Source organism: Collinsella aerofaciens (assembly GCF_964283865.1).
GTDB lineage: Bacteria > Actinomycetota > Coriobacteriia > Coriobacteriales > Coriobacteriaceae > Collinsella.
Genome location: NZ_CAXYLS010000003.1, coordinates 1 through 115,343, shown reverse-complemented (window position 1 = coordinate 115,343; position 115,343 = coordinate 1). Strand labels below are relative to the sequence as shown.

At 58.8% G+C, this 115,343-nt stretch carries 97 protein-coding genes, 1 tRNA gene and 1 other RNA gene (1 of these 99 running past the window's edge); 55 read left to right on the top strand and 44 right to left on the bottom strand.

Translation table 11 applies throughout. The features are described 5' to 3' along the window. On the top strand, nt 1–600 hold the end of the coding sequence (gene gatA, locus ACRX4W_RS03195; RefSeq protein WP_432299130.1) for an Asp-tRNA(Asn)/Glu-tRNA(Gln) amidotransferase subunit GatA. 915 nt of this gene lie to the left of the window's left edge; the window shows 600 of its 1,515 coding nt (coding positions 916–1,515); its start codon lies off the left edge, out of view; it ends in the stop codon at nt 598–600. Further along, nucleotides 600–2,276 (top strand): Asp-tRNA(Asn)/Glu-tRNA(Gln) amidotransferase subunit GatB, encoded by a 1,677-nt coding sequence (gene gatB, locus ACRX4W_RS03190; RefSeq protein WP_432299128.1) that lies wholly within the window; start codon nt 600–602, stop codon nt 2,274–2,276. The genes gatA and gatB overlap by 1 nt, the downstream gene beginning before the upstream one ends. Before the next feature lie 401 nt (nt 2,277–2,677). Here the strand turns inward: gatB and ACRX4W_RS03185 are convergent, their stop codons facing one another. Next, on the bottom strand, nt 2,678–3,682 hold the full coding sequence (locus ACRX4W_RS03185; protein ID WP_117583344.1) for a helix-turn-helix domain-containing protein: 1,005 nt from the start codon (nt 3,680–3,682) through the stop codon (nt 2,678–2,680). A gap of 114 nt (nt 3,683–3,796) precedes the next feature. Between ACRX4W_RS03185 and ACRX4W_RS03180 the strand changes: the two genes are divergently transcribed. The 6 genes from ACRX4W_RS03180 to ACRX4W_RS03155 all read left to right on the top strand — a co-directional run bounded on the left by ACRX4W_RS03180 (nt 3,797) and on the right by ACRX4W_RS03155 (nt 10,922). Further along, nucleotides 3,797–5,620, top strand: coding sequence for an ABC transporter ATP-binding protein (locus tag ACRX4W_RS03180; protein ID WP_199576421.1), 1,824 nt, complete (start codon nt 3,797–3,799; stop codon nt 5,618–5,620). Continuing rightward, complete coding sequence (locus ACRX4W_RS03175) at nt 5,621–7,378, top strand: ABC transporter ATP-binding protein (RefSeq protein ID WP_432299125.1); 1,758 nt, start codon at nt 5,621–5,623, stop codon at nt 7,376–7,378. A gap of 195 nt (nt 7,379–7,573) precedes the next feature. Then, nucleotides 7,574–7,819 (top strand): DUF6110 family protein, encoded by a 246-nt coding sequence (locus ACRX4W_RS03170; RefSeq protein WP_055250999.1) that lies wholly within the window; start codon nt 7,574–7,576, stop codon nt 7,817–7,819. Nucleotides 7,820–7,897: 78 nt separating this feature from the next. Next, complete coding sequence (locus ACRX4W_RS03165) at nt 7,898–9,913, top strand: heavy metal translocating P-type ATPase (RefSeq protein WP_432299123.1); 2,016 nt, start codon at nt 7,898–7,900, stop codon at nt 9,911–9,913. A 143-nt stretch (nt 9,914–10,056) separates the two neighbouring features. Further along, nucleotides 10,057–10,410, top strand: a complete 354-nt coding sequence (locus ACRX4W_RS03160) for a hypothetical protein (protein ID WP_158566564.1) — start codon at nt 10,057–10,059, stop codon at nt 10,408–10,410. 20 nt (nt 10,411–10,430) lie between these two features. Then, the gene (locus ACRX4W_RS03155) at nt 10,431–10,922 is read left to right on the top strand and encodes a type II toxin-antitoxin system VapC family toxin (protein WP_432299121.1); all 492 of its coding nucleotides are present in this window, start codon (nt 10,431–10,433) and stop codon (nt 10,920–10,922) included. Nucleotides 10,923–10,980: 58 nt separating this feature from the next. On the opposite strand, the gene ACRX4W_RS03150 is transcribed toward ACRX4W_RS03155, so the two are convergent. Beyond that, nucleotides 10,981–11,415 (bottom strand): hypothetical protein, encoded by a 435-nt coding sequence (locus ACRX4W_RS03150; RefSeq protein WP_118267839.1) that lies wholly within the window; start codon nt 11,413–11,415, stop codon nt 10,981–10,983. A 239-nt stretch (nt 11,416–11,654) separates the two neighbouring features. Here ACRX4W_RS03150 and ssrA point away from each other — a divergent pair. The 8 genes from ssrA (at nt 11,655) to ACRX4W_RS03110 (ending at nt 20,959) form a co-directional block, all read left to right on the top strand. Beyond that, nucleotides 11,655–12,018, top strand: a transfer-messenger RNA (tmRNA) gene (gene ssrA / locus ACRX4W_RS03145). A gap of 584 nt (nt 12,019–12,602) precedes the next feature. Continuing rightward, complete coding sequence (locus ACRX4W_RS03140) at nt 12,603–13,481, top strand: patatin-like phospholipase family protein (RefSeq protein WP_253056667.1); 879 nt, start codon at nt 12,603–12,605, stop codon at nt 13,479–13,481. 157 nt (nt 13,482–13,638) lie between these two features. Continuing rightward, nucleotides 13,639–14,082: a 50S ribosomal protein L13 gene (rplM, locus tag ACRX4W_RS03135; RefSeq protein ID WP_022094635.1), complete on the top strand. Its 444-nt coding sequence runs from the start codon at nt 13,639–13,641 to the stop codon at nt 14,080–14,082. Nucleotides 14,083–14,084: 2 nt separating this feature from the next. Further along, on the top strand, nt 14,085–14,480 hold the full coding sequence (gene rpsI / locus ACRX4W_RS03130) for a 30S ribosomal protein S9 (protein WP_022094634.1): 396 nt from the start codon (nt 14,085–14,087) through the stop codon (nt 14,478–14,480). A gap of 123 nt (nt 14,481–14,603) precedes the next feature. Continuing rightward, nucleotides 14,604–15,941: a phosphoglucosamine mutase gene (gene glmM, locus ACRX4W_RS03125; RefSeq protein WP_253056665.1), complete on the top strand. Its 1,338-nt coding sequence runs from the start codon at nt 14,604–14,606 to the stop codon at nt 15,939–15,941. A gap of 101 nt (nt 15,942–16,042) precedes the next feature. Continuing rightward, on the top strand, nt 16,043–16,510 hold the full coding sequence (locus ACRX4W_RS03120) for a PTS sugar transporter subunit IIA (protein ID WP_306421699.1): 468 nt from the start codon (nt 16,043–16,045) through the stop codon (nt 16,508–16,510). A 272-nt stretch (nt 16,511–16,782) separates the two neighbouring features. Next, entirely contained in the window at nt 16,783–17,511 is a 729-nt protein-coding gene (gene nagB / locus ACRX4W_RS03115; protein ID WP_055251013.1) for a glucosamine-6-phosphate deaminase, read from the top strand. Between the two features lie 448 nt (nt 17,512–17,959). After that, nucleotides 17,960–20,959 carry an AfsR/SARP family transcriptional regulator gene (locus tag ACRX4W_RS03110; RefSeq protein WP_432299117.1) on the top strand — a complete coding sequence of 1,000 codons (3,000 nt, stop codon included), beginning with the start codon at nt 17,960–17,962 and terminating at the stop codon, nt 20,957–20,959. Between the two features lie 69 nt (nt 20,960–21,028). Here the strand turns inward: ACRX4W_RS03110 and ACRX4W_RS03105 are convergent, their stop codons facing one another. From ACRX4W_RS03105 to ACRX4W_RS03070, 8 genes are all read right to left on the bottom strand, one after another. Then, nucleotides 21,029–21,328 carry a YhbY family RNA-binding protein gene (locus ACRX4W_RS03105; RefSeq protein WP_006234690.1) on the bottom strand — a complete coding sequence of 100 codons (300 nt, stop codon included), beginning with the start codon at nt 21,326–21,328 and terminating at the stop codon, nt 21,029–21,031. 158 nt (nt 21,329–21,486) lie between these two features. After that, entirely contained in the window at nt 21,487–22,374 is an 888-nt protein-coding gene (locus ACRX4W_RS03100; protein ID WP_432299115.1) for a class I SAM-dependent methyltransferase, read from the bottom strand. Nucleotides 22,375–22,692: 318 nt separating this feature from the next. Continuing rightward, on the bottom strand, nt 22,693–24,057 hold the full coding sequence (locus tag ACRX4W_RS03095; RefSeq protein ID WP_117817135.1) for a PFL family protein: 1,365 nt from the start codon (nt 24,055–24,057) through the stop codon (nt 22,693–22,695). A gap of 108 nt (nt 24,058–24,165) precedes the next feature. Next, nucleotides 24,166–26,733 carry a homocysteine S-methyltransferase family protein gene (locus ACRX4W_RS03090; RefSeq protein WP_432299113.1) on the bottom strand — a complete coding sequence of 856 codons (2,568 nt, stop codon included), beginning with the start codon at nt 26,731–26,733 and terminating at the stop codon, nt 24,166–24,168. Further along, nucleotides 26,723–27,736: a DUF4928 family protein gene (locus tag ACRX4W_RS03085; protein WP_432299112.1), complete on the bottom strand. Its 1,014-nt coding sequence runs from the start codon at nt 27,734–27,736 to the stop codon at nt 26,723–26,725. Before ACRX4W_RS03085 ends, ACRX4W_RS03090 begins: the two co-directional genes overlap by 11 nt. Continuing rightward, complete coding sequence (locus ACRX4W_RS03080) at nt 27,699–28,859, bottom strand: DNA cytosine methyltransferase (RefSeq protein WP_432299110.1); 1,161 nt, start codon at nt 28,857–28,859, stop codon at nt 27,699–27,701. The genes ACRX4W_RS03085 and ACRX4W_RS03080 overlap by 38 nt, the downstream gene beginning before the upstream one ends. Before the next feature lie 109 nt (nt 28,860–28,968). Next, entirely contained in the window at nt 28,969–29,760 is a 792-nt protein-coding gene (locus ACRX4W_RS03075) for a hypothetical protein (protein ID WP_432299108.1), read from the bottom strand. After that, complete coding sequence (locus ACRX4W_RS03070) at nt 29,760–30,632, bottom strand: methylenetetrahydrofolate reductase (protein ID WP_432299106.1); 873 nt, start codon at nt 30,630–30,632, stop codon at nt 29,760–29,762. Before ACRX4W_RS03070 ends, ACRX4W_RS03075 begins: the two co-directional genes overlap by 1 nt. Before the next feature lie 423 nt (nt 30,633–31,055). Between ACRX4W_RS03070 and ACRX4W_RS03065 the strand changes: the two genes are divergently transcribed. Beyond that, a complete protein-coding gene (locus tag ACRX4W_RS03065; RefSeq protein WP_117716780.1) occupies nt 31,056–33,143 on the top strand; it encodes a glutamine synthetase III family protein in 2,088 nt (695 codons plus the stop codon). A gap of 448 nt (nt 33,144–33,591) precedes the next feature. Here the strand turns inward: ACRX4W_RS03065 and ACRX4W_RS03060 are convergent. The 4 genes from ACRX4W_RS03060 to ACRX4W_RS03045 all read right to left on the bottom strand — a co-directional run bounded on the left by ACRX4W_RS03060 (nt 33,592) and on the right by ACRX4W_RS03045 (nt 38,111). After that, nucleotides 33,592–33,668, bottom strand: a tRNA-Glu gene (locus tag ACRX4W_RS03060). A 100-nt stretch (nt 33,669–33,768) separates the two neighbouring features. Then, nucleotides 33,769–35,946 (bottom strand): MurT ligase domain-containing protein, encoded by a 2,178-nt coding sequence (locus ACRX4W_RS03055; protein ID WP_432299104.1) that lies wholly within the window; start codon nt 35,944–35,946, stop codon nt 33,769–33,771. A 45-nt stretch (nt 35,947–35,991) separates the two neighbouring features. After that, nucleotides 35,992–37,035: a hypothetical protein gene (locus ACRX4W_RS03050; protein WP_432299102.1), complete on the bottom strand. Its 1,044-nt coding sequence runs from the start codon at nt 37,033–37,035 to the stop codon at nt 35,992–35,994. Next, nucleotides 37,035–38,111, bottom strand: coding sequence for a tetratricopeptide repeat protein (locus ACRX4W_RS03045; protein WP_117645898.1), 1,077 nt, complete (start codon nt 38,109–38,111; stop codon nt 37,035–37,037). The genes ACRX4W_RS03050 and ACRX4W_RS03045 overlap by 1 nt, the downstream gene beginning before the upstream one ends. Before the next feature lie 500 nt (nt 38,112–38,611). On the opposite strand from ACRX4W_RS03045, the gene ACRX4W_RS03040 reads away from it, so the two are divergent. From ACRX4W_RS03040 to ACRX4W_RS03025, 4 genes are all read left to right on the top strand, one after another. After that, nucleotides 38,612–39,835 carry an iron-containing alcohol dehydrogenase gene (locus ACRX4W_RS03040; protein WP_055251037.1) on the top strand — a complete coding sequence of 408 codons (1,224 nt, stop codon included), beginning with the start codon at nt 38,612–38,614 and terminating at the stop codon, nt 39,833–39,835. A 78-nt stretch (nt 39,836–39,913) separates the two neighbouring features. Further along, nucleotides 39,914–41,014 (top strand): glycerol dehydrogenase, encoded by a 1,101-nt coding sequence (locus ACRX4W_RS03035; protein WP_432299100.1) that lies wholly within the window; start codon nt 39,914–39,916, stop codon nt 41,012–41,014. Nucleotides 41,015–41,158: 144 nt separating this feature from the next. After that, a complete protein-coding gene (locus ACRX4W_RS03030; protein WP_432299098.1) occupies nt 41,159–42,226 on the top strand; it encodes a glycerol dehydrogenase in 1,068 nt (355 codons plus the stop codon). Nucleotides 42,227–42,377: 151 nt separating this feature from the next. Then, the gene (locus ACRX4W_RS03025) at nt 42,378–43,631 is read left to right on the top strand and encodes a 4Fe-4S binding protein (RefSeq protein WP_432299096.1); all 1,254 of its coding nucleotides are present in this window, start codon (nt 42,378–42,380) and stop codon (nt 43,629–43,631) included. Between the two features lie 131 nt (nt 43,632–43,762). On the opposite strand, the gene ACRX4W_RS03020 is transcribed toward ACRX4W_RS03025, so the two are convergent. Both ACRX4W_RS03020 and ACRX4W_RS03015 read right to left on the bottom strand, forming a co-directional pair. Continuing rightward, nucleotides 43,763–44,518, bottom strand: coding sequence for a GntR family transcriptional regulator (locus ACRX4W_RS03020; RefSeq protein WP_432299094.1), 756 nt, complete (start codon nt 44,516–44,518; stop codon nt 43,763–43,765). A 65-nt stretch (nt 44,519–44,583) separates the two neighbouring features. Beyond that, on the bottom strand, nt 44,584–45,609 hold the full coding sequence (locus ACRX4W_RS03015; RefSeq protein WP_432299092.1) for a zinc-dependent alcohol dehydrogenase family protein: 1,026 nt from the start codon (nt 45,607–45,609) through the stop codon (nt 44,584–44,586). A gap of 333 nt (nt 45,610–45,942) precedes the next feature. On the opposite strand from ACRX4W_RS03015, the gene ACRX4W_RS03010 reads away from it, so the two are divergent. The 4 genes from ACRX4W_RS03010 to ACRX4W_RS02995 all read left to right on the top strand — a co-directional run bounded on the left by ACRX4W_RS03010 (nt 45,943) and on the right by ACRX4W_RS02995 (nt 50,655). Continuing rightward, the gene (locus ACRX4W_RS03010; protein WP_432299090.1) at nt 45,943–47,559 is read left to right on the top strand and encodes an alpha-glucoside-specific PTS transporter subunit IIBC; all 1,617 of its coding nucleotides are present in this window, start codon (nt 45,943–45,945) and stop codon (nt 47,557–47,559) included. Nucleotides 47,560–47,712: 153 nt separating this feature from the next. Then, entirely contained in the window at nt 47,713–49,056 is a 1,344-nt protein-coding gene (locus ACRX4W_RS03005; RefSeq protein ID WP_118384796.1) for a 6-phospho-alpha-glucosidase, read from the top strand. Nucleotides 49,057–49,183: 127 nt separating this feature from the next. After that, a complete protein-coding gene (gene ychF / locus ACRX4W_RS03000) occupies nt 49,184–50,260 on the top strand; it encodes a redox-regulated ATPase YchF (RefSeq protein ID WP_055309950.1) in 1,077 nt (358 codons plus the stop codon). An 11-nt stretch (nt 50,261–50,271) separates the two neighbouring features. Further along, on the top strand, nt 50,272–50,655 hold the full coding sequence (locus tag ACRX4W_RS02995; protein ID WP_432299088.1) for a DUF1648 domain-containing protein: 384 nt from the start codon (nt 50,272–50,274) through the stop codon (nt 50,653–50,655). A 9-nt stretch (nt 50,656–50,664) separates the two neighbouring features. Here the strand turns inward: ACRX4W_RS02995 and ACRX4W_RS02990 are convergent, their stop codons facing one another. Next, a complete protein-coding gene (locus ACRX4W_RS02990; protein ID WP_432299086.1) occupies nt 50,665–51,054 on the bottom strand; it encodes a hypothetical protein in 390 nt (129 codons plus the stop codon). A 76-nt stretch (nt 51,055–51,130) separates the two neighbouring features. On the opposite strand from ACRX4W_RS02990, the gene ACRX4W_RS02985 reads away from it, so the two are divergent. Beyond that, nucleotides 51,131–51,349: a helix-turn-helix domain-containing protein gene (locus tag ACRX4W_RS02985; RefSeq protein ID WP_035136926.1), complete on the top strand. Its 219-nt coding sequence runs from the start codon at nt 51,131–51,133 to the stop codon at nt 51,347–51,349. Between the two features lie 22 nt (nt 51,350–51,371). Here ACRX4W_RS02985 and ACRX4W_RS02980 read toward each other — a convergent pair whose 3' ends face one another. Next, nucleotides 51,372–52,385: an asparaginase gene (locus tag ACRX4W_RS02980; RefSeq protein ID WP_432299084.1), complete on the bottom strand. Its 1,014-nt coding sequence runs from the start codon at nt 52,383–52,385 to the stop codon at nt 51,372–51,374. Nucleotides 52,386–52,652: 267 nt separating this feature from the next. Between ACRX4W_RS02980 and guaA (ACRX4W_RS02975) the strand changes: the two genes are divergently transcribed. Further along, nucleotides 52,653–54,251: a glutamine-hydrolyzing GMP synthase gene (gene guaA, locus ACRX4W_RS02975; protein ID WP_432299083.1), complete on the top strand. Its 1,599-nt coding sequence runs from the start codon at nt 52,653–52,655 to the stop codon at nt 54,249–54,251. Between the two features lie 154 nt (nt 54,252–54,405). On the opposite strand, the gene ACRX4W_RS02970 is transcribed toward guaA (ACRX4W_RS02975), so the two are convergent. The 4 genes from ACRX4W_RS02970 to ACRX4W_RS02955 all read right to left on the bottom strand — a co-directional run bounded on the left by ACRX4W_RS02970 (nt 54,406) and on the right by ACRX4W_RS02955 (nt 57,796). Further along, nucleotides 54,406–55,236 (bottom strand): class I SAM-dependent methyltransferase, encoded by an 831-nt coding sequence (locus ACRX4W_RS02970; protein ID WP_432299082.1) that lies wholly within the window; start codon nt 55,234–55,236, stop codon nt 54,406–54,408. A 115-nt stretch (nt 55,237–55,351) separates the two neighbouring features. Then, complete coding sequence (locus ACRX4W_RS02965; protein ID WP_432299081.1) at nt 55,352–55,957, bottom strand: class I SAM-dependent methyltransferase; 606 nt, start codon at nt 55,955–55,957, stop codon at nt 55,352–55,354. After that, the gene (locus tag ACRX4W_RS02960) at nt 55,944–56,573 is read right to left on the bottom strand and encodes a class I SAM-dependent methyltransferase (protein WP_432299080.1); all 630 of its coding nucleotides are present in this window, start codon (nt 56,571–56,573) and stop codon (nt 55,944–55,946) included. Before ACRX4W_RS02960 ends, ACRX4W_RS02965 begins: the two co-directional genes overlap by 14 nt. A gap of 782 nt (nt 56,574–57,355) precedes the next feature. After that, complete coding sequence (locus ACRX4W_RS02955) at nt 57,356–57,796, bottom strand: MerR family transcriptional regulator (RefSeq protein ID WP_432299079.1); 441 nt, start codon at nt 57,794–57,796, stop codon at nt 57,356–57,358. A gap of 355 nt (nt 57,797–58,151) precedes the next feature. On the opposite strand from ACRX4W_RS02955, the gene ACRX4W_RS02950 reads away from it, so the two are divergent. Next, nucleotides 58,152–58,916: a carboxymuconolactone decarboxylase family protein gene (locus tag ACRX4W_RS02950; RefSeq protein WP_432299078.1), complete on the top strand. Its 765-nt coding sequence runs from the start codon at nt 58,152–58,154 to the stop codon at nt 58,914–58,916. Here ACRX4W_RS02950 and ACRX4W_RS02945 read toward each other — a convergent pair. Next, nucleotides 58,913–59,215 carry a hypothetical protein gene (locus tag ACRX4W_RS02945; protein ID WP_432299077.1) on the bottom strand — a complete coding sequence of 101 codons (303 nt, stop codon included), beginning with the start codon at nt 59,213–59,215 and terminating at the stop codon, nt 58,913–58,915. The genes ACRX4W_RS02950 and ACRX4W_RS02945 overlap by 4 nt on opposite strands. 70 nt (nt 59,216–59,285) lie before the next feature. On the opposite strand from ACRX4W_RS02945, the gene ACRX4W_RS02940 reads away from it, so the two are divergent. Then, entirely contained in the window at nt 59,286–59,570 is a 285-nt protein-coding gene (locus ACRX4W_RS02940; RefSeq protein WP_432299076.1) for a hypothetical protein, read from the top strand. A gap of 291 nt (nt 59,571–59,861) precedes the next feature. On the opposite strand, the gene ACRX4W_RS02935 is transcribed toward ACRX4W_RS02940, so the two are convergent. After that, complete coding sequence (locus ACRX4W_RS02935; protein WP_432299075.1) at nt 59,862–60,746, bottom strand: LPXTG cell wall anchor domain-containing protein; 885 nt, start codon at nt 60,744–60,746, stop codon at nt 59,862–59,864. Nucleotides 60,747–61,066: 320 nt separating this feature from the next. On the opposite strand from ACRX4W_RS02935, the gene ACRX4W_RS02930 reads away from it, so the two are divergent. Further along, the gene (locus ACRX4W_RS02930; protein ID WP_432299074.1) at nt 61,067–61,597 is read left to right on the top strand and encodes a flavodoxin family protein; all 531 of its coding nucleotides are present in this window, start codon (nt 61,067–61,069) and stop codon (nt 61,595–61,597) included. A gap of 108 nt (nt 61,598–61,705) precedes the next feature. Here ACRX4W_RS02930 and ACRX4W_RS09745 read toward each other — a convergent pair whose 3' ends face one another. Continuing rightward, nucleotides 61,706–61,918: a DUF8462 domain-containing protein gene (locus tag ACRX4W_RS09745; RefSeq protein ID WP_489753009.1), complete on the bottom strand. Its 213-nt coding sequence runs from the start codon at nt 61,916–61,918 to the stop codon at nt 61,706–61,708. A gap of 62 nt (nt 61,919–61,980) precedes the next feature. On the opposite strand from ACRX4W_RS09745, the gene ACRX4W_RS02920 reads away from it, so the two are divergent. Continuing rightward, a complete protein-coding gene (locus ACRX4W_RS02920) occupies nt 61,981–63,189 on the top strand; it encodes an ATP-binding protein (RefSeq protein ID WP_432299072.1) in 1,209 nt (402 codons plus the stop codon). A gap of 93 nt (nt 63,190–63,282) precedes the next feature. Here ACRX4W_RS02920 and ACRX4W_RS02915 read toward each other — a convergent pair whose 3' ends face one another. Together ACRX4W_RS02915 and ACRX4W_RS02910 are read right to left on the bottom strand one after the other, a co-directional pair. Next, nucleotides 63,283–65,523, bottom strand: a complete 2,241-nt coding sequence (locus ACRX4W_RS02915; RefSeq protein WP_118065700.1) for a DNA gyrase subunit A — start codon at nt 65,521–65,523, stop codon at nt 63,283–63,285. 45 nt (nt 65,524–65,568) lie between these two features. Continuing rightward, the gene (locus tag ACRX4W_RS02910) at nt 65,569–67,566 is read right to left on the bottom strand and encodes a DNA gyrase/topoisomerase IV subunit B (RefSeq protein WP_432299071.1); all 1,998 of its coding nucleotides are present in this window, start codon (nt 67,564–67,566) and stop codon (nt 65,569–65,571) included. A gap of 435 nt (nt 67,567–68,001) precedes the next feature. On the opposite strand from ACRX4W_RS02910, the gene ACRX4W_RS02905 reads away from it, so the two are divergent. Together ACRX4W_RS02905 and ACRX4W_RS02900 are read left to right on the top strand one after the other, a co-directional pair. Continuing rightward, on the top strand, nt 68,002–68,232 hold the full coding sequence (locus ACRX4W_RS02905; protein ID WP_117773950.1) for a helix-turn-helix transcriptional regulator: 231 nt from the start codon (nt 68,002–68,004) through the stop codon (nt 68,230–68,232). Between the two features lie 9 nt (nt 68,233–68,241). After that, entirely contained in the window at nt 68,242–68,826 is a 585-nt protein-coding gene (locus ACRX4W_RS02900; RefSeq protein WP_117773951.1) for a hypothetical protein, read from the top strand. A gap of 90 nt (nt 68,827–68,916) precedes the next feature. Here ACRX4W_RS02900 and ACRX4W_RS02895 read toward each other — a convergent pair whose 3' ends face one another. Beyond that, nucleotides 68,917–73,284: a hypothetical protein gene (locus ACRX4W_RS02895; protein ID WP_432299070.1), complete on the bottom strand. Its 4,368-nt coding sequence runs from the start codon at nt 73,282–73,284 to the stop codon at nt 68,917–68,919. Between the two features lie 155 nt (nt 73,285–73,439). Next, nucleotides 73,440–74,444, bottom strand: a complete 1,005-nt coding sequence (locus ACRX4W_RS02890) for a helix-turn-helix domain-containing protein (protein WP_055252404.1) — start codon at nt 74,442–74,444, stop codon at nt 73,440–73,442. Between the two features lie 297 nt (nt 74,445–74,741). On the opposite strand from ACRX4W_RS02890, the gene guaA (ACRX4W_RS02885) reads away from it, so the two are divergent. Beyond that, the gene (guaA, locus tag ACRX4W_RS02885) at nt 74,742–75,722 is read left to right on the top strand and encodes a glutamine-hydrolyzing GMP synthase (RefSeq protein WP_082435590.1); all 981 of its coding nucleotides are present in this window, start codon (nt 74,742–74,744) and stop codon (nt 75,720–75,722) included. Nucleotides 75,723–75,838: 116 nt separating this feature from the next. Here guaA (ACRX4W_RS02885) and ACRX4W_RS02880 read toward each other — a convergent pair whose 3' ends face one another. Together ACRX4W_RS02880 and ACRX4W_RS02875 are read right to left on the bottom strand one after the other, a co-directional pair. Further along, nucleotides 75,839–76,987, bottom strand: coding sequence for a HAMP domain-containing sensor histidine kinase (locus tag ACRX4W_RS02880; RefSeq protein WP_055252403.1), 1,149 nt, complete (start codon nt 76,985–76,987; stop codon nt 75,839–75,841). After that, nucleotides 76,984–77,658: a response regulator transcription factor gene (locus ACRX4W_RS02875; RefSeq protein WP_055252402.1), complete on the bottom strand. Its 675-nt coding sequence runs from the start codon at nt 77,656–77,658 to the stop codon at nt 76,984–76,986. The genes ACRX4W_RS02880 and ACRX4W_RS02875 overlap by 4 nt, the downstream gene beginning before the upstream one ends. Nucleotides 77,659–77,747: 89 nt before the next feature. Between ACRX4W_RS02875 and ACRX4W_RS02870 the strand changes: the two genes are divergently transcribed. The 8 genes from ACRX4W_RS02870 to ACRX4W_RS02835 all read left to right on the top strand — a co-directional run bounded on the left by ACRX4W_RS02870 (nt 77,748) and on the right by ACRX4W_RS02835 (nt 87,495). Beyond that, nucleotides 77,748–77,894 (top strand): CD1871A family CXXC motif-containing protein, encoded by a 147-nt coding sequence (locus ACRX4W_RS02870; RefSeq protein ID WP_197032826.1) that lies wholly within the window; start codon nt 77,748–77,750, stop codon nt 77,892–77,894. After that, the gene (locus tag ACRX4W_RS02865; RefSeq protein WP_055252400.1) at nt 77,887–78,798 is read left to right on the top strand and encodes a 4Fe-4S binding protein; all 912 of its coding nucleotides are present in this window, start codon (nt 77,887–77,889) and stop codon (nt 78,796–78,798) included. Before ACRX4W_RS02870 ends, ACRX4W_RS02865 begins: the two co-directional genes overlap by 8 nt. A gap of 35 nt (nt 78,799–78,833) precedes the next feature. Beyond that, entirely contained in the window at nt 78,834–79,796 is a 963-nt protein-coding gene (locus ACRX4W_RS02860) for a redoxin domain-containing protein (protein ID WP_117583291.1), read from the top strand. 99 nt (nt 79,797–79,895) lie between these two features. Then, nucleotides 79,896–80,555 carry a Crp/Fnr family transcriptional regulator gene (locus ACRX4W_RS02855; protein WP_346971964.1) on the top strand — a complete coding sequence of 220 codons (660 nt, stop codon included), beginning with the start codon at nt 79,896–79,898 and terminating at the stop codon, nt 80,553–80,555. A gap of 119 nt (nt 80,556–80,674) precedes the next feature. Then, nucleotides 80,675–80,995, top strand: coding sequence for a rhodanese-like domain-containing protein (locus ACRX4W_RS02850; protein ID WP_253056625.1), 321 nt, complete (start codon nt 80,675–80,677; stop codon nt 80,993–80,995). 2 nt (nt 80,996–80,997) lie between these two features. Next, entirely contained in the window at nt 80,998–82,689 is a 1,692-nt protein-coding gene (locus ACRX4W_RS02845; protein WP_432299069.1) for an FAD-dependent oxidoreductase, read from the top strand. Nucleotides 82,690–82,800: 111 nt separating this feature from the next. After that, the gene (locus tag ACRX4W_RS02840; RefSeq protein ID WP_432299068.1) at nt 82,801–86,055 is read left to right on the top strand and encodes an ABC transporter ATP-binding protein/permease; all 3,255 of its coding nucleotides are present in this window, start codon (nt 82,801–82,803) and stop codon (nt 86,053–86,055) included. 159 nt (nt 86,056–86,214) lie between these two features. Next, nucleotides 86,215–87,495, top strand: a complete 1,281-nt coding sequence (locus ACRX4W_RS02835) for an MFS transporter (RefSeq protein WP_432299067.1) — start codon at nt 86,215–86,217, stop codon at nt 87,493–87,495. 202 nt (nt 87,496–87,697) lie between these two features. Here ACRX4W_RS02835 and ACRX4W_RS02830 read toward each other — a convergent pair whose 3' ends face one another. Further along, a complete protein-coding gene (locus ACRX4W_RS02830) occupies nt 87,698–88,231 on the bottom strand; it encodes a TetR/AcrR family transcriptional regulator (RefSeq protein WP_233539224.1) in 534 nt (177 codons plus the stop codon). Nucleotides 88,232–88,500: 269 nt separating this feature from the next. Here ACRX4W_RS02830 and ACRX4W_RS02825 point away from each other — a divergent pair, with 269 nt between their 5' ends. From ACRX4W_RS02825 to ACRX4W_RS02815, 3 genes are all read left to right on the top strand, one after another. After that, the gene (locus ACRX4W_RS02825) at nt 88,501–89,739 is read left to right on the top strand and encodes an agmatine deiminase family protein (protein WP_117778961.1); all 1,239 of its coding nucleotides are present in this window, start codon (nt 88,501–88,503) and stop codon (nt 89,737–89,739) included. 121 nt (nt 89,740–89,860) lie between these two features. Next, on the top strand, nt 89,861–90,925 hold the full coding sequence (locus ACRX4W_RS02820) for an ornithine carbamoyltransferase (RefSeq protein ID WP_117635843.1): 1,065 nt from the start codon (nt 89,861–89,863) through the stop codon (nt 90,923–90,925). 11 nt (nt 90,926–90,936) lie between these two features. Continuing rightward, on the top strand, nt 90,937–92,202 hold the full coding sequence (locus ACRX4W_RS02815) for an MFS transporter (RefSeq protein ID WP_117635842.1): 1,266 nt from the start codon (nt 90,937–90,939) through the stop codon (nt 92,200–92,202). 123 nt (nt 92,203–92,325) lie between these two features. Here ACRX4W_RS02815 and ACRX4W_RS02810 read toward each other — a convergent pair whose 3' ends face one another. After that, nucleotides 92,326–93,459, bottom strand: a complete 1,134-nt coding sequence (locus ACRX4W_RS02810; RefSeq protein WP_117798078.1) for a hypothetical protein — start codon at nt 93,457–93,459, stop codon at nt 92,326–92,328. Nucleotides 93,460–93,522: 63 nt separating this feature from the next. After that, the gene (locus ACRX4W_RS02805) at nt 93,523–94,050 is read right to left on the bottom strand and encodes a DUF3592 domain-containing protein (RefSeq protein WP_432299066.1); all 528 of its coding nucleotides are present in this window, start codon (nt 94,048–94,050) and stop codon (nt 93,523–93,525) included. Between the two features lie 537 nt (nt 94,051–94,587). Between ACRX4W_RS02805 and ACRX4W_RS02800 the strand changes: the two genes are divergently transcribed. Beyond that, nucleotides 94,588–95,544, top strand: a complete 957-nt coding sequence (locus tag ACRX4W_RS02800; RefSeq protein WP_118065728.1) for a tRNA dihydrouridine synthase — start codon at nt 94,588–94,590, stop codon at nt 95,542–95,544. 171 nt (nt 95,545–95,715) lie between these two features. On the opposite strand, the gene ACRX4W_RS02795 is transcribed toward ACRX4W_RS02800, so the two are convergent. Continuing rightward, the gene (locus ACRX4W_RS02795) at nt 95,716–95,961 is read right to left on the bottom strand and encodes a glutaredoxin family protein (protein ID WP_118065674.1); all 246 of its coding nucleotides are present in this window, start codon (nt 95,959–95,961) and stop codon (nt 95,716–95,718) included. Between the two features lie 51 nt (nt 95,962–96,012). Next, nucleotides 96,013–96,840: a TipAS antibiotic-recognition domain-containing protein gene (locus ACRX4W_RS02790; protein ID WP_158563822.1), complete on the bottom strand. Its 828-nt coding sequence runs from the start codon at nt 96,838–96,840 to the stop codon at nt 96,013–96,015. Nucleotides 96,841–96,982: 142 nt separating this feature from the next. On the opposite strand from ACRX4W_RS02790, the gene ACRX4W_RS02785 reads away from it, so the two are divergent. Both ACRX4W_RS02785 and ACRX4W_RS02780 read left to right on the top strand, forming a co-directional pair. Further along, entirely contained in the window at nt 96,983–97,720 is a 738-nt protein-coding gene (locus tag ACRX4W_RS02785) for a tRNA (N6-threonylcarbamoyladenosine(37)-N6)-methyltransferase TrmO (protein WP_233545850.1), read from the top strand. Between the two features lie 112 nt (nt 97,721–97,832). Continuing rightward, on the top strand, nt 97,833–99,044 hold the full coding sequence (locus tag ACRX4W_RS02780) for a MalY/PatB family protein (protein WP_118065670.1): 1,212 nt from the start codon (nt 97,833–97,835) through the stop codon (nt 99,042–99,044). A gap of 96 nt (nt 99,045–99,140) precedes the next feature. Here the strand turns inward: ACRX4W_RS02780 and ACRX4W_RS02775 are convergent, their stop codons facing one another. Beyond that, a complete protein-coding gene (locus ACRX4W_RS02775; protein ID WP_117790905.1) occupies nt 99,141–99,620 on the bottom strand; it encodes a pyridoxamine 5'-phosphate oxidase family protein in 480 nt (159 codons plus the stop codon). Nucleotides 99,621–99,662: 42 nt separating this feature from the next. After that, on the bottom strand, nt 99,663–102,467 hold the full coding sequence (locus ACRX4W_RS02770) for an ATP-binding protein (RefSeq protein ID WP_432299065.1): 2,805 nt from the start codon (nt 102,465–102,467) through the stop codon (nt 99,663–99,665). Between the two features lie 213 nt (nt 102,468–102,680). Here ACRX4W_RS02770 and ACRX4W_RS02765 point away from each other — a divergent pair, with 213 nt between their 5' ends. The 3 genes from ACRX4W_RS02765 to ACRX4W_RS02755 all read left to right on the top strand — a co-directional run bounded on the left by ACRX4W_RS02765 (nt 102,681) and on the right by ACRX4W_RS02755 (nt 105,106). After that, nucleotides 102,681–103,106 (top strand): potassium channel family protein, encoded by a 426-nt coding sequence (locus ACRX4W_RS02765; protein WP_055252221.1) that lies wholly within the window; start codon nt 102,681–102,683, stop codon nt 103,104–103,106. Nucleotides 103,107–103,142: 36 nt separating this feature from the next. Further along, nucleotides 103,143–103,676 (top strand): LOG family protein, encoded by a 534-nt coding sequence (locus ACRX4W_RS02760; protein ID WP_432299064.1) that lies wholly within the window; start codon nt 103,143–103,145, stop codon nt 103,674–103,676. A gap of 125 nt (nt 103,677–103,801) precedes the next feature. After that, nucleotides 103,802–105,106, top strand: a complete 1,305-nt coding sequence (locus ACRX4W_RS02755; protein ID WP_432299063.1) for a chloride channel protein — start codon at nt 103,802–103,804, stop codon at nt 105,104–105,106. Between the two features lie 95 nt (nt 105,107–105,201). On the opposite strand, the gene ACRX4W_RS02750 is transcribed toward ACRX4W_RS02755, so the two are convergent. From ACRX4W_RS02750 to ACRX4W_RS02740, 3 genes are read right to left on the bottom strand one after another with little or no spacing between them, the layout of a single operon-like run. Then, nucleotides 105,202–105,900 (bottom strand): ABC-2 transporter permease, encoded by a 699-nt coding sequence (locus tag ACRX4W_RS02750; protein ID WP_117776021.1) that lies wholly within the window; start codon nt 105,898–105,900, stop codon nt 105,202–105,204. Continuing rightward, nucleotides 105,897–106,778, bottom strand: a complete 882-nt coding sequence (locus tag ACRX4W_RS02745; protein WP_432299062.1) for an ABC transporter ATP-binding protein — start codon at nt 106,776–106,778, stop codon at nt 105,897–105,899. The genes ACRX4W_RS02750 and ACRX4W_RS02745 overlap by 4 nt, the downstream gene beginning before the upstream one ends. A gap of 23 nt (nt 106,779–106,801) precedes the next feature. After that, on the bottom strand, nt 106,802–107,182 hold the full coding sequence (locus ACRX4W_RS02740; RefSeq protein ID WP_117640582.1) for a GntR family transcriptional regulator: 381 nt from the start codon (nt 107,180–107,182) through the stop codon (nt 106,802–106,804). Between the two features lie 559 nt (nt 107,183–107,741). Between ACRX4W_RS02740 and ACRX4W_RS02735 the strand changes: the two genes are divergently transcribed. The 3 genes from ACRX4W_RS02735 to ACRX4W_RS02725 all read left to right on the top strand — a co-directional run bounded on the left by ACRX4W_RS02735 (nt 107,742) and on the right by ACRX4W_RS02725 (nt 110,924). Then, nucleotides 107,742–109,355 (top strand): peptide chain release factor 3, encoded by a 1,614-nt coding sequence (locus ACRX4W_RS02735; protein WP_432299061.1) that lies wholly within the window; start codon nt 107,742–107,744, stop codon nt 109,353–109,355. Nucleotides 109,356–109,511: 156 nt separating this feature from the next. Next, nucleotides 109,512–110,234, top strand: coding sequence for a VUT family protein (locus tag ACRX4W_RS02730; protein WP_233541293.1), 723 nt, complete (start codon nt 109,512–109,514; stop codon nt 110,232–110,234). A gap of 9 nt (nt 110,235–110,243) precedes the next feature. Then, nucleotides 110,244–110,924: an SDR family NAD(P)-dependent oxidoreductase gene (locus ACRX4W_RS02725; RefSeq protein ID WP_117736491.1), complete on the top strand. Its 681-nt coding sequence runs from the start codon at nt 110,244–110,246 to the stop codon at nt 110,922–110,924. Between the two features lie 50 nt (nt 110,925–110,974). Here ACRX4W_RS02725 and ACRX4W_RS02720 read toward each other — a convergent pair whose 3' ends face one another. Together ACRX4W_RS02720 and ACRX4W_RS02715 are read right to left on the bottom strand one after the other, a co-directional pair. Beyond that, nucleotides 110,975–111,700 (bottom strand): uracil-DNA glycosylase, encoded by a 726-nt coding sequence (locus tag ACRX4W_RS02720; protein ID WP_117736490.1) that lies wholly within the window; start codon nt 111,698–111,700, stop codon nt 110,975–110,977. 88 nt (nt 111,701–111,788) lie between these two features. Continuing rightward, a complete protein-coding gene (locus ACRX4W_RS02715) occupies nt 111,789–112,691 on the bottom strand; it encodes a DMT family transporter (protein ID WP_117758266.1) in 903 nt (300 codons plus the stop codon). Nucleotides 112,692–112,849: 158 nt separating this feature from the next. On the opposite strand from ACRX4W_RS02715, the gene ACRX4W_RS02710 reads away from it, so the two are divergent. Beyond that, the gene (locus ACRX4W_RS02710; protein WP_432299060.1) at nt 112,850–113,716 is read left to right on the top strand and encodes a LysR family transcriptional regulator; all 867 of its coding nucleotides are present in this window, start codon (nt 112,850–112,852) and stop codon (nt 113,714–113,716) included. A 29-nt stretch (nt 113,717–113,745) separates the two neighbouring features. On the opposite strand, the gene ACRX4W_RS02705 is transcribed toward ACRX4W_RS02710, so the two are convergent. After that, entirely contained in the window at nt 113,746–115,128 is a 1,383-nt protein-coding gene (locus tag ACRX4W_RS02705; protein WP_432299059.1) for an MATE family efflux transporter, read from the bottom strand. Nucleotides 115,129–115,343 lie beyond the last annotated feature (215 nt).

Sequence of the window (115,343 nt, the reverse complement as noted above, 5' to 3'; positions counted from 1 at the left end):
CTGGATGCCGCCATCGCCGCCTACTACGTCATCGGCCCGGCCGAGGCGTTCTCCAACCTGGCACGTTTCGACGGCATTCGCTACGGCTATCAGGAGGAGGGCTGCGCCAACATGTCCGACCAGAGCTCGCTTTCGCGTGCCCACGGTTTTGGCGCCGAGGCCAAGCGCCGTCAGATGCTCGGCGCCTACCTGCTGAGCTCGGGCGTGTACGACAAGTACTACTACGCTGCGCAAAAGGCCCGCACGCTCATCACGCGGGACTACGATGCCGCGTATGCCAAGGTGGACACCATCCTCATGCCCGCCTCGCCGCGCACGGCCTTTAAGTTTGGCGAGATCAGCGACCCCACGCAGATGTACCTCTCCGACCTGTACACCATCTCGCTCAACATTTGCGGCAACGGCGGTATCTCGGTGCCTCTGGGCCTGGGCGAGGACAGCAAGCTGCCCGTTTCTGCCCAGCTGGTTGGCCCGGCCTTTAAGGACCGTCAGCTGCTCACGTTTGCCCGCGCCCTTGAGCGCGGCTTTGCCGATGCCGCCACGGGTGCGCCCGCGCTTTCCGTCGCGCCCGATTTTGCCGGGAAGGGAGGCGAGCTGTAATGAAGGAGCTTTCCGAGGTCCTGCAGGATTGGGAGGCCGTGATCGGCCTGGAGATCCATACCGAGCTCACCGCACTCGATACCAAGATGTTCTGCAACTGCAAGCTTAGCCACGATGACGAGCCCAACGCCAACGTGTGCCCGGTGTGCCTGGGCCTGCCCGGTGCGCTGCCGGTGCCCAACAAGCGCGCCATCGAGAGCATCGTCAAGGCCGGTCTCGCCACCAACTGCGAGATCCAGCGCCACTCGATGTTCTACCGCAAGCACTACTTCTATCCCGATATGGCCAAGAACTTCCAGACTACGCAGGGTCCGGTCGCCTTTGCCATGTACGGTCACCTCGATCTGGATGTGACCGGTCGCGGTGCCGCCGAGCGCCCCGATTGCGCGTTTGGCGAGGCCGAGGCCCAGAGTCTGGCGAGCGCTTCGGCCAACGCCGAGGGCCTGTCCACGTCCATGACATCGACCATGCGCGAGGGCAATCAGCGCGCCGGTCACCTGGCCAGCTACGATGCGTCCAACCTGCAGATGCCCGAGCGCCGCGAGGACGGTTCCTACACGGTGCCCATTCGCATCCTGCGCATCCACATGGAGGAGGACGCCGCCAAGATGGTGCACGTGGGCGGCGCCGAGGGCCGCATTACCGCCGCGGCCGAGTCGCTCGTCGACTACAACCGCTGCGGCACGCCGCTCATCGAGCTTGTAACTGAGCCCGACTTGCGTACGCCCGAGGAGGCTCGCCTGTTTATGGAGAAGCTCCGTCGCATCTTTGTGACGCTTGGCATTTCCGACTGCTCCATGGAGAAGGGTTCCATGCGCTGCGACGGCAACGTGTCGCTGCGCCGCCGCGGCGAGACCAAGCTGGGCAGCAAGACCGAGCTCAAGAACCTCAACTCGTTTAAGAGCCTGCATGACGGCCTTGCCTACGAGATCTGCCGCCAGGCAGAGGTACTCGAGGAGGGCGGCATTATCTACCAGGAGACCCGCCACTGGGAGCCCAGCCGCAAGCGCACCGTGGTCATGCGTGTGAAGGAGACGGCCGACGACTATCGCCTGTTCCCCGATCCCGACCTGGCGCCGTTCGACCTGGACGACGAGTTTATCGATCGTTGCCGTGGCGAGATCCCCGAGCTGCCCGATGCCAAGCGCGCTCGTTTTGAGGCCGACTTTGGCATTAAGACGGCCGACGCCGAGCAGATTGCCGGCGACCCGGAGTTTGCCGAGTTCTTTGAGGCCGCCGCTGCCGGTATGGCTGGCAAGGAGGCCCAGACGGTCGCAAACCTGCTGGTCAACGAGATGATCGCCTACCTTAAGGGAGCGGGTGTGTCGCTCGCCGAGTCCGGCATCGCGCCGGCTCAGGTGACAGCTCTTGCCAAACTGCTGGCGACTGATGCAATCAGCTCCAACCAGGCGCACGAGGTCTTTGAGGCCATGGCCCAGACCGGCGACGATCCCAACAAGATCGTCGACGAGCGCGGCATGCGTCAGGTGAGCGATACCGGCGCGCTGCAGCCGATCGTGGACGAGGTGCTGGCGAACTGTGCCGATCAGGCGCAGCAGTATCGTGACGGCAACCAGAAGGTCATCGGCTTTTTGGTGGGCCAGTGCATGAAGGCAAGCCGCGGCAAGGGCAACCCGAAGCTCTTCAACGAGTTGCTGAGAACGTCGCTCTCGTAGACGGGAACCAAGGGGCCAGGCGCAGGGCCTTGCCTCTCAATTTCGGACAGTCCTGACTCACGACGGAGGCGCCACTGGCGCCTCCTGTTCGTGCGGAACTCATTGAGAGGCAAGGCCCTGCGCCCGGCCCCTCGGTTCCGTAACGACTCGGCCGTTCGGGTCAGGCGGGGCTGAATGGAATAGAGTGAATGGGCGCGCCGTTGGCGCGCCCATTGTTTTGGAGGGAACTCATTTTGAGGAAGCACCCGCCCTGCCGGGGCCCCCGGGTTTCGTGGCGACTCGGCCTTTCGGGTCAGGTGGGCTGAATGGAATTTGGTGAATGGGTGCGCCGTCGGCGCACCCATTTTTGTAGATGTGACAAAGGGACTTTCCCTTTGTCACACTGGCCCTCTGCCGTCTCTTTATTGATGCTGGGAACGCCAGGCGGTGGGGGTGGTGCCGGTGTGTTGCTTGAAGGCTTGGGCGAAGGCGGCCTGCTGAGGGTAGCCTAGACGCTCTGCGACCTGCGCTATCGTGAGCGAGCTATCGGCCAAAAGGTCCTGTGCTCGCTCCATACGGCGTCTGCGAATGTAGGCACCCAGGGACTCGCCGGTTTGGGCCTTAAAGGTGGCGCATAGCTTGGAGCGGCTTGTGTAGAGCCTCTCGGCTACCTCGTTGATACCCACACGTCTGCCTTTGTCGAGCGCGCGCTCAATCATTGCCGTTGCTTCTTCGGCAATGGTTATGCTGGCGCGTGTGTCTGCCGCCCGCCGCGCCTGCTTGTGGGCCGCGCGCGAACAGGCGAGCTCCGCGACCATGGTCTCCACGATGCCTTGCATATAGACGTGTCCGCCTACGGTGCGGGCGCGGTCCTCGTTAATCCGGCGCAGCGTGTGGCAGATGGCAGACGTCGCCTCCTCGTGCCACGACTCGGCAAACGCCTCAAAGACTCCCGCGAACTCAGTGGGATACCGATGCTCCAGCTCGTCAAAATACCCGGGCAAAAAGAGCACCGAGCGCGAGTGATAAAGCTGCCCTGCAAACAGCGGACTTAGTTCCTCGCCGCAGCTATCTTGGATAAAGCTGCACACCGCGCTGTTCGGCCACGGTCCATGCAAGGGTTTAAGGTTCGCAGGCGTTATGCCAGCCTCGGGCATGCATATAAGTGTGGGCGCGCTGACCTCGCTCACGCAGGCGTACGGTTCGGGTGTGTATTCGGCCAGGTACATATCGTGCATCGGGGTAATGAAATGCTCCATAACGATGCAGGCGGGGGAGAGAGGCATGATCCATGCGCGTCCGTGCGCCCGATCGTTTGCCACCTCGCCGGTAAAGACGGCGCCCTTGCCGGTAAGCTCCAGGCCAAACTGCTCAAACTGCGGTGCGTAGAGCTCGGTTATGTCGGTCGCTGCCCGCCGTATTTGCAAAAGCGTCCCTTTCCTTTGCAGAAACGTCCACGCCTGGCTCGATTGTGAGCCATGGCTAACACATCAATGATAAGTTCATTACGGTTAACTCTCAAGCCGTTAGAAGGGAATCTCATGGCAAAGGGGTCAAAAAGGGAAGGCGGCGGTATCGGCGAGCTGCTTGCATATGCCGGCGACCGCAAATTCCTAACGTATTTGGGCATGGCTCTCTCGGCGCTCTCGCAGCTGCTGAGCTTTGGCCCGTACGTGTGCATTTGGCTTGTCGCGCGCGATCTGATCGCCGTGGCACCTAACTGGAGCGAAGCCTGCGACATCGCGACGTATGGCTGGTGGGCCGTGGGGTTTGCGCTGGCAAGCATCGTGGTCTATTTCGTGGGGCTCATGTGCACGCACCTGTCTGCGTTTCGCTGCGCGTCCAATATCCGCAAGACTACGAGCGAGCACCTGCTTAAGCTGCCGCTTGGCTACTTTGACACACACGCCACCGGTGAGCTGCGCCGTATCGTAGACGGATGCGCCGCCTCCACCGAGACCCTGCTCGCGCACATGCTACCCGATATCGCCGGCGCCACCGCCATGGTCGCAGGTCTGCTCGTGCTGCTTTTCGCCCTCGATTGGCGCTTGGGCGCGGCATGCCTTATCTCGGTCGCCGTTTCGCTTGGCGCCATGGCCACCATGATGAGCGGCAAGGGCGCCGAGTTCATGAAGGCCTACATGGGCGCGCTGGTCAAGATGAACAAGACCGGTACCGAATACGTACGCGGCATTCCCGTGGTCAAGGTGTTTCAGCAGACGGTCTATTCCTTTAAGGCGTTCCACGACGCGATCGCCGAATACGCCGACATGGCACAAAGCTATGCGGGCACGTTTTGCCGAGGTCCGCAGGTACTCAACCTTACCGCGCTCAATGGTCTTGTGACATTCCTGTTGCCCGTGGCGTTGCTGTTGGCGCCGGGCGAGAAGGACTTCGCGCATTTTATGGCCAACTTCACGTTTTACGCGATATTTTCGGCCGTGGTACCGACGGCCATGACCAAGCTCATGTTTGTGGGCGAGGCCTCTCAGATGAGTGCCGATTCGCTGGCTCGAATTCGAAGCGTCATGGATTCCAAGCGGCTCTCCGTGCCCGCGCAACCCAAGCACCCTGCCGGCGGCGACGTGCGATTTGAGGACGTGAGCTTTACGTACGAGGGTGCCGAAGCACCTGCCGTTAGCCATGTGAGCTTTAACGTTTCCGCGGGTAGCACCCTCGCCCTGGTGGGTCCCTCGGGCGGCGGTAAGTCAACCTGCGCCAGCCTGATCCCGCGTTTTTGGGATGTTTCTTCGGGTCGAGTGCTCGTAGGCGGTGTGGACGTTCGCGACATGGACCCGCACGAGCTTATGGACCAGGTTGCCTTCGTGTTCCAGACCAACCAGCTGTTCCGGCAAACACTTGCCGATAACGTGCGTGCCTCCAAGCCCACGGCCACTGACGACGAAGTGCGTGCGGCCCTCTCCGCAGCTCAGTGCGACGACATTGTGGCCAAGCTCCCGCAGGGTATTAACACCATGCTCGGTGCTGGAGGGGCATATCTTTCGGGCGGCGAGGTGCAGCGCGTAGCACTCGCCCGCGCGATCCTTAAAGACGCGCCTATCGTGGTGCTCGATGAGGCCACGGCGTTTGCCGACCCCGAGAACGAGGCGCTCATCCAGCGCGCCTTTAGCAAGCTGGCGGCGGGTCGCACGGTCATTATGATTGCGCACCGACTCTCGACTGTAGTGGGGGCCGACAAGATCGTGGTGCTCAATCAAGGTAGCGTGCAGGAGGCCGGCACCCATGCCGAGTTGCTGTCCCAAGAGGGTCTGTATGCCAAGATGTGGGCCGAATACGAACAGGCCGCGAGCTGGAAGATCACTGCCGCCGCAGATGCCGCCGTCACGAAGGGAGGCGAGGCCTAAATGTTCGCCTCATTCCAAAAGAAGTATTTCCTATCCGATAAAGGCGTCGCCGGCGTAAAACGCGGCATTTTCTGGACCGCGCTCACCAATCTCATTACCATGGCCGGCATGGGCTTATTGTTCCTGGTCATGGCCGGTTTTGTCGAACATCTCGCCACCGGTGCCGACCTGCCGGATGCCCTGCCGATTGTGGGCGGCCTCCTGGTCTTTTTCGTGTTGCTCTTTGCCTCTAACTGGCAGCAGTATTACTACACCTACTGCATCTTTTACGAGGAGTGCGGCAAGCAGCGTATGGAGATTGCCGAGCGCTTGCGCAAGCTGCCGCTGTCGTTTTTTGGCCGTCGTGATCTGGCCGATTTAACCGAGACCATCATGGGCGACGTCCAGGCCATGGAGCACGCCTACAGCCACGTGCTGGGAGAGCTTTGGGGTGCCATCATCGCAAGCGCCATTGTGTTCGTGGCGTCGCTGTTCTTTTGCTGGCAGCTGGCGATCGCGGCGTTTTGGAGCGTGCCCGTGGCCTTTGCCGTGCTGTATCTGACACGCGGCCCCATGACCCCGGTGTTCGACCATGTGCGTGCCGAGAAGGTCAAGGTTACCGAGGCGATCCAGGAGGCGCTCGACTGCGTGCGCGAGATCCGTGCCACCAACCAGGAGGCTCATTATCTTGAGGGGCTCAACGCCGTGATCGATGCCGAGGAGCGCGAAACCACCAAGGGCGAGCTCGCCAATGGGCTTTTGGTCAACTCCGCCTTTGCCATCCTGCGCCTGGGGATTGCCACCACGTTGGTCACGGGCGCTGCGATGGTCGCCTCCGGCCAGGCCGTCTTTTTGATGATGTTTGCCTTCCTGCTTATGGTGAGCCGCATCTATGCGCCCTTTGATCAGGCGCTGATGCTGATGTCCGAGCTGTTTGCCGCCGAGTCGTCGGCCAAGCGCATGCGTTCCATCATGGAAGAGCCCGTGGCGCGGGGCAGCGAGCAGTTTGAGCCCGTAGGCCACGATGTGGTGTTCGATCACGTGGCATTTGGCTATGGTGCGGGCGAGGACGGCCGCGCCGGCGAGAAAGTTCTTACCGATGTGAGCTTTACCGCCAAGGAAGGCGAGGTCACGGCACTGGTCGGTCCTTCGGGCTCCGGTAAGTCCACGGTGAGCCGCCTGGCCGCGCGCTTTTGGGACGCCACCGAAGGCACGGTCACCGTGGGCGGCGTGGATGTTGCGAGCGTCGATCCCGAGGTGCTGCTGCGCGACTACGCCATTGTGTTCCAAGACGTTCTGCTCTTTGACGACACGGTGATGGGAAACATCCGTCTTGGTCGTCGCGATGCCACCGATGAGGAAGTGCTTGCTGCCGCGCGTGCCGCCAACTGCGACGAGTTTGTGAGCCGCATGCCGCAGGGCTATGACACCATGATCGGCGAGAACGGCTCCAGGCTGTCCGGCGGAGAGCGCCAGCGCATTTCCATCGCCCGCGCGCTGCTCAAAGACGCGCCTATCGTGCTGTTGGATGAGGCGACGGCGAGCTTGGATGTGGAGAACGAGACCGTGGTGCAGCAGGCGCTTTCCCGCCTGCTCGCAGGCAAGACGGTTATCGTGATCGCCCACCGTATGCGTACGGTGGAAAATGCCGACAAAATCGTTGTACTCAAGGATGGTGTGGTTGCCGAGCAGGGCACTCCGGCGCAGCTCAAGGCGGCAGGTGGAGAATTCGCCCGCATGGTGGCGCTGCAAAAGGAAGCAGCTACCTGGCAGTTGTAAGAAGGGGCAAAGGGACAGTCCCTTTCTCACATTGACAATCGGTTACTCCGCATCGTTAATTTTCAAAAGGTTAGCCATGGCTGACCTATATAGTTAGATAAAATTGAGATATTTCAAAAGCGTGCTCGAGCAAACTTGTTTACTCGGGTGCTGAAGCACCATGCCGCGTCCAATGCGGCAAAAGGGAGAAGCAACATGAAGAAGTCGACGTTCAATACCCTGCTTGTCGGTGGCGGTTTTCTGCTTGGCACGGCCGGCATCAAGCTGCTTACCAGCGCTCCGGTAAAGAATGCCTGCGTGCAGGGTATCGCGTGCGGCATGCGCATCAAGAACGGCTACCAGGACATGGTCGAGCAGGCCAAGGCTAATGTCGACGACATGGTTGCCGAGGCTGCTTACATCACCCAGAGCGAGGCCGCTGCTGACGAGGCAGCCGAGTAACGCTCCCAGGCACAAACTATGAGATTCTCGATTATTAGCGAGATCCCCGGCAGGACCCGTCTTCAATTGGCGGGTCCTGTGCCAGAGAGCGATCTCGATGCACTTCTTAAGCTCAGCGGCGATATCGACGGCGTGCACAAGGTGCGCGTATATGGCCGTATTGGCCAGATGGCGCTCGAATACGACGAGCCACGTCGCGCGAGCGTGCTCGACGCCTTGGGCGCACTCGATGCTCAAGCTATCGCCGATGCCAAGTCGGGCTATGTGATGCAGCTTGAGCCGCGCAAGCACAAACTCGTTATGGACCTGGCGACACTCGTCGGCGCCCACTACGCGCGCCGCTGGTTCTTGCCGACGCCTCTGCGTGCGGTGTTTGTCGTGGCCGGTTACATGGCATTTTTGCGCGCTGCCCTTCATGAGCTGGCGCAGCCGCGCCTGACCGTTCCCGTGCTCGACGCTTCGGCCATCGGCATTTCGTTCGTCAAGCGTGATGTCGACACCGCGGGCCAGACAATGTTCCTGCTCAACGTGGGCGAGCTGCTCGAGGACTACACCCGCGCCATGAGCGAAAACGAGCTCATCAACTCGCTGCTCGATGTACCCGACAAGGTGCAAAAGGTTGTCGGCGACACCGAGGTAAGCGTTGCTGCGACCGAGCTCGAGCCCGGCGATCTGGTCGCCGTGCGCACTGGCATGTCCATTTGCATCGACGGTGTCGTCGAGCGGGGGAGCGCTATGGTCAACCAGGCGACCCTGACCGGCGAGCCGCTGGCCGTTGAGCGCAGCGTGGGCGACGACGTGTTCGCCGGTACCGTCGTGGAAGACGGCAGCATCTTGGTGCGCGTGCGCGCCAACACGGCGCAGACCAAACTGCGCTCGATCGTCTCGCTCGTGCAGACGGCCGACTCGCTCAAATCCGAGGGTCAGTCGCATATGGAGGACCTCGCCAACAAGATCGTCCCGTGGAACTTCCTGCTCGCGGGCCTGGTTGCGCTCACCACGCGCAGCCTTATCAAGACCTCGGCGGCGCTGATGGTCGACTACTCGTGCGCACTCAAGCTCACGGGTTCCGTCGCCGTCATGACCGCCATGAGCGATGCCGCCAAGATGGGCGTCATGGTCAAGGGCGCGAAGTACTTTGAGTCGTTTGCCAAGGCCGACACCATTGTGTTTGATAAGACTGGCACGCTCACCGAGGCGCAGCCGCGCCTGGCTTGTGTGCTGACGACCGACGGCTGGAGCGAGGACGAGGTCCTGCGCCTTTCTGCCTGCCTGGAGGAGCATTTCCCGCATCCTGTGGCGCGTGCCGTGGTCAACGCCGCCCGCGAGCGCGGGCTCGAGCACCGAGAGCGCCATGCCGCCGTCGAGTACATCGTGGCGCACGGCATCGCTTCGTCCATCGAGGGGCGTCGCGCGATTATCGGCTCGGCACACTTTGTGTTTGAAGACGAGAGCGCGCAGCTCGATTCCGACATTAAGGAGCGCATTGAGTCCCAGATGCAGGGCCTGTCGCCGCTGTATCTGGCGGTCGATGGAAAGGTCGTCGGCGTGCTCGGCATCGAAGATCCGCTCAAGGCCGGGGTCCGCGAGGCCATTGCCGACCTGCATGCGCTGGGCGTCAAGCACGTGGTCATGCTCACGGGTGACTCCGAGCGCACGGCCGAGCGCATCGCGCGCGAGGCGGGTGTCGACGAGTTTAAGGCCGAGCTGCTGCCCGAGGACAAGTACGCGTATGTGGAGCGCATTAAGAGCGAGGGGCGCCACGTTGCCATGGTGGGCGACGGCGTCAACGACTCACCGGCGCTGGGCCTGGCCGACGTGGGCCTGGCCATGGGTGGCGGAAGCGACATCGCCAAGGAGGTCGCCGATATCATCCTGACCGATACGGATCTGGCCGCAATCGTGCGCCTGCGCCGCATGAGTCAGGGCCTCATTGATCGTCTGACGAGCTCCTACTCTAAGGTGATGCTCACCAACTCGGCGCTGTTGGCATTGGGTATTACCGGCATGATCACTCCGCAGACGTCGTCACTGCTGCACAACGGCTCAACGATCGCCTACAGCCTGAGCAACGCGAAGGCCTACCTGCGTTAGCAGACGTGTTCGCCCACGTTATCTGGCCTGCGCCCAGACGGCATTTGTGTCGTCTGGGCGCAGGCCTTTTGCGTTTGACCATGTGCTAGCTTCTCTATATAGTGTTGCTAGCAGGGCTAGCAATTGAAGGGAGCGGGATCGACGTGGGTGCTGTTAGCGGCATGGCGCAGGTGAATGTTCGCGTAGATCGCCAGGTCAAGAATCGTGCCGAGGAGGTGCTGCGGCTTTCGGGCGGGTCACTGCCCGAGCTCATCAAAAAGGTGGTGGCCAAGGTCGCGCAGGGTGGCGGGCAGTGCGAGGAAGTGCTTGCGGCCGTCGACGACCGGCGGCAGACCGTCGCGCCCGATACTCCGTTCGCCGCATCATGGGCGGCGGCAGATCAGCTTTACGCGGACCTGGGCATCGCTACGTCGCCCGTATCCGACGATCGCGGTTGGGAAACAATCTATTCCGAAGCCATGGACGAGCGCTATCGCCAAAAGGGGATGATCCTGTGAGCGGGGCTCCCCTCAAAATAATGGTGGATGCCAACGTATGGGTTGATTCGTTTTGCGCCGACCATGCCGAGTCGCTTGCCGCACGCGCGTTTATTGGGCAGACGACGGAGGCGGGGGCATTGCTGTTCTTTCCGGTGCATATCGCCAAGGACGTACTGTATGTTGTACAGCACGAACTGAAGCGCAGCGTTCTTGCCAGCGGGGGAGCGCTCGGCGAGGCTTCTGCCCGCGCGATTGGCGATGCGGCGCTGGCGTTTGTTCGGAACATGACCGAAAACGCCACGGCCGTGGGTGCAGATGCGTCGGACCTTTGGCTGGCCGACAAATACTTAGCGCTCCATCGCGATTACGAGGACAACTTGGTACTCGCCGCATGCAAACGCGCCCAGGTTGATTACTTGGTGACCAACGATCGAAAACTGCTCGAACATGCCAATCTTGCAGCAAAGACACCTCGTCAAATGATGCCGATTCTTGCTTTGGCCAAACGCGGCGGCACGGCTATCGGTTGACGCGAGCTGTTCGCGGGCCCCTTGGACGACGATGCGCCAAGGGGCCCGCGTCTGCTATTTACAAAAGCTCGGCCTTGATGGCGGGACTTTCTGCGAGCTGCTCGGCTGCCTTTTCGTCGGAGCTGTCGAGTGCTGCCAGACTGCGGTAGACCCACTCGTTGACCTGGGTGTTCTTGACGCCTGCGGTCTGCATAAGGGCGCCTACCTCGCGGATTGCTGCGAGCAGATCGGCTTTGGGACCCGCGAGCTCGACCTCGATGCCGTGGTAGGCGGCCACGCCGCGGTTCTCACTCACGTGGTCGATAAAGCCCTCGACGGTCTCAAGCTGCTGGGCGAGTGCTGCATCATCGTCAGCGTCCAGCGCAACAAGGGCGTTCGAAACCGTGAGGGCGGGATGTCCGCAGGGGACAAAGCCTTCGATGACATCCATAGCTTCGGTAATGGTTGAGCCCAGGCCTGCGAGGGCATTGACGAGTTGCTGCTTGGTATCCATAACGGTCCTTTCGACGGGTCAATTTTGCTTGGCGAAAATATACGTGACGCGTTCGGTGGCAAAAGTGCGAAGTGTGGTGCACATTAGGGTCTTCACAGCTCGTGCATAGAACAGCTGTCCGCTTTCAGAACGTGGTAAGATAACACTCCACGAGCGGGGCTCGCCCCGTATGTTCCTTGAAAAGTCGACGGTTATCGGGTGTTTGCAGGCCCGATACCATCCAGACTTTCCCGACATCCGGGGGCGACTGGTTTCGACACGATAGCTCTGAGAGAGGAAGCAAGCCGAGGTCTCCTCGCCTCGTTAAACAGGGGTACCGTCAAATTGAATTGACAACAACTCTTCTTTTGAGCCTATGGCTCTCGCTGCTTAGTTTATAGCGGCGCGTCAACCCGGTGATTTCCCCGACACCGGCGCGACGTCATGTTAGGGGAATGCTCCTGCGCACGTAATCGGTATGGCGCGGGCTAAGACCGAACCGGTTGGGATGCCGCGAGCGTGTCGCTGCGCGCAAAGCGTCCGAGACTAAACCAGCGACTGAGCTTGGAGATGCCAATCAGGGGGCTTTCGTGGACCGGAGTTCGATTCTCCGCGCCTCCACCAATAGTTACAAGCAGGTAGGTAAACGCACCTACCTGCTTTTTTATTACTTATAGATACCGCGGAGAATCGAACTCTGTGCAGGGCGCGAGCGTTAAACAAACGCGGAGCGTTTGTAGCGAGCGGGCGAGGACGCCGGCAGGCGGCCGAAGCCGGTGCGTATTTGCGAAGCAAATACGCGGATTCTCCGCGCAAAGCTTCAACCCTATGCAGATGCGATGCCGATCGGACTGCAGCCTGCCATGCCCCGCATCAACGTCGCCCAAGGCGGAAAATCCATCCCAGAATTCCGACTCAGACTGGGATGCGGTTTCCGGATGACGTTTCAAGCGGAAAGCGCATCCCGGAATCCTCATTCGGAATGGGATGCAATTTCCAAATGAATGGCTAGCGGAAAGTTCATCCCGGAATCTGCGCTCAGAACGGGACACGCTTTCCCAACGGCGGTCCAAGCGGAAAGCGCATCCCGGAATCCCGCCTCAAACTGGGACGCGCTTTCCGCTTCACCTGCCGCCTCGAAAAACCTGCGCGCCCTCCATTCCAAAACTGGGTAGAAGAAAGTCAAAACGCAATCGCAGGAGGTCAATATGACTGCAGAAGATAAGGCAAAGAATGCCGGCAAGGTCGCGCTCGTTTTGGAGGGCGGCAGCTTCCGCGGGCAATTTACCGCAGGCGTGCTCGACGTCCTCATGGAGGCCGGTGTCGAAATTCCGGCGGTGTACGGCGTCTCGGCCGGTGCGCTCAACGGCGTCAACTACAAGTCGCACCAGATCGGCCGCACCAACCGAGTCAATTTGACCTTCTGCAACGACAGCCGCTACATGGGCGCCGCGTCGTTTGCGTCCACGGGTTCCATCGTGGGTTACGACTTTATCTTCAACGACGTCCAGGACCGCCTGGATCCTTTTGATAACGAGACGTTCGACGCCAGCCCTATCGAGATGTACGCCGTCGCGACGGACATGCTCTTTGGAACCGCCGCGTACCTGCCGGTCAAAAGCGCCGTGCTCGACCTCGACGCCGTGCGTGCCTCGACCTCGTTGCCGCTGGTGACGCCGCCGGTCGAGATCGACGGGCACAAATACGTCGACGGCGGCGTAGCCGATTCGGTCCCCATCGAGCACGTGCTGGAGGAGGCGGGCTTCGATCGCGCGGTTGTCATTGTCACGCAGGACCGCTCGTACGAGAAAAAGCCCTACGAGTTTATGCCTGCCGCGCGCGCCCGCTATGCCGACTACCCCTACCTGCTCGAGGCTATCGAGACGCGCCACGACCGCTATAACCTCCAGCGCATGCACCTGTGGCAGTATGAGCGCGAGGGCCGCGCGCTGGTCATCGCTCCGCAAAAGCCGGTCGAGGTCGGCCATGTCGAACACGATCCAGCAAAGCTGCTCGATCTGTATATTCAGGGTCGCCAGGAGGCAAAGCGTTTACTCGCGGAGATCCAGGAGTTTGTTGAGCGCTAGCGCTGCAACGTCACGGCTCGTGGATGACATGTGCAGAAACTCTGGTCGGAGCCAAAATACCTGTTGACTCGTACGGCGAGCGGGGTAATATGGACGGGTTACTTGCAGAGCCCCGTGAATCTCTGTAACAACACGTACTGTACATGGAGGAGTCTAAGTGATTTCGAAATCGACTCACTACGCCAAGCAGGGCGAGGTCCAGCGCAACTGGGTTCTCGTCGACGCCGATGGTGCTGTCCTGGGCCGTCTTGCCACCCAGATCGCAATGATCCTGCGCGGTAAGAACAAGCCCCAGTTCACGCCCAACAGCGACTGCGGCGACTTCGTTGTCGTCATCAACGCCGATAAGGTCCAGCTTACCGGTAACAAGGCCGACACGAAGACCTATTATCGCCACAGCGGCTACAACGGCGGCCTCAAGGCTGAGAGCTTCCGCCAGGCTATGGAGAAGCACCCGGAGAAGGTCATCGAGCGCGCCGTTCGCGGTATGCTGCCCAAGACCACCCTCGGCCGTGCCCAGATGACCAAGCTTAAGGTCTACGCTGGTGCCGAGCATCCGCATGCTGCCCAGAACCCCACGAAGATTGAGCTGGAGGCTTAAAGATGGCTGAGAACACCGTTGTCTACCAGGGTACCGGCCGTCGTAAGAACGCCGTCGCCCGCGTCCGTCTCGTCCCCGGCACCGGCAAGGTGACCATCAACAAGCGTGATGCCGAGCAGTATTTCGGCCGTCATCAGCTCGTTGAGAACGCCCTTGCTCCCTTCAAGGTGACCGACACCGCCGGTCAGTTCGACGTTATCGCTCTGTGCGATGGCGGCGGCATCTCCGGTCAGTCCGGCGCTCTGCGCCTGGGCATCGCTCGCGCTCTTCTGAACGCTGGCGATTACCGTGCTGACCTCAAGAAGGCCGGTTTCCTTACGCGCGATGCTCGCGTGGTCGAGCGCAAGAAGTACGGCCTCAAGAAGGCCCGCCGCGCTCCCCAGTTCTCCAAGCGCTAAGGTTTTATCTCCTTTCGAGATACAATGTACAAGCGGGGCCTGCCGATTCCTCGGCGGGTCCCGCTTTTCTTTTTCGACTAGGGTGGGCGGTTGCATATCGCCTGCTAGGGAAGGAGCGATCCTATGCCCCAGAACATCTTCGGTACCGACGGCGTCCGTGGCGTCGCCAATGCCGACCTCTCGTGCGACCTCGCGTTTCGCCTGGGCCGCGCGGCGACCAAGTTCCTTGGTCCGGATATCTGCGTCGGCCGCGACACGCGTCTTTCGGGTACCATGCTCGAGAGCGCTCTGACTGCCGGCATCATGGCCGAGGGCGGCCGTCCGCACTGCTGCGGCGTCATCCCCACGCCTGCCGTGGCGCTGCTCACCGTCCAGAACGAGCTCGACGGCGGCATCGTCATCTCTGCTTCGCATAATCCGCCGGAGTTCAACGGCATCAAATTCTTTAGCCGCAAGGGTATGAAGCTTCCCGATGCGGTCGAGGAAGAGATCAGCGCCTGGGTCATGTCCGAGGAAGTCATGGCTGCCGACACGCTGCCGACCGGTGCCGGCGTGGGCCACATCATCAAGATGAAGGACGCTCGCAAGGCATACGTCGACCACGCCATCGATACGCTTGATGGCCTGAGGCTCGATGGCCTGGTCGTTGCCGTCGACTGCGGTCACGGTGCTTCCTGCCAGACTACGCCCGCCGCGCTGCAGCGCCTGGGTGCCACGGTCCATGCCATCAACACCGATTACTGCGGCACCGACATCAATGTCGAGTGCGGCTCTACGCACCTCGAGCCTCTGCGCGAGCTCGTGCTGCGCACCCATGCTGACATCGGTCTGGCCCACGACGGCGACGCCGACCGCGTACTGTTCGTGGACAGTGAGGGCAATGAGATCGACGGTGACTACATCCTGGCTATCTGCGGTTCTGACCTCGCCGCCCGCGGGAAGCTCGCCAATTCCGAGATTGTCTCGACCGTCATGTGCAACCTTGGCTTCTCCATCGCTATGAAGGAGCAGGGCTTCGAGATGGTTCAGACCGCCGTGGGCGATCGCTACGTTCTGGAGCGTATGCTCGCGGATGGCGCCGTCATCGGCGGCGAGCAGTCCGGCCACATCATCTTCCTGGAGCACAACACCACCGGTGACGGTCTGGTGACGGCTCTGCAGCTGCTGGCCGTGCTCAAGCGCACCGGTCGTACCCTCACCGATCTTGCCGGCATCATGAAGAAGTACCCGCAGGTACTCGTCAACGTGCATTCCGACAACAAGGCTGGTCTGGACGATTGCCAGCCCATCTGGGATGCCGTCGCTGCTGCCGAGAAGGAACTTGACGGCCGCGGTCGCATTCTGGTGCGTCCGAGCGGTACCGAGCCGCTGGTCCGCGTTATGGCCGAGGCCGAGACGCACGAGCTGACCCAGCGCGTTGTTGACGACATCGTCGAGGTTGTCAAGCGCGAACTTCCCTAATGGTCAAAAACGAGTGCCAAGTGGTAAACTGTTAAGGCTATTTTGGTCGATTGGTATGTCCGAGGGGGAGCATGTTCACTAAAGTCCTAAGGTCTTTTGGTATGCGTGGTCGAGTCCTTACGCTGGATGCTCCCATCTCGGGCGACGTCATTCCGTTGTCCGAGGTCAATGACCAGACATTTGCCACCGGCCTTTTGGGCCAGGGCGTGGCGATTCAGCCTACCGGCACGCGTGTGATTGCACCGGCTGATGCCAAGGTCGAGGCCATTTTTCCCACGGGACACGCTGTTGCGCTTAACACGGTCGATGGCTTGGACGTGCTCATCCACGTTGGTTTGGACACTGTTCAGCTTGAGGGCAAGCACTTTACCGTACATGCGCAAGTGGGTGACATCGTCCATAAGGGCGATGTGCTCATTGAGTTCGATCGCGAGGCAATTGCTGCCGAGGGCTATGATGTGACGGTTCCCATCTTGGTGTGCAACTCCGTTGAGTTCTCGAGTATCAAGGGCTCCGTTGGCGTGCATGTCGAAGAGATGGACCAGCTCATCGTTGCTCGCGAGCGCTAGCAAGTGCACGTGGCCATTAGCCTACAATTCAAACACGTTTACGGAGGGCGCCCTTGAAAGAGGACGCCCTCAGTGGCAAGATGGGATTTGTCCGAAGCTAAAAGGCTTCGGGTCACCGTGGACGGGCAGGGGCCTCGACGCGGCTAGACACGAGACACATACATTACGCGACCTCGCCCTGGTGGCCGCACACGTTGGTTGCGGCCGACGCGGGCCGCGGGCAAGTGCTTGTAAGGGGAGCCTTGCCTCTCTTGTACGAGAAAGGACGCGTAATGAAGATCATTAAAGCTAAAGACTACGAGGATATGAGCCGCAAGGCCGCCAATATCATCTCGGCGCAGGTTATCCTCAAGCCCGACTGTGTGCTGGGCCTTGCCACCGGCTCCACCCCGATCGGTGCCTACAAGCAGCTCGCTGCTTGGTACGAGAAGGGCGACGTCGACTTTGCCGAGGTCAGCACCTACAACCTGGACGAGTATCGCGGCCTTTCGCACGACGATCCCCAGAGCTATCACTACTTTATGCGTGAGAACTTCTTCGATCACATCAACATCGACCTGAACAACACGCATGTGCCCGACGGTTCCAACCCCGACGCCGCCGCTGCCTGCTCTGAGTACGACAAGATCGTCGCCGCCGCCGGTTACCCGGATCTGCAGCTGCTCGGCATTGGCAACAACGGCCACATCGGCTTCAACGAGCCCGATGACCACTTCTCCAAGGGCACGCACTGCGTCGACCTCACCGAGAGCACCATTCAGGCCAACAGCCGCCTGTTCGACAGCATCGACGACGTTCCCCGTCAGGCCTACACCATGGGTACCCAGACCATCATGTATGCCCGCATGATCCTGGTCGTCGCCAACGGCGAGGCCAAGGCTCAGGCCGTGCATGACATGTGCTATGGCCCGGTTACGCCCGCGTGCCCGGCTTCGATCCTGCAGCTGCACACCAACTGCGTTGTCGTTGCCGACGAGGCCGCCCTTTCGCTCTGCGAGTAGCACGAATCCTGCATCTCGACATAGCCTTGCCTAAGGCCTCCGCTTTGCGGGGGCCTTTTTGCTATCCCTTTCTGTCCACTTGACCAAAATCTTGTCGCAAGCTTGACGAATGCCGGATGCCCAACAGCTTGATTCATTCCATACCAGATTCTATGCAAAAATGCCACTAAAAGGTCGTAGACGGTAGCGGGTGCTAGGCGAGTTGAATGACATAGCTGAACCTTGTTCATCTGCGTTACACTGCCGCTTAGATGGGACAAGCTGACAAGCTCATTTACCTGCTTAAAGACCGATTAGTCGGGGGATTAATAACAATCGGCCCTCGCTGTACAAAAACTTGCCGCTTGCGTACCAAAAGACAACCTAAAACACAAGGTCGCTCTATACATAGCGCGGTTTGTATGGTCTTGCGGTTACAGTGTCCATACGGTCGAGTTGAGGAGCGGGCATGGTAAACGATTTGAGCAGTATAGACGACCTCGAGCTGATGCCGCTGGGCGGAGGCTATATGGTGCGACGCGAACGCTTGATGAATGAGCTTCTCGCCAAGGGCCGAAAGGCCGGCATCGTGGTTCTTTATGCGCCCGACGGGTTTGGGAAGACCTCGGTGCTGCTGCAGTACACCCATGAGGTTAAATGCGACCCGACGCGAGGTCCCGTGCGGATTATCGAGGCCGATCGCGCCACTGGGCGCGAGGTGTTTATGCAGCTCGAGGTGGTTACCGAAGAACTCAAAGACAAACCGCACTCCCTTATCGCGATTGATAATGTGCCAAACCTCGATCAGCACGATACCGAAGACCTCATCGACAGGATTCGCGGCCTGCGCGCCATGGGGGTAGGGGTCTTTATCTCCTGCCGTCCTTCAAATCGTCAGCTGATTCATGGGCTGGGCGATTCGGTTAAGATCAATGCGCAGATGCTCAAGGTGCATGCCTATGAGTATTCGGCGTGGGCATCGGCGTTTTCGATCAGCACATCGCTCGACTTTTATCAGCTCACGCAGGGCGTGCCCGAGCTCGTTTCGGCATTGCAGACGGGTCTGTATGGCCAAGGCGACGTAGCCGGTCTGCTCGAAAACGAGATTGTCAACGTATATGGCGCGGCACTTGTCGATCTGGCTTCGCTCGACAATAATGCACTGTTTTGCGTGGCATGTCTCATGATTTTGATGGGCGAGGGCAATATCGCAGAACTCGAGGCTTGCGGGGTGAGGCTGTCGATGGTCGACCAGTCCTACTTTGTACGCGACTACCCGATCTTTGGCTTGGATCCCGCCGAGCGGAGTTTTACGTGTCTGGGCACGGAGGATAACGGACGCTTGCGTTTGCGTAAGTTGGTGGCCGAGGTTCGCCCCGAACTTGTTCCGAGGGCGGCCCGGATTTTGCTTAAGGCGGGTAGATGCGATGCGGCGATGGGCCTGGCGGACGCCTTTTTGGACCGTGAAGCGGTCCTTGAACTTGCTGGGCAGTATGGGGTCGATCTGGCTCTGACGGGGCACGGGGCCGATATCTGCCGAGCAGCGCTGGGCACGATCGATGCCGACGATCCGGCTCCAGAGCCAACGCCTGCCGAGGCGCTTGGCGTATATCTGGCAGCGGTCAGCGTGTCCAATACAAAGCTCGCTCGCTATATGGCATCGGTTATCGAGCGCGGGGGCGAACGGGCGGCCTGCGAAATAGACCCTGTTTCATGGAGGGTGGCCCAGACACTGACGGCTGTTTGCTATGGGGACAACGGGCTTGGGCTTCCTGCGAACCTGGCCGTGCCAGAAATCGAGACATCCCATACCGCACTCGATATGCTGTCCGCGCATATCGAGGTCAAGCGCTGCCTGACCGAGCGGGGAGATGACGGCGGCGTTCTACAGCAGCTCAAAACGAGCAAGGCCTACGACTGCGAGCTCGACATCGCGGGGATTGTTATACGGGCCGATAGCATGCTGGTGGAGCTCTTTGACGGGTCGTTTGCGGGAACCGACGAGCGCGACGACGAGATGGCGGTGGTGCGGGAGGCGCTCGACGTACGTGGGCTTAAGGCGATGGCTATCTGGGTGCGCATGGTGTTGGCGGCACGGCGGCTCCTTTCCGGCCTGCCGGTAACCGACGACGCGGCGTTCAACGAGCTCGATCGTTTTGCCGTGCGCATGCGCGACAACCAGATTCAGCTGTTTGGCCTGTTGCTAGAAGGCTGGCAGTCGCTGGCAGAGGGACGGCCGGTTAATGCAAAGTTCCGTGCGGTCCAAGTACTCAAACTTGCCGAGGAGTCGATTGCGTACATGCGCGATAACGCATTGCTGTTGGAGCGCGCGGCGTATCTGCGTAACACCTCGATGGTTTCGGTGCGCGAGGAAGCGGAGCTACTCGATATAAGCCAGACGCAGGTTGGTGGAGCGGAGGCCTGGATGGTGGCGCTGCATTTGGCCTGTGCGGGCCGAGACAGCGATCTTGCGGCCTGGATGTCCATGAATCGTGCGGGGATTCTGGAGCCATCGTATCGGCTCTTTGCGCGCCTTGCCATGCATTGTCTGGGCGAGCCGGCGACCAGGATTCGCAAGAAGCTTCCCGTGCGCGAGCTGTCGCGGTACTCGCTGCGCGACGATTTGGAAGGGGAAGGCGAGCGCCTGTTCCAGGCCGGCGAGGTTGAAGCCGTTGATACCATTGACCATATCGAGATTCGCATGTTTGGTGCGTTTCGCGCCGAGCGCGACGGGTTTCCCATCACGGACAAAATGTGGCGCCGCAAGAAGGCGGCGACACTTGCCGAGCGGCTTGCGCTGGGCATGGATGCACTCGTCGATCGTGAGACGTTGGCCATGGAGCTGTGGCCCCATGCCGAGTTCAATAGCGCCCGCAACAACCTGTACTCGACGATATCGCGCTTGCGGTCGGCTTTGGGACCGACGCCGGATGGCAAGTCGTGCGTGCTCATCCAAAATGAATGCATCGGACTCAACGGCGACTACGTCAAGACCGATGTACGGCTGTTTGACCAGATAAGCCGCGAGGTTTTGGGAAATCGCACGGGTGCGCGCGGGCCCCATTTAGTTGAGCTGTGCCTTAAGATTGAGCAGCTTTATGCCGGACCGCTGTATGTTCCCAATGGCTGTAATCCCACCTACTTTTTGCGTATGCGACGCATTATGCAGTCAAAGTACATCGATTGCATGATTAAGGGAGCAAATGCCGCTCTAGAAGAAAACGATCTGCAGTCGGCGATTTGGCTGGCGGAGTCGGGTCTTCGACAGGAAACGGCGCGTGAGGATATGGTGCGCTGCGCCATGCGTGTCTACAGTGCGGCGGGGCGGAGGCGCGATATCGTCGAGCTATACAGTGGGCATATGCACCATCTGAGGGAGCAGGTCAATGGCGTGCCCGAGCCCGAGACGCGGCGTCTATACGAGCGCTTGGTGGAGGGGCGGCTCAATCGCGTGCTGGTCGAGCGATAAAAAACGGGCGCCCGAAGTACTTGGGCACCCGTATGCTTGCTATGTGTTGGTTCGCCGGATCATTGACTCTTAGACGAGCTTGATCTTCTCGATGTCCTTGCGCGAGGACTCGCGATACAGCGAGAACTTGCGGCCGATGACCTGGACGACCTCGGCGTGGCAACGCTCAGCGAGCTCTTCGGCGGCCTCGCGGGCGGAAAGACTGGAGCCATCGAGCACGGAGCACTTAACGAGCTCATGCTTCTCCAGGTAGGCGACCGTCTGCTCGACGGTGCCCTCGTTGACATCGGACTTACCGATGATGATGGCGGGGTTGAGGTGATGGGCCATGCTGCGAAGCTGCTTGACCTGGGCTCCTGTCAGTGCCATGGGTTCTCGCTTTCTATGTATGGGGCGCCCCGCGACGGGGCCTTAATCTACGTGAGCTGTCCCACGATAGCGCAGGAACGGCGCGGTGTGGAGCGCGTTTGCCCAGTTCAAAAAGAATGCGGATGCCGAGGTGATGGGCAGTGCGGGCTGTGAACGGGCTACGAGCGGGATTCAGAGACCGGTTCCCATGCAATAAACGCCCAGCGAACCTTACGGATATGGTCGAGCATATAGCGCCCCTGCGGCACGCCCTTGGAGCCCGGCTCGCCGGCATGGGGGTTTTCGATCATGTGCTGAGCGATATAGTCGCGCAGGCGGTCGATCTTATCCTCGTTGCCATGCTCGAGCATACGGGAAAAATCCGCCACGCCTGCCTCAAGGCTATCGAAGGTATCGCGACGAGGCGATTCAAAGTATGTAACCTGCGGCAACGCACCCATCTGAATGAGGATGTTGAAGGCGTACACAAAGCCATTGCTGCAGGTAACCGAGGCGCCGATAGCGTTCATCAAGTGCAGATCATAGCGCGGGCTGGAGTTAGCGACCATCGTGACAGTACAACGCCGACGAGCCGCACGGTCAAGCTTGGCAAGCGCACCTTTTAGGTCATTTGTGGTGACGGAACGACTGGCAAAGGCAACATCCACAGTCTTGGCAACCGGTCCAACCAAATCCCAGTCATCATCCCAAGCAAGCTCAAGCGGCGTAATGCGATCCTCGAGCCCATAGTACTCAATGCCAGCATCAAGCGTGCCCAACATAGCAGGGGAAAAGTCGGCTGCAATCACAGGATGCCCAGCCTGAGCAAGCGGAATAGCAATCGACCCAGCCCCACACCCCATATCAAGCACGGATTCACCAGGCTTTAACGCCAACAGCTTCATAAAGTCCCGGGCATACGGGGCAGTCTCAAGAGGTCGAAAATGTCGAGCCCGCTTATCCCATTCAAAAGAATCATCAGCCCGCCGCCGATCAGCTTGCAGACGCATCCATTCGCCATTCCAATCCGCAGAAAGCAGCTCAGATTGAATTACACCATCAGCCACGGGCCATCCCCCTCACAACAAAAAAGCGGCTCCTCCCAAAAGAAGAGCCGCAACAAGCATATATCAGAAAAAGAACTGTTCCAACGCCAAACCGCCGCACCAGCCAAGTGGTGCAGGAGCGAAGCAACTGCAACCGGGATAGAACCCAACTGAGGTCCCGTTGTGCGGGAGCCCCGGGGAGGGCAAATATATAAGGTCGATCGCGAGTTCCGCACGAGCCGGAGAGCACTTAATGTGCTCTCCGTGCGAGCCAGGACTGTCCGAGCAGGCGACCTTATATATTTGCCCTCCCCGGGGCTCCTCGCCAGTCCCCCTCAGCTAGTTCTTCAGCGAGTTCAGCGGCGCCGGGAAGCGTCCACCGCGATGGGCAAGCACAGTGCCGGCGTTGGGGTTCACCGGCATGATGGGCGCACGGCCAAACAGGCCGCCGTACTCGACGCAGTCGCCCACGCCCTTGCCGATGGCGGGAATCACGCGGACGGCCGTGGTCTTGTTGTTGATGACGCCGATGGCCATCTCGTCGGCGATGATGCCGGCGATGGTCTCGACCGGGGTGTCGCCGGGGATGGCGATCATGTCCAGGCCAACGGAGCACACGCAGGTCATGGCCTCGAGTTTCTCGAGCGAAAGCGCACCGGCTTCGACGGCGGCGATCATGCCGGCGTCCTCGGACACGGGGATGAAAGCGCCCGAAAGACCGCCCACGCTGGAACTGGCCATGACGCCGCCCTTCTTGACGGCATCGTTGAGCATGGCGAGCGCGCAGGTCGTGCCGGGGCCACCGCAGGTGCCCACGCCGATGATCTCGAGGATGCGAGCGACGGAGTCGCCGATGGCAGGCGTAGGTGCCAGCGAAAGGTCGACAATGCCCTTCTCGACACCCAGACGATGGGCGGCCTCGCGGCTCATGAGCTCACCGGCACGGGTGATCTTAAAGGCGGTCTGCTTAATCTTCTCGGCGACTTCCATCATCGATGCAGAATCGGGCAGCTTCTCCAGGGCTGCTGCCATAACGCCGGGGCCCGAGACGCCTACGTTGATGACGGCGTCGGCCTCGCCACCGCCGTGGACGGCGCCCGCCATAAACGGTGAGTCCTCGACCATATTGGCAAAGCAGACAAACTTGGAAGCGCCGACGGAGTCCTGGTCGGCCGTGAGCTTAGCGGCGTCGATGATGGTCTGGGCGGCCATAAGCACGGCGTCCATGTTGATACCGGCGCGCAGGCTGGCGACGTTGACGCTGGAGCAGACGCGGCTCGTGGTGGCGAGCGCCTGGGGGATGGACTGGATAACGCGGCGGTCGGCATCGCCGATGCCCTTCTGGACGAGCGCGGAGAAGCCGCCCAGGTAATCGATGCCGAGCGTCTCGGCCGCGCGGTCGAGGGCATGCGCGATGGGGGTGAGGTCCTCATCCTTGCAACACGCGGCGATCTGCGCCACCGGGGTGACGGAAACGCGCTTGTTGACGATGGGGATACCGTACTCGCGCTCGAGGTTCTCGGCGGTCTCGACCAGATGCTCAGCCGTGTGCGTCACGTGGTCGTAGATCTTCGTGCACATGCGGTCGAGGTTCTCGTCACCGCAACCCATGAGCGAAACACCCATAGTGATGGTCCTGATGTCGAGGTTCTGTTCCTCAACCATGCCGCGGGTTTCCGCGATTTCTGCGGGCGTGATCGCCATCCTTGCGCTCCTATCTGCCAAAACGAGCATAGTCTTTTCTATTCTAACGTGCCGCACGTGCCAAGTGGCGCATGCGACACGTTTTGGTGCTCGGTTGTTTCCGTTGTGTTACTGCCCAAAGACCTCTTCGGCGATGCGCGCGCTTTCGGCGGCATCCTTGGCGTAGTAGTCCGCGCCGATCTGCTTGGCGTATTCGGGGGTGAGCACGGCGCCGCCTACGATGATCTTGACGCCCGGCACCTCGGCATGGAGCAGCTTGATGGTCTCCTCCATGGCGACGACGGTGGTGGTCATAAGCGCCGAGAGGCCGACGAGCTTAATGTCACGCTCCCGCACGGTCTTGAGCACCTCTTGCGGGTCGACATCGCGGCCTAGGTCAAAGACGGTGTAGCCGTAGTTGTCGAGCAGCATCTTGACGATGTTCTTGCCGATATCGTGGATGTCGCCCTTGACGGTGGCCACGCAGATCTTGCCCTTGTCGGCGATCTCGCCGGCGGGCATCAGGCGCTTGATGGTGTCGAAGCCCACGCGTGCGGCTTCGGCCGAGGCCATGAGTTGCGGCAAGAAGAACTTGCCCTGGTCAAAGAGGACGCCCACCTCGTCGAGGGCGGGGATAAAGTGGTTGTTGATAAGGTCCATGGCGTCGTGGTCTGCCAGCAGACGCTCGGTCTCGGCAGCGATCTCGCCTTTGCGGCCCGAGACGACCATGCGACGAATCGGGTCGTCGTTGCCGTCGGTGCCGGCGGTGCCGGCAGCGGGCACGGTGTCGGTCGATGCGGCCTGAGCTGCTGCCGGGTTGGCGGCGATCTTATACGGATCGGTCCAGCCGGCATAGCGCTCGATGTATCCGGTCGAGCCCTCGTCCTCAACGCTCAGGACGCGATAGCTGTAGACGGTGTCCATAAAGCGCTTGGAGCCCGGGTTCATGATGGGGGCATCGAGGCCCGCGCCAAAGGCGGCGGCCAAAAAGACCGAGCCCAGCAGCGGGCGGGCAGGCAGACCAAAGCTGATGTTCGACACGCCGAGCGCGCATTTGACGCCCAGGCGCTCCTTGCACAGGGACATGGCGCGCAGGATCTGCTCGGCCTGGCGTTGATTGGTCGAGGCGGTCATGACCAGGCAGTCGATGAGGATACGGTCCGGGCCAATGCCGTAGCGGGCAGCCTCGGCCACGATGCGCTCGGCGATGGCAAAGCGGGCCTCGGCGGTATCGGGGATGCCGCCTTCGTCGAGCGTAAGGCCGACAACGTTGGTGCCGTAGTGGGCGACCAGCGGGAAGATCTCGTCCATGATCTGCTGCTTGCCGTTGACCGAGTTGATGATGGGCTTGCCGGCGTAGCGACGTACGGCGGCCTCGACGGCGGCGGGGTCGGTGGAGTCGATCTGCAGCGGCAGCAGCGTGGAGCCTTGGAGCTGCTCGGTGGCCTGTTGGATAATCTTGACCTCGTCGATCTCGGGCAGGCCCACGTTGACGTCCAGGATGTCGGCGCCCTGCTCCTGCTGGCTGATGCCCTGGCTCACGACGTAGTCCAGGTCGCCGTCGCGCAGGGCTTGCTGCAGGCGCTTTTTGCCGGTGGGATTGATGCGCTCGCCGATGACGGCGATCTTGTGACCGTCACAGGGAAGGTCCACGACCGTCTGGGCGCTCGTGACCGACATGCTGGGCTTGCGGTGGTGCGGGCTGGGCGTGTGGTTATCGATAAGCGTGCGCAAGGCGGCCATGTGCGCCGGCGTGGTGCCGCAGCAGCCGCCCACGACGCTCACGCCGTCCTCAATCATGCCGGCGACGGCCTCGGCGTATTCGGGTGCCTGGATGTCAAAGACGGTATTGCCGTCATCGTCCACGCGGGGCAGTCCCGCATTGGCCTGCACCATAACGGGCTTGTCGGTGACGGTGAGCATGCGAGCGGCGAGTCCTCGGAGCTCGGCCGGGCCCTGGCTGCAGTTGATGCCCAAAACGTCGGCGCCGATGGCGTCGAGGGTGATGGCGGCGACCTCGGGGCTCGTGCCCAAGAAGGTGCGGCCGTCTTCCTCAAAGGTCATGGTGGCAAAGACGGGCAGGTCGGAGTTCTCGCGGCAGGCGAGGACCGCCGCCTTGATCTCGGCAAGGTCAGTCATGGTCTCGATAATAAAGAGGTCCACGCCCGCATCGACGCCGGCACGCACTTCCTCGGCAAAGAGGTCGTAGGCCTCGTCGAAGCTCAGGGTACCCAGGGGGCGCAGCAGCGCGCCGATGGGGCCGATATCGCCGGCGACGTAGTGGGCACCGGCTGCGCGGGCGCAGGCGACAGCGGCGGCAAAGACATCTGCCACGGTGGCGGTACCGTCGAGCTTGTGGGCGTTGGCGCCAAAGGTGTTGGCGGTGATCACGTCGCAGCCGGCCTCGACGTACTGTCGCTGAATGTCGGTAATGACCTGGGGCTCCTCAAAGTTGAGCAGCTCGGGCAGGGCTCCGGCCTTCATGCCGGCCGCCTGCAGCATGGTGCCCATGCCGCCGTCGAACAGCAGGTGTCCCGTGCCCTCGATGGCGGCGCGCAGGCGATCGTCCTTAACGCGAAGGTCGTCGATCGTGCGCGTCTTGTATGCAGCCCCGTTGCGGCGCGCAGCATCAACAGGCGCCGCCAGCGCGGCACCGTCCAGATCATGAGTGATAAGTATGTTTGAGCTATTCGCCATGTGCGTCCATTTCGTCTAGAGCCCACTGAGGAATTTCTATTTGAAGGGATTTGTCGGGCTCGATATCTTCGATTCGCTTGTTGTAGTGGGCAAGAAGCCGTGCGACATTTAATCGAATTAGGTCTCGCTTGTAGAACGATAATTCTTCAATATTGATGCCGATAAACGATTCGAGCGCGATAACCTGTACGCGATTGCCGAGTCCCTCACTTTCGAACAGTCCGTAAGCGAAGGAAACTTTATCGTGGGGGACAACGACGATGGGCCGAATGCCATTTCGAATGTTATCTCGGCATCGATCGGTCAATTTGGCCATTGGCGATACAGTCACGTGAAATGCAGCATCATTGATTTGGAAATCGCCAGAACGGTCTGTTTGCTGGTCGGCAGCGTTTGAGTTGTCCTTTCCGATTTCTATGGTTGGAAATAACATCTCTAGTTTTGCGCCTACCAGGTGCTGTGCGACGGTACCCGTTGGCTTATCGGACCGTAGGCTTGCTTCGGCTAGGATATCATCGACAATGACAGAAATTGGTTTTTGAAGATCGATTTCGACTTTGATTCTCTGCCGGTTAAAGAAATCGACCTGGATTCGCTCGACGAAGAAATTGGCGATTGCATTCGCAGCTTCAAGACGAGCGTCTTCGCAAGTGTCACTGGGTAGGGCAGAGTTGATAATTGTGGCAAGCTCAAGCGCCATCGGGAGTGTGCCGCGTGAGGTTCTGCCGCCCTCTGATGCGAAGGCACGCGTTTCCCCATGTCTGGCTAAAACTGTTTTGATGCATGCTCCACTTAGGCCTCGTACTTGGCTCCCCTTGTCCGATTGCACATAATCGTCGGTGAGCGGAAAACGGTTTTGCAACAGCTCGCTTATGCCTATGCCAACCGCCATGACGCTACGGTTGACATTGCCTCGCTTGCTGCGTTTGGATTCGTACCAGAGTTCAATGGCATCCAAGATATCTTTATCGGGCTCGTTCAAGGAGCAATTGGTCATTTCCATTATTGTTCACTCCGTTCCTTGAAGACATAAGCGCGGGTTTGACTGCATTTTTTATAAGCCAAGTGACAACTGGCACGGCAACTGCATCGCCGAATGCGTAGCGAATCTGAGCATCCGAGAAGCCGCTAAACTGACATGAGTCAGCACCTTGGAGACGGGCATATTCGGTTCCAGTCATCCAGCGAACTTTTATCTTTCCGTTTTCGCATATAACGACTGCCTGTCTTGATGAGCCGCCGCGAGCCGTTCTTAGACATCCGGCAATTTCTTCTTCACGGATTTCCCAGCGCACAACGCCTGATCGCGTGCGACGGTAAGCAGTGCGAACAGTTTTTTCTTTGGCATTTAAGAAGCGCTGAAGGCGCTCTGCTTGATGCGGTGCAAGCGAGTCGATAAATGCTTGTACTTGGTTTTTGTTCCACCAACGCTTGTCGCCCTCGGGAATATCTTCAACAACCGTTGCAAGGCCCGTCATGCGAAGTGGGCTCGGCTCGTTTAGGTGAGAGACGTGCGTAATGAGTGAAGGGTCGGAGTGAATCCAGGAGACCTTTTCAGGTCGAAGCGAGGAATCGAGTCGGCTGTTGGGAAGAGGGTCTTTTAATCCGACGACAAACATGCGGGGGCGTGACTGGGGAAGCCAGTGCCGTGCATCGATAAAATAAGCGTCGCATGAATAGCCTAAACGATTAAATTCCTGGCAAACGAGTCTAAAGTCATCACTGTTATTAGACGTGGCAAGGCCGATGACGTTTTCGAGAACAAGTGCCCGCGGGGCACGATCGCTCATTCCTTCGATGGCCTTAATAAAGCCAAAGAACGCACTGGACTCTTTGCCAGAGATAAGTCCCTCCCTGTTTCCCGCGAGAGATAAGTTTGTGCAAGGGCTTGACGCCCATGCGATGTCGGCTTGGGGTATTAGGTCGGGGTCGAGTGTGTGGACATCCTGCTCGACTAGATGCTCATCGCCCCAGCACTGGCTGTACATGGCGCATTTAGTACGGTCTATGTCATTTGCCCAGATTGTTTTGATTCCGGCTTTTGCCATGCCGGCACGAGCCAAGCCAATGCCTGAAAAAAACTCAAGCGCGGTTAGTTGTGGCGAGAACTGCAGAATGTTGTGCATGTACTGGCTTTCAGATAGTTGTTATTTGGCATCTTATGGTACTTGTTTGTGAGGACATCCGCTTACTTACGGATGAGATTCCCTCGATACCGTGCCATCAATTGACATTTTATTCAGAATGCGAATAGCAGGTGGTGTGGGCGGCGCGGAAGCGGCAGTGCTCACGCATGCGGCAGATATTGCAGGTGGGGCGGCTCTGGGCGTCGTGGACCCCGCCGTCAAACAGACCGATCACCGCGGTCACGCTCTTGGTGGGCATGAGCAGGCTGGTGGGGGTGACGGTAAGTCCAATGAGGCGCGTGGCGTTGAGTGCATCCACGATTGAGCGCTGGGCCGAGAGCGGGCAGTCGCCATAGCCGGGACTAAAGCGCCAGTTACCGGCGAGCCCGTGTGCAGCGGCCGCAGCCTTGACCTGCTGGTCCATCTGCTCGATGGCGGCTTCTACATAGGCAGAGCATGCGGCGTCGAGCACGGCGCCTTCCAGAGGCTGCTGGGCTCCCGTGGTACGCAGACGACGCTCGGCGTCCATGCCGAGGGTGCAGGCCATGAGCGCCGCCAGGCGGGCGTCCTTAAGGTGGCGATAGATATCACGACCCCGCAGCTCAACATTGGTGCCAACCAAGCGGATGCAGGGCTCGCCCTGCTCGTCGACGCCCGTGGCATCGACGGCAAACACGCGTCGCACGCCGCGGGGCTCGATATCCAGCTCCAGACGCTCAACGACAAGCTCAATTCGACGTGACAGCTCGGGCTCAATCTGCTGGCCGCCGTAGCCCAGATACCGCAGCATCTCGGCACGGTCGACACGAGGGTGGTGGGCAGCGTCGATACGGTAAAGCGCCGGCGACGCAAGGTCGGCCGGCACTTCTGCAACGGTTGTATCGACGTGCGGTTTTTCCATTACCCCAGGCGCTCCATAATGGTCGCGGCGATTGCAGGACGGTTCATAGTGTACAGGTGCAGACCGTCGGCACCGTGCTCCTTAAGGTCGCAAAGCTGACGAGCAGCATAATCTACACCGGCAGCCTGCAGGCTCTCGGGGTCGTTCTCGTACTTGGCGAGGATCTTGATGACGGGGGAGGGCAGCGACGCACCGCACATAAAGACCATGCGGCTGATCTGCGACTTGCCCATAAACGGCATGATGCCCGCGGTAATGGGCACGGTGATGCCGGCCCTGTCGGCAAGCTCGCGGAAGCGATAGAAGCACTCGTTATCAAAGAAGAGCTGTGTCACAAAGAAGCTTGCGCCGGCATCTTGCTTTTGCTTGAGGTGCTCGACCGAGAGGTTGAGATCCTCGCAGGCAATGTGGCCCTCGGGGTAGGCTGCGGCGCCCACGCAAAAGCCGGCGTTGACGAGCTCGGGGATGAGGTCACGGGCGTAGGCGTAGTCGGAGGCGGGCTTGTCGTCCTCAGTCGCGCCAGCGGGCAGGTCGCCGCGCAGGGCCAGCACGTTTTCCACGCTGGCCGAGCGATACTCGTCAATCTTGGCGGCGATATCGGCATGTGTGCGGCCAACGCAGGTGAGGTGCGCTACCGAGGGCGTATCGAATTCGCTCGTAATCATATGTGCAATGGGGGCGGTGGTGGCACCGTTACCCGAGCCGCCAGCGGAACAAGTGACCGAGACAAAGCTCGGTGAAAGCTTGCACAGGTTGCCTGCCACCTCGCGAGCCGTATCGAGGGTAAGCTCACCCTTGGGCGGGAACATCTCAAACGAAATGGGCGTGGTGCCTTGGGATGCTGCCTGCTTAAAAACCTCGTCGACGCGCATATCGTGCTCCTTTAGATATTTAGTGCGATGTGTTGTAAGGATTCTACAGCACCGCTGTGCCACGGTGGAGTTTTACTCGCGATTTAGGGATACCAATCAAAGATGCCTTGCTATCGGCATTGCCTATAGCAGAGCGGTCAATGTAGGAAAGGGCTATATTGAATGGTATCTGATGCGAAATGCCAGTTAATAAAGCCCCATCCCAAATTGACTACCCTTAAACTATGGGGAGAGGTCTGCAATTTATACAGTTGATTGGCCATTAAGGGCGGCAGCGCCGCTGTGATGCGGTAACCTCATTGATTGGTTTCGCGACAGCAACATAACGGTAATGTCGCGGAAACACGGCGAGTCTAAGCTATGACTCGTTCGTTAGTAATCAACACCGCATCTCACGCGGTGCCGATACGAAGGGAGTTCCGTATGGCCGATCTTACTGACCGCTTCGGGACCATGGTGTTCTCTGAGGAAGTCATGAAGGACTACCTCCCCAAGGACATTTGGAAGCGCCTTGCTGCAACCCTCGAGGACGGTGAGCCGCTCGACCTGGATGTGGCCAACGCCGTTGCCCACGCCATGAAGGTCTGGGCCATCTCCAAGGGCGCGACGCACTACGCGCACTGGTTCCAGCCGCTTTCGGGTATTACTTCCGAGAAGCACGACAGCTTCCTCGAGCCCAACCACGACGGCACCGCCATTACCAAGTTTACGGGCAAGAACCTCATCCAGGGCGAGCCGGACGCCTCCAGCTTCCCCAACGGCGGTCTGCGTGCCACCTTCGAGGCCCGTGGCTACACCGCTTGGGATCCCACCAGCCCCGCCTTTATCAAGGACGACGTCCTGTGCATCCCCACGGCTTTCTGCTCCTACACGGGCGAGGCCCTGGACAAGAAGACCCCGCTGCTGCGCTCCATGACTGCGCTCTCGCGTGAGTCTAAGCGTGTTCTGGCGCTGTTCGGCAAGACCCCCAAGAAGGTCGTTCCTTCCGTTGGCGACGAGCAGGAGTACTTCTTGATCAAGAAGGACGCCTACCGCAAGCGCAAGGACCTGGTCATCACCGGCCGCACGCTCTTTGGCGCCGCTCCCTGCAAGGGCCAGGAGCTCGAGGAGCACTACTTTGGCGCAATCCGCCCCACCGTCTCGTCCTATATGAAGGACCTGGACAACGAGCTGTGGGCGCTCGGCATTCCCGCCAAGACCAAGCACAACGAGGTTGCCCCCTGCCAGCATGAGCTCGCCCCTGTCTATGGCGAGGTCAACGAGGCCATCGACCAGAACCTGGTTATGATGGAGAAGATGAAGCTCATCGCCTCCCGCCACGATCTGGTCTGCCTGCTGCACGAGAAGCCGTTCGAGGGCATCAACGGTTCGGGCAAGCACAACAACTGGTCGCTCGGCACCGAGTCCGAGAATCTGCTCGATCCGGGCGACACCCCGCTCGACAACCTGCAGTTCATCGTCTTCCTCACTGCGGTGATCGAGGCCGTCGATAACTATCAGGAGCTCCTGCGCGCCTCCGTCGCCTCGGCCGGCAACGACCATCGTCTGGGCGCCAACGAGGCTCCTCCGGCGATTATGTCCATCTTCCTGGGCGACCAGCTTACCGAGGTCGTCGAGAAGATCATCGATGGCAAGGCTTCCGTCCATGCCACGCGCGGCGTGCTCGACCTGGGCGCCGATACCCTGCCCAAGCTGATGCAGGACAACACCGACCGCAACCGTACCTCCCCGTTCGCCTTCACCGGCAACAAGTTCGAGTTCCGTGCCTGCGGCTCCGAGCAGAACGTCTCCGACTCCAACCTGGTGCTCGATGCTGCCGTGGCCAAGTCGCTCAAGTCTTTCGCCGACGCACTCGAGGGTACGCCCGAGGATAAGTTCCAGGACGCCGCGCTCGAGTACTGCAAGAAGGTGCTGACCGATCACCAGCGCATCCTGTTCTCCGGCGACGGTTACTCCGACGAGTGGCCCATCGAGGCCGAGAAGCGCGGCCTTGCCAACAACAAGACCACGGCCGACGCTCTTCCCGCCTTTGTTTCCGATAAGGCCATTGCGCTCTTTGAGGAGACGGGCGTCCTGACCAAGGCCGAGGCCCAGTGCCGCTATGACTGCAAGCTCGAGAAGTACAACAAGCTCATGAACATCGAGGCTACCACGATGGTTCGCGAGGCGCGTCGTACCTATCGCCCGGTCATTACCGCCTATGCCACCAAGGTCGCTAAGGGCCTTGAGACTATTCGTGCCGCCGGTGCTGAGGCCGCCATGCAGTGCGAGCAGAACACGCTCAACAAGCTCTGCAATGGTATCACCGCCATCAACGACTCCATTAAGGCGCTCGACGCCGTGCATCAGAAGGCCGAGGCTCTCGATGGCCAGGAGCAGGCCAACGTGTATGCACACGAGGTCGTTCCCGCTATGGATACGCTGCGCGCCGCCGTGGATGCCATGGAGGAGATCGTGGCCGCCGACTACTGGCCGGTTCCGACCTACGACGACATCCTGTTCTACGTGTAGAGCGTAACTGACATATCGTCACGGTATTGAGCCGGGGTCCGCATCGCGCGGGGCCCGGCTATTTGTTTGCGAAGGACGCTTTGGATCCCGCTTTGCAACTGATTCGCCCACGCAATAAGGGGTCGTGGGCAAAAAACGTCAAATATGAGTACTGTCACAAGCCCTGTAGCATTATCTTTTTGCAAAATATGCAGTGTTACGCAACATATATCCAAGTACTTAGCTGATAAATGCCTGCAATTCCTCCGCCGTAGGACGCCTTGTGTCCAAATCGCCTTCTGATGGCATGAAATCGCTGTTACTAAATTGGTAACAGTACTCATATTTGCTATTTTTTGTCCACGGGCCCTTGGATGACAGTGTGATTTTATGCCTTCGGGGTTCGAATCCCGGCGTATGGGTAGCAAAAAGCCCGTCACCGAATTGGTAACGGGCTTCTCAGATTCTGTGGTGCCCCCAGCGGGATTCGAACCCGCGATATCCACCTTGAAAGGGTGGCGTCCTTGGCCGCTAGACGATGGGGACAGCGGGAAAGAGTATAGCAGACTTTTTTGCCGGCGCGTATATCGTTGGCAAACTGGAAAACCACCACAAAGGTACCTGTCCCCTTTGTGGTGGTGGGGTGCTAGGGGAGGAGCTTCATGGTGGCGTCGTGGGCGGCGCGCTCGTAGGTGTCGTCGAGGGGCTTGAGCGGCAGCAGGGCTGTGGCCTGCGCATCGCCGCGGCGCTCGAGGGCGTGCGCGATCAGCCAGTCGGCGAGTTCGGGGTTTTTGGGCAGCGCCGGCCCGTGCAGGTACGTGCCGATCACGCCCTTGTAGATCAGACCCTCAAAGCCGTCGTCGCCGTTGTTGCCGGTGCCAGTGACGACGGACGTTCCGAGCGGCGTGGCATCGGCGTCCAAAAGCGTGCGGCCGCCGTGGTTCTCGAATCCGACAAAGGGCTCGGGTGCCAGGTCGGTCTTGACGGCGACGTTGCCGATCAGGCGGTCGGAGCCGCGCACAGTCTCGGCGGCAATGACGCCCAGACCCTCAATGCGATCGTCGCCCATGTAGTACGAACGGCCGAGCAGCTGATAGCCGCCACAGATAGCAAGCAGTGTGCCGCCGTCCTCAACATAGGCCGCGACCTTGTCTTTTTGAGCGAGCAGTTCGTGTGCCACGGCCAGCTGGTCGCGATCGGAGCCGCCGCCCATCATGACGATATCGGCATCGGTGAGATTGAGCGACTCGCCCATGCGGACCTCGTCCACGCGCACGGGAATGCCGCGCCAGGCGCAGCGGCGCTCGAGGGCGATGACATTGCCGCCGTCGGCGTAGAGGTTGAGGGCATCGGGGTACAGATAGACGATACGCAGGGGGCGCGAAAGCTCGACCGGCGCAATATCGGTGGGGACAGCGCTGCCATCGGCGCGCGTTACGGCGTGGGAGGCTACCGAGTTCGTATCGGTGCCTTTGAGTCCGTCGAGTTCCTTGACCAGCGGCGGAAAGGCCGTGTAGTTGGCGACGGCATAGAAAGTGTCGCCGGCGGCCTCGTCTGCCACGGCACCAATCGCCTGCTCGACATTCGAGATAATCGTGGCATCGATGCCGGCGTACTTGAGGCGCACCTGCATGTCGTGCGCGCGCGTGCCGCCGGCAAAGGCGACAAGACCCGGCGTGTCGGCGATGCGCTCGAAGTCGACGTCGTAGATCCACGATACATCGTGGCCGTCAGCATCGTTGTCATTGAGGAAGAAAGCGCAGAGTCTGCCGCCTGCCGTCTTGATGGACTGGATTTGTCGATCGAAGCCTACGGGATTCTTTGCCAGGTTTGCCTCGACGGTGCGGCCGGCAATATCCCAGCGGCCCATGCGTCCGCCGGCGGGGACGTAGGCATCGAGCGTGGGCTGCAGATGTGCCGCGTCCACGCCCAGCTCGCGCGCCGCAAAGAAGGCGGCGGCAACGTTATAGACCATGTACAGGCCGTTGTAGCGTGTGGCGATGTGTGCAGCAGCAGCGTCGGGCGCAGGTCCAAAGACCAGGTCAAAGCCGTAGCCGTCGCAGCCGAGCTCCACGCCCGTCACGCGACGGACCAGCGCGGGACGCTCCCATCCGCACGAAGGACAATGATAGGCTCCGAGCTGGCCGTACTGCACGTAGTCATACTCCAGCGGCGCGTTGCACTGCGAGCAAAAACGCGAGTCGCTAATGCGATCGGACTCGGTGCCCGTGGCGCCGTCGATGCCAAAGGCGATGCCCGTGTTGGGGACGCGTGCGGCGATCGAGGCGCACAGCGGATCGTCGGCGTTGTAGATGAGCGTTGTCGTCGGAGAGAGCTCCAACGCATGGGCGATGACGTCTTGGGTATGGTCAATCTCGCCGTAGCGGTCTAGCTGGTCGCGGAACAGGTTGAGCAGCACAAAGTACGTCGGTTTGAGCTTGGGCAGAACGCGTACGGTGTAGAGCTCGTCGCACTCAAAAACGCCCACGCGCTTGCCGCTGCTGGTGTGCTTAAGGCCGCCGCGGGCCTCGAGCAGAGCACCCACCACACCAGGCTCCATATTGTTGCCGGCACGGTTGCACACCACGGTAGCGCCGCTGGCAGCAACGGCGTCAGCGATGAGGTTGGAGGTGGTGGTCTTGCCATTAGTACCGGTAATCACTACGCTGCGGTCGACAAGGCCGGCGAGGTCGCTCAGCAACTCGGGGTCGATCTTCATGGCGATGCGGCCGGGAAGCACGCCACCCTGGCGTTTGAGGACAGAGCGCAGTCCCCAGCGGGCGATATCGCTCGAGGTGCAGGCGAGAGATGAGCGGAGGTTCATGAAGCCGTTCCTAACATAGATGACATGGTCGGGGCGATCGCGTCGCTAAAAGCCGTAGCGGCGCGCAAATTCCTGGGCAAGCTGCGATACATCTTCGCAGGCGTTGGCCCAGGGGGCAAAGTCTGGGGTGTCCGAGATAATGCCGTCGGCTTCCCAAACCGCCTGGTGCGAGAGGTCCCAGGGGTCGCGCGGCTCGGGTCGGCAGGGAAGATACGGCGTCTGGTACATGGGATTCAGCAAGAAGAACGCGCCACCCTCGCAACGGTTAGCGAACTCACGCAGCGCGCGCGTCGCCGGGCGCATCTTGTTTGTTTTGAACAGCAAGATCGTGCGGGCGAGCAGGTACCAAGGAGAGTTTTCGAGTGCGTCTGCCCCCACCTGTTCCTCGAGCTGGTGGGCCAGGGCAAAAAAGCCGTCCTGGTCTTCCAGGCGAGCGAGGGCGAGCAACACGGTGCCGGCAGCTCGGGTGGGATAGCCTTCTGCCTTAAGGACGCGGCGGGCGTAGTTGGCAGCAGCGCGGTAGCGGGCGCTCGCCATGCACAGCTGCGAGATGGCCTCGAGTGTGTGAAGCCATCCGATAAGAGCCGGCTCGCTCACGGTAAGGTCTGCTGCGGTGACACCGTCGGCCAAAACATTATTGGCCCAGTAGTGTGGGGCCTCCATATCGAACCCGGGCACGCTTTGCTGAAGGTAATCGGCCGTGGTCGCCTCGAGCTTCATCAGGTCGCCCAGGCAGGCGTCAACGGGCGTGTCGGCCAGGATGATGGCGAGCAGCTGCGCGTCGACGGCCAGTGCATCGACGCGGACAATCTTGAGCAGCTCATCGCGCATGTCGTCGAACAGACGATTGCGCGTCTGCTCGAACTCCTCGTCGCTGCCCATGTCCTCGATGCGATGGAGCTCGTCGAGCAGGTGGCGATGAACGCCGGCATAGGACAGCAGTGCCTGGGCATGCTCGGCCTGCGCATACTTTTGAGGATTCGCGCTAATGTCGTTATGGACAAGCTCGCGTGCTGCATCGGTGAGCTCGGGGTGCGACGCCAGATAGGTGCGCTCCAGGTAGGCGGGGATGTAGACGCTCGGATCCATTAGAGGTCCCCTCCCTTAAATGGAAGCCCCTGCTCGGCCGCGCGCAGGATGCGCTCGTCGATCTGGGAACGCACGATGTCGTTGGTGGCGATCCAGGCGGCAAAGCTGGCGTTGTCGGGGGCGCCCAGGCCCTCCTGCAGTACCGGCGTCGCCTCGGACAGCGCAAGGACAAGCTCGTCGGTGGAGCCTGCACCCACGTTGACGCGGGCATAGACGCCATCGGGAAACTCGGTTTGGAAGTAGAGCGCCTCGGCTGCGTGCGGACACGAGCGCGCAAGGATGCGCAAGTAGTGCTCGGCGCCCTCGTAGTCCAGCTCGCGCCAAGCAGCGCTCATCAGCGCGATGAGCGTCCATGGGTCCAAGTCACGCTCCGCATCTTTGGGGCGGCGGCGCAGCGGGGTATTCGCGAGGTACGGCACGGAGTGAGCGGAGCGAAAGCGCTTGAGCTCCTCGGCGGGGTATTCGAGTTTTGCCATGGCGAGCATCGCGGTGTGGCGGACACCAGCGGGGTCGTTGGGCGCAAAGTCCAAGCTGCGATTTGCGGCTTCGAGCGACATGCGATAGCGGCCGCTAATGAGGGCGCGCGATGCCAAGGCGGCAAGCCAGCGCAGATAGGGGCGGCGCGTGAGGTCGCCAGCGGCCTCGCGCTCGTAGGGGTCCTGAGCCGAGGCGATCTTGAGCGCCAGGTCATGCTCGACTTCATCGCACTTGGACACCAGGTACTGTACGTATTCCTCGTTGGATTCGGCGGTGAGCGCCGTCAGCATGCGCTGGGCATCCCAGTTGGCCGGATCGAGCGCGGCTGCCTCGCGGAGCATGTTCTCGGCTGCGGCTTCTTCTTGCTCTGCCTGGGCGTCGTCGGGGATAAAGGGGATGCGGTAGTCGACAGCCTCGACCACCTTGGCAATGAGGTGCCCGGCGCGGTCGCGGTCGTGCACGATGAGCGGTGCAGGGTTGCGGGTGAATTGTTCCATCAGACGCTCTACGGCGGCACCGTCGGTGAGCGGGATATTGTCGCGGCGCAAGGCCTCAAGAACGAGGCGATGGCAATCCTCTTGAATGGGATCGAATGCCATTGGGCCTCCTTTGCTGCGGTTAGGGTTCAAATATCTCTATATAAGGTTCTAGTTTACCCGCATGTGGCACACCGGGGGTGCCGCACTTGGACTTGCACCTTTGCACCACGAAGACGGATGTCGCACAAATGTCGGCACCTTGGACGACCGAGTGGTATCACGGTGCCGCAAACGGTCGATTTTTGGCGGCGAACGGTGCATATTTTGGAGGGGCACCGTCCCGCCCGGGATATGTAGCCAACCTTGATAAAACGTTTGCCCAGCTTGGGAGTATGAATGCCGCACAAGAGTCTTCAGGGATAGAAAAAACGTTTCATCATTGGCGGCTTTAGGTGAATAACTGACCAACCAGAACGGTAAAATAGTGTTTGTCTGAGCGTTGAGACGTTTAGACATCGCGCATTGTCATCGCCGGCAACGCGCAAACCGGTCCTAACGGAGCCAATTGGGTGCTCCGTTATATACGCAAGTCTAAGAGGGGCTTGTTTAGGAGGCACAGTATGGGACGTTTTACCAATCCTCGCGATCTGTACTTTGGTGAGGGCGCTCGCCACGAGGTGAAGAACCTCAAGGGCAAGAAGGCCATCATCGTTTCTGGCGGCAGCTCTATGCGCCGTGGCGGGTTCCTGCAGGACGTTGAGGCCGACCTCAAAGAGGGCGGTTTCGAGGTCAAGCTGTTCGAGGGCGTCGAGTCCGACCCGTCCATCGAGACGGTCATGAAGGGCGCCGAGGCCATGCGCGAGTTCGAGCCCGACTGGATTATCGCCATCGGCGGCGGCTCTCCCATCGATGCCGCTAAGGCCATGTGGGTCTTCTACGAGTATCCCGAGGAGTCCTTCGATAACATCATCCAGCCGTTCAGCTTCCCCGAGCTGCGTCAGAAGGCTCATTTCTGCGCCATCTCCTCTACCTCCGGTACCGCTACCGAGGTCACCGCGTTCTCCGTCATTACCGACTACGCCAAGGGCATCAAGTACCCGCTTGCCGACTTCAACATCACCCCTGATGTCGCCATCGTCGACCCCGAGCTCACCTACACCATGCCCGCCAAGCTGTGCGCTCACACCGGCATGGATGCTCTGACCCACTGCATGGAGGCCTACGTTTCTACCTTCGCCTCTATGTTCACCGACGCCAACGCCCTGCACGGCATCCGCGAGATCGTCGAGTGGCTGCCCAAGTCCTATGCTGGCGACCATGAGGCCCGTCAGCACATGCACGAGGCTCAGTGCATCGCCGGTATCGCCTTCTCCTCGGGCCTGCTCGGCATCGTTCACTCCATGGCTCACAAGACCGGTGCAGCCTTTGAGAACGGCCACATCATCCACGGTGCCGCTAACGCCATGTACCTGGGCAAGGTCATCCAGTGGAACTCCAAGGATCCCCGTGCTGCCGAGCGTTACGCTTACGTGGCCAAGGAGATCCTGCACCTTCCCGGCGAGACCAACGAGGAGCTTATCGCTGCGCTCGTCCAGAAGATTCGCGACCTCAACGACCAGCTCAACATTCCGCAGTCCATCAAGGATTACGCGAATGGCGGCGTGAAGGTCGACGCCGAGAACCCGCAGATGGTCTCCGAGGAGGAGTTCCTCGCGAAGCTCCCCGAGATCGCCGCGAACGCCGAGCAGGACGCCTGCACGCCCGAGAACCCGCGTGAGACCAAGGCTGCCGACTTCGAGAAGATCCTCAAGGCCTGCTACTACGACACCGACATCGATTTCTAATCGACTCTTGTTATCGTAACGAGGGGCTCCGCACGTATCTGTACGGAGCCCCTTTCTTTTTTAGAGAATGGGATAGTTATGGCTGCAATTTTCAATAGCCCCAGCAAGTACATCCAGGGCCCGGACGAGCTGGCCAAGCTCGGCTCCTATGTCGAGCTGCTCGGCGCTAAGGCCCTCGTCATCGTGACGCCTTCGGGCAAGAAGCGCGTCGGCGCCAAGATCGAGGGCGGTTTTGCCGAGGCTAAGGCCGAACTGCTGTTTGAGGACTTTAACGGCGAGTGCTCCAAGGGCGAGGTCGATCGCCTGGTTGCGCTCGCTCGCGACAACGGTTGCGACATCATCGTCGGCGTCGGTGGCGGCAAGATCCTCGACACCGCGAAGGCCGTCGCCTATTACCTGGAGTCCCCGGTTATCATTTGCCCCACCATTGCTTCGACTGATGCCCCGTGTTCGGCGCTTTCGGTGCTCTATACCGATGACGGCCAGTTCGACAAGTACCTCTTCCTTAAGGCAAACCCCAACATTGTCCTGATGGATACGACGGTTATCGCGGCGAGCCCGGTGCGCCTGACGGTTTCCGGAATGGGCGATGCGCTCGCAACCTACTTTGAGGCCCAGGCGACGCACGATGCCGACGGCGGCACTTGCGCTGGCGGCAAGGGCGGAATGGCCGGCCTGGCGCTCGCCAAGCTCTGCTACGAGACGCTTATGGCCGATGGCGTCAAGGCCAAGGTCGCGCTGGAGAAGGGCGCGCTTACGCCTGCCGTTGAGCACATCATTGAGGCCAACACGCTGCTTTCGGGCATTGGCTTTGAGAGCTCAGGCCTTGCTGCTGCTCATGCCATCCACAACGGTTTGACGATGCTGCCCGAGTGCCATGGCATGTATCACGGCGAGAAGGTCGCCTTCGGCACCATCGTCCAGCTGGTACTCGAGGATGCCCCGACCGAGAAGCTCGAGGAAGTCTTGGGCTTCTGCATTGAGCTGGGCCTGCCGGTCACGATGAAGGAACTTGGCGTTGCCGAGGTTACGCGCGAGAAGGCCATGATTGTTGCCGAGGCCGCGTGCGCGCCCGAGGACACCATGTGCAACATGCCGTTTGAGGTGACGCCCGAGATGGTCGCAAACGCCATCCTGGGTGCCGACGCGCTGGGTCATTATTACCTCATGGATGAGTAAAACAAATCTAAGGAGGGGCAAAGCCGACAGACGGCTTTGCCCCTTTTTGCTATGGTGCAAAGCAACCTGTCCCCAATGCACAAGTTGGTGCAGGGGGCAGGTTAGTTTGCACCAATCGTTGTTTGATGAAGGGCGGATTCTCGTATGACGCTTCCCATGGTTTATGGCGGCCCCGGCCGGTATGTTCAGGGGCCGGGCGAGCTTTCGCGTCAGGGTAGGTATTTGTCATGGTTGGGCTGCGCTGCCTATGTCTTGTTTGACCAGGGCACCGAGGATCGACTGTGCAGACAGATTGTCGATGGATTTCTGGACAAAGATCTAAGCGAGCCGTTCTTTAAGATTTACAACGGTCCGTGTACGGAAGAGGCCGTTGTCGAAATGGCTAAGGAAGCCCAGGCTGAGTATTGCGACATGGTGGTGGGTATTGGCGGCGGCAAAATGCTCGATATCGCCAAGGCAGTAGCGTTTTATGCCGAGCTGCCGTTGTGTGTATGCCCCACGGCGGCTTCGATGGACGGTCCGTGCAGTGCGATTTCGGTGCTGTATCACGAGGATGGGTCGTTCGACCGCTATCTGATGCTCGAGAAGAATCCAGACCTAGTCGTGGTCGATACCAACGTGGTCGCGGCGGCCCCGCTGCGTATGACGGTCGCTGGTATGGGCGATGCGCTGGCAACGTACTTCGAGGCGCGTTCGTGCGCCGCGGCGCACGGCGCCAACGAGCATGGTGGAACGCCGGGGCACTTGGCCCTGGTCGCGGCTCGTGCCTGCTATGACACACTCATGGAGTGCGGCGTCGCTGCCAAGCGCGATCTCAAAAAGGGTCGTGTATCGCCGGCGGTTGAGCGCCTGATCGAGTGCAATATTCTGCTCTCGGGCGTCGGCTTTGAGAGCGGTGGCCTAGCGCTTGCCCATGCCATCGCCAACGGCCTGACGATTCTGCCCGAGTGCAAGGCCATGCATGGTGAGGCCGTGGCATTTGGTCTGGTGGTGCAGCTGCGCCTGGAGCGTGCGCCCGAGCTTGATCAGGTGCTCGAGTTTTGCCAGCGCGTTGGTCTGCCGACGACGCTCGAGGAGCTGGGTCTTGGCGAGATTTCCGATGCCGATCTGCAGGGTGTTGCAAATGCGGTCTTTAGAAACGAGCGTAACATGGCCAACGAGCAGGCCAAGGTGACCAAACAAAAGCTCCTGCAGCTCATGTGCGAGGCATAGTTTGGCGCTTGATTGACCTTGTGCAATCGAGACGGCGATAGGCCATGGTCTATTTGCCTCAAAGGTGCTCCGCGTGTAATTTGCCCGAGGCGTGGGCCGATGGCGTATCATAATCTCTTGCTTGTTTGCACTGCTCAGGGAGGGGCCGCGCATGGCGCAGGAACACGATCTGTTTGATGACATTATCGAGATCAGCAAGGGTTTCGACTTTCTTAAAAACCCGCTTGGCGGTGTGACCGATGCACTCGATCCGTCGGCGCCGCAGTGGAATCCTGCCGACTACAAGGAGCGTCCGCGCGGCAACACCATTCCGTGCCTGACCTGCAAAAACGAAAAGAGCGGCTGCACCGCGTGCATGGACGTGTGCCCGGTTAACGCTATCGAGGTCGAGGAAGACGCCATCGAGATCCTCGACTCCTGTCGCAAGTGCGGCCTGTGCGCCGCTGCCTGTCCGACCGAGGCAATCATCTCGCCGCGCCTGGCGCCCAAAAACGTCTACGACGACATTGTCTCGGCGGCTACGAGCCACGAGACCGCCTACGTCACCTGCACGCGCGCCCTTAAGCGCATGCCGCGCGAGAACGAGGTTGTTGTTGCCTGTGTGGGCGATATTACGGCCGAGACCTGGTTTTCGGTACTGGCCGACTATCCCAACGTGAACGTGTACCTGCCGTTGGGCGTGTGCGATAAATGCCGCAACACCGGTGGCGAGGACATCCTGGGCGAGGCCATTGCTACCGCCGAGGAGTGGGCAGGCACGGGTATGGGCTTGGAGGTCGACCCCAAGAGCCTCAAATGCCATAAGCGCCGCGAGTACGAGCGCAAGGAGTACATGGAAAAGATCGCCCGCACCACGGGCCTGACGGTGACCAAGCTCAACCCGGCAACGGCGGCGCTGGCCTCGGTGACGCAGAAGCTCAAAGCCCATCGCCACCAGATTACCCAGTTGGAGCGTACGCTCAACACCATGTGCGGCACCACGACGACCAAGCGTCGCCGTACGCTCACGCACGGGCGGCAGCTGGTGCTCTCGACGCTGCAAAACCATCCCGAGCTTGCCCAGAACATGCAGGTGAGCACGCCGGAGTGCGATTTTGACAAGTGCACGTCGTGTGGCGAGTGCGTCAACGTTTGTCCCACGTTTGCCTGCGATCTGGTGGGAAGCGGCCGCTTTGCACTGGAATCCACGTATTGCTTGGGCTGTGGTGCCTGCGTCAAGGTGTGCCCCGAGCATGCGCTCAAGTTGGTTGAGCACGACGCGTCCAATCTGGTCGTCGTCGATCCCGAAGCCGAGGAAAAGGCCGCCCAGAAGGCGAAGGCTCACGAAGAAGCTGAGAAGGTCAAGGCCGAAGCAAAGGCCAAGCTCGACAAGATGCTCGATCAGGTGGAGAAGCTCGCGGACTAGCTAAAAGAGCGTAAATGATGGCCGGTGGGACAGGTACTGCCCCACCGGCCAAAAAAGTTGCGGTGGAATAGTTCCTGTTTTGCCCTTAAGCTGGCCATTCTAGGAGCTATTCCACCGCAACTAATAGATGGTTAGTTCATGCTGCTTTGGTGGCCGGTTCGACCGGTACCGTTGCGCGTCACGGTTTCATGGAGCAAAAAGAACCCGGGGACCTGTTTGGTCTCGGTGTATTCCATAAGGATGCCGTCGGCGTTGTAGGTCTGCCCGCGTATAACGGCGAGTGCGTTAAAGTCGTCGAGATCGAGCACGCGCGTATCCTCGGGCGTGGGATGCTCGATCGTTACATCGCGTTTGCCCGTGGCAATCTTAATGCCAAGATCTTCTTCGAGGTAACGATAGATCGAGTCGTTGACAATCTCGGGTGTCAGCCCCGGTACTTGTGAACTTAGGTAATAGGAGTCGTCGGAGCACACGGCTTGTCCGTCTGCATAACGGATGCGTTTGGCGCGCGTAAGCTCGCAGCCTTCGGGAAACCCGGTAATCCTGGAGAGTGCCTTGCTACAGACGAGGAGCTCAAAGACGGTGGTGACAGTCTTGAGCTCAAAGCCTCGGCTGGTCGCGATTTCCTTAAAGGTCTCGAGTCCGCCGCCGCCACGACTCTTCTCGTCACTGATGTTGCGAATGACGCGCATGCCTTTGCCTTGCTGGGGGAGCACGTAACCATCTGCCGCAAGCATCGAGATGGCGCGACGGACCGTCATGCGCGAACAGTCAAACAGCTGCGTGAGCTCAGTCTCCGAAGGCAGATAACTCTGATAGGCGTATGTGCCGTCGTCAATCGACTGCTTCACGTTGTCATAAATAGTTTGGAAGATGGCTCGCGCCATGACGGTCTCCTAGAGTTGGGTGCGTGAACGGCGGATGAGGGCCGTCCGCGCAGGTGTCAATCGATTTACTTGCTGGGATCGATTATATATTTGCCCATGGCACGCAGGGCCGGGTCTGACAGGATGGCGCCGAGTTCGTCGAGGGAAGCCACCTTGGCGACCATCGAAGAAACGTCGATTCTGCCCGAGTCGATGAGCTCGAGTGCGCGACGCTGCGTATAAGGGTTGATGAAGGACGAGGCGAGCACAAGCTCCTTCTGGAAGACCTCGAAGGGCTTGACGGTGATCGTCTCATCGGGCTTGGTAAGTCCGAACATCATAACCGTGGCCTTATGGCCGGCGATTCTAATGGCCTGCTCAATGGTGACGGGCTTACCGACACATTCGATTACAACGTCGACGTTGCCGACGCCCTCCTGCTTCAGGCGGGCTGGGACGTCCTCATGGATGGAATCAATTGCCAGATCAGCGCCGAGTTTGAGCGCAACCTCGCGTTTGCCCTCGACGGGCTCGAGCAAAACGACTTTGGTAGCACCAGCGTTTTTGGCAAGCTGCATCATGAGCAGGCCGATCATGCCACCGCCGATAACGACAACCGTGCTGCCGGGCTTGATGTTGCACATATCGATGCCGTGCAGGCAGCACGCCACGGGCTCGGTCATGGCGCCCTGCTCAAAGCTGGTGTGATCCCCCAGTTTGTAGACTTGCTGCATATCGACGGAGCAGTACTCCGCAAAGCCGCCGTTAACGGTGGTGCCGTAGCCGGTCATATGCTCGCAGTAGTGGTTGATTCCGTCACGGCAGGGTTCGCAGCAGCCGCAGGGATGGTTTGGGTCGATGCACACGCGATCGCCCGGCTTAAAGCCGGTGACATCGCAGCCCACGGCCTCGATAACGCCAGCGAACTCATGACCAAGGATTGTGGGCGGGGTAACGTCGGCTGCGCCCTTGTCGCCTTCATAGATATGCACGTCGGTGCCGCAGACGCCGCAAGCTTTGACGTTGATCAGAACGTCACGCTTGCCCACGGCCGGTTTTGTCGAATCCTCGACCCTGAGATCGTGCTTTCCATAGAAGACCGCGCTTTTCATGGTGACTCCTTAACGTGGCGGTGAATGTTGTAATGAAGTATAGGTATGCAAACATCCTTATACAAGCCTATCTAGACAAGTTGATAAATATTTTGTTTAAGAAGTTTTAGACAAACAGGCAATAACAGGCAAAACCTTTGAAATAAACCGTTCACCGTCAATTATCGACCGCTGACCGAACATGGAAACCGTATTAACTTGTCTAGATAAGTGATATGATAAAAATGGAAGCGCAAGAAGTCAGGGAAGCGGGCCCACCCGTCCTATTGCACGAGGTACACGCAAACGGCGCGTCTGCGGTCTCGAGTGAAGCCAAAACCGCAGCCGCTCCGAATGAAGAGAGGGGGATTCCCCGTCATGATGCAAAAGATACAACGTTTCGGCGGTGCAATGTACACGCCTGCAATTCTTTTCGCATTTTCCGGAATCGTCGTCGGCCTGGGTACGTTGTTTACCACCGAGGCGATCTTTGGCGAGATGGCCACAGCGGGTCATCTTTGGTTTGATTGCTGGAATGTGCTGCTCCAGGGTGGTTGGACGCTCTTTAACCAGATGCCGTTGCTGTTTTGCGTAGCGTTGCCAATCTCGCTCGCGAACAAGCAGAACGCTCGCTGCTGCATGGAGGCTTTGGCCATCTACCTTACCTTCAACTACTTTGTAAGCACAATCTTGGGGCAGTGGGGCCCTGTCTTTGGGGTCGACTACTCTGTCGAGGCGGGCAGCGGTACTGGTCTTGCCACTATCGCAAGCATCAAAACGCTTGATATGGGCATCATGGGCGCGCTTATCATTTCAGGTATCGCCACGATGCTTCACAACAAGTACTTCGACACCGAACTTCCTGAGTGGCTGGGCGTGTTCTCGGGCTCCGTGTTCATCTATATGATCGGTTTCTTCGTTATGGTTCCGGTCGCTCTTATCGCCTGCCTGGTGTGGCCGCATGTTCAGGCTGCTATCTCCGCCTTCCAGGGATTCATCCTTTCCGCCGGTACGTTTGGCGTGGGTGTCTTTGCTTTCTTCGAGCGCGTGCTGATCCCTACAGGCCTGCACCACTTTATCTATACGCCGTTCTATTACGACAACGCGGCGGTCAACGGCGGCATCTTTGCTGCTTGGGCCAACATCCTGCCCCAACTGGCTGCCGATCCGAGCATTGCTCTTAAGGATGCCGCACCCTGGGCTGCCTATACCTGCCCTGGTTGGACTAAGGTCTTCGGCTCGCTTGGCGTCGCCATTGCGTTTTATATGACCGCCAAACCCGAGCGCAAGCAGCGCGTCAAGGCTCTGCTGATCCCGGTCACCCTTACCGCTATGCTTTGCGGTATCACCGAGCCGCTTGACTTCACCTTCCTGTTCATCGCGCCCGGCCTGTTCGTCGTCCACTGCGTGCTCGGAGCGCTCGGCTGCATGGCTCAAAACCTCCTTGGTGTCGTGGGCATCTTCGACGGCGGCATCATCTCGATGCTCTCGTGGGACTGGCTGCCCCTTTGGGCCGCACACGGTCTGCAGTACGCCATCTCCATCCTTGTCGGTCTGTGCTTTACTGCTCTTTGGGTCGTGGTCTTCCGTTTCCTGATCGTCAAGTTCGACTTTAAGACCCCCGGTCGCGAGGATGATGATGTTGAGGTCGAGCTCAAGTCCAAGGCCGACTACAAGCAAAAGCAGGGCGGTGCTGCTGCTAGCAAATCGGTCGCCCAGAGTAAAGATGATGAGCGCTTGGTGCTTGCCGAGAACATCCTCGATCTACTCGGTGGCACGGATAACATCATCGATGTAACTAACTGCGCCACCCGTCTGCGCGTTAACGTCAAGGATAAGGGCGCCGTTGCACCCGAGGCTTCCTTCAAGGCGATCGGTACGCATGGCTTGGTGGTCCAAGGCCAGTCAATCCAGGTCATCATCGGCCTTGCTGTCCCGCAGGTTCGCGAGAAATTCGAGAGTCTTCTGTAAACCATCGTCCATCGAAACAATCGGCCTTGCAGAGCCGGTATGCACCGCAAGGCCGATTCTAGAGATAAAACCCCACTTCTAGGTAACAATTCCAAACCGTACAGGCCGCGTGCGGGGATGGATTGAGCAAGCGGCCAGAATGAGGAGGACATTATGTCCAAGAAAAACTATGCCGTGACCATTGCCGGCGGTGGCTCTACCTTCACTCCGGGCATCGCTCTGATGCTGCTTGAGGAGCGCGACCGCTTCCCGGTCAACAAGGTGACCTTCTACGACAACAACGCCGAGCGCCAGGAGACCGTGGCAAAGGCCTGCGAGATCTACTTCCACGAGAACGCCCCCGAGGTTGAGTTCAACTACACCACCGACCCCGAGACCGCATTCACCGGGACCGACTTCGTCCTTGCTCACATCCGCGTCGGCCTGTACGCCATGCGTGAGCTCGACGAGAAGATTCCTCTCAAGTACGGCTGCGTTGGCCAAGAGACCTGCGGTGCCGGCGGTATCGCCTACGGCATGCGCTCCATCGGTGGTGTCATCGAGATTCTCGACTACATGGAGAAGTACAGCCCCAACGCCTGGATGCTCAACTACTCCAACCCCGCGGCCATCGTCGCCGAGGCCTGCCGCGTGCTGCGCCCCAACAGCCGCATCATCAACATCTGCGACATGCCGATCGACCTCATGGATAAGATGAGCCGTATGTGCGGCATCAAGGATCGTCGCGAGCTGCAGTATAGCTATTACGGCCTCAACCACTTTGGTTGGTGGAGCAAAATCTACGACAAGGAGGGCAACGACCTCATGCCGCAGATTAAGGAGCACATGGCTAAGAACGGCTACTTGGACGGCATCGAGCACGAGGCCGGTAAGGAGCAACATGTCGAGGAGAGCTGGATTCACACCTTCGGCAAGGCCAAGGATGTCTATGCTGTAGATCCCGAGACGATTCCCAATACCTACCTCAAGTATTACCTGTACCCGGACTATGTCGTCGAGACGTCCGACCCCAACTACACTCGCGCCAATGAGGTTATGGACGGCCGCGAGAAGAAGGTCTTTGGCGCTTGCCGCGACATCATTGCCAAGGGTACGGCCAAAGATGGCGGCTTTGAGCCAGATGTACATGCCAACTACATCGTCGACCTTGCCTGCGCACTGGCCGAGAATACGCTCGAGCGCTTTCTGCTGATCGTCCCCAACGATGGCGCTGTGCCCAACTTCGACCCGACGGCCATGGTCGAGGTGCCTTGCATCGTCGGTTCCAACGGCTTTGAGAAGATCTGCCAGGGCCCGATTCCGCAGTTCCAGAAGGGCCTGATGGAGCAGCAGGTTTCCGTCGAGAAGCTCGTTGTCCAGGCTTGGGTCGAGGGCAGCTACCAGAAGCTCTGGCAGGCGCTCACGCTCTCCAAGACCATTCCTTCGGCGAGCGTTGCCAAGCAGATCCTGGACGAGCTCATCGAGGCCAACAAGGATTTCTGGCCCGAGCTTAAGTAAGGACTGCTGTCTCGAACTCTCACACATCTCTGCTTCATTTGCGCCGTCGCGGTGTCCGGATTCGCCCGGATGCTGCGGCGGCGCTATACTTATGCAGTTTGAAATGCTTGTACCAAAAGGAGCTGTCGTGTCCCTTTCCATCGGTATCGTGGGCCTGCCCAACGTAGGCAAGTCGACGCTGTTCACCGCGCTTACCAAAAAGACCGGCCTTGCCGCCAATTACCCGTTCGCCACGATCGACCCCAACGTGGGTATCGTCGACGTGCCCGATAGCCGCTTGCAAAAGCTCGCCGACATCGTCAACCCGGGTCGTATTGTGCCGGCTACGGTCGAGTTCGTCGACATCGCAGGTCTGGTGAAGGGCGCTAACGAGGGCGAGGGTCTGGGCAACCAGTTCCTGGCCAACATTCGCGAGACCGACGCCATCTGCGAGGTCGTGCGCTACTTTAAGGACCCCAACGTTATGCGCGAGGTGGGCCGCACGGGCGAGTTCGTCGACCCCGCCGGTGACGCCGACACCATCATGACCGAGCTTATCCTGGCCGACATGGGCACGCTCGAGAAGCAGCTGCCTAAGCTCGAGAAGGAGGCCAAGCGCGACAAGGAGCTCATGCCCAAGTTTGAGGTCGCCAAGCGCCTGCTCGCCTGGCTCAACGAGGGTAAGCGCGCCGCGTCCATGGAGATGACCGACGAGGAGCGCGCCGCTGCCAAGGGCCTGTTCCTGCTCACCATGAAGCCCATCCTGTATGTGGCCAACGTAGACGAGGACATGCTCAACGAGGACCTGGCGCCCATCGATGGCGTCAAGCCGCTGCCGATCTGCGCCAAGATCGAGGCCGAGCTTTCCGAGCTCGATCCCGAGGATGCGGCCGACTACCTGGAGAGCTTGGGCCTGGAGCAGCCCGGTCTGGACGTGCTCGCGCAGGCGGCTTATAAGCTGCTCGGCCTGCAGTCGTTCTTTACGGCTGGCGAGATGGAGGTCAAGGCCTGGACGGTGCGTCAGGGCGCGACCGCCCCGCAGGCCGCCGGCGTCATTCACACCGACTTTGAACGCGGCTTTATTAAGGCCGAGGTCATTGGCTATGACGACTACATCGAGCTCGGCGGCGAGCAGGGCGCCAAGGCCGCTGGCAAGCTGCGCATCGAGGGCAAGGACTATGTCATGGCCGATGGCGACGTCGTGCACTTCCGCTTTAACGTGTAAGGACGACGTGCATGTTTAAATACGGCAAAAAAGCTGGCTACATGGGTATCGCGCTGTTGGTGCTTGCGGTGCTTCCGCTGGCGGTCGCGGCATTTGTTATCCCCAACATTGGTTCCGAGGTGGCAACGAAGTTTAATGCCGCTGGCGAGGTTATGCGCTGGGGCAAGAGCTACGAGCTGCTGGCACTGCCGGTGCTCAACCTGCTGCTGAGCGTGGCGACGTACTTTACGGCAGGACGCCAGGCTAAAAACAATGATGGCTCCGCCGCCATGGCGCGCATCGTGTGCGAGCGCTACCTGCGAAACGGCTGCATCACGGGTGTGTTCCTCAACGTGATTAACGTTTACTTTATGTACTCGGCGATTACCGGAACAGGCTTTGGCTTTGGTTTCTAGCCTGTCCTTTTAGGCAACGAGCCTGCACGCATATTCAATGGCTGCTGCGAGGCCGCCGCTCGATCGTGGTTTAAAGACCATATCGGCGGCGGTCTCGTTTTCGTATCCGGCGCCGCGAAGGGCGAGTGCGATACCGGCTTCTAAAAGGAGCGGCAGGCCGCGTTGGCTGGTTGCGATTACGGCAGCCTGATTGAGCGAGCAACTGTGCGCCTGGCATTGGATGGCAAGTTCACCTTGCGCCGGGCAAGGGACCAGAACGGCGGAGACGCGACTTGATAGCAATGCAAATGCTGTGCGCTCATCGGGCGAAAGACATTCAGCTTCAACGACGACGAGCTTGGGCGGCGCGCTGTTTGTGCGAAGCGTGGCTCGGTACATGCGGACCGAAGAACCCGACATAGAAAACTCCTGTGTATTCGGCAAAACGTAAACTATAGTTTACGTTTATGTTCGGCTCCATTTCAAACTCGGCTGCATGGACGAACGTGCGAAACAGATTCTTGGCAGGCGGGTCGAAGAGACACGCAGGGACCTTGGTATCTCCAAGGTTGATTTTTGTGTGGCGACAGGAATCAGCCGACCCTACCTCGACCGAATTGAAGATGGGACGGCAAATTTCACGCTCAAGGTTCTATTTAAGATCGCGCCCGCACTCGGCATGACGGTGTCAGAACTTCTCGAGGGTATCGAATAGGGGATACCCGTCGACAACTGAATTACGCCATCGGGATACGGTCGTGGTTGACTTGGCTGTAGAACAGGCGCTGGATTTCGGCGGCATCGCGTGACTGGCCGAGTGCCCACATGGTCTTGGCCACGAGCGTCTCGGTGGTCATGTCATCGCCGCGCAGAATGCCCGGATGATCGGCGTAAGCGCGGCCGACCTCATAAACGCCCAGATCGAGGCCCTCTTCGGGGACCTGCGTGGTCATAACGACGGTGCGGCCCGAATCGACCCAGCGGAAAATCGCCTCCTGGAACGACTCGCCCGACTCACCAAACTCGGGGATACCGCCAATGCCAAAGGTCTCCAGAATCACGGCGTCGTAGCTATCGGCTAGGGCGTACAGGATACCCGGGTTCACGCCGGGCGTAAGCTTGAGTACAAATACGCGCGGGTCGATGCTGTCGTAGAAACGCACCGGGTTTTCGCCCTGATGCGTGCCGTGAAGCCCGTTGCGCACGATGCGGTCGTTGCGGATGTAGGCAATGGGCGGATAGTTGACGCTAATGAACGCGTTAAAGCTCATGGTGCGCTGCTTGCGGGCGCGCGTGCCGGCAATGGCGACGCCACCAAACACAATCGACACATCGTGCGAGTGCTCGTCGAGCGCATAGAGCAGGCTCTGGTACAGGTTGAGTTTGGCATCAGTAAAAGGGTTGCCCATGGGCTTTTGCGAGCCGGTGAGTACGATGGGCTTGGGGCTGTCCTGAATCAGATAGGAAAGTGCTGCCGCGGTGTAGCTCATGGTGTCGGTGCCGTGCAGAATCACGAAGCCGTCGTGATCGGCATAACCCTCGACGATGACATCGCGGATACGCATCCAGTCGCTCGGGCGCATATTGGTGCTGTCGATGTTCATGGGCTGCACCACGTCGAGCTCGCAGAGGCCCGAGATCTCGGGGACGCTCTGGGCGAGCTCCTCACCGGTCAGGGCGGGGGAGAGGCCGTTGCCGTCCTCGGTCGATGCGATGGTGCCGCCCGTGGCGATGAGAAGGATGCGCTTCATGCTGGTATTCCTATCGTATTTGCCGCCGCAGAGGCGGAGTCGTTCGGCAGTATTGTGGCACAGAGCGTTCAATGTTCAAACGTATTACATCATCTGTAACGTCTGGTAACACTTCAATTGCCGTCAAATAGGGGCCCAGGTCGTGCGTTTGCCGTGCGCTGATGGCTGCGAGGGACGAGAAACCCCATATAACGTGTACACTATGAAAGTTATTCTCGTTTATTCGCGCGGGTGGGCACCGGCTCCCCGCCAACAAGAGGGGGAACCATGGATCAAAAGGCTTCCGCAAAGGTCCTCGTACTCGACTTTGGTGCGCAGTACGGTCAGCTCATTGCCCGTCGCGTCCGCGACCTCAACGTGTATTCCGAGATTGTCCCCTGCGACATCTCGGCCGACGAGATTCGCGAGATGAACGCCTCTGCGCTCATCCTTTCCGGCGGTCCGGCTTCCGTGTACGCCGAGGACGCTCCGTCCATCGATCCTGCCATCTTTGACCTGGGCCTTCCCGTCCTGGGCTTCTGCTACGGCCATCAGATCACGGCCGTGACGCTCGGAGGCAAGGTCGGTCACTCCGAGGTGGGCGAGTACGGCCGCGCCACCATCACGCGCACGGCCGGCGCCAAGCTCTTTAACTCCACGCCCATGGAGCAGACCGTGTGGATGAGCCATCGCGACGCCGTTTCCGAGGTGCCCGAGGGCTTTACCGTTACCGCCAGCACCGACGTGTGCCCGGTTGCTGCCATGGAGTGCGTCGAGCGCAAGATTTTCACCACGCAGTTCCACCCCGAGGTCAAGCACTCCGAGTACGGTCAGCAGCTGCTGAGCAATTTCCTGTTTGAGATCTGCGGCCTGGAGCCCAACTGGAGCATGGAGAACCTGGTCGAGACCATGACGGCCGAGTTCCGCGAGAAGGTCGGCGACGACCGCGTGATTCTGGCCCTGTCCGGTGGCGTCGACTCCTCCGTCGTGGCTGCGCTGGGCGCTCGCGCCGTGGGCAAGCAGATGACCTGCGTGTTCATCAACCACGGCCTGCTGCGCAAGGGCGAGCCTGAGCAGGTGGAGGAGGTCTTCACCAAGCAGTTTGACGTCGACTTTATCCACGTCCACGCCGAGGACCGTTATGCCGAGCTTCTGGCCGGTGTGACCGAGCCCGAGGAGAAGCGCCGCATCATCGGTACGCAGTTCTGGAAAGAGTTCTTCGCCGTGGCGCAGCAGCTCGAGACCGATGGCAAGCCAGTCAAGTACCTGGCTCAGGGCACCATCTACCCCGACATCATCGAGTCCGGCGCTCGCAAGACGGGTGGCAAGACGGCCACCATCAAGAGCCACCACAACCTGATCCCGTTCCCCGAGGGCGTGCACTTCGACCTCATTGAGCCGCTTGACCACTTCTTTAAGGACGAGGTCCGCGCGCTTGGTCTGGCGCTGGGCCTGCCGGGTCACATCGTGTTCCGCCAGCCTTTCCCGGGTCCGGGTCTGGCCATCCGCATCATCGGCGCGGTCGATAAGGAGAAGCTCGAGATCCTCAAGAATGCCGACGCTATCGTGCGCGAGGAGCTCGACGCCTACAACCAGCGTCTGTTTGAGCAGACCGGCGAGCGCAACTCCGAGCACAGCTGCTGGCAGTATTTCGCGGTCCTGCCCGACATTAAGTCCGTCGGCGTTATGGGCGACGAGCGCACCTATCAGCGCCCGATCATCCTGCGCGCCGTCGAGTCCAGCGACGCCATGACCGCCGACTGGGCCAAGCTGCCCTACGACGTGCTGGCCCGCATCTCCGGCCGTATCGTTGCCGAGGTCCCCGGCGCCAACCGCGTGTGCTACGACATCACGTCCAAGCCGCCCGCGACGATTGAGTGGGAATAGAACAGACGTTCTATATAATAATATAGTATCAGATAGCGGGCACGGTTTCAATTGAATCCGTGCCCGCTGCTGTATGCGTGTTCTTGCACGCCCAATATGCGCCGTAAAAGCCGTCTTCTTCGACGTCAAAGTGAATGCGCTTCGTTTTTGCCTCTCAAAATCTTATTTTCACGATTTGCATTTTCATCCCGTTGTCACCGACCCTTGCGAGAAACCGGAAAAAGCCGCTGACAGAAGGGTCTCTCAAATCGTTGTAGCCCAGCATATAGCCGCGACTTGTGACCTGCAGACGGCTGTCCCACGTGCCGATTTCCTTGGCGGCATCCGAAACCGCAAAATATGCCCCCACATCTTTGATTTTTGCAGTCTTAAGCCATGTTTTTGTGATCATCTTTACCGCCGTCCGATTGGCAGCATCAAAGACCAGCACACTGCCGGGGAAAGCGTCCGCCATCCCCCGCACCAGTTCCCGGACCTGCTGGGTCAGAAAGTAATAGAACACCCCGGAGGCAAAGAACACCGCCCCGCGGGAGGCATCGATTTTGCCAAACCATGTGGTGTCTTTCAGGTCGCAGGGGATATTTTGTTCTCGATCCCCGGCGGGCAGTAGCTGCTGCCGCAAGGCAATCACATCCGGGAAGTCCAGATTGTAGATCTTGCATCTACCGTTGTCGCAGGTTCTGCCGGTGTTGTCCAGCCCACAGCCTAGATTGACCACCGCCGCATTGGGGTGGCCTTTCAGGTAATCCCGCACCTCGAAAGCAAGATCACTCTGCCGCATGGCCACCTCCAGCGCACCAAAGCGCTGCATCAGGCTGCGGGAGTTTTTCTCTGCCTCTGAAAAGTCGTAGTCGATCTGGTCGAGCAGACGAACCGCTGTTTCATCCCTGTAAAGGTTCGGGTACAACTCCGTACACAGCTTCCGGGAATACAGCGGGAGGATCAGCGTCTCCTGCACGGTGTTTTTCTCAATTTTACATTTCATAGGTTTCTTCCTCAGTGAATAAAAACTGTCATAATTGCCGCCAGCATAGCCGCTATGACCGTCATGCCTATCGCCATGTGCAGGATGGATGCAAAAATACCCGTGCTTGATGCCCCTACTTCCGCGCCGTGACGCAGAGCCACTTTTTCTTTTTGTGTATCTGCACCTCGTGAAAACCCGCCTGCTCCAGACATGCCTTTAATTCAATGTCCTTGTAGATGGTCATGCCGCCGATGATCTGCGTCCACCTCTCGTCCTTGTCCGTATCGCCATTGCTCTCGTTGCAGATAAGAATTGTCCCGCCTGGCTTCAGCGTCCGCCAGACCTCACGGAAGCATCGGGGCAAATCAGGCCAAAAATAGACGGTCTCAAAGGCCGTGGCAGCGTCGAAACAGCTATCCTCAAACGCCATATCCGCCACACTGCCTTGCAGAACAGCGCAACGCCCCTCTTGAATTGCAGTTCGGTTGAGCTTTCGAGCCTTCTCCACGCTGACGGGCGAATAGTCGATGCCCTTGACGACGCCATGCGGGCATTTTTTCAGCAGCCGTTTTATGTTCGCCCCGCCGCCGCAGCCGCAATCCAGCACCTTGGCGTTTGGCGCAAGTCGTAGAAATCGAAGTCCCCATCGCGCCACAGGGCTGTGGCCCAGATTCATCATGGCAACCATAAGTTTTCCGCCGAGGCCCACGGGCTTGCGGGTGTTTTCAAAGAACGACATCTGGCCCCTCCGATTTTGTGCATTCCGCATAAGTCAACGGGAACGAGGCCTTCAGCACCGCGCTTTTCTGCACCGCCCAGCCGTTTTGACGCAGGAAACGCAGGTATTCCTCGCTTGTCCACCTGCTGTGGAGGGGGAATCCCGCCATACTCATGAAAAAGGCTTTTACCTTGCCGGAAACCGAGTTCCCCGCGTGGGTGAAGGTTGGCGCGATGAGCACGCCGTCGTCCTTCAGCACCCGCCTGATTTCTTGCAAGGCCTTTTCTGGATGCGGCACTATGTGAAGCGCGTTGGACGCGATCACCACTTCGAAGGACTTCTGCGCATAGGGCAGGCGGAACATATCTTGTACGGAAAAGTGCAGTTTTGCGGATTGATTGCCCCGTTTCGCTTCAAGGATCATCTTTGCAGAAGCGTCCGTAGCCTCGATGTGCGCCGCCGCATTCACGATGCTCTTTGCGATAAGCCCCGTGCCGGTGGCAACCTCCAGTACGGTTTTTGCTTCCACTACCGGCCGGATCAGCCCATACATCTTCTCATACGCCGCCCGGTCGTTTCGCATGAAACGGTCGTACCGACTGGCATTCTTGTCCCAGAAACCCTTGCGTTCATGCATGGCTGTCGCCCCCAAACAGTTAGAGCTATCTAACTATAACACACGAATCATGAAGTAAGATAAGGCTAACCTTATTTTCTTGGCTAAGACGTATCTCTTCGGTTTTCGCTTATAACGGCGCGAGTCAGATACTAGGCTGAAGCTGAAGAAGGAGCTTGGCGGACAGGTAGGTCGATACCGGTTCCCGGAACGGTGATCCAGCCAATTACACCAGGGCTCTAGTCATGCAGGTAAACCCAATCCATGACGGGAAATAGGTCCTTTTCTCTAGCTCGACGTCTTTCGGAGCTTGACGATTTGGACTGATGGAGGCGAGAAGTCCCTCACCGCGCCAATACCTGACGATTGCGCTATGGGCATCTCTCCGACCCTTTGAATCACCCCTTGTTACGCCACCCGCTACGAACCCCGGCGGAAACCAGGGAGTCATTAAAGGAGCGACCTGCGGTTTTGCGAATCAATTGAGTCATTCCCTAAATCGCGAATCAAGGGCCTGATTCGCCCAAAATGTGCACGAATCAGCCCTTGGGCGGCATGATGCGACACGCATCGACAACACTCGGACTGGATTAGTCGCTGAGTGGGAATAGCGGGAACTGGCTTCTAAACTCGCGTTCTGGTGCTGTCGAGTACCGCCTGATGCTGTTTCGGCGTCGCCACAGAGCAAAGCCACCAGCGAAATAACGGGAATAACAGCCTCTGGACCCTCTGGCTCGGAGGCTTTCTTTTTCGTTCTGCTCGGAAAGAGCCCCTTGCCAAAGCCCCTTGAGCATCGGGTGGTATTATTGAGCGTGGGCGTTATCGTAGGTATCTTTGATTTCTTCTGGCAAATTGTCGGGAATCAGCGCCTTCACTCTATCCTCGTTGCCATCTTGGATTGCCTGCTCGTAGTACCAGCATTTGAACTTCAGCATGTCCAGTGCACGGTTCATCTTCGCGATCTCCGATTCCATGTGGGCCTTCCGCTCTTCGAACATGGCCTTGCGCTGGGGGTACGTTGATGGGCCCTCTGTGCACCATTTCATGAACAGCCGGATGTCCTTGATTTCCATCCCTGCCTTCTTTAGGCATTCGATGACCCGAAGCGCCTCGAGTTCCGTATCGCCGAATCGGCGAATGCCGGACGTCCGCTCCAATTCCGGAAACAATCCCTGTTTGTCGTAATACCGCAGTGTGGAAACGGGCAGACCGAACATCTCCGCTACCTGTCCGATTGTGTACATGGTCCCTCCGGACGAATTTCGAATTGACTCCTTGACCTAAAGTTAGGTTTAGATATTACCTTTATTTTCGTCAATATATATAAGGAGTGCAAGGGGTATTCCGTAATGAGCAAAACGGTTTTGATAGTCTCTTCAAGCCCTCGAAAGAATGGCAATTCCGAGATGTTGGCGGATGCTTTCGCCAAAGGCGCACGCTTGCCGGAACGGTTTTCGCCGGCGGCGTGAACGGTGTGGGCGAAATCACGGGGCATTCTGATCTGGAGCAGGCGTAACGAATGGGCATGGGAGTCTAGGCGCGGCTTAGCAGCGCGGAAGCAGTTTTGTACTCAAAACCATCGACAGGAGGAAATCGATCATGGCAATTAAACAGACAGCGGGCAGAGATGCCCTGGGGGACTTTGCCCCCAAATTCGCACAGCTCAACGACGATGTGCTGTTCGGCGAGGTGTGGAGCCGGGAAGACGGGCTTTCCCTTCGAGACCGCAGTGTGGTGACGGTTGTGGCCCTGATGGCGCAGGGGCTGACGGACTCTTCGTTCCAATACCATCTGATGTCCGCAAAGAACAACGGCGTGACCAGGGCGGAGATAGCGGAGATCCTTACGCACGCGGCGTTTTACGCGGGTTGGCCCAAGGCATGGGCGGCCTTCCGCATGGCGAAGGAGGTCTGGGTGGACGACGATGCCGCCGACGCAAAGGCTCAGCACCAAAACGAGATGGTTTTCCCCATCGGTGCCCCCAACGACGCCTTCGCGAAGTTCTTTATCGGTCAAAGCTACCTCGCGCCCCTTTCCACCGAGCAGGTTGGCGTCTACAACGTGACGTTTGAGCCTGGCTGCCGCAACAACTGGCATATCCATCACGCCAAAAGCGGTGGCGGACAGATCCTCGTCTGCGTGGCTGGTCGAGGGTTTTACCAGGAGTGGGGCAAGCCGGCACAGGAGCTGCGCCCCGGCGACGTGGTCAACATCGCCCCGGGGGTGAAGCACTGGCACGGCGCCGCGCCCGACAGCTGGTTCTCCCATCTGGCGCTGGAGGTTCCGGGCGAGGAGACCTCCAACGAGTGGCTGGAGCCCGTGGGCGACGAAGGATATCTTAAAGCGGCTAGCAGGGAGGTTTAAGCCTCGCCGCGCTGCTCGTCGCCTTTCCGTGCCGCTGAGAGCAGCGTGCTCAAATCGGCCTGAATCGCCTCTGCCTTGTTCCCGAGCTGCAATGGAGCGGAGTCGCCTGTGATGTTGACGCTCAACAGGTGCGCATCCGGCAGCTTTGCGGTCATGCTCCAGAACGGGAGCGTGATGATGCTCGGGGTCATCTCGCCCACGCCGAGCTCCAGCAACAGCACGCGGTCATTGCTGTGCTCGCGCACAAAGCGCTCGTGTCGCTCGAGGTTCTCGCGCGAAGGCCGGGGCCATATCGCCATCAACGAGAATCGTCTCGCACGAAGTATCGGGCGCCATGGCCTGGCTGTAGTTGAACGCGGTGTACGTGATGTGTTCGCAGGCGTTTGCGATCTGAGCGAGCATGCGCTTTATGACGCCGTTGCGCAATTCCACGCCCAGTTCAAGGAAAAGAATCTTCTGATGCGCGTGCGCATCGAACCAGTCGGATACCTTGCGGTACTGCTCTTTGTTCACAACGTTCAGGGAAATCTCGCGGTCAACCGCCTGCTCGGTTGGAGGCGAGGGCCCGAGTTCGCCCACGCCCAGGAGCTGCTCAGCGCCTATTCCGAAGGGGGCATGCGAGCGGTATCGGCTCGTCACGATTTCCGTAGTTGATCTTGACTGTGGACTCCTTACAAGTCTTGCTCGAGATCGAGCGGAGGCTGGGCCCTGCCGAATCGGAGCTATGGCGACCAAAAATGTTGCCAGAAAACGCCGTCGACGCTGTTTGCGATGGGGCAGAGCTCGATGGCGGTTCGGCACAGTCTGTTTCGTCGGTTTCGCGGGGCGTTGATGGCCTGAAGGCGACCGTTGGAAAAAGCTCATTTCCGTGGGGAAGAAACTTCTCGGTGAGTAAAGCTCATCGGAGCGGGGATAGAGCTTTGTCTGCGGGGTACGAAATGCTGGCTAGCGGTTGCGACGCCTTGTTGCAGAAATGCCAACTGCCGCAACTACAGCACCGGCAACACTCAGGGCGGCTGCCATCGCACCGTTGTCGCCCGTCGCGGGTAGGGTGGCCCCGGCTGGTTTAACTGCCGCTACTGCCTTGGTGGAAACGGGATTTGCCGTGGGCTTTTTTGCATTGGGCTGCGGTGTGGGCTCGGGCTTGGTTTCCGGTTCGGGTTTGGAACCGCTCGTATCGGTTGCAAACAAGTGCACGTCACTGTCGAAGACGTAACGGATGTAGTAATCGTGCCGCGTTTCGTGCATAATCCCCTGCCCGCTGTCGAAGTCACGGTCAACGTGTGCGCCAAGGTAGGTTGAGCTGTTGAGGTCCAGCCTGTAAGGGATTTGGTCGTCGGCGTAACTGCCTGTAAAGACTACGGTTGCTCTAACGTGATTGTCGATCATGGTCAGGGCAATAGAGACGCTGGCCTCTTTGGGGTTCTCGGTTTTTATAAGGCTTTCGGTATCGGTGTCGATCTTGAAGAGATGGACGGTGTCGTTAAGCCCGTAGATGAAGTCCTCGGGTTTGTCGGGAAAATCGTATACAAGAGCCTCGTTCTGGACCAACTCGAAAGCAGGGGGTAGCTCCAAATCGTAGTAATGATCGACGACGGTGGTTGCTGTGAGGCTGCCTTCCGCGTTGACTTCTTCGCAGGTGATGGGTAATGCGACATCGGGTTCGGGCATTTCGGTCGCCAGTGCTGCGCAGGGTAGCAAAAGCTGTCCTGTCATAAGAATGCTTACTCCGTAGGCGACGACTCTGGCGCCTGCATGAAGCTTGACGTTGCGGATAGACAGGCCAGTGCGTTTGTTATGGGTTTGCGGTGCAACATGCTGTCCATACATAAGGCGCTCCTTGTTCGTAGGCCGGTTTCCGTGGGTCTATATTGCGCCTACCCGATTCGGCCAGGCTCATACACGCGAACGCTCACGCGAGCAGGAGAAAGCTCTAGTTAATTTTCCCACAGTCGACACTTTGCGGCCAACGATTTGCTGTTCAATTCTCGGAGAGAGAATCAAGACAGTTGAGGAGTTGTCAGGCAATGAGATTGTGCCTAGAGAGCGCGAACGGGAGATGTGGTCTGCGGACGACTGGATAGCTCCATCCGTTTTGGTTGCAACGAAATGTGTGCCGCGCGCCTGCGGCATGAAAGAGAGGGAATCCTATGAATATCGTTGTGTTGAGCGGCAGCCCGCGCAAGGGCGCCAATACCGACACTATGGTCGAGGCGTTTGCCGAGACCGCGCGTGAGGGCGGCAATACGGTCGAGGTCGTCCGCGTTGCCGGCAAGAAGATCGCCGGCTGCTTGGGATGCCAGTACTGCTTCGCCCATGAGGGCGTCTGCGTGCAGAAGGATGACATGGCCGACGTGATCGACTCGCTGAAAGACGCAGATATGGTCGTCTTCGCCTCGCCTATCTACTGGTTTGATATCACCGCGCAGGAGAAGGCCGCCATCGACCGCCTGTACGCCTTCGGTGCCACGGGATTCCCGTTCACCAAGACGGCCCTTTTGCTCGATAGTCACAGCGAGGGTGTCTATGACGCGGCGATCGCCATGTACAAGTCAACCTGCGCATACTGCAAGTGGGAGGACCAGGGCATTGTCACCATTAGCGGCATGACCGAGCGCGACAGCATGGCCTCCTCGCCCAAGTTGAAAGAGGTGCGCGAGCTCGCTCGCAAGCTCGCCTAAGGGTAAGAAGAACGCATGGCAATCGGTGTTGGTGGAAATGCTTGCTGTCCTTATCAAGAGGAATGCTGATTGCCATGCGTCGATGCCCCAGCGGACAATTCCGGTGTACTAAAACGCCTTCTCGCTCAAGAATTCCCTGAACGCGGGGATGTCGAAGCCGACGAGGCCACGTCCACGTTTCCCGATAACGCCGTCCTCGAGGAGGCGGCGCTTGTACTGGCTTGCGTAGTTGCTGGCGACGCCCATACGCTTGGCGATCTCCGAGACCCTGCTGGATCCAGAATCAGGCAGAAGATTGTGAGTGAAAATCGGGAGTAGCACTCCCGATTTTGACCAATTAACGTTTGTACGTGATAATAGGCTCCATAACGGGAGGCGATTCTATGTACATCGAGCGCGAAATTGAACAGACGATAGATTCGATGCTGGGACAGGGAAAAGTTGTCCTGGTGACCGGAGCGCGCCAAGTTGGGAAGACGACGGTTCTCAAGCAACATCTAGGCGACCGATTCGACTATGTTTCGATGGAGAACCCGCGGGATTATCTTCTTGCAAAAGAGGATGCCGCCCTGTTTTTCGAGTCTCATGATTTGCCGATCATCATTGATGAGATTCAGCGCGTGCCTGAGCTTTTTTCTCCGGTGAAGTGGGTTGTCGATCAATCAGAGGAGAAGGGCCGAATCGTCCTCACGGGATCCCAGACATATCACCTCATGAAAGGGGTGAGCGAATCTTTGGCGGGGAGGATTAGAATTCTGGAGATGCCCTCTTTAAGCTTGCGAGAGCTTGTTGGTGGTTCCCAGGGCCCTCGTCCGTATATCCCCAAAAAGGTTTCCTTGGCCTCTAAGATGTCTTCGGGAAATATTTGGAACATCATCCATAGGGGTTCGATGCCCGAACTGCAAGACCCAAATATCGATTGGGACTCCTATTATTCCGACTACGTTGCCGCATATCTCGAACGCGATGTTCGCGATCTTGTAAACGTGAAGGATGAGGCGAAGTTCTACAGCTTTATGGTCGCGTGCGCAGCGAGAACGGGGCAACTGTTAAATGCCACCGATATTGGAAACACCGTTGACGTCGACCGTAAGACGGTGAAGGCTTGGCTCTCGGTTTTGCAGGCGTCGAACATCGTTCGGATTGTCGAGCCCTTTTGGCCTAATGTCGATAAGCGTCTGACCAAGACCCCTAAAATATTCTTTATGGATACAGGTCTTGTTTGTCATCTAACGAGGTGGATAACGCCGGAGCAATTGCGCAACGGGGCCGCGGCGGGGCATATATTTGAGACGTTCGTTGTCTCGGAAATTTTGAAGAGCTTTATGAACGCGGGGAAGAGCCTTCGCGACGTATGGTTCTATCGAGACCAAAAGAAGCGCGAAATTGATTTGCTCATCCAAGAGGGCCATATTCTCCATCCCGTCGAGGTGAAGATGTCGGCCACGGTGGGCAAAGATGCAGTAAAGAATTTTTCCTGTCTCGAGGGCCTGACCGGCTATGAAATTGGGTTTGGACACGTTGTCTGTCAAACCCCGGATCCATACCTTATTGCCAAGGATGTCCAAGCGATTCCCGTGTGGGGCATATGATATACGTTGAAGCGAGCGGGGCCCGGAGCGCGATGTTGCTGCGCTCCGGGCCCCGCTGCTTTGTAAAACCATGACGGTTTGGCCACCGTTGTTTTAGTCAAACAAACTTGGCATGTCGTTTTCCTTCATGAGGGCACCGGCGGAGGGCAGGCTCTGCGCGGTGAACTTCTCGGCCGAGACGCCGGCGCCAAGAATCTCTTCGGTCGTGCCGACGGTGGTGACCGAGCGGCCCTTCTTGGCCGTGAAAGCCTGGACGCCCTGCGTGTTGGTGGTCGTCTTGGTCTTGAGCAGCGACGTGTTGAAGTTCATCAGGCGGTAGTCGCTCGAGACCAGCGCGAGGTCGCGGTCTTCCTTGAGCACCTGCGCATACAGCAGCTTGCTGCCGCCGTAGATGGCGTTCTTGAGGCGCTTGCGGTTGGTCTTGGTGACGTATCCAGAAAGCGCGACGCGCACCACGCGGCCGTTCTCAAAGACGAACAGCACGTCGGCCTTGTAGTCCTCGGGGTCGATGACCCAGATGACGCTCTCGTCGGGTTCCATCTCAAGATCGGTCGGCAGGTACGAGCCCAGCTGGGCCGACTTGGTGTCCTCAAACGCTGCAACCTTGCACTTGTACACCTGGCTCTTGTTGGTAAAGACCAGCAGCTCGTGGGTGTTGGAGGACGGGAACTCGATAAAGGGTTTGTCGCCGTCCTTGTACTTGAGCGTGGTCGCCTTCTTGAGCACGCGGTCCGTCATCTTCTTAAGGTAGCCATCGCGCGAGAGCATGATGGTGACCGGGTACTCCTCGACCTCGGGTTCCAGGCTCACCTCGATGACCTCATGGGGCTCGATCCTGCCCGTGCGGCGCGGCATCACGTACTTTTTGTTGACCGCGGCCAGCTCGTCGCTGATGACCTTCTTGATGTTCTCCTCGCTCGAGAGGATCTCCTCAAGCTCGGCAATCTCGCCCTCGAGCTTGGCGATGTCCTTGGTGCGGTTGAGGATGTACTCCTCGTTGATGTTGCGGAGCTTAAGCTCGGCAACAAACTCGGCCTGGGTCTCGTCGATGTCGAAACCCTTCATAAGGTTGGGCACGACCTCGGCTTCGAGCTTGGTGCCGCGGATGATGGCGATTGCCTTGTCGATGTCGAGCAAGATCGCCTCGAGGCCGTGCAGCAGGTGCAGGCGCTCGGACTTTTTGCCCAGGTCAAAGTTAATGCGGCGGCGCGTAGACTCAATACGCCACTTGACCCACTCGTGCAGGATCTGGCGCACGCCCATAACGCGGGGGTAGCCATCGACCAGCACGTTGAAGTTGCACGAGAACGAATCCTGCAGCGTGGTCGAGCGATAGAGCTTGGCCATGAGCTTGTCGGGGTCGACACCTCGCTTAAGGTCGATGGCGATACGCAGGCCCGAAAGGTCGGTCTCGTCACGGATGTCGGCGATCTCCTTGACCTTGCCCTCTTTGGAAAGCTTGACGATGCGCTCGATGATGACATCGGTCTTGGTGGTGTAGGGGATCTCGTAGACCTCGATGATGCGCTCTTCGGGAATCCAGCGCCAGCGGGAGCGGATTTGGAAGCTGCCAAGGCCGGTCTCGATAATCTTTTCCATCTCCTCGCGGCGGTAGATGATCTCGCCGCCGGTGGAGAAATCGGGCATGGGCATGTACTCGAGCAGGTCGCAGTCGGGATCCTGCAGGTAGTGCATGGTGGCGGTGCAGACCTCGTTGAGGTTAAAGCCGCAGATGTCGGACGCCATGGCGACGCCGATGCCCTTGTTGGCCGAGACGAGGATGTTGGGGAACGTGGTGGGCAGCAGGCGCGGCTCCTTCATGGCACCGTCGTAGCTGTCGACGAAGTCGACCGGGTCCTTGTCGATGTCTTTGAAGATCTCGGCGCTGATGGGGGAGAGCTTGGCTTCGGTATAACGCGAGGCGGCGTAGCTCAGGTCGCCCGAATAGTACTTGCCAAAGTTACCCTTCGACTCCACGAAGGGGGCGAGCAGCGCCTCGTTGCCGGTGGCCAGGCGCACCATCGTCTCGTAGATCGCGGCATCGCCGTGCGGGTTGAGCTTCATGGTCTGGCCCACGATGTTGGCGCTCTTCTGGCGCTCGCCCTTGAGCAGACCCATCTTGTACATGGTGTAGAGCAGCTTGCGGTGCGAGGGCTTAAAGCCGTCAATCTCAGGGAATGCACGCGAGACGTTGACGCTCATTGCGTAGGGCATGTAGTTGACCTCGAGCGTCTGCGTGATCGGCTGATCGGTGACCTCGGAGTGCAGGCCGATGACGTTCTCGGCGTTGACCTGCTTTTTCTTTGGCTGGTTCTTCGTCTTCTTCTTTGCCACGATTTCCTCTTGAACTTCTTATGGGCCGTCGTTATCGATTTGCTGCTACTGCAGGTCCAGCTGGTCCAGGTATTCCTTGCCGTGCTCGGAGATATAGCGCTTGCGGCCCGCCTCGTCGTTGCCCAGCAGCAGGTTGAACATGGTTTCCATCTTGGTGACGTCCTCGGGCTCCACCTTGATCAGGCGACGCGTCTCGGGGTTCATAGTGGTGAGCCACATCATGTCCGGGTCGTTCTCACCAAGACCCTTGGAACGGTTGATGGAGCACTTCTGGTCGCCGATCTCCTTGAGGATGCCGTTCTTCTCGAGCTCGGTGTAGGCAAAGTAGGTCTTCTCTTTGCAGTTGATCTCGTAGAGCGGCGACTCGGCGATATACACGTAGCCCTCGTCGATAAGCGTGGGCACCAGGCGGTAGAGCATGGTGAGTACGAGCGTGCGGATGTGATAACCGTCGACGTCGGCGTCCGTACAGATGATGACCTTGTTCCAGTTGAGGTTGTCCAGGTCGAAGGCGCCAAGGTTCTTGATACGCTTGTCCTTGATCTCCACACCGCAGCCCAGCACGCGCATGAGGTCCATGATGATGTCGGACTTAAAGATGCGCGGATAATCTTCCTTTAGGCAGTTGAGGATCTTACCGCGGACGGGCATAACGCCCTGGAACTCGGCATCGCGCGACGTGCGAATGGCGCCTGCTGCCGAGTCGCCCTCTACGATGTAGATCTCGCGACGGCTCTTGTCCTTGGAGCGGCAATCGATGAACTTTTGCACGCGGTTGGCCATATCGGTCTTTTGCTGCAGGTTGGTTTTGATGCTCTGGCGCGTCTTTTCGGCATTCTCGCGCGAGCGCTTGTTGATGAGCACCTGCTCCATGATCTTATTGGCGGCGTCCTTGTTCTCGATCAAGTAGGTCGAGAGGCGCTCCTTAAAGAAGGCAGTCATGGCCTGCTGGATAAAGCGGTTGTTGATGGCCTTCTTGGTCTGGTTTTCGTAGGACGTCTGGGTGGAGAAGCAGTTGGTCACCAGCACCAGACAGTCTTGGACGTCCTGCCACTTAATGCCGCTCTCGTTTTTGTTGTACTTGCCCTGTTGCTTGATGTAGGCATCGATGGCGCTAGTCAGAGCGCTACGAGCCGCTTTCTCCGGCGAGCCACCGTTCTCGAGCCAGGAGGAGTTGTGGTAGTACTCCTGCATCTGGAGGGTGCGCGAGAAGCACATGCATGCGGTGATCTTTACGTTGTAGTCGGGCAGGTCCTCGCGGTCGCGACCGCGGCGGTCGGCCTCGATAAAGAAGGGCTCGGTAAGGTAGTCGGTACCGACCTTCTCGAGCACATAGTCCTCGATGCCCTTGGGATAGCAGAAGTCCTCTTCGGAAAACTCGCCATCGTCGCCCTCGATACGCAGACGGAAGGTCACGTTGGCGTTGACCACGGCCTGGCGGCGCATGGTCTCGCGATACCAATCGTGGGGAATGCTGATGGAGGTAAAGACCTCAAGATCGGGGCGCCACTTGATGGTGGTACCGGTGCGGTCCTCGTCTGTGGGCTCGATCTCGAGTGCCTTCTTTTTGGCGCCGACGACCTTGCCTTTCTTAAAGTGCAGAGAGTACTTGTTGCCGTCGCGCCAAACCGTGACGTCCATGTACTCGGAGGCGTACTGGGTCGCGCACGAGCCCAGGCCGTTGGTGCCCAGCGAGAAGTCGTAGTCGCCGCCCTGGTTGTTGTTGTACTTGCCGCCGGCATAGAGCTCGCAAAAGACGAGCTCCCAGTTAAAGCGCTTCTCGGAGGGGTTCCAGTCGAGCGGGCAGCCGCGGCCGTTGTCCTCTACCTGAATAGAACCATCGCGAAAGGCGGTGAGGGTGATGAGCTTGCCGTAGCCCTGGCGCGCCTCGTCAACGGCGTTGGACAGGATCTCGAAGGCGGCATGCGCGCAACCGTCGAGTCCGTCCGAGCCAAAGATGACGGCGGGGCGCAGGCGTACGCGCTCCTCGTCCTTGAGCTGGCGGATACTGTCGTTACCATAGTTTGCGGTGTTTTTTGCCATACTCGCTCTCTCGGTGCTCCTTTGCTGCGTTTAAGTCATATAGATAGTCAAGGTAGCATAGCCCAGCCCTTGGGCGATTCCACCCAACACGAAATCCATCGAACAATCGTTCGAATTAACGGGTATAGTGTTTAGTGGTAGCGCGGCATTGTTAAACAAATTTGGATACAAACGAATTTTATTTAATAGGGACCTAGTTTTACTAAACAAAATCGAACGATTATGGGTGACACGATTCAGAAATTCGATGAGTTTGCGGATGCCCAATCTTGCTCGGACAAAACCGAGTCGGTTCTGCCCGAGCAAGATGGAATGACGAATCGAAACTGCTATATCCGTATACCGATGACAGATATAGTAGACATCAATTAGTCGATGCAATATATTTCTGGCATGTTGCAACGGATATTTGTCCAATATGACGAAAGGAACTTTATGCCGGGCAAAAAGAACCTCCGCATGAAGGCGGCGCGCGCGGCGGCTGGCCTTTCGCAAGCCGACTTGGCCCAGGCCGTGGGCGTTACACGTCAAACCATCGGCTTGATCGAAGCAGGCGGTTACAACCCTACGCTCAACCTGTGCGTGGCAATCTGCAAAGCGCTGCACGTGACGTTGAACGATCTGTTTTGGGAAGACGAGACCAAAGCCGACCCTAACGCTCTTTAGGAGGCCACTATGAAATATGAAGATCTGAAAATCGTGCAAACGTGGCGTGAATATGCCGGCCCAAAGGATGAACGCCTGGAGGCTGAGAACGCGAAGATCTGCAAGATTGGTTTCGTGCTGCTTTCGTTTGGCATGTTGATGATCTTTTTCTACCAGTTTATAGCTCGACAGGTTGCGTGGGTTCACAGCGACGCCAGTGAAATGCCGCATGGCTTTGCAACGCCGTTCGAGGCAGCCATGTATTCGTGGCTCATTCTCGTGATGTTGATTTGCGCAGGACTGCAAACGCGGAAGGGCTATGTCGATACCAATCGTTTTGGGCAAACCGAGCATCTTCCTGTTGGATATTTTCTGCTTGTCAGCGGTCTTAGCGGCGCAGCGTTCGCGCTTGTTATTGCCGCAATGCGCTGTATCGCTGAGGCGCAGATCGTACCGCTCGAAAGCGTCTTTTGGTTGGCGAACCTGGCCACGGGCGTGTTCTGCGGTGCGACGATTTTCGCGGCCACGTTTGCTGTCCTGTGCGCAACGTTTTTCACGGCGAAAAGACGCCGTGCCAAGCTCGAGGCAGAACTCGACTCCTCAGACGACATTTAATGCGCAATGGGCTGGCTCTGGGTATTCAGAACCAGCCCATTTTGATGTTCGATGAGCCGAGTCGGCGCCTCTCACAAAAGTAACTAGGAGCTAGCGAGGCCTATCCGAATTGTCCTCATTGGCGGTGTCTTTTTCGAGCGCCGTGCGGCGGGCGCTGTAGGCGATGAGGCCCGCGCCTGCCGCGGCGAGTGCTGCAGCGGCTGCCGTAAGGGGAGCGTTGACATCGCCCGTGCCCGCAAGCGCGCCCGCTTTTCCGGAGCGCTTGTTATTGCCGTGGTCCTTGCCGCTGCCGGAGCTGCTTCCGCCGGAGCCGCCGCCCTCGTCAGTACCGCTGCTACTCGAGCCACCATCGCCGTCTGCTGTCATCGGGGCGTCGTGAAGTCCTGTCGTATCCGCGCTGTCGCATACGCCGACCTGCACTTCTGAGCGTTCGCATGCCGCGTCGGGCACATGAAACTCGTGCAGAACGGCACTCAGCGCCGAGTTTGCGCCCGGTCGGATCTCCTCGAGCGTTACGGGATCGAGCGCCACCAGATTACGCGCCTTCGCATACAGCGTGACGCGTTTGCCCACTTCGTCGCTCCAGCTCTCGGGGATGGCGAAGCTCATGCGGAACTGTGCCGTGCAACCCGGTGCCAGCACGGCGTTGCCGTTGTCGGCAACCAGCGGGTGCGTTGCAAAACGTGCGCCCAGCGTCTCGAGCGCGTACTTTACGTGTGCCATGTCGTTGGCCGAAGCGTCTTCGGCAAGCTCTGGATCGTAGATCGAAGCCATGCGTGCGTTCGCTCCGAATCCGATGGATGCGCTGGAGAACGGCTGGCTGGAGCCCTCTCGGTACAGATCGATTGTGCCGGCAGTCAGCAAAGTGTTGCCGTCGTTTCGCACCGTGACCATGAAGGATTCGCCTGCTGCTCCGGGCACCACCGCGCCCGAGGTAGCGACCGCGCCCGTCGGAGTGGCACACGCCACCAGAGGCACTTCGATGCCGTGCAGCTCTGCCTCGCTCTTCTCCGCGCTCACAATGTGCGTGGCGAGCGCGGAGAGCATGCCTCCCGACGTCAAAAATGTCGTTATCTGATCGACGGGATGGTCCAGCTCGCACATCACGAACGGCTCCGTGAACAGATCGCCTGCCAAGGTGCTGGCGAAGATGCGGAAGTGCTTGCCCATTACTGCTACCGGGTTGCCTTCTTCGTCGTAGGTTTGCCCCACCTTGCCATCGGTGTTCTCTACATAGAGCGCGCACCTGCCGTTGTTGCTTACGCTAAACGATGCCGGGCCACAGCCTGCGGCACCCACGGGCTGCGTTGCAAATGCCGATGCGCCTCGCGTCCAAGTAATATGCTGCAGCTGCTCGTTGACGGTGGCCAAAAAGCCCGAATGTTGTGGCCACGGCACCGCATGGGGCACCGTGGCGTCTGGTGGCATAACGCCCCAGCCCGCAATGGACTGGCCGATCACGGCGTACGATGCGCAGCCGCAACCGTCTGCGGTCTCGTACGCAACGGGCACCACCATTTTGCCGTTGATATTCTCGGGCTCGCTCAGCTCGATACTCGACGGTGCTTGCGGAAAGCGAAGAACTTGGCGGAACGTCAGGCTGTCGCCCAAATCATCCGACCACAGGGTAAAGCATTCCAGCGCAACCTCGGCCTCGCTGCCGAGCGCCTTTTCTGCGGTGGTTCCGCGGCGGTGGAGGTAGGCACCCGACAGGCGTCCGTCGATCAGCGTCTTGCCTACCGTGATGCGCGGGCACTGCAGGCAATGGTAGCCATCCTCTTGCAGGCGGCCGCGCGAGATGCTGCGCCATGACGTATGCGACACAACGCGGATCTCGTCATTACTTATGCGCAGGCGCACAACGGACAGTATGCCGGCTGTGCTTGCCGTATCGAAAAGGGTGTTGTCGCCGGCGGGGCGCTCGCCCGAGACCAGCAGCACGTAGGCGTCCTGGTTTCCTCTTCCGTCCGTATATTCCACCACGTCGAAGTCGTAATCGAATATGCCGTCGCGCTCCACGTCGCCCTCGCCAAACCCAAGGGGAAAGTCCACGGGCGTGGGAGCGGACCACGTGCCGTTTGCCTTTGTGTGCACCACCAGGCGCGAGCGGCCATTGTCGCCGTAGCGCACCGAGGCGATACGGAACAGGCATTCTACGCCGGCAATCATCGTTAGCTTCATGTGGGCTTCGCTGAGCACGCCGGAAAACAGCACGTTGTCGCTCGAGGGTTTTATGCCGCCACGCTCGTCCTCCGACACGCCGGCAGAATTGGCGTTCGGGTCCGCAACGGCGTTCGTTGACTGACCGATGTAGGTGTACTCATACATCGGCGCGGCGTTTTCGTCGTTCTCTACCAGTGCATGGACGAAATGCTCGATCTGTCCCGTGTCTTCGCTTTCTGAATCCGCCTCGAGCTCAATGCGCGTGGCCGCTTGATCCCAATCGCGCACGACAGGCGCGGCATTTACGGCAGTGGCCTTAACCTCGGCGCGTGCGAGCAGCTCGGCGTTGGTGACGATGGTGGCCGATGCGATAAACTGCGGCACACCACCTGCTTCGGCGTTGCCGGCCGAGCCGAAGCAGGCATCCAACGTATAAGGCGTATTTCCACCCAATGCCAGCTCAGAGCGCTGGAGTACATACTGGTCGCCATTGTTCACCGACATATTCCACGAATCGATGAGTGTGGGCCACGACCCCGACCAAGCCTTGGTGGTCCACTTGAACATTACGAACTGGAGTATCACATCGACATCGACGTCTGCACCTACGCGCAGCCGCGGAAGCTGGTGTCCATCTGCCTTCTCGTACCCAATGAACAGTGTGAGGGATGCGGCGCCACGCACAGCGGACGAAGCGACGCCTGCAATGCCGGCTCCAAAGGTGACGGCAAGTCCGATCTGGATGGTGAACGAGCCCGACGTGTTGGAATAGTCGAGCGAAATGTTCTTGAAAAACGCCGCGCCGCTGCCGTGCGTGTGGGCGCCCACGGCGAGCGCCAGTTTTGCCAGCACCCAGGGGTTGACGTTTAGGAAAAACGGCACCGGTCCTAGGGTAAACTGCTCGGTCCAATTGAGGTCGGTTCTTACCTGGAAGAGGGCCTTAATATTGCCGTATGCGGGGTCGTTGTTGTCACCCCAGGTTTTGCCCACCCAATCGTAGGCGAGCGAGCCGTACAGCTGTGTGGCGATATCCATCGTGAACAGCGGCGTGCAATGGTGGCGAAGGAGCTTGGTGTTTCTTGGATCGGTGCCCGAACCGGCACTCATACTTTTGTACTGATTCCACTTCCCCTCCATTTCGTCGAGGTAGCGGTTTGCCTGCTTGGCGCCCGACTCGCGCGGTGACTTCTTCCAGTACTCCGGATCCGGATTGCCCGAATCGTTCATATAGCTGGCTGGTTTGTATCCTCCGCCAAACAGCACGTATCCAGCAAACGAGAAATCGAAGAGGATCGGAAATGTGGGTATCCAGTACGTGAACTTATTGCCGCCGATGCCGGGAAACGCCGCGGGGAAATCAAACGGAGTGACCTCTTGGTCCATGGTAGTGGGGACGATAGTGGTCGAGCCCGATTCCGCCTTTGCGGCCGGCGCGGTGACAACGGCCATGGGGGATGAGAGCGTGTAGGTTTTGCCCTGATAGTCGAGGACAAAGCGCAGCTTGCACCCTTCCTCCAGAAGGCCCGATGCCGCGTCGAGAAACTTGTCTTCGAGTGTGAACGTCGCCAGATTATCCGCGCCTGATGCGCTGGCCTTGATCTGGCCGATCTGCGTGACGGTTTCGGGCGAGCTACCCGTGGCGGGCATTACCTTGTTGATGTGCAGCGTTGCCTGTCCACCCTGTGGCAGATGTGCCTGTACAATAAAGGCATGCGTGTCGGGTTGGTCGTTTGCCGCGTCGTCCTTCGGCAATGCCATGAACGTGGCATCAGCGTACTGGATGTCCCATTCGTCGAATGTGAGCTGGCGGAAGTACGGCTCGCCGTCGGACAGCGGACGTGTGGGTGCGGTTATGGCGGTGCCGCCCTGGATACGCGCAAGGGGAATCTCGACATCGCGGTAGCCCGCCATGCTAATGGAGATGCCGCCGTTAAAGTCGTACGCGTCGAGAAGCGTTGCCTCGTCCACGTAGTCTTCCGAAAGAGGGGCGACCTCAAAGATGGCCGTGCCTTCGTCATCGGTCGTGGCGGTGAGCTGCTTGCCTACGGCATAGCGCGATGTGAGCGTGACCTGGGCACCTGCGATGGGCGTATTCTTGTTGGCGACGTCGACCACGACTACACCAAACATGGTGCGCGAGAGAACGAGCACCTTGAAGGGATCTTCTTCGTCGGCATAGGCCGCGGTGGGCGCGAACGGCAGCAGGAAGGCATTTTCGCTTCCCGGCACGCGAGGCAACATGATGCTCGCCAGCGAGGACGCTCCAGCAACAAGTAACGAACGGCGATCAAGCATCTTGGGCTCCCATCCCGCAAATATCGGTGGAAATAATCCAATTTTGCGAGAAGACGCTTCGTGGCGGTAGTGCCGTTCGATGGCCAAAATGTCCAAATTGATCGAGCGAAGCGCCGGGTTCCGGAACGCGTTCGATGCGCTTGGCAGCCCGGTCGCTAACGCAACATATGCGCGACCAGCTCGGCGCGTGTGCCGATGCCAAGCTTTGCGTATACGCCGGATAGGCGGTTTTTGACGGTGCCCGGCGATACTCCCATATGGCGTGCGATTTCGGCGTTGGTCCACCCACGACAGGCGAGCATGGCCATGGTGAATTCCGTGGTCGTTAGATCGTCGGCCACGTCCTCGCCCGAATCGGGGTTGTGGATGCGCCGCCAGCCGTAGCTGAAGCGGTACGTGATCTCGATGATGCGCGCGAAATCGTCAGGGTATTGCGTTTTTAGGCACGCCTCGATGAGCCCCTGTAAAAGGCCGTGGTGCTCGCCGATGAGCTCGATGAGGCCGTCGGGGCGCGCAATGTCCCAAGCGGCGCCAAAATGCGCTTTTGCGGCGTCGACGTCTTTGAGACTCATGTATGCCATGGAAGCTGCCAGGTGCAGGAACAGTTCCGAGATGGGATAGCTTCCCTGTTTCATAATTAGGGCGTTTTCCGCCATGCCCAGACTGCGGCCATATTCGCCGCGCAGGTACAGGGCATGCGCCATCACGTAGCTGGCGAACAAGCGCAGGCCTTCGGGCAGATGCGCCGCAAGCGGATAAAACTCTTCGGCAGAATACGGGGAAGGCAAGTGCAGCAGGACGCTCGCGGCCGAGGCGAACAGGATATGCGTGGCGTGGACGGCGGGCGATTCCTCGTCAGTTGGCGTATCGAGGATGCCCGCAAGGCACCGGCGGGCGTCGGCGATACGGTTGAGCGACAGACTGGCGTATCCGCAGATAAAGCATGCGGAATAGCGCAGTGCGGGATCGGTGGCGTCAAGATAGGGGCGCGCCGTCTTGGCAGCAAGGGTGGCCTGTCCGCGAAAGTACAGCGCTTCTGCCGTGGCAATGGCGCGCGAATCGGGGTCGGAAATGCCTGCAACCGCAGCGTCCATCTGCCCCGGCACAAAGGCAGTGCACATCAACGGCATGGGAACGCATGGGTAGCCATCGCAGTCCATCTTCCATCTCCCAACAGCTGGCAACAATAGCAGCAATTGTACTCCTGTTGCTCGGGACTTGAATTTGTGGGTATCGCCTACGATTGTGCCGAACGTATAAAGGAAGAGTCTATTGGCGATGCTCCCAAGGTGGCTACCGAAGCCTAGCTGACCTCGACATTAGGAAAAAATACCACCCCTGTAAAAAGCTCTGTCGCAGCGATGGGAAACGCATCTCGTTCTGCATATAATGAGGTCATGTGACGGTGCGTTTGCATACGTGTAACGCATTCCCATCGAACCGAAAAGGAGCTCTGCATGGATCCCAACAAGCGTCCCGACGACATGGTGCGTATCACCACTCCCGAACTTGCCCAGGCGTTCATCGAAGAGCAGGTCGCTGCAATCCGCGAGCAGATCGGCGACAAGAAGGTCCTGCTGGCTCTTTCCGGTGGTGTCGACAGTTCGGTTGTTGCGGCCCTGCTCATCAAGGCCATCGGCAAGCAGCTCATTTGCGTGCATGTTAACCACGGCCTGATGCGCAAGGGCGAGAGCGAGCAGGTCGTCGACGTCTTCAAGAACCAGATGGACGCCAACCTGGTCTATGTTGACGCGACTGATCGCTTCCTGGATAAGCTCGTGGACGTCGAGGAGCCCGAGGCCAAGCGTAAGATTATCGGCGCCGAGTTCATTCGCGTGTTCGAGGAGGAGGCCCGCAAGGTTGGCGACGAGGTTAGCTTCCTCGCCCAGGGCACCATCTATCCCGACATCCTGGAGTCCCAGGATGGCGTGAAGGCTCACCACAACGTGGGCGGCCTGCCCGATGACCTGCAGTTTGAGCTCTGCGAGCCCGTCAAGCTGCTGTACAAGGACGAGGTGCGCGTCGTGGGCCGCGAGCTCGGCCTGCCCGAGAACATGGTTGAGCGTCAGCCGTTCCCCGGTCCTGGCCTGGGCGTCCGCTGCCTTGGCGCCATCACCCGCGACCGTCTTGAGGCGCTGCGCGAAGCCGACGCCATCGTGCGCGAGGAGATCGACAAGGCAGGTCTGACCATCTGGCAGTATTTTGCCGTCGTGCCCGACTTCCGCGCCACCGGCGTGCGCGAGGGTAAGCGCGCCTACGACTGGCCCTGCATCATCCGCTGCATCAACACCGTTGACGTCATGACCGCCGAGGTGCCCGAGCTCGACTGGGCGCTGCTCAAGCGTATTACCGCTCGCGTCACCGCCGAGGTTCCCGGCATCTGCCGAGTGTGCTACGACCTCACGCCGAAGCCCGTCGGCACGGTCGAGTGGGAGTAAGCTAACTCAGCTGGTAGGCGACGAGAACTAGCAGATGTGACAAAGGGACAGTCCCTTTGTCACATCCTCGATATTATGTGCGGGATGGTACGCCACGCGGCGTGCCATCCCGTTCGTTATTTTAATGAGCCGAGTGCGCGAGTGGGAAGAGTCACGAGCATGGTCGTTCCGCGCTCCGAGCTCTTTTCGACCTCGATGGAGCCGCCGTGAAGTGCGGCGATCTCCCAGACCAGCGCAAGCCCCAGCCCCACGCCGCCGTATGCCCTGCTGCGCGATTTGTCGACGCGATAGAAGGGCTGAAAGATGCTCGTCTGGTATTGCTCGGGAATGCCCGGCCCCTGGTCGCGCACGCGTAGCAGCACGCGGTCGCCTTCGGCGCAGGCGTTGATTTGCACGGTCGAGTTGGGCGCGCTATAGCGTATGGCGTTTTCGGTCAAGTTGAACAGCAACCGATAGATCAGCGTGTCGCTGCCGATCGTTTGCGCGTCGCCCTCACTTGTAAGCGTGATGTCTTTTTGCTCGGCAAGGGGTGCCAGGTCCGTGAGCACTTCTTCGATCATCGGCGCTAGGTCAATCACATCGTTGCAAGGGACACTGCGCAGCTCGCTCATCTCGAGCAGGGTCTTTGTCATGTGCGTCATTCGCTCGGTCTGCTCCTGCAGCAGCCCGAGCAGGCTCGCTGTATCGGCGTCGACGTCGGGGTGCTCGGCGCAAAACAGCTCGACCTGGGCCTGCATGAGCGCAAGTGGCGTGCGCAGCTCGTGCGCCGCATTGCCCGTAAACTGTCTTTGTGCGGAAAATCCCTCGTCAAGGCGGGCAATCATGTCGTTAAACGACGCGCTGCAGCGCCTGAGTTCAGAGGGCACGTCCTCGCTGATTTTTGTGTCGGCGAGGTTGTCGGGCCGCACGCTCTCGACTTGCGTCGCAAAGAAGCGCAACGGCCGCAGCGCATGTCCGCTTACAAAGTAGGCCAGCACGCCGCCGAGCAGCGTCACCGCCGCAGTTATATACCAGCTCGTCGCGCCAAACGATTCTTGGGCGTCGTTCACGACGATGGTCAGCGCGTCGTCGAGCTCTTTGTTTGTCGGGTCAAATGAGCTGGGCGAGGCCGCCTCCACCTTGCTGTGCGCCGACGCTTCTGCACCAATCGAGTCCATGTAGCGCATGCCGGAGTAGCCAACCAGGCAATTCATAAGTACGCAGGTCGAACATATCAGCAGTGCCGTCATCAACGTGATGCGCCACTGCAGCGACAACCGCTTCATTTGCCATCCTCCATAACGTAGCCTTCGCCGATTCGGTTGCGGATGGGGTCGTGCCCCAACGCGCCGCGCAGCTTTTTGCGCAGCGACGAGATGTGCACGCGGGTCGCGTTGCTAAAGCTGTTGACGCTGCTGTCCCATACGTGGTCGATGAGCTCCTCCTGGCTCACCGGCCGCCCCTGGTTAAGCATCAGGTATTCCAAGATGCCGGTCTCCTTGCGCGTGAGGGACAGGATCTCGTCGCCCACTGTGGCGAGGCGCGCCTTGGTGTCAAAGCTCAGCGATCCACAGGTTAGAACAACGTCGCTTTGTGTAAAGCGTCTGAGGGTAAGGCTGCGAATCCTTGCCGCAAGCTCGTCAAGATGAAACGGCTTGGTGAGGTAGTCGTTGGCGCCCGCATCGAGCCCCGCTACCTTGTCGGAGACCTCGCCACGTGCCGAGAGCACAAGCACCTTGGTCTCACAATCAGCTGTCCTGAGTTGCCTGAGCACGGTCATGCCGTCGACATGGGGGAGATTGAGGTCGAGCACGACAAGATCAAAGGTCTCGACATCGAGCAGATCGAGGGCCTGCTGCCCGTCGTAGCAGCAGTCGACGCTATAGGCCAAGTTGCGCAGGCTGCGTGCGATCGCATCGCACAGCGCCCGCTCGTCCTCGATGACCAAGATGCGCATAACGTTCTCCTTGCATAATCATTCACGCTTAACACGGATTTTATAGTCGGTATGGTCCAATGGGTCGCGAAACGAAAGGAGTGGTCAGATTGTTCAAAGCGATTAAGCCTGTGGCGCAGGTGGCTTTGCTGATCGTTGGGGTAGCCATGGTTGGCTTTGGAATTATGCGCGGCGAGGCAGATGCCGTGCTGGCCAAGGCAATCAGGCTGTGCTTGGAGTGTATCGGAATTGGATAAAAGAAAAAACACTGCATCGCATCTTTTAGCGCGATTTCGTGGATTGATTCAGGCGGCGGCGACGCTTGCGACCAATATTCACCTGCCTAACTTTGCCAAGGGCGGCATCTACCAGGGAGCGGGCAAAGCCGTCTGCGTGCCGGGCCTCAACTGCTACTCGTGTCCAGCGGCCTCGGGTGCGTGCCCCATCGGGTCGTTTCAGTCGGTGGTGGGCTCGTCTAAGTTTAGCTTCTCGTATTACGTCACCGGAACGCTCATTCTGATCGGCGTGCTGCTGGGACGTTTTGTATGCGGCTTTTTGTGCCCGTTTGGATGGCTACAAGAGCTTTTGCATAAGATTCCCAGCAAAAAGCTCTCCACGAAAAAGCTCAAGCCGCTCACGTACATCAAGTATGCCGTGCTGCTGTTTGCCGTGGTGCTGCTGCCCGTCTTGGTGGTTAACGATGTGGGTATGGGCGACCCGTTCTTTTGCAAGTACATCTGCCCGCAAGGTGTGCTCGAGGGCGCGATTCCGCTGTCCATCATGAACGTGGGAATCCGCTCCGCGCTGGGAAAGCTCTTTTCCTGGAAGCTCGCGATCCTCATTGTGGTTGCGGTGCTGAGCGTGCTGTTCTATCGCCCCTTCTGCAAATGGATTTGCCCCCTCGGCGCATTTTATGCGCTCATGAACAAGGTGTCTTTGCTGGGGATCCAGGTTGACCAGTGCAAATGCGTCTCGTGCGGCAAGTGCGCCAAGGTGTGTCAAATGGACGTGGACGTTACGCGTACGCCCGACCATGCCGAGTGCATTCGTTGCGGCAAATGCGTGGGCGCGTGCCCCGTCGATGCTATTAGCTTTCGCTATGGGCTGGGTGTGACGGGCGACAAACCCGCGCAGTCCACGCAAGCCTGCGAAAACAAATAGGTACCTATATAAGTTTCGATATAAACGGAGGAACCATGAAACTGTCAAAAATTGCAGCTCTGTTGATGCTGCCCGTGCTGGCGCTGACTCTCGCGGCGTGCTCTGCCCCCAAGGGCGACGCGAAGGGTGCTACGAGCGGCGATGCGCAGATTGCCGAGCTCATAGCGCAAAAGCCGTCGAGTGCCGAGGAGGCGGCCGAGCTGTACCAGCAGCTGCTGCAAAAGGAAAACGAGATCTTTGCGAGCGATAACGCCCTATGGGAAAAGGTGTTCCTTGCGGCCAACAAAGACACTCCCATGATTGAGGACGGCAAGAACTACGGTGACTTCTTGCTCGATACCATCGAGGGCGCCAAGGATCAGTTTGCGGCTGACGAGCTTAAGACGCTTAAGGCCGGCGCGCAGCAGGTCAAGGAGATCGAGGACAAGCTCATGGCGCTGGAGAAGGAGTTCCCCGGATGCGGCAGCACGCCCGGCGAGGGGGAGAGCGTCGATGCCTCGACCGCAGGCATGACTAACGGCGAGAGCGGGGAGACGAAGTTCCCCAGCTTTAAGGGCAAGGACTTGGACGGCAACGATGTAAACAGCGACGAGCTGTTCTCCAAGAACAAGGTCACCGTCATGAACTTCTGGTTTACCACCTGCAAGCCGTGCGTGGGAGAGCTGGGCGATCTGGAGAAGCTCAACAAGGAGCTTGCCGAGAAGGGCGGCCAGGTCGTGGGCGTTAATTCCTTTACGCTCGATGGCAACAAAGACGAGGTGGCCGATGCCAAGGACGTGCTTTCCAAGAAGGGCGTGACGTATAAGAACATCTGGTTTAAGTCGGACAGCGAGGCCGGAAAGTTCACCTCCAACCTGTACTCGTTCCCGACCACCTACGTGATCGACCAGAACGGTAACATTGTGGGAGAGCCGATCATGGGCGGCATCAACTCCGCTGAGCAGCGCGAGGCGCTCAACAAACTGATCGATCAGGCACTCGCGAAGAGCGAACAGTAGATTCGTGGGACAGGCAACTGAAGGGGAGTCGCTGGAAACAGCGACTCTTTTTTTCTGCTTCGGGGTAGCATCATGGGTATACGTCGAAAGGGGGCGGCTATGGTCGGCAGCATGGTCGAGCGGTTGCCGTTTTGGGGACAACTTACATCCGATGAGCAGACGCTCGTGGCAGAGCGCTCGTCGCTGCGATCCTTTGATGCCGGGCAGATAATCGGTAGCAGCGGAAATTCTTGCACCGGCATTATCTTTATTATCGAAGGTGACATTCGCGTGAGCCTGCTTTCCGAGGAAGGCAAGGAGGTCACGCTGTTTAGGGTTGGCTGCGGAGAGTGCTGTGTCACCACGGCCTCGTGCGTTATCGAGCAGATTTCATTTGACACCATGGTGGTTGCAGCACGCAGGTCATCGCTTTTGGTGGTGCCTGCGAGCGTGTGCGTCCAGCTCGCCCGCGATAATGTCTACGTTAAGGCCTTTATGCTCCAGGTTGAGGTGAAGCGCTACTCCCAGGTGGTATGCGTGCTGCAGCAGATGCTCTTTAAGCGTCTCGATCAGCGCGTCGCCAGCTACGTGCTCGAGCATTGCCGAGTTGCGGGCACAGCAGAAGTTGCCGTAACGCAAGACGAGCTTGCACGCGACATCAACTCTGCGCGCGAAGCGGTGACGCGCGCTCTGAGCCGTCTTGCGCAGGACGGGCTCATCGAGGTTAGGCGCGGACGGATTATCGTGCGTGATGTAGATGGGTTGGCACGGTTGGCCTAGACCTACCGCGCAGCTGTATCTGCCGTCGGCAACATATTTTCCGTTTGGTGACTTGGTCACAGAACGCGACCGCAGTGCCTTGGCATACTTGCCCAAAGCAACCAGCAAAGGAGTGCGCTATGGGATTGTTTGATTTGTTTGCAGGACCGGACATGAATGTGGGCGTCCAGGAATGGAAGGCTTCTAAGGGGGCGGTGCTGCTCGACGTGAGGAGTGCTGACGAGTATGGACAGGGCCACATTCCGGGCAGCGTCAACGTTCCGCTCGATCGTATCAACCAGGTGCTTGAGCTGTATCCAGACAAGGGCACGCAGCTTTTCGTGCATTGCCTGAGTGGTGCGCGAAGCAACCAAGCTGTGAGTTTTCTTAAGCGTTCTGGGTATGGCAGTGTCAAGAATATCGGCGGCATAAGCGGCTATACGGGAAAGGTGGTGCGTTAGCTATGAAGGTGGTTATCGTTGGAGGCGTCGCGGGCGGCGCATCGGCGGCGGCACGTTTGCGCAGGCTCGACGAGCAGGCCCAAATTGTCATCTTTGAGCGCACGGGTTTTGTATCGTATGCCAACTGTGGGCTTCCGTACTACATTGGCGGCGTGATAGAAGAAGAGAGTGCATTGACGCTGCAGTCTCCCAAGGGCTTTTGGGATCGCTTTCGCATTGCGGTCAAGACGAGTCACGAGGTGTTTGCCATCCATCCCGATTCGCATACGGTCGAGGTTCGCAATATGCTGACGGGCGAGGAATTTGTCGAGACGTATGACAAGCTGATTCTTTCGCCAGGCGCGCATCCCATTCGCCCCGCTCTTCCGGGAATCGATTTGGATAAGATCTTTAGCCTTCGAACGGTAGAGGACACGCTGCACATTCATGGTTATGTGCAAGAGCATGAGCCGAGGAGTGCCGTGGTGATCGGTGGCGGCTTTATCGGTGTTGAGGCTGCCGAGAACCTGCGTGACTTGGGTCTCGAGGTGACGCTTTTGCAGCGCCCCGGGCAGCTGATGAACAACCTGGACTACGACATGGCGACGCTGCTTCATGCAGAGGTCCGCGAGCATGGCATTGACCTGCGCCTTCGTGCCGACGTTACGGGCTTTGAGGAGGCCGATGGCCGTGTGGTCACACATGTGGCGGGCGATGATTCCATTATGGCCGATATGGTGCTACTCGCTATCGGCGTTGCGCCCGAGAGCCATTTGGCAAAGAAAGCTGGTATCGAACTGGGCATCAAGGGCTCCATTGTGGTGAACGACCGCATGGAGACGTCTGCTCCTGACGTATATGCCGTGGGTGATGCCGTGCAGGTCAAGCATCAGGTGACGGGCGAAGACGCGGTGATTTCCCTTGCAGGCCCCGCTAATAAGCAGGGACGTATCGTCGCCGACGTGATTTGTGGCTTAGGCAGTCGCTATCAGGGCTCGCTGGGTTCTTCGGTAATCAAAGTGTTCGACTTGACAGCTGCGAGCACGGGCCTTTCTGTGAAGGCAGCGCGTGCGGCGGGAATCGATTGCGAGAACGTCGTGCTGTCACCTGGATCGCATGCGGGTTATTATCCCGGGGCCACGCCCATGACCATGAAAGTTGTGTTTGAGAGGGAAACCTTGCGTCTGCTGGGCGCGCAGATTGTGGGCATCGATGGCGTGGACAAGCGCATCGATGTGCTGGCGACGGCAATTCAGGCCGGTATTCGGGCCGATAAGCTCAAGGATTTGGATTTGGCGTATGCGCCGCCATATTCTTCGGCGAAAGACCCGGTGAACATGGCCGGTTTTATGATCGAAAACGTGGGCTCGGGCATGCTCAAGCAGTGGCATTGGGAGCAGGAATCGGATCTGCCGCGCGATGGTAGTGTGCAGCTGCTCGATGTCCGTATGGTTGGCGAGTATGACCGCGGACATATCGACGGCTTTGTGAACATTCCCGTCGATGACTTGCGTGCTCGCTTGGGGGAGCTTGACGTGACAAAGCCTGTTTATGTTATTTGCCAAAGTGGTCTTCGCAGCTACATTGGCTGCCGCATCCTCGCTCAGTACGGTTTTGACTGCTATAACTTCTCGGGTGGCTATCGCTTCTTTGCTGCTGTGACTAAAGACCATCGCGGTAGCGATAACGTGATGCCGTGTGGATTGGAAAAGTAAGGCCTTTTGAGCGGCGTGTATGACAATGACAAGATAGAGTAGGACAAACGCGTCGAATACGAACGGCGGAGGAGAGCGGGCGGGGTGCCTGCGCAGGAGAGGTTGCCGTCCATGCTGGAACTCAAAGGAATTTGCAAAAGGTACGTTACGCAGTCGTTTACGCAGGTGGCGCTCGACAACGTAAGCCTGGCTTTTCGCGATAACGAGTTCGTGGCCATTCTGGGTCCCTCAGGTTCGGGCAAGACCACGCTGCTCAACGTTATCGGCGGACTCGACCACTTTGATTCTGGCGACCTGCTGATCGACGGTATTTCGACCAAGGACTTTCACGATCGCGATTGGGATGCCTACCGCAACAACCGCATCGGCTTTGTGTTCCAGAGCTATAACCTCATTCCGCATCAGACCATTTTGGAAAACGTGGAGCTGGCGCTTACGCTCACGGGCGTGGGGCATGCCGAGCGTCGCCAGCGTGCGCGCGAGGCGTTGGAGAAAGTCGGCCTGGACGAGCACATTAACAAGCGTCCGAGCCAGCTTTCGGGCGGACAGATGCAGCGCGTGGCTATTGCCCGCGCCCTGATCAACGATCCCGAGATTGTGCTGGCTGACGAGCCGACCGGCGCCTTGGACTCAACGACATCCGTGCAGGTCATGGATTTGCTCAAGGACGTTGCGCGCGACCGTCTGGTCATCATGGTCACGCACAATCCCGAGCTGGCGTACAAGTACGCCACGCGCATCGTCACCCTGGCGGACGGCAAGATCACCGACGATTCAGATCCCTTTGATGCTGCCGAGGCCGCGCGTCGCGAGGCCAAGCCCACGCGCAAAACCTCGATGAGCTTTGTGACGGCGCTGGGGCTTTCTGCCCGAAACCTCATGACCAAGAAGGGTCGCACGGCCATGACGGCCTTTGCGGGCTCGATTGGCATTATCGGCATTGCGGCGATCCTGGCGCTGTCCAACGGCGTAAACGACTACATCAAAAAGGTCGAGGAGGACACGCTCTCGAGCTACCCGCTGACGATTTCCAAACAAGACTACGACCTGTCGTCCATGATGGGCGGCCATGGGGCTACCGATGAGGAGGCGTCCAAGGGCGAGGGCTCGTCCGATGACGCTACCGGTGGCAAAGCTAAGGGAACCGACAAGATCCCTGTGGTCACAGCCGTAAAGGACATGTTCGCAAGTGTTAAATCTAACGATATGACAAGCTTTAAGGCATGGCTTGACGACGACGGCGACGGTATCAATAAAGAGGTCAACGCTATCCAGTACGGCTACGGCGTGACGCCGGTTGTCTATCGTGCGGGCAAGGGCGATGAGAAGCCTGTCCGGCTGGTGCCCAACGCTATGACCGAGGCCATGAGCGGCGGCGCAAGTTCGGCGGCAACGGTGAGCATGGATTCCATGGGAACCTCGGTCTTTAACGAGATGATTGACGACCAGAGCCTGCTCGACAGCCAGTACGATGTCGTCGCCGGCCATTGGCCCACGTCTGCCAACGAAGCCGTGATGGTACTTTCGAGCCGCGGCACGGTGGGCGACTACACGCTCTACAGCATCGGTGCGCTGGATATCGATGAGCTCAATGACCTGGTCAACAGCGCCATGACGGCCGACGGCAAGGTCGAGACGCCCGAGATCGGCACCGACTTTACCTACGACGATGCGCTGTCCACGACATTTAAGGTGTTGTCGCCGGCCGATGCCTATCGCAAAAACGAAGAGACCGGCATGTGGACTGACATGTCTGGAGATGCCGACTTTATGGCGTCCAAGGTTGCTGACGGTATCGACGTGCGCATTGTGGGCGTGGTGCGACCCAACGAGACGGCTAACGCGAGTGCATTGTCCCCGGGCATTGCCTACACGCATGCGCTGACTCGCCAGCTTATGGAGCGCGCTGCCGATTCGCAGATCGTGCAGGAGCAGCTTGCCCGCCCCGAGACGGATGTCTTTACGGGTAAAACCTTTGATGAGCTGCAAGGCGAGGCCAAGCAAGGCGTTGATCTGGGCAGCATGTTCAGCGTAGACGAGGCGGCACTGAAGAGCGCGTTCTCACTCGATACGTCTGCGCTCTCGGGCGCAGCCGGCGGTATGGACCTTTCTGGTCTCGACTTGTCCGGGCTGGACATTGACCTTTCGGGTGTTGGGAGGGACATCGACTTTAGTGACATCATGGCCAAAGCGCCGGCCCCAGATTTCTCGGGCATCTTTGATGGTCTTGAGCTCACGCCTGAGCAAATGCAGCAGGTGGGAGCACTTGCCAACCAGCTGTTTGAGGGCTTTATGCGCTCTGATCAGTTTAAGGCGCTGTCACCCGAAGATCTTAAGGATGCGTCAAAGCTTGCTGCCGCATTCTCGGCGTATCTTGAGCATGATGCCGCAGCCCAGCAAATCCTGGCCCAGCTCAAAGCGCTCGGCGGCGATGCCCTGGCCGAGCGCCTGCAGCAGGCGATGACCGACTATGTACAAAAGCAGCTGGCTCCGTATCTGCAGCAGGCTATGGATCAGGTGATGAAGACAATTAGCGAACAGATTGCGACGACCGTATCGTCCCAGCTCAAGTCGGGCGCGGCAGGGCTCATGGACCAAATGGCGACGCAGATGTCTTCGAGTTTTGCCAACCTGGCGAGCGCCATGCGCGTGGATGCGGGCGCCTTTGCTCGTGCCATCCACTTCAACATGGACGCCGAGGACCTGAGCTCGCTCATGATGAGCTATGCCAAGGCGTCGAAGCTCACCTACGACAACAATCTGACCACGTTGGGCTATGCGGACGAGGCGGACCCCATTTCGGTCAAGATTTTCCCGCGCGACTTTGAGGCCAAGGAGCGCGTGCTCGATTACATCGATGCGTACAACAAGCAGGTCAAAGCCGCTGGTCACGATGAGCAGGCAATCTCGTATACCGACTACATGGGCATCATCATGGGCTCGGTGACCGACATCGTGAACACCATCAGCTTGGTGCTCATCTCATTCGTGAGTATCAGTTTGGTGGTGAGCTCCATCATGATCGGCATCATCACCTACATCAGCGTGCTGGAGCGCAAAAAGGAGATTGGCATCCTGCGCGCGATCGGCGCGTCAAAGCGCAACGTGGCAAACGTATTTAATGCCGAGACCTTTATCGAAGGCCTCATTGCCGGCGTCTTTGCCATTGTCGTCGTGGTGGCCGTGAGCTTTCCGGTTAATGCCTGGGCGCTTGCGGCCAAGCAGGTGCCCAACCTGATGAGCCTGCCCGTTCAAGACGCGCTGATGCTCATTGTAATTTCGGTGCTGCTGACGGTCGTTGCCGGCCTGCTGCCGGCTCGCAGCGCATCCAAGAAAGACCCTGTGGAAGCCCTACGCTCCGAATAATGTGACAAAGGGGCAGTCCCTTTGTCACATTGGGGGCCCAATTACCGTTCGGCACGTTAAGGGTCCCCGCTCCCCGCTTAACACTTGACGAAGAATCTCCATCTTTATATACCTATCGGTAGGCATATAGGTTGCATTGCCGATAGAAACGGAGTAACCATGACTCTCATCGCACCAGCCGAAAAGGACCGCCCCCGTGAGAGCGGCGCATTTGCTTGGATTGTCGTTATTGCGCTCGGTTTAATGTCTGCGGGAACAACCGGCACCTACAGCATCATTGCCGGCTCATTCATCGCTCCTGTATGTGAAGACCTGGGCTTTGACTACACTTCTTTCTCTTTCTATTTCACCGCGATTCTTCTTGGCCTTGCGCTTGGGCTTCCGCTTTTGAGTCGTTTCATTCCAAAAGTAATCGGCAAACCATGGCATATTTGCGTTGAACTCGTCCTTATTGCCGCCGGCGCCGCAATGGCGTTCTACACCGAGGTCTGGATGTTCATCGTCTCCGCCGCAGTGATCGGCATCTGCTTTTCGTTCACAACGGGTGTCTGCATGTCCGATGTCATTGACCAATGGTTCAGTAAATCGTCTGGTCTTGCCATCGGCCTTGCGTGGGGCGTTAATTCTCTCTGCACGCTGCTATTGAGTCCTGTCATTACACTGGTCATCGAGCAGCAAGGCTGGCGTACGGGTTACATCGTACTTGCGGCCGTTTCTGCAGCCATGATATTGCCCACAAGCGCATTTATCATTCGCCTTAAGCCTTCTGATCGCAATATGCTTCCGTACGGAGAGACTACCTCCGAAACCCATGAGAGCTACAGCGCCGATGAAAAGGAAGATGTCTCTTCGGGCATGGCGCTCCGCGATGCCGCGAAAACGCCATCTTTTATTCTCTGTGCCCTTCTGCTCTGCGTGGCGCAACTCACCTGCTGCATGAACCAGCTGTTCCCGACCTATGCAAGCGAGGTCGGCTTCAATCCCATCGTGGGAAGCCTAATGGTTTCGGCGGCCTCGCTCTCCGCTATTTTCCTAAATCCCTTCGTAGGCAAAACATGCGACAAGCTCGGTGCTATTAAAGCAACGGTCGCATGGACGGGAGTCAGCATTCTTTCATTCCTACTTCTCATCTTTGGCGGAAGCAACGAGACCGTTTCCATCATCGCGGCCGGCGTAAACGACGTCATGTTCGCCATCGTTGGAACTGCAATGCCGATGATTCTCCTCTCGCTCTTCGGATCACGCGATTTTGGAAGGATCTATTCGATTATTTGCTCAGCGGGCTATGTTGTCGGAGCTTTCGGAATGCCAGTCATGATGAAGGTTTACGGTATGGCAGGGTCTTTCCAAGGAGTATTCGTCTTCTGTATCATCTGCAACCTTCTGATTGCGACATTTGCTTTAGTTTCCGGTCTCCTCAATAAGACTACCGCGAAATAACCTGACCAACGAACTGCCCTTCAGCCCTGTCATTTGTCTCCGCAAGTTAAAACGAAATTGGGGCCGATTCCAACATAGCTGGAATCGGCCCCAATTTCTATTCAACAACTTTTGCAATCATCGCGAACACGGGTTTCGAACCATTCCGCGACCCCGCAAGTCGTCGCATCGCGCTTGCCAAGGTGCCTCTGTTATTACGCGCCTATTTAAACATGAGTTCGACGATCCCTGCCCAAACAGCCTTTTCATCGATGTCTTCATCTTGGGCAACGGTATTGCTCGCTCCCTCAAGTACGGTGTAAAGAATCTGCACGTACAGCATGACGTCTGTTTCATCGGAAAACGCGCCAATTTCTAGGCCATGGAGAAGGATGTCTTTAAGCGCGTCCATAGTTCGGTTGATCGCCGTTGCCTGACGTTCCTGAACTGCAGGGATTCGATTTGCCTGAATACTGACCTCGGCCAGCACGCGACGGCGCTTTTCATCACTACGATAGCCACCTATAACCGAATTGCCGAGCTCGATAAGCGCCGCCTTGAATCCGTCCCTATCGACTATTAGCGAGTAGTCGCGCTGATAGTCGATAGTCGGAAACATACTATCTAAGAGCGTGGTGAAAATATCCTCTTTAGAGGGAAAGTAGTAGTACACCGATGGCTTGGATATACCGACACGGTCGCAGATTTTTCCAATGGACGCCTTGTCGTAACCGACTTCTGCCACAAGATCATACATTGCGTCCAATACTTTTCCCTTTGTGCTCACGCTTCACTTCTCCATTGCAAATCACTTCCGCATTGCCAACATTATTAAGAATGGCAACGGAACATCAATTCGTGTCCAAACACGACCACTATAAACGGTGAACGGTAGGTATCGACAGGCGAATGGCAATTATACAAAAACACCTACCGAACGGTAGGTATAGTAGTACTATAGCTGGTGTAACCCCGCTATTGTCGCGGCCGGACAGCATTGCGGGAAACCCGACGGAAGGACCAACCATGTACGAGAACTATCGTATGCCGGGCGAGTTTGAGAAGCGCTCCAACGTCTATGTGACATGGCTTCCCGATTACATTCGCGCAGAGGGCTTCGATAATCGCCAGCCCTGCGTTGACGTAATTAAAGCTTTGCTTGAGTATGGCGATGTTACGGTCAACCTCAACTGTGGCACCCCCGGCTCCTACGAGGAAGCCTGCTCGCGCCTTAAAGAAGAAGGGGTGGATCTCGACCGTATCCAGATTACGCAGTTCGAAGACTCCAACTTCTACGTTCGCGACAACGGCCCCAGCATCATGGTCGACGACGAAGGCCATTCCTATATGGTCAACCCCGCTTGGACCTATTATGGCGTGTGGGACAAGAACTCCCCAGAGTGCCAGTCCGCACGCAGGGCAGCTGTTCACATGGCGGTTGCGCTCGGGTGCTTCGATATCGTCAATTCCGAAATGGTTTCGGAGGGCGGCGACCGCGAGTTTGACGGTCACGGCACCCTGATCGCCATCGAGGACACGGAATGCCGCAAGCGCAATCCCGAGTTCTCAAAAGAGGAAGTGGAGGCCGAGTACAAGCGCATCTACAACCTCAACAAGGTTATCTGGCTGCCGCAGCCTATGCTTGAGGACGACGACTATCGACTGGGCATCCTCGACGAGAAGGAGGATGGAACTCCTGTCTTCGGCATGAGCTTCGCCGCCCACATCGATGAGATGTGCCGCTTTATCACCCCGAACAAGATTCTTCTTGCCGAGGTATCCGATGAGGAGGCCGCCTCGAGCAAGGCGGGCGCGGAATCGCGTCGTCGCATCGACGCCGCCTACGAGATTCTACGCGCCGAGACGGACTGGGAGGGCAAGCCCTTCGAAATCGTCCGCATGCCCACTGCCGAGCCGATCGAGGTTGTCATCGCCCCCGGCGACGAGGACTACGAGCTGTATAAGGGCTTCATCGACGAAATGGGCGGCAAGTTCATGGATGGCACCCCTTGGCCCGAAGGCCCCGTTCACTTTTATGCCGCAGCAAGCTACTGCAACTTCCTCATCTGCAACGGCGTCGTTCTTGGCCAGCGTTATTACCACGAAGGCATGAGCGAAGTCGTGAAGGAGAAGGACGAGCAGGCCAAGGCGGTTCTTGAGAGCTGCTTCCCCGATCGCAAGGTCATCATGATCGACTCTCTCGCGCTTAACCTGTCCGGCGGCGGCGTGCACTGCTGGACCAAGGACGTGGCCGCCAGCTGCTAGCAAGTTCTTAAACTTGCGCTGCCTGATCCAAGCGCCACATTTACAGTCCCCGAGGGATATCCGTGTTTCCCTCGGGGGCGCATTCGACACTTACCCATCAAACAATTGAAAGGAAATAGGCATGAACAACAGCCTTCGCGGTCGCGACTACCTCAACATCCACGATCTTTCCTCTGAGGATTTCCGTTACCTCATCGATCTTGCCTGGAACCTCAAGGCCCAGAAAAAGTCCGGTGTCGACCAGCGCTACTTCCCCGGCAAGAACGTTCTCGCCAACTTTGAGTGGGGCTCGACCCGCACTCGTTGCGCCTTTGAGACCTCTTGCAACGACCTGGGCATGGGCTTCACCTATCTGACCAACTCCCACATGGGCGATTGCGAGACCATCGAGGATGCCATGCGCGTCTTCAACGGCATGTATGATCTCATTGTCTATCGTGCACAAAAGGACGAGCAGTTCCTCTATGATGTCGCCGACTTGGTCGATATTCCAGTCATCAATGCCCTCACCCTCGGCGATCACCCGACCCAGATGCTCGCTGACGCTCTCACGATGGAGGAGCAGTGGGGTGGTCTGCGCACGAGCCGTGGCAAGAAGATGGCCTTCGTTGGCAACTGCGCCGGCGCTCCCGTGTGGTATGGCCGTCTGTGCGCGATGCTCGACATGGACTTCCTCGCCATCGGCCCCGACGACCTCCGTCACCAGATGTGCAAGGAAATGATCGAGGAGGTTGAGGCCTGCTACGCCAAGTACGCGCCTAACAGGACCTTCACCATCACCTCTGACCTTGATGCTCTGGACGGTGTCGACGTAATCGTTACCGAGGAGTGGCGCTACATCAACCCCGAGTGCGGCGACGAGGTTCTGGACCCCGACGACTACAACTCTTGGCTTGGCGACGCCGAGTCCCTGTACCCCTATCGCGTCACCAGTGAGCTGTGCAAGCGCACCAACAACCCCGACATCTTCTGCATGCACGAGCTCCCCTCTGTTCACAACGCAAATCACCGCGTTGGCAAGATGTTGCTCGACCAGTGCAAGAACGACCTGCATCGTGAAATCATCACCGAGGGCTTTGAGATTGCGGACGAGTGCTTTGAGGCCAACGCGTCGGTCATCTTCCGTGAGGCAGAGAACCGTCAGCACACCATTAAGGCCGTTATGTGCGCCCTTCTGGGTCTCTAGGAGCTGTATCAATGGAAAATGCAAAGTTAAAGAGCAGCAAGGTTTACGCATGGGTTCTCGTGATCGCGCTCGGCCTCATGTCTGCCGGTACGACCGGATCCTATAGCGTAATCGCTGGCTCCTTCGTCGCGCCCGTGTGCGAGGAGTTCGGATTTGACTACTCCATCTTCTCGTATTACTTCACTGCAACGCTCATTGGTCTTGCAGCGGCTCTTCCGTTTGTCGGAAAACTCATCCCCAAGGTTGTTGGCAAGTTTTGGCTCCCCGTCGTCGAGCTTATTCTGCTCGCCGCTGGCGCAGGCATGGCCTTCTACACCGAAGTCTGGATGTTCATCGCAGCTGGTGCTTTGATTGGCGTTTGCTTCGCCTTCACTACCGGCGTCGCCATGTCCGATGTTATTGACCAGTGGTTCAAAAAATCTGGCGGCCTGGCAATTGGTCTCGCTTGGGCAGTGAACTCGATTTACATGCTCATCATGAGTCCCGTCATCACCTCTGTCATTGAGGCTGCTGGCTGGAGGACTGGTTATCTGGTGCTCGCTGGCGTCTCCGCCGTGCTCATTCTTCCCGCTTCCATCCTGATTATCCGCTATAAGCCCCAGGACAAGGGCATGCTGCCCTATGGCTATGTCGAAGGCGAGACGGTCGCCGAGACCGAGGAGACGACCGAGGATAGTGCACGTGGCGTTAGCTACGCACGCGCTATTAAGTCGCCTGCATTCTTTTTCTGCATCGGCTTCCTCTGCCTCGTTCAGCTTACTTGCTGCATGAACCAGCTGTTCCCCACCTATGCCGCCGAGGTCGGCTTTAGCCCCATGGTGGGTGGCTTCATGGTTTCCGCCGCATCGCTGTTCGACCTGTTCCTCAACCCGATCGTCGGTACCACTTGCGATAAGTTTGGCAGCACCAAGGCCATTCTGAGCTGGCTCGCCGTCTCGATTCTCTCCTTTGTCATGCTCATGATGAGCAGCGGCAACTCGACGCTCAGCATTCTTGCTGCCGGTGTTAACGACGTCATGTACGTCATCGCCGGCACCGCTCTGACCGTTTTGGTGATGGACGTCTTTGGCTCCCGTGACTTTGGTCGCATCTTCGCGCTCATCTGCTCCGTGGGCTATATCGTCGGCGCCTTTGGCATGCCCGTCATGATGAAGGTATACGAGCTTGTCGGCTCCTTCCAGGGCGTATTCATCTTCTGTATTGCATGCAACGTCATCATCGGTCTGTTCTTGCTGCTGGCAAAGAAGACTGGTAAGAGCCTCTCTTGGGACGAATAGTTCGATTCGTCTTAGTCATACGCTGTAGGAGTTAATCTGCAGCAGCTTTAGGGCATCGGCTAACGCCGGTGCCCTTTTTCATGGAATGTGACAAAGGGACAGTCCCTTTGTCACATTGGGCGCCTAGCTCGTTTTGCCCACCAACGTGATACGGATGCTTGGATGGGTGTACTCGTCAAACTCGTCCTCGGGCTCCGTGTCAAACGAATAGTACGTTTTGATGGGGTTGTCACTCGTCCTGATGGAGATTCTCTCGTAGAGCGAACCGTTCAAAAAAGCCTGCCTAAACTCTTCGGGGAGCTTTTGCGGTGCTAGGAGCTCGGGACTCATGGTCTTGACGTCTACGGTTTGGACGACAGAGGAAAGTTCGTCCAAGTCGAGCTCGATGCGGGCGAGGTTGTCCTCAAGGCTCGCGTCGGGGTCGATCTCTGCTATGTAACTCACTTCCTTGAGCGTTCCCTTGTTGTCAAAGTCCAGATACGTATAGGTCTTCTGGGCGTCGGAGTCGCCTTCGTGCAGATAGCCGCGGACATGATAGCCGTAATCTTGATATCGCTCGTAGGGGTCATCGGCGGACACGTACTCGCATGCGGGCTCTAGCGTCTTGCGGGCGATGGCGATCTGCTCGGCCGCGGCCGCGGCATTCTCCTGCATCTCGATGTTTCCCTGTGCCAGCTGCGGGATATAAGCACCGCACACGATTGCGAGGGGCAGCGCCACAAGTGCGATGATCCACTTTTTTGCACGGGGGATAGGCACGCTATAGGCCTCCGCCATGGCCTTTGCGTTGGCATAGCTTTCGGTAAGTACGTCCGCTGCGGTGGCGACGGCGCCTACGGCAGCGGCGACTTCTGCCGCGCCGCCCAGGTTGCGCACGGTCGCGTTATCGCTGTTCTTAAGCAGGCGCGCGGCAGCCTGCGTACCGATAACGCCTGCGATTTGTGCCGAGCGGTCTTTCTCGGTCTGCTCGACGACGAGTCGGTGCTGCATTTCCTTCCACTGCTTGCCGCGCATGCCAAAGCGCGGCGCGAGCGCGCAGTAGCAGAATATGACGAGCTCGATGGCAGTGAGCGCCAAGGCGGTCATCATGCCCGTCTCTTGGAAGCCTTCGTGATGGAAGACGATATCGTCGATCATTTCGAAGGGAATGATCAAAAAAGGCAGCACGAACGCCATGGCAAGCGCTGCACCGGCAATCTTGGGATAGATGCAGTATCGCTGGATACGCTTGCGTTCTTGTTCGGAAATTGTTGCCATGGCTGGTCCTTGGTGTCGTAACGGTCGTTGCGGCGCATGGGGCGCGGGGCGCATCAGTTTGAGCTAGCGCTGGATAAGAACATAGAGCAAGATGCTCATCGCGATGAGCAAGAAGCCTGCGATGTTAAACATCAGTGTGGCAAAGTTGCCCACGATGGGGCGTTCGACATAGCTTTTGTCTGGGTTGCTGGGGTTGTAGTACACGGTCATTTGGCTACCGAGGGGCCAAAGCTGCTCCGCGAGGGTGCCTAGGCGGGCGATGGGGCCTGTCTGCACGTGCAGCCAGCCCTTGGCGTCTTCGTAGGCGGTGGCTTGCGTGCGGATGGGGAGTCCCGACAAGCTTTTGGTCATTATGCCACGGAATTGTTTTTTCGCGCGGTATTGCGTGCCGTCGACGGCGTATTCCAAAACGGGATACATCCTGCCTTCGCCCATAAAGCGATGGTCGATGACCGTTCCCATGGTCACGGCGGTACAGGCCTTGGCTTTCTTGCGAGCGGCGGCTTTCATGAGCGCGCTCACTCCGATAAGCAGGATGCCGATGCCCCCAACCAAGATGAGCGCGAGCGGGGATATCTGCGACGTGGTCACGGCGTTCTCCTTTGGCGCGATACCGTCATATGTGACCCAGTATAGAGAATCCCGCCATCGATGAGCTATTGCGGGGGGGGTCAATTCTGAATGTGACAAATGGACTGTTCCTTTGTCACATCGGGGACTGCGGAATCGAGGTCTAATACTTTTCCCGAGAAGTGAACGAGTGAAAACGGACTCCCGAAGCATCGACACTTTTGGCGTGCAATTTCCTGCGGTTTTGCCAGTCAAATCCTGCGGTTTTGACGCCTAAAAATGTCAATGCTTCGGGGGTCCAAATAGAGCCGTTCACTTCTCGGGAAAAGTATTAGACCTCGAAATATGGGCGGCGTTCGCGAACGGCAACTAGCTTGCGTCCGGTAGCCGGCACTTGGGGCAAAGGGACTGCCCTTTTGCCCCTTCACCATTGCATCGTATCTGGTGTGGAAAAAATATCGCCTGCGTTCTCGCGCCTGCGAAGAGTTCCTGAACCGCTTGAATGGGATGTGACAAAGGGACTGTCCCTTTGTCACATTGATTTGAGAGTGGATGTTGATGAATTTATCGCTGGCCCCTATGGAGGGGATTACCGGGCATGTGTTCCGTCGCGTGCATGCGGAGTGCTTTGGCGCGCTCGATTGTTATTACACGCCGTTTTTGCCGCCGCCGCGGGTGGGCAACCGCTTTGGTGGCAAGGCGTTTAAAGAGGTCGATCCTGCCAATAACCAGGGGCTTAACGTAGTACCTCAGCTGATGTCCAAGAATGCGGACGAGTTTGTGTGGGCGGCGCAGGTGCTCGCCGAGATGGGGTACCGCGAGGTCAATCTCAACCTTGGCTGCCCCTCGGGTACGGTTGTTGCCAAAGGCAAGGGTTCGGGCTTTCTGCGCAACCTGGATGAGCTCGAGGTGTTCTTGAGCGACGTGTGCGAACGCTCACCCTTGCCGGTGTCGGTCAAGACCAGGCTGGGGTTGGAAAGCGATGACGAGTACGAACGCGTGCTCGACCTCTATTGCCGCATGCCGCTGGCAGAGCTGATCGTGCATCCGCGCGTGCAAAAGGACCGTTATACGGGCTCGCCGCGTAAAGAGTTTTACGGCGAGACGTTGGAGCGGGCGCCGTTTCCCGTGGCCTATAACGGCGACATCTTTGATCTTGAGGACATGGATGCGCTGGTGGGGGCCTATCCCGGAACACGCCACGTAATGTTGGGGCGCGGCTTGCTCGCGAACCCCGCGCTGGCTCGCATGGTTAAGGGCGGCCCTGCCGCCACGGCTGCCGAGTTGCAGCGCTTCCACGACACGCTGTTTGCGGCCTATGCGGACGAGATTGGGGGCAACGCGGTCTTTCGCATGAAGGAATGGTGGTTCTACGCCAAATGTGCCTTCGCCGATCCCGCTACCGTGCACAAGCTCGTGCGCAAGACCAAAAAGGTCGACGAATACCGCGCCGCCGTCGAGCGCGTCTTTCGCGAGCAGCCGCTCGCGCCTGTTGCCCGCTTTTGTGGCTACTAGTCGTTGGGGGCGTTCTTTAACGACTAGTCATTCAAGAACGTCCCCAATGACTAGATTGAAAAGCTGTACGCCAGCATCCAAAGATGTCGAAAAATGTCGACTTTGGATGCTGACGTACATGTTTGGTTCGTATGGGTTTGTGCGTTGGGGCCGGCCGACCGCAATAGAACGCTAGAGCAAATTCTCCTGCACCCACGCGATGATGTCGCCCGACTCGTAGAGCGGCGCGCCGTCAATGAACAGGCAGGGAACCTGGCGCTTGCCGCCGACGGCGATGAGCGTCTGCTCGGCATCGGGGTCGGTCGAGATATTGCGCTCGGGGATGGTCACGCCGTTATCGGCCAAAAAGCGCTTGACCTTTATGCAATACGGGCAGCCGGTCATAACGTACAGCTCGAGCTTGTGATCAGTAGCCATAGGTCTCCAATCGGTTGAGGTTTCGATTGAGATACCCAATGCCGCCGCGGTCTATGCGCGAGTCAGCGATGACTCGATTGCCTGGACCAGAAACGCCGTGGCTCCGGTGCCGCAGGGCTTGTCGTAGTAGTCAACAAAGCGCTGGTCGGCGAGGTAGCCGTGGGCGAGCCCCAGGTATGCCTCGTCTTGGGGTTCGCTTCCCCAGTTGAGGCCAATCCAACGACGATGCATCGCAACAAGTTTTTGGGCCTTTCTGCTCTTTGGATCGCCGTCGCCCATGGCAATCGAGAGCTGACCCAGAATGGCACGCTCGAGTTCCTTCATGTCGTTCCATGTCTGGGGATCCATGTCCAGTAACGTTTCGTTTGCTGCATCGATAGCCTCATCGCCATAGCGCGCCCGTGCCTCGGCGCCGTAGCGCTCCTCGTTTTCCTGCACGGTACGCCAGCGCTCCAGTTGCGGCAGCACGGCACCCATGAGCGAGACTGCCTCGTCGAGCGACATGCCGGTGTTTTGCGCCAGACGCGGAGCGCAGTCCTCGATCATTGCCTCCATCGTGGTCTCGTAGGTGTACTTGCCGTGGTCGTAGCACCACTTGCAGTAATGGTCGGTCGTTGCGCCGTGAGCATCGGTACCGCAGTCGTCGGGCGTGAGTATCATGCCGCAGCTCTGACAATAGTACTCGGGCATTTCGAGCAGATGAGACAGTGGCTCGCCGGTCACGGCGGCAATGAGCTTCATCATGTCGATGCCCGGTGTGACCTCGCCGCGCTCCCAACGGCTGACGGCTTGGCGTGTGACGAAGAGCTTGGCGGCGAGCTGCTCCTGAGTTAGGTGATGGGCGCGACGGACAGCAATGAGCTTTTCTGCGAAGGCCATAGCGGCTCCTTTCTGCTGGTTGATGGCTTTAAGCATACGCGGCGGCAGACGCCCTTCCAAGCAACCGTTGGTTGCACGACGGGGGACCGCGACAAAGAATTGCGCTCGACGCCTCACACCTTCATGCCGTACAATGACCGGCATGGAACCTATTGCACACATACATACCGACCTGCCGCAGAAGTTCGGCATCCCACGCAACAGCTTTTTGGCGCCCCATCTGCAGGGGCGCATCGTCTTTGAGCCGGAATTTGCCTCCAACGCTGCAGTTGAGGGTCTGGACTCCTTCTCTCACCTATGGCTGCTATGGTGCTTCGAAAACGGAACGCCCGGTGGCACGGCTAAGGACATAGCCGCCGATGCCAAAACGCAGGACAGGTCCGGCACCAACGCAAAATGGTCGAAAACCGTGCGCCCGCCGCGTCTGGGTGGAGCCGAGCGTGTGGGCGTGTTTGCCACACGCAGTCCGTTTCGCCCTAATCCCATCGGGCTCACCTGCGTCAAGCTCAGCCGTGTTGAGCTCACCGATGATGGCCCGATCATCCATATACTGGGGGCCGACCTGCGCGACGGCACGCCCATCTACGACATCAAGCCCTACATTCCATTTGCCGACTGTCACCCGGATGCGACGGGCGGCTGGATTGAGGACGCGCCGTGGCAAGAGCTCGATGTTGAGTTCCCACAAGCGCTGAAAGATATGGTCCCGCCTGCAAAGCTCCCCGGCTTGGTCGAGGTCCTTCGCCAAGATCCGCGCCGTGCGGGTAGCAAGCACGAGCCCAACCGCGTTTACCACTTGGCCTACGCCGGGCTCGACATATCGTTTACGGTCGACGGAACAAGGCTGACGGTAACCGCCATCAACGACGCGCAAGACTAACCAGCCATTCGTCCGCACCCGTCAAATTAAGCGCCAAACCCCATGTCAAAACCGCCCACGCTGGTGGACAATAACGCCTACCGAAACAATCCGCTTTGCACGGGAGCTCAGCATGAAATACGACTTTACCTCGCTTATCGACCGCCACGGCATGGACGCCATCGCCGTTGACTCCTGGGGAGAAATTCCCGGCATGGCTCCGAACGCACCCGACGAGGGCTTCGACCGCATCCCCATGTGGGTAGCGGACATGAACTTTGCCACGGTGCCCACGGTCCAGGAGTACATCATTCAGCGCGCCCAGCATCCCATGTTTGGCTATTTCAATCCGCGCGACGAGTACTTCGACCGCATCATCGAATGGCAGACCCGCCGTAATGGCGTCGAAGGCCTGCTCCCTGAGCATATCGGCTACGAAAACGGCGTACTGGGCGGTGTCGTGTCGACGTTGCGCGCATATGTCCAGCCGGGCGATGCGGTGCTGGTCCACAGTCCCACCTACATCGGCTTTACCAAGTCCATCGAGGCCGCGGGCTATCGCATTGTCCACAGCCCGCTTAAGCTCGACGATCAGGGCGTGTGGCGCATGGATTTTGAGGACATGGAGCGCAAGCTCGCCCAAAACCACATCCATGCCGCCGTGTTCTGCTCGCCGCACAATCCCTGCGGCCGCGTATGGGAGCGCGACGAGATCGAGCGCGCCATGGATATCTATCGCCAGCACGATTGCGTGGTGATCTCGGATGAGATTTGGTCCGATATCATCCTGCCGGGTCACAAGCATATCCCGACGCAGTCGGTGAGCGAGGATGCCCGCATGCGCACGGTTGCCCTCTATGCGCCCAGCAAGACGTTTAACCTGGCGGGCCTGGTCGGCAGCTACCACATCATCTATAACGAGACGCTGCGCGACCGCGTGTGCGCCGTGTCCAACAAGACTCACTACAACGAGATGAACGTCCTCTCCATGCATGCGCTTATCGGTGCCTACCAGCCGCAAGGCTACGAGTGGCTCGATGAGCTCAATGAGGTCATCGATGCCAACGTTGACTACTTTTGCAATTACGTTGACGAGCATTTTGAGGGCGTGTCCTATTCGCGTCCGCAGGGCACGTACATGGTGTTTCTGGACTGCACCGAGTGGTGTCGCGAGCATGGCCGCGATATTCAGTGGCTGCTTGACGAGGGGGCGCGCGTGGGCGTGGGGTATCAGGATGGCCGTCCGTTCCACGGGCCTTGTCACATCCGCGTGAATCTGGCACTGCCGCTTTCGCGGGTAAAGGAGGCGTGTGAGCGCCTGGACCGCTACGTTTTTGGGGTATAGGGGGCGCTCGATTCGAGTGCTGCCCCATGTGCCCACGCCGTCAAAATGCGTGGGCACATGGGGCGCAGAGGGTAGCGAGCGCGTTTTTCGCATTCGCTACTTTTCGTGAATCTGCTTGCCGCAAAGATGCTCAATCGAAATCTCGTAGAGTTGGACGCCCTTGATGTCTTTGGCGATTTCTTCCTCGACTTCTTCGGCAGAAGGGTAGTACTTAAGCGCGAGCTGACGGACTTTGTCCTCGATAAACGCAGGCGCTTCATCTACCAGGCGGCAACGGCCAAAGACCACGGTGCTCATGACGTAAGGAGCCCAGTCGCCGTCCTTGTACCACTCGTTGCCGTAAACGGTAAAGCAGACTTTATCGTCACGCCTGAGCGAATCGACCTTGTGGCCGGCCTTGGCGCCATGGAAATAAATCTTGTCGTGCTCGGCGTCAAAGAAGTAGTTGACGGGAATGGCATAGGGGTAGCCATCATCGCCGTTGACGGCAAAGACGCCGCGCTTACAGGTGGCGAGCAACTCGCGCGCTTCCTCGTCAGTGATGGCGCGTTTCTTTCGACGTAAGGGCCTAAACATCGTTGGCTTCCTTTCTGGCTGTGCATGGTGGTTGAGCACAAACTATAGCGAAACGGATCCGTATTTCTTGATACAGGCGAGTATGTTTTTGAGCTTGCTAAAGTCGAGCGGTTTGGGCAGATGGGCGTTCATACCGGCATCGTGTGCCGCCTTGGCGTCCTCGTTGAAGGCGTTGGCAGTGAGCGCGATGATGGGGATGTCGGCTGCATCGGCCTTTTCGCTCAGACGAATCGCGCGGGTTGCCTCGTAGCCATCCATGCCCGGCATCATGATGTCCATCAGGATCGCATCGAAGCTGCCGGCGGGACGACTAACGTATAGGTCGACTGCTTTGTTGCCGTCGGCGGCGCGCGTTACGACGATGTCTTCGCTTTCGAGTAGAGCCTGGGCAATTTCGGCATTGAGCTCGTTGTCTTCTGCCAAAAGGACGTTCATACCGGCAAGCGAGCAACTGTATGTCTGCTTGGACGCACGTTCTTTTGCCTGAGGGTTCTTGTCGATATCGAGCGGTATCTGGACGTTGAACGTGCTTCCCGCGCCAACCTCACTCGAAATCTCAATCGTGCCGCCCATCATATCGATGAGCGATTTGACGATAGACATGCCAATGCCGGTTCCTTGGAACTTGCTGCGCGCATCGTCGCCTTCCTGGGCAAACGGCTCATAGATATGCTTTAAAAACTTGGGAGTCATGCCAATGCCGGTATCCGAAACGCTAAAGCAAAAGAGCGCGCGCCCGTTATCGAGTGGCTTGGTCTTTGAGCTAAAGGTGACGGAGCCGCCGTGCTTGTTGTACTTGATGCTGTTGTCTAACAGGTTGATCATAATCTGTCGGATATGGGTGGGGCTGCCGATCATGTATGGCCCCGTGGCGTATGGCAGACTATTGTCCTGCATTGTGATGCCGTTATCGGATGCGCGGAGCTTGCACAGCACCAGCGTATTGTCACAGAGCTCTTTGAGGTTAAAAGGCGCATGTTCCAGTGTTAGCTTGCGGTCTTCGATTTTGCCCATCTCGAGGATGTCGTTAATCAGCGACAGCAGGTGGTTGGCGGCAACACGCGTCTTGGCGCGTCTTTCGCGGGCGACTTGTATGTCGCCTTCTTTCAATTCCTCAATTTCGATAAGACCCAAGATGCCGTTTAGTGGCGTGCGGATGTCGTGGCTCATACGTGTGAGGAAAGCGGTTTTGGCGGCGTTGGCGGCGTCGGCTTTCTGGCGTTCCTGCCGTGCGCGCTGAAGCGACCAGACGAGGACGACGATGCTGGCGAGCAAAGCGAAGATGAGAACGGTCGCAATGGCGGTGCGGTTGCGGTAGACAAACTGGAATGTGTCTGATTCTTGTGCCGAGTACGATGTGGGGGAATAGCTGCTCGCAGAGAGCGATTCGCCTGCATTGATGATGCCCTTATTGATGATTCCCAACAGCTCGGGTTTGCCGCGCGGAATCATGCACGATAGTTCTGCCGTGTTGGTGAGTTCCTGCGTTTCAAAGCCCTCAATGTCGTGGGCATCGCGGATGGTTTGCAGGCGCGTGCTGGGGACAATAATGCAACTCGCCTTCCCCTCGTTGAGGGCTTTGAGCGCCTCGTCGGCATTCGGATATTCGGATATCGTTGCGTCGGGGAATAGGCTCTCGAGCTCAAAACGGTTGACGATTGCGTATCCTGTGTAAGCGATGTTCTTAAGGTCGCTGTCCAGGTTGTTACTGCTGTGAATGGCGGTCAGGGAAACCGTTCCCATCGGGTTTGACTGGATGACTCCTGCTTGTTCGGCAAGCCAGTAGTCGCGAAAGAACGGCAGGGCGACATCGATGGTTCCCTTGGAAAGGGCTTTGGTCATTTGCTTGTTGCTCGAGAACGCGACTGTTTTAACCTTAATGCCAAACTTGTCGTGCAATGTCGTTGCAAGCGAGGCGAGCGACCCTTCCATCTCGCCGTCGTCATTTTGCGTGCAGTAGGGAAGTTGGTTTTTTAGATAGCCGAGCGTGATGGTATTGCCGTTTGCTTTGAGCCAGGAGCGCTCGACGCCGGTGAGCAATGACGAGCCGCTGTTTTGGGCCGAGTAGCTCGATTTGACTTCGTCGTTATAGCGCGGGTTGACGCGGGAGATTGATGCCATGGCGGCATTGATGTCGCTCATCAAATCGGGACGGCTTTTGGGAACGGCAAAATAGTAGTCGCTCGAGCCTACGTAAAACATGGGCGACGCATCGGGCGACGAAATGGTGTCGTTCATGATGACGGCGTCGACCTCACCGTCTGCAAGCGCCTCAAAGAGGGCGCTGCCGGTGTCGATTTCTTTATAGGTGCAGGTGACGCCTTCGTCGGCAAGCCACTGCTGGCCGACGATGGTTTGCATAACGCCAGAGTTGCAGCCGATGGTAAGGCCCTGGAGCGCTTGGGGGTCGCCCTTGGCCAGATCATCGCGATCGGGCTTGGCGTAGATGTAGTAGCGCTCGGTGCCCTCGGGGTTTGAGGAAAAAAGCAGCTTCTGCTCGCGTTCTGCCGAATACGAGATGTTGGGCATGAGGTCGATCTCGCCTGCCTCGAGCATGTCCATAAGCTCGTTGAAGGTGCCGCTAACGTATTCGTATTGCCAGCCCTTTGTGTAGTACGAGAGGGTCTGGAGGTATTCGTAGCCCCACCCCGAGAGGCGCTCGCCCGGCATGCCTTCCTGGAAGCCTTCGTTGTTGACAAGCCAGCCAACGCGGACTGTTTTGACCTGCTGGTCAGAGTCGGCGGCAAAGGCCGGAGCGGGCATGACGGCGCTCAGTATGGCGAGCGCGGCAAGCGCGACGGCCAGGGTGCGATATAGAGCCAAGCGAAAGACAGCGGAAGGTTTCACATGAAATCCTATCGAGTTGAGACAGTTTCGCATAAGGATACCAGCTCAGCCTGCCCACTCAGCCGCCGCACCGCTAAACGGTTAGGTAGTCATTGGGGACGTTCTTAAATGACTAGTCGTTTAAGAACGTCCCCAATGACTAGTTCCGTTTGCGGGGGAGGCGTGGGACAATACCGAGCGAATGTGATTGGGCGTCTGGGAAAAGGGGTCGCGATGAACAAGTTGAGGACGCTTGCCGACGTGTTGCGCCAGGCTGGCTTTGCGCGCATCACGGGCCTGTTTCTCGTCTTCTATCTGCTGTGCTCGACGGCCGTCTGGCTGTCCGAGCCCACGACCCTTACGTTTGGCGATGGTCTCTGGTTTAGCTTTGAGACGGTCTCGACCATCGGCTTTGGCGATATCCCGGCCGAAACGCCGGTCGCCCGCGCTATTACCGTCGTCCTGAGCGTCATCAGCATCTTCTACATCGCCATGCTCACGGGCGTGGCGGTGAACTACTGCAATACGCTCATCAAGATGCGCCAAAAGGACACCATGGCGCGCTTTATGGATGATCTTGAGCATTTGGAAGAGCTCGATCGTGACGAGCTTGCCGACCTATCGCGCCGTGTGCGCGAGTACCGTCGCCGGCAACGATAGAACGGGTGCCGCGCGTCACGACGAGGGGGATTGCATATGAACATCACGGTGTACCTGGGCGCGAGCGTCGGCAACGACCCGGCGTTTCTGCCTGCAGTGCGAGAGCTCGGCACGTGGATTGGCTCCAACGGCCACGCGCTGGTATACGGCGGCTCCAAGTCGGGCCTGATGGGCGCGCTTGCCGATAGCGTGCTCGAGGCGGGTGGACACGTGACGGGTGTTGAGCCGAGCTTTTTTATCGAGGCAGAGTTTCAACACGACGGTATTGACGACCTCATCGTGACGAGTGACATGGCCGAGCGCAAGGCCAAGATGATTGGGCTCGGTGACGCGGTCATCGCCTTTCCCGGTGGGACGGGTACGCTCGAGGAGATTGCCGAGGTCATGTCCGCCGTGTCGTTGGGGCATCTCGATGCGCCGTGCATCCTGTACAACCTCGGGGGCTACTACAACGATCTTAAGGCGCTGCTCGAGCACATGATTGATAAGGGGCTTTCGAGCCCGAGGCGCCAGCACGGCATCTACTTTGCCGACGATTTGCGCGAGATTGCCTCGATTATTAACGGATAAGTCTTGAGCCTGCCCCACTATGACTCCCAATGGTGCCGTTTGCGGCGCAGACGGTTGACTCGTTCGGGCAACGCTCGCTCTACAATAAAACGTATCTTTGTCGATTTTGACCACGGGAGGTCCCGATGGACAACCTTGCAAAACCCAAAAACCGTGCGCTGTTTTTAGTGAGCGTGGCTGTGACCGGTGCGTTTGCGGGCGCCGCGGTCTGGCTGTTCTTCTTTGCGATGGAGCACGGTATCGACTATTTATGGACCGAGATTCCGCATATGCTGGGCGTCGCTTCGCCTGAGCTCGCAAGCGGTCCGTTCGGTTTTTTGCCGTACCCGTTTTTCGTCTGCCTGCTGGGCGGTCTGCTGATTGGTCTGTACGAAAAGATGACGGGCACCAAGACCGATGACCTCAACCAGGTGATGGCCAAGGTTAAACAAGACGGCCGCTACCCGTACGACAACCTGGGCAAGCTTTCGCTCGCGGCATTGCTGCCGCTGCTGTTTGGCGGAAGCATTGGACCGGAGGCCGGCCTGACCGGCGTTATCGCGGGCCTGTGCAGCTGGGTCGGCGACCGCATGCGCCGCTTTGGCGCCGAGTTTAGGGAGCTCACACTGTTGGGCACCCAGGCCGCGCTGACGGCGCTCTTTACCGCGCCCGTCTTTGGCTTTGTGGCGCCGCTCGCCGGTAGTGCCGACGGCCAGGGCGCCGGGGACGATGGGGATTCCGCGTCCGACGAGATCACCATCAAGCTGCCCAAGGCGCAAAAGACGGTGGTCTACGGCATTGCGATTGCCGGCGGTCTGGGTACCTACCTGCTGCTTGGCCAGCTTGTGGGCGGCGGCATGGGCATGCCCAGGTTCGAGTCCGCTCAGGTGGGCAACCTGGAGCTTGCCTGGCTCATTCCGCTGGCGCTCATCGGCACCGTTTGCGGTTGGCTGTACTTTGTCTCTGAGCATGCAAGCGAGGCGCTGTCCCATGCCATAGGGGAGCGTCCTGTCGTCAAGGCCATGCTAGCCGGTCTGGCGCTCGCCATCTGTGGCACGGTCCTGCCCTACACCATGTTTGCCGGCGAGACCCAGGCCGACGTGCTCATGGAAACCTATCTGACCATTCCCGCCGGCGTGCTTATCGCGACCGGTCTTGTTAAGGCCATGCTGACGCCCGCCCTCATCAACCTTGGTTGGCGCGGCGGCCACTTCTTCCCGGTTATCTTCTCGGGTGTGAGCCTGGGCTATGGCCTTGCCATCCTCACCGGCGCAGATCCGGTCTTTTGCGTCGCCGTCTGCACCGCCTCGACGATGGGCGCCGTCATGCGTCAGCCCGTCATGGTCGTGGGCCTGCTGCTCATGTGCTTCCCGCTCAAGGGCATCGTCTGCATGATCATCGCCGCTGTTATCGCCGCCGGCATTCCGCTTCCCAAGCCGCTGCGCAAGTAGTACGGTGGCGCACGCCGGGGACATGCCGTTTGCCATGGATTTGCGGATGGGCGATTGCGACCGATTGCGGCCCGCGTGGGTCGAGATTTGCTTGCCTACAGGTCGCGTGCCCGATAGACCTTGGTGCTGACGGTGCAGCTGATTGCACATAGCGTGAGGGCCAGTACGGCAATTCCTGCGCACAGGCAGCCGAGGACGGCGGGATCGGGATTCGCCCCAGCAATCGACATGAGCCAGTTGCTGATGGGGTTGGAGGAGCTCAGCGTGGCCATGGCAAGGCATCCGAGCAGGGCAAACAGGCCGACGGAAAGGCGCAGCGCCTCCATGTGTCCAAATCGAAAGAACAGCGGCTGTGCCAGAAACACCATCATGAGGGAGATGAGCATCGATGCGGCGGAGGCTATTGTGGTCTCAAAGACGATCTGTCCCGTCGAGGGCATGCCCGTGTGATCGAAGAACGGAAGAGTGATGGTGCTCAAAAGCACGGTCGCGCACGCCATGATGGCCGAGAAGGCAACAATGCAGAGGTAACGTGCGCAGATGATGTCTTTGCGCGAGAGGGGCAGCGTTGCCCGATAGCGCTCCCATCCGTTTTGATTGTCGTAGCCGGCCAGCGAGCTCATGACCACGATGGGCGACATGGCACTGACCGCGCAGGCGCCGGCGCTCATACTGGCATCGCCATCCGATGCGTTGGCGAGGGTTAGTACGACGAAGATGAACAGGCCGACGCCCGCGATGCTCGGGACAAGCGTGCGGACGATGGCGAGCTCAGACATAAAGGCGCGTTTCATTTCGAAGCCCCTTTCAGTATGAGGCGAAGATAGTCATCAATGGTTGCCCGGTCGCAGGGAATCTCGGGGAAGGCCTCGAGCGCCTCGCGACGGTTGGGTACGAGCACGTCCACGCTATAGGCGTGGTGGGCGGCACGGGCACCTTCGACGCAAGCCATAAGCTCTGCGGCCTGTGCTTGGGTGCAGTGGGCGATGCCGGCGCGGTCGGTAATGTCCTCGCGCGGCAGGTCAAACACAATCGAACCGTTATCGATGCAGATGACGCGGTCGGCGGTGCGATCGAGGTCGGACGTAATATGGCTCGAGAGCAGCACGCTGCGCTGGCCGTCGGAAACAAAGGCGAGCAGCTCATCGAGCAGCTCCTCGCGCGCCATGGGATCGAGGCCCGCGGTGGCTTCGTCCAAAACGAGCAGCTTGGCATTGTGGCTGAGCGCGCAGGCGAGCTGCAGCTTCATGCCCATGCCGCGGGAGAGGTCCTTGACCTTCGTCTTGGGATCGAGGCCAAATCGGTCGATGAATCCGGCGAACGTTTCGCAGCTCCATGTGGGATATGCCGGGCCTACGAGCCTCTCGACCTGGCCCACCTTGAGCGTGGAGGGGAAGGGACACGTGTCCAGGACGAGGCCGATGCGGGAGCGCAGGTGGCGCTGCGTCTCGTCGGGCGCGTTGGCGTCGCAGCGCTGTCCAAGCAGATGCACCTCGCCGGCATCGGGCTTTATAAGCCCAAGCGCGGCGCGAATGGTCGTCGTCTTGCCGGCGCCATTTGCGCCCACAAAGCCAACGATCTGGCCGGGCTCCACGGCAAGCGTGACGTCGCGCAGTGAAAAGCGGTCGCTCACGCGGCGCGATACACCTTTGAGTTCTAGCAACTTTTGCATGGTATAGCCTTTCTTGCAGATGGCTACTGCATGGTTTCGGGGGCTACGAGGTCGAGCATCTCGTGCAGCTTGTCGCGCGTGACGCCCAAGGCTTCGGCTTGGCTCGCCGCTTTCGCAAGCAGCTCTTCGATATGGCAGAGCTGGTTTTCGCGCAAGAGTTCTTGGTTGCCCTCGGCGACAAAACAGCCCTTGCCCTGCACGGTGCAGATAAAGCCGAGTTGCTCCAGGTCGGCGTAGGCGCGCTTGGTGGTGATGACACTCACGCCAAGATCGCTCGCGAGTGCACGGATGCTGGGGAGTTTGGCTCCCGCAGCGAGCGCGCCCGAAAGGATCTGAGCTTTGACTTGCGAGGCTATTTGCTCGTAGATGGGCTTGTCGCTCGAATTGGATAGGATGATGTCCACAGCGGCTCCTTAGCTGTTGGGCTACACGTGTATATAACCGGTAAGCACAGTATATATACACTATGCACAGTTATGCAAGAGCTAAATGTGGAATAGTCCGCCAGTGCCGCGCTTGCTCCAAAACAATCTCAATCTGTAACACCTGGGTCCGTTTTGGGTCGCCTGATGTTACAGATCGAGATCTTATTTGCCCGCCTGCCTATTTGTCTCAATCTGTAACAGTAAGAGTCGATTTGCGCGGCTAGATGTTACAGATTGAGACATTGGCTCCCTGCCTTCCTGTTTATCTCGATTTGTAACAGTTAGACCTGATTTGGGCGGCTAGATGTTACAGATTGAGATTGTGCCGGCGGGCCTGCCAGTTTGTCTCGATCTGTAACAGGTAGGGGCTCAAAACCCGTCTTACTGTTACAGATCGAGACAATCCTTGAGGCGGCTGCCCACAACACAGCGAGCTTGGCTAATGAATTTGTCCTGATAGGTGCCCTGTGGCGGGATTTCGCGGCTACAATGGTGCGGTTACAACGACGTAATGCACTCAATGCAAGAAAGGATCCGCATGGCAAGCCTGTCGGATGAAATCTCGTCGCGCCGCACATTCGCGATCATCAGCCACCCGGACGCCGGTAAGACCACGCTTACCGAGAAGCTGCTGCTCTATACCGGCAGCATCCAGACTGCCGGCTCGGTTAAGGGCAAGAGCTCGGCCAAGCATGCCGTCTCGGACTGGATGGACATCGAGAAGGAGCGCGGTATCTCCGTTACCTCCTCGGTGCTGCAGTTCACCTACAACGGCGCCTGCGTCAACATCCTCGATACCCCCGGCCACCAGGACTTCTCGGAGGATACCTACCGTACCCTTATGGCCGCCGACGCCGCAGTCATGGTCATCGACGGCGCTAAGGGCGTCGAGGCCCAGACCAAAAAGCTCTTTAAGGTCTGTACGCTGCGCCATATTCCCATCTTTACCTTTGTGAACAAGCTCGACCACGAGGCTCGCGATCCGTTTGAGCTCATGGAAGAGATCGAGAACGTCCTGGGTATCAATACGTATCCCATGAACTGGCCGATCGGCAGCGGGCGCAACTTCCGCGGCGTGTTCGATCGTCAGACCCGTCGCGTCATTGCCTTTGAGGGCGACGGCCACGCCAACGCCACCAAGAAGGTCGCCGAGGTCGAGGCCGAGCTGGGCGATCCGGCCATGGACGAGCTTATTGGCGAGGAGAACCACAAGAACCTGATGGACGACATCGAGCTGCTCGATGGCGCCGGTGACGAGCTCGACCTGGATGCCGTGGCCTGCGGCAAGCTGAGCCCGGCGTTCTTTGGCTCGGCACTCACCAACTTTGGTGTGGAGCCCTTCCTTAAAGAGTTCCTGCGTCTGGCCCCGACGCCGCGCGCCTATACCGATACACTCACCAGCGAGCCGGTCGCGCCCGCCGAGAACGACTTTAGCGGCTTCGTGTTTAAGATCCAGGCCAACATGGACAAGAACCATCGCGATCGCATTGCCTTTGTGCGCATTTGCTCGGGCAAGTTCGAGCGCGGCATGGATGCCTTCCATGTGCAGGGCAACCGCAAGCTCAAGCTGGCTACGGGCACCTCGATGATGGCCGACGATCGCGCCATCGTGGACGAGGCGTACGCCGGCGACATCGTGGGCCTGTTCGATCCCGGTATCTTTAGCATCGGCGACACCGTGTGCTCCGGCAAGCGCCACATGCAGTATCCGCAGATCCCGACGTTTGCCCCCGAGATGTTTGCCCGCATTACGCAGGTCGACACGCTCAAGCGCAAGCAGTTTGTGAAGGGCATGGAGGAGCTTGCCCAGGAGGGCGCCATCCAGATCTTCCGCGAGCTGGGTGCCGGCATGGAGAGCGTCATCGTGGGCGTGGTCGGCGTGCTGCAGTTTGAGGTACTCGAGCGCCGCCTCAAGGCCGAGTACCGTGTTGAGGTTCGTCGCCAGCCGCTGCCCTATACGGACATCCGCTGGATCCAAAACGACCCCGACACCATCGATATCCCGGGCCTTTCGCTCACGCGCGATACCCTGCGCGTCGAGGACATGCGCGGCGGCAAACTGCTGCTGTTCACGAGCCCGTGGAACGTGGACTGGGCTACCGACCACAACCCCGACCTTGTCCTGTCGGAGTTCGGCAACGTAACGTTTTAGCGCACCGGCGCGGTGATCCTGTGGGGCCGCCGCGCCGTTTGCTTGCCTGCCGCCGCGTGAGCGGCTATCATACCCACCGTCGCCTCAAGACCGTGGCGGCCGAGCAGTTCGGGTCCGATATCCTGCTCGTTAAACCTAAAACCAAAGGAGTACATAATGATCAAGAAGGTCATGGAGGACTACAAGGTCCTGTTGCGGAGCATTCCCGCGGCAACGGTTTCGCTGTTTATCGTGAGCGTTATCATGATGAACCTGCTGGCCAACAAAGAGCTCATCAGCCTGCCGTATCTGGCACTCGATTGCGGCTTTGTGGTGAGCTGGGTTTCGTTTTTGTGCCAGGACATGATCTGCAAGCGCTTTGGCGCCAAGGCATCCATCAAAATCTCTATCCTCGCACTGCTGGTCAACCTGGCTGTGAGCCTGTGCTTTTGGGCATGCTCGCTCACGCCCGGCATGTGGGGCGCCTACTACGACACGGGTATGATCGAGGTCAACACCGCCCTTAACGCCACCATCGGCGGCACCTGGTACGTGGTGTTTGGATCTTCGCTCGCCATGCTCGTCTCTGCCGTCGTTAACTCCACGCTCAACCAGTCGCTCGGCCGTATGCTCAAAAAGAATAACTTTGCGAGCTTTGCCTTCCGCTCCTATGTGTCTACAGGCGTTGGCCAGTTTATCGACAACCTGGTCTTTGCCATTGTGGTGAGCCACACGTTCTTTGGTTGGACCTGGGTGCAGGTCCTTATGTGCTCGCTGACCGGCGCTGTTGCCGAGCTGCTGTGCGAGGTCTTCCTGAGCCCTGTGGGCTACAAGGTCGTGCGCGGCTGGGAGCGCGAGAATGTGGGCGCCGAGTATCTCGAGCGCCACGCAACCGCCTAAGGAGCAAGTATGCGGGTTTTGATCACGGGCGCTTCGGGCGGTATCGGAGCCGCGTGCGTGCAATGCTTTTTGGACGAGGGCCACGAGGTCGTGGGCTTTGATTTGCTGCCGGCAGCGATCGAGCACGAGCGCTATCGCCATCTGATCGTCGATGTCCGCGAGCCGGACTCGTTTCCAGGCGAGCTTGAACCCCAGGTGATCGTGAATGTTGCTGGTACGCAGGACTCGGCCGACGATATTGCCGCCAACCTGTGCGGCACCATCAACGTGACCGAGCGCTACGCCTTTGTGGGGGAGGGGCTTGCCGCCAAGCCGGCGCCGGCTATTACATCCGTGGTCAATGTGGGGTCGGCGAGCGGGCATACGGGATCGGAGTTTCCCGCCTATGCTGCCAGCAAGGGCGGCGTTATCGCCTACACCAAGAACCTTGCAAACCGCTTGGCGCCGCAGGCCATCGCCAACAGTGTGGACCCGGGCGGCGTTATCACGCCGCTCAACCGTTGCGTGATGGAAGACGAACACCTGTGGAACCAGATTATGGAGCTCACGCCGCTTAAACGCTGGGCCACCGCCCAAGAGATCGCCGAGTGGATCTACTTTGTGGGCGTGACCAACCGGTTTATGACCGGGCAGAGCCTGCTCATTGACGGTGGCGAGGCAGACCGTACCCAGTTTATTTGGCCCGAATAGGAAACGCGTCCGATGGAAAGCCGTCGGACGCGTTTTTGATGTATCGATTTTTAGCCGAGGCAAGTCCAGTTGACGGGGATCGAGCCGTGCTGTTCGAGTAGACGATTGGATGCCGAGAAGGGGCGCGACCCCATAAAAGCGGGGAGTTCTGCCGTGGCACGGTTGGCCGAAAGCGGCGAGGGGTGTGTGGAGGCCAGGCAGAACTTACCGGCTGCCTTGCCTGCGCCGGTCGCGGCGAGCTTGCCTTCGACCATCTGCTGGGCAAAGCGACCCCATGCCAAAAAGACTACCGGCTGGGGCAGCTGACAGCAGCGTTCGATAATATAGTCGGTGAGCGTGCTCCAGCCCAGCTTGGCGTGCGAATTGGCGGCATGCTTGCGCACGGTGAGCGTGGTGTTAAGGAGCAGGACGCCCTGTTGTGCCCATGGGGTTAGGTCTCCCGTGGCAGGAAAGGGGCAGTCCAGATCGGCTTTGAGTTCCTTATAGATGTTGCGCAGGCTCGGCGGCAACTTGGTTTGCGTCGCGGGAACCGAGAACGATAACCCCATGGCCTGGTTGGGTCCGTGATAGGGATCTTGACCCAAAATGACAACTTTGACATGGTCGGCCGGCGTATAGGCGAGGGCATTGAGGATGTCGTCTTGTGCCGGGTAAATGGTTTGCTCGGCACGTAAAAGGGCGATGCGCTCGAGCAGCTGGTCCGTCGTGTCACGTACCGGCTGCGGCGCATCGCCCAACCAAGTTGCTATGTTGCGGTCGCGAGTTGCGGTGTCCATGGGGCTCCTTTATGGCAGATGCTCTGTTGGCATCTATTGTAAAGGCGCACCGGTTGCCTTTATGCCGCGGCTGCATAAGGAGCGGGGACTACGAGACGCGCTCGGGCGCTCCTGCCATACGGGCCTGTCCATGTTCACGGAGGCGCGGAAGCTCGACGGTTGCCACCATGACGCCGGTGAGGATGAGGGCGGCGCCAAAGAAGGCGATGGGGCTCAGGACCTCGCCGACCAGGAAGAACGAGAAGACGGCGGAGCAGACCGGCTCGAGCGAGAAGGCAAAGCCCGTGGTCTCGGCGGGCACGTGGGGCTGCACGAGCGTCTGGGTGATAAAGCCATAGGCAGAGCAGATGAGTGCGAGGGCAACGACGACTACGACCTCGCCCGGCGTGCCGGGAAGCGTGAAACCGCCAAAGACGAATGCGGCGATGCCCGAGAACAGGCCGCCAAAGCCCAGCTGCCAAACGCCCAGAGCCAGCGGGTCGACATCTTCGACAAAGCGCTTCGCCACAATGATGTGGCCGGCATAGACAAAGGCCGAGAGCAACATGATGAGCGCGCCCGGGTTCAGGCTGGTGAAGTCGGCGCCCGAGAGCAGCAGCATGCCACAGGTGACGATGGCGGTGCCGACGAGAACTTTGCGCTCGGGGGCGCGGCGCAGCAGGGCGGCGTTGGCAAACGGCACGATTACGACCGTCAGGCTCTGCAAAAAGCCGGCGGTTGAGGCGGAGGTGAGGCTGGAACCCAGGCACATACAGGTGAGCTCGGTTGCCATGATGGCGCCGATGATGGCGGAGCGAACCATCACGTCACGGTTGATACGCAGCGCGTGCTTGTGGAAGAGCAGCAGACAGGCCACAAAGGCGATGATGCAGCGCAGCGCAACGATGCTCGTGGCGTTCATGCTATCCATGCCGATCTTCATGAGGGGGTACGAAAAGCCCCATGCGACGGGAACGGAAAATGAGAGCGCGATTGCTTTTTTGCGATCCATGGGACTCCTTTTGTTACAGAACGGTTTCGCAAAAAGGATTCTGCTCCCAGATGTGGATGTAGTAAAGCGAATGTATCTTCAGTATGATTAAGAAATACTAATGTTGCTAGAAAAAGCGCTGGCAAAACGTTTTACGGCTGCATTGATGTGGAGGCACGATGGCATCGCGGTATCAGATTGTTTGTATGGTGGTCGATCGCGGCAGTCTTAAGGGTGCAGCCGATGAGCTGGGCTATACGCAAAGCGCGGTGAGCCAGGCCGTCAAGGCGCTCGAGCGCGAGCTGGGTACCACGCTTATCGAGCGCGGCAAGCAGGGCGTTTCGCTTACGCGCGACGGCAAGCAGTACCTGCCGTATCTGCGCCAGATCGTAACTGCCGAGGCCGAGCTTGAGGGCAAGCGCCAGGAATTGCTGGGACTCTCCTCGACTGATATTCGTATTGCGACGTTTACCAATGTGAGCCGTACTGTGTTGCCGCGCGTGATCCGCGACTTTGGGGCCCTGCATCCGGGCGTACGCTTTACCCTCAAGCAGGGCGATTACACGCGCAACGCCCAGTGGGTGCACGATGGCGTGGTTGACTTTTGCTTTACGGCACGCGGATTTACCACGGGGCTCGAGAAGCGCGTGGTTTATCACGACGAGTTGGTGGCGCTGTTGCCGGCCGCCCATCCGCTGGCGGCAAAGGAAAAGGTGACACTCGCCGACCTGGCGTCCGAGCCGTTTGTACTGCTGGATGAGGGCGAACAGAGTCTGGTGCTCGATGCATTCGCAACGCACGGGCTGTCGCCGCACGTGACGAGTGAGGTCACCGACGACTACACCATTATGGCGATGGTGGAGGAGGGGTTAGGCGTGAGCATGCTCTACCGTCGTACCGTTGAGGGCATGCAGGCCGATATTCGCGTGCGTCCCATCGTGCACGCCCCCTCGCGCGACGTGGTGGCAGCCTGGCGCAGCTGGGACACCATGCCTATCGCCACGAGGCGCTTTATCGATTTTATGAGCTCGCATATCGTGAGCTAGTTGCCGATGCGCCACCTTGTTGGATGTGTCTAGCGCGTCCCGGTCTTGGCTTGCGTCAGACGGTAGGTGCGTGCCGGATGGCAGAGCAATACCGCCACGACCATAAAGAACGCCGTGGTGCCCAGGCTGATGGGGTAGACCATCATGATGTTCGCAAAGGTGCGGAAGTTCGGGAACACGCAGAACACCCAATAGAAGCGGATGCCGCAGACGCAGATCATGGTGATGAGGGCGGGCATGAGCGAGATGCCAAAGCCGCGCAGGTAACCGGACATGTTTTCGTAGAACATGCTAAAGGCGTACGCCGGGAAGATCGAACACACGCGTATATAGCCGATCGAGACGATGTTGGGATCGCTGTTGAACAGCGCCAGGATCTCGCGTCCCAGACCGACGATGATGACGATGGTGGTGAGCGCAACGATGCCGCCTTCGACCAGGCAGACCTTGAGCGTCTTGGTGCAGCGGTCGATCTGTCGCGCGCCGTGGTTTTGCCCCACAAAGGTGGTGCAGGCCTGGCTAAAGCTGTTGAGCAGGTTGTAGCACACATACTCTAGGCTCATGGCGGCGCTGGATGCCGCCATGACCTCGGTACCCAGGCTGTTGATGGCGGACTGGATGATGATGTTGGCGACGGCAAAGACGGCGCTTTGGATGCCGGCGGGCAGGCCGATCTTAACGATACGCTTGAGGGCGACGGGGTCTAAGCCTAAGTCGCGCGGGGTGACGCGGACGACGGAGTCGGTCTTGAGCAGGCGGACAAAGAGCGTGACGGCGCTGACGGTGTAGGCGATGGCAGTGGCGATGGCGACGCCCGCGACGCCCCAGTGGAGCACGGGGACAAAGATGAGGTCCAGGCCAATGTTGAGGACGGTGGACACGGCAAGCGCCTGCAGCGGCATACGGGTGATGCCGACGGAGCGGAAGATTGCGGCCTCAAAGTTGTAGAGCAAGATCGAGGGCATGCTGAGCAAAAAGACGCGCAGGTAAAGCGATGCAAGCGGCATAGTTTCGGCAGGAACATTGAGCGCTGTGAGCATGGGCTCGGCAAAGATCTCGCCCAGCGCGATGACGACAAAGCCCACGAGTGCCATAAGAATCGAGGTATGGACGGCGCGTTTGACCATGTTTTGATCGTTGCGGCCGATAGCGTTGGCGATGACCACGTTGGAGCCAAGCGACATGCCAATAAACAGGTTGAGCATAAGACTGGTAAGCGGAACATTGGAGCCGACCGCTGCCATGGCGAGGGTTCCCTGGTCGCCCGAGAAATTACCGATGATGACCGTGGCGATGAGGTTCGACAGCTGCTCCAAGATACTCGTGGCGGCCACGGGGAAGGCGAACAGGGGAATATTGCGCCACAGCGAGCCGGTGGTCATGTCAATGTGCTTAGATGCGGTATCAGCCATACGCTCTCAATCTTTAATATGCTTTTCCGTGCTTATTTGCGCAGACGATGATACTCCTAATGCAACCAGTCGGCACTTAGGCAGTCGGCACTTAGGGACGTTCCTTTTCTGCCGGCAGCTGGGGACACTCCTTAGTCATTTAAGAACGTCCATTACAGTCGAAATTGTCAGCCCGGGCCCGTCTCGGGCTACGATTGAGGCGCGCCCAGAACGGG

Coding starts and splice junctions, on each gene's coding strand:
- gatB (WP_432299128.1), top strand. CDS start 600: ATGAAGGAGCTTTCCGAGGTCCTGCAGGATTGGGAGGCCGTGATCGGC.
- ACRX4W_RS03180 (WP_199576421.1), top strand. CDS start 3,797: ATGGCAAAGGGGTCAAAAAGGGAAGGCGGCGGTATCGGCGAGCTGCTT.
- ACRX4W_RS03175 (WP_432299125.1), top strand. CDS start 5,621: ATGTTCGCCTCATTCCAAAAGAAGTATTTCCTATCCGATAAAGGCGTC.
- ACRX4W_RS03170 (WP_055250999.1), top strand. CDS start 7,574: ATGAAGAAGTCGACGTTCAATACCCTGCTTGTCGGTGGCGGTTTTCTG.
- ACRX4W_RS03155 (WP_432299121.1), top strand. CDS start 10,431: ATGGTGGATGCCAACGTATGGGTTGATTCGTTTTGCGCCGACCATGCC.
- ACRX4W_RS03150 (WP_118267839.1), bottom strand. CDS start 11,415: ATGGATACCAAGCAGCAACTCGTCAATGCCCTCGCAGGCCTGGGCTCA.
- ACRX4W_RS03140 (WP_253056667.1), top strand. CDS start 12,603: ATGACTGCAGAAGATAAGGCAAAGAATGCCGGCAAGGTCGCGCTCGTT.
- rpsI (WP_022094634.1), top strand. CDS start 14,085: ATGGCTGAGAACACCGTTGTCTACCAGGGTACCGGCCGTCGTAAGAAC.
- glmM (WP_253056665.1), top strand. CDS start 14,604: ATGCCCCAGAACATCTTCGGTACCGACGGCGTCCGTGGCGTCGCCAAT.
- ACRX4W_RS03120 (WP_306421699.1), top strand. CDS start 16,043: ATGCGTGGTCGAGTCCTTACGCTGGATGCTCCCATCTCGGGCGACGTC.
- nagB (WP_055251013.1), top strand. CDS start 16,783: ATGAAGATCATTAAAGCTAAAGACTACGAGGATATGAGCCGCAAGGCC.
- ACRX4W_RS03110 (WP_432299117.1), top strand. CDS start 17,960: ATGGTAAACGATTTGAGCAGTATAGACGACCTCGAGCTGATGCCGCTG.
- ACRX4W_RS03105 (WP_006234690.1), bottom strand. CDS start 21,328: ATGGCACTGACAGGAGCCCAGGTCAAGCAGCTTCGCAGCATGGCCCAT.
- ACRX4W_RS03095 (WP_117817135.1), bottom strand. CDS start 24,057: ATGGCGATCACGCCCGCAGAAATCGCGGAAACCCGCGGCATGGTTGAG.
- ACRX4W_RS03090 (WP_432299113.1), bottom strand. CDS start 26,733: ATGGCGAATAGCTCAAACATACTTATCACTCATGATCTGGACGGTGCC.
- ACRX4W_RS03085 (WP_432299112.1), bottom strand. CDS start 27,736: ATGGAAATGACCAATTGCTCCTTGAACGAGCCCGATAAAGATATCTTG.
- ACRX4W_RS03080 (WP_432299110.1), bottom strand. CDS start 28,859: ATGCACAACATTCTGCAGTTCTCGCCACAACTAACCGCGCTTGAGTTT.
- ACRX4W_RS03075 (WP_432299108.1), bottom strand. CDS start 29,760: ATGGAAAAACCGCACGTCGATACAACCGTTGCAGAAGTGCCGGCCGAC.
- ACRX4W_RS03070 (WP_432299106.1), bottom strand. CDS start 30,632: ATGCGCGTCGACGAGGTTTTTAAGCAGGCAGCATCCCAAGGCACCACG.
- ACRX4W_RS03065 (WP_117716780.1), top strand. CDS start 31,056: ATGGCCGATCTTACTGACCGCTTCGGGACCATGGTGTTCTCTGAGGAA.
- ACRX4W_RS03055 (WP_432299104.1), bottom strand. CDS start 35,946: ATGAACCTCCGCTCATCTCTCGCCTGCACCTCGAGCGATATCGCCCGC.
- ACRX4W_RS03050 (WP_432299102.1), bottom strand. CDS start 37,035: ATGGATCCGAGCGTCTACATCCCCGCCTACCTGGAGCGCACCTATCTG.
- ACRX4W_RS03045 (WP_117645898.1), bottom strand. CDS start 38,111: ATGGCATTCGATCCCATTCAAGAGGATTGCCATCGCCTCGTTCTTGAG.
- ACRX4W_RS03040 (WP_055251037.1), top strand. CDS start 38,612: ATGGGACGTTTTACCAATCCTCGCGATCTGTACTTTGGTGAGGGCGCT.
- ACRX4W_RS03035 (WP_432299100.1), top strand. CDS start 39,914: ATGGCTGCAATTTTCAATAGCCCCAGCAAGTACATCCAGGGCCCGGAC.
- ACRX4W_RS03030 (WP_432299098.1), top strand. CDS start 41,159: ATGACGCTTCCCATGGTTTATGGCGGCCCCGGCCGGTATGTTCAGGGG.
- ACRX4W_RS03025 (WP_432299096.1), top strand. CDS start 42,378: ATGGCGCAGGAACACGATCTGTTTGATGACATTATCGAGATCAGCAAG.
- ACRX4W_RS03020 (WP_432299094.1), bottom strand. CDS start 44,518: ATGGCGCGAGCCATCTTCCAAACTATTTATGACAACGTGAAGCAGTCG.
- ACRX4W_RS03015 (WP_432299092.1), bottom strand. CDS start 45,609: ATGAAAAGCGCGGTCTTCTATGGAAAGCACGATCTCAGGGTCGAGGAT.
- ACRX4W_RS03010 (WP_432299090.1), top strand. CDS start 45,943: ATGAAGAGAGGGGGATTCCCCGTCATGATGCAAAAGATACAACGTTTC.
- ACRX4W_RS03005 (WP_118384796.1), top strand. CDS start 47,713: ATGTCCAAGAAAAACTATGCCGTGACCATTGCCGGCGGTGGCTCTACC.
- ACRX4W_RS02995 (WP_432299088.1), top strand. CDS start 50,272: ATGTTTAAATACGGCAAAAAAGCTGGCTACATGGGTATCGCGCTGTTG.
- ACRX4W_RS02990 (WP_432299086.1), bottom strand. CDS start 51,054: ATGTCGGGTTCTTCGGTCCGCATGTACCGAGCCACGCTTCGCACAAAC.
- ACRX4W_RS02985 (WP_035136926.1), top strand. CDS start 51,131: ATGGACGAACGTGCGAAACAGATTCTTGGCAGGCGGGTCGAAGAGACA.
- ACRX4W_RS02980 (WP_432299084.1), bottom strand. CDS start 52,385: ATGAAGCGCATCCTTCTCATCGCCACGGGCGGCACCATCGCATCGACC.
- guaA (WP_432299083.1), top strand. CDS start 52,653: ATGGATCAAAAGGCTTCCGCAAAGGTCCTCGTACTCGACTTTGGTGCG.
- ACRX4W_RS02970 (WP_432299082.1), bottom strand. CDS start 55,236: ATGAAATGTAAAATTGAGAAAAACACCGTGCAGGAGACGCTGATCCTC.
- ACRX4W_RS02965 (WP_432299081.1), bottom strand. CDS start 55,957: ATGTCGTTCTTTGAAAACACCCGCAAGCCCGTGGGCCTCGGCGGAAAA.
- ACRX4W_RS02960 (WP_432299080.1), bottom strand. CDS start 56,573: ATGCATGAACGCAAGGGTTTCTGGGACAAGAATGCCAGTCGGTACGAC.
- ACRX4W_RS02955 (WP_432299079.1), bottom strand. CDS start 57,796: ATGTACACAATCGGACAGGTAGCGGAGATGTTCGGTCTGCCCGTTTCC.
- ACRX4W_RS02950 (WP_432299078.1), top strand. CDS start 58,152: ATGGCAATTAAACAGACAGCGGGCAGAGATGCCCTGGGGGACTTTGCC.
- ACRX4W_RS02945 (WP_432299077.1), bottom strand. CDS start 59,215: ATGGCGATATGGCCCCGGCCTTCGCGCGAGAACCTCGAGCGACACGAG.
- ACRX4W_RS02935 (WP_432299075.1), bottom strand. CDS start 60,746: ATGTATGGACAGCATGTTGCACCGCAAACCCATAACAAACGCACTGGC.
- ACRX4W_RS02930 (WP_432299074.1), top strand. CDS start 61,067: ATGAATATCGTTGTGTTGAGCGGCAGCCCGCGCAAGGGCGCCAATACC.
- ACRX4W_RS02920 (WP_432299072.1), top strand. CDS start 61,981: ATGTACATCGAGCGCGAAATTGAACAGACGATAGATTCGATGCTGGGA.
- ACRX4W_RS02910 (WP_432299071.1), bottom strand. CDS start 67,566: ATGGCAAAAAACACCGCAAACTATGGTAACGACAGTATCCGCCAGCTC.
- ACRX4W_RS02905 (WP_117773950.1), top strand. CDS start 68,002: ATGCCGGGCAAAAAGAACCTCCGCATGAAGGCGGCGCGCGCGGCGGCT.
- ACRX4W_RS02900 (WP_117773951.1), top strand. CDS start 68,242: ATGAAATATGAAGATCTGAAAATCGTGCAAACGTGGCGTGAATATGCC.
- ACRX4W_RS02895 (WP_432299070.1), bottom strand. CDS start 73,284: ATGCTTGATCGCCGTTCGTTACTTGTTGCTGGAGCGTCCTCGCTGGCG.
- ACRX4W_RS02890 (WP_055252404.1), bottom strand. CDS start 74,444: ATGGACTGCGATGGCTACCCATGCGTTCCCATGCCGTTGATGTGCACT.
- guaA (WP_082435590.1), top strand. CDS start 74,742: ATGGATCCCAACAAGCGTCCCGACGACATGGTGCGTATCACCACTCCC.
- ACRX4W_RS02880 (WP_055252403.1), bottom strand. CDS start 76,987: ATGAAGCGGTTGTCGCTGCAGTGGCGCATCACGTTGATGACGGCACTG.
- ACRX4W_RS02875 (WP_055252402.1), bottom strand. CDS start 77,658: ATGCGCATCTTGGTCATCGAGGACGAGCGGGCGCTGTGCGATGCGATC.
- ACRX4W_RS02860 (WP_117583291.1), top strand. CDS start 78,834: ATGAAACTGTCAAAAATTGCAGCTCTGTTGATGCTGCCCGTGCTGGCG.
- ACRX4W_RS02855 (WP_346971964.1), top strand. CDS start 79,896: ATGGTCGGCAGCATGGTCGAGCGGTTGCCGTTTTGGGGACAACTTACA.
- ACRX4W_RS02850 (WP_253056625.1), top strand. CDS start 80,675: ATGGGATTGTTTGATTTGTTTGCAGGACCGGACATGAATGTGGGCGTC.
- ACRX4W_RS02845 (WP_432299069.1), top strand. CDS start 80,998: ATGAAGGTGGTTATCGTTGGAGGCGTCGCGGGCGGCGCATCGGCGGCG.
- ACRX4W_RS02840 (WP_432299068.1), top strand. CDS start 82,801: ATGCTGGAACTCAAAGGAATTTGCAAAAGGTACGTTACGCAGTCGTTT.
- ACRX4W_RS02835 (WP_432299067.1), top strand. CDS start 86,215: ATGACTCTCATCGCACCAGCCGAAAAGGACCGCCCCCGTGAGAGCGGC.
- ACRX4W_RS02830 (WP_233539224.1), bottom strand. CDS start 88,231: ATGTATGATCTTGTGGCAGAAGTCGGTTACGACAAGGCGTCCATTGGA.
- ACRX4W_RS02825 (WP_117778961.1), top strand. CDS start 88,501: ATGTACGAGAACTATCGTATGCCGGGCGAGTTTGAGAAGCGCTCCAAC.
- ACRX4W_RS02820 (WP_117635843.1), top strand. CDS start 89,861: ATGAACAACAGCCTTCGCGGTCGCGACTACCTCAACATCCACGATCTT.
- ACRX4W_RS02815 (WP_117635842.1), top strand. CDS start 90,937: ATGGAAAATGCAAAGTTAAAGAGCAGCAAGGTTTACGCATGGGTTCTC.
- ACRX4W_RS02810 (WP_117798078.1), bottom strand. CDS start 93,459: ATGGCAACAATTTCCGAACAAGAACGCAAGCGTATCCAGCGATACTGC.
- ACRX4W_RS02800 (WP_118065728.1), top strand. CDS start 94,588: ATGAATTTATCGCTGGCCCCTATGGAGGGGATTACCGGGCATGTGTTC.
- ACRX4W_RS02795 (WP_118065674.1), bottom strand. CDS start 95,961: ATGGCTACTGATCACAAGCTCGAGCTGTACGTTATGACCGGCTGCCCG.
- ACRX4W_RS02790 (WP_158563822.1), bottom strand. CDS start 96,840: ATGGCCTTCGCAGAAAAGCTCATTGCTGTCCGTCGCGCCCATCACCTA.
- ACRX4W_RS02785 (WP_233545850.1), top strand. CDS start 96,983: ATGGAACCTATTGCACACATACATACCGACCTGCCGCAGAAGTTCGGC.
- ACRX4W_RS02780 (WP_118065670.1), top strand. CDS start 97,833: ATGAAATACGACTTTACCTCGCTTATCGACCGCCACGGCATGGACGCC.
- ACRX4W_RS02775 (WP_117790905.1), bottom strand. CDS start 99,620: ATGTTTAGGCCCTTACGTCGAAAGAAACGCGCCATCACTGACGAGGAA.
- ACRX4W_RS02765 (WP_055252221.1), top strand. CDS start 102,681: ATGAACAAGTTGAGGACGCTTGCCGACGTGTTGCGCCAGGCTGGCTTT.
- ACRX4W_RS02760 (WP_432299064.1), top strand. CDS start 103,143: ATGAACATCACGGTGTACCTGGGCGCGAGCGTCGGCAACGACCCGGCG.
- ACRX4W_RS02755 (WP_432299063.1), top strand. CDS start 103,802: ATGGACAACCTTGCAAAACCCAAAAACCGTGCGCTGTTTTTAGTGAGC.
- ACRX4W_RS02750 (WP_117776021.1), bottom strand. CDS start 105,900: ATGAAACGCGCCTTTATGTCTGAGCTCGCCATCGTCCGCACGCTTGTC.
- ACRX4W_RS02745 (WP_432299062.1), bottom strand. CDS start 106,778: ATGCAAAAGTTGCTAGAACTCAAAGGTGTATCGCGCCGCGTGAGCGAC.
- ACRX4W_RS02735 (WP_432299061.1), top strand. CDS start 107,742: ATGGCAAGCCTGTCGGATGAAATCTCGTCGCGCCGCACATTCGCGATC.
- ACRX4W_RS02730 (WP_233541293.1), top strand. CDS start 109,512: ATGATCAAGAAGGTCATGGAGGACTACAAGGTCCTGTTGCGGAGCATT.
- ACRX4W_RS02725 (WP_117736491.1), top strand. CDS start 110,244: ATGCGGGTTTTGATCACGGGCGCTTCGGGCGGTATCGGAGCCGCGTGC.
- ACRX4W_RS02720 (WP_117736490.1), bottom strand. CDS start 111,700: ATGGACACCGCAACTCGCGACCGCAACATAGCAACTTGGTTGGGCGAT.
- ACRX4W_RS02715 (WP_117758266.1), bottom strand. CDS start 112,691: ATGGATCGCAAAAAAGCAATCGCGCTCTCATTTTCCGTTCCCGTCGCA.
- ACRX4W_RS02710 (WP_432299060.1), top strand. CDS start 112,850: ATGGCATCGCGGTATCAGATTGTTTGTATGGTGGTCGATCGCGGCAGT.
- ACRX4W_RS02705 (WP_432299059.1), bottom strand. CDS start 115,128: ATGGCTGATACCGCATCTAAGCACATTGACATGACCACCGGCTCGCTG.